The organism is Sphingomonas sp. PAMC 26621 (genome assembly GCF_000251145.1).
GTDB lineage: Bacteria > Pseudomonadota > Alphaproteobacteria > Sphingomonadales > Sphingomonadaceae > Sphingomonas.
Genome location: NZ_AIDW01000019.1, coordinates 168,711 through 259,272, shown reverse-complemented (window position 1 = coordinate 259,272; position 90,562 = coordinate 168,711). Strand labels below are relative to the sequence as shown.

Sequence of the window (90,562 nt, the reverse complement as noted above, 5' to 3'; positions counted from 1 at the left end):
CAGCCGCAGCGCCTGCGCCCGAGCCTGAAGCAGCTACCGAAGATGCGACCAACGAAGGCGAAAGCGCCGCGGCACCGGCAGAAGGCTGATGTCCGGCGACTCCCCCGTTACGCTCGCAGTCGTGATCGGCGCGCACGGCGTCACGGGGGAGGTGCGTCTCAAGGTCTTCACCGAGGACCTTGGGCAGTACAAGACGTTCAACGGCGGCGCGCTGACCCTCAAGTCGGTGCGCCCCGGCAGCAACGGCGCGATCGCACGGATCGCCGAAGTGACCGACCGCAACGCCGCCGAGGCGATGCGCGGGACCGAACTGACCGTGCCGCGTTCGGCTTTGCCGCCCCTGGAAGAGGGCGAATATTATCACGCCGATCTGCTTGGTCTTCCGGCGGTTTCGCTGGAGGGTGAGGCGCTCGGCCATGTCGTCGCGATCGACGATTTCGGCGCGGGTGACGTGCTCGAGATCGAGCGACCCGACAAGAAGCGCTTCATGATCCCGATGAACGCCGACGCGGTTCCCGAATGGAACGCGGAGCGCGTGGTCGTGGACGGGGCGTTTATCGTCTGAGCGGGTAGTCCGACCAATCGCCGTCATTCTCTAAGTAGCCGTCATCCCCGCGTAGGCGGGGATCCATACTGGCTGACCGTGATGACTTGCGAGGGACGGCGCTAATAGATTCCCGCTTTCGCGGGAATGACGGGTGGGGCGGGGTGCCACCTCAGCACTCCGCCACCGTCACCGCCATCACCGCCGCAACGGCCGCCGATCATCCAGCAAATTGCGGATCGTCGTCGCGGCAACACCCGCTTCCCCCATCGCATGGCTGATCTGGTCCAGCCCCTTGACCACATCCCCCGCCGCGAACAGCCCCGGGATCGAGGTACGCTGGTGGTCGTCGACCTCTAGGCATCCCTCGCCCGTCGCACGCGCGCCCGCCGCGACCGCAAGCTTCGAGCGGATGGTGGACCCCAGCGCGGGATAGACGCTGTCGAACGCCAGATCGCCATCGGGCGTCGTCACCACCATCTGCGCCCCCTCGATCCGCATCGGCGAGCAGGGGCCATCGACATGCACGACCCCCGCCTCCTCCAGCTTGGCACGGCACGCATCGTCCAGCTCGTGCCGCGCGCCCGGCGCGATCAGCGTGACGTCGCGCGTGTAGCCGCGCAGGAACAGCGCTTCCTTCATCCCGTGGTCGCCAGTGCCGATCACCCCGACGCGCTTGTCGGTGACTTCATAGCCGTCGCAGATCGGGCAATAGCGGAACAGCCCGCGTGCGAGCGCCGCGTCATGGACGGCACGGTCCATCTCCGGGCGGATGTTGACGACGCCGGTCGCGAGCAGGACCGAGCGCGTCGGGAACACTTGGTCGCCGACGCGAACCTCGAAGTTGTCGCCGGTCGGGCGGATCTCGGTCACTTCCGCCGCCTCGCGCACCGCGCCGAATTCCTCGGCCTGGTCGAGCATGAGCCGGAGCAAGTCGGTCCCCTTGATCCCGCCGGGATAGCCCGCGTGGTTGTGCGTTCGCGGGATCAGCGCCGCGCGGCTGCTGCCACAATCGAACAGCCGGATCTTCAGGTGAAACCGCGCGAGATAGATCGCAGCGGTAAGTCCGGCCGGGCCGGCGCCGATGATGATGCAGTCGTCCATGGCAGCGATACGTCTGCACGGTCGCATCGTTCCTTGACGATCTGCCGAGATGTATATACATATTGTATATACGGAGATCGGCATGGCACAGGAATTTCGCGCCAAGGTATTCAAATCAGGGAATTCGTTGGCGGTGCGACTGCCAAAGGGGCTCGGTGCCATCGAAGGAACAGAAATGATCGTCCGAGAAGATCGCGGCACGTTCACCTTCGAGCCTGCGAACACGCAGCGCAAGATCTCCGGGGATGGCTGGATGGGGGCGTTGCCCTGGTTGTTGCCCGTTACGCCGGAAGATCGCGAATTCGACCACAGCCCTCGACCGTGGGACGACCCTGACTGGCCATCGGCGGCGTGATCTATCTTCTCGATACGAACATTTGCATTCTGTTGCTGGCAACGCAGGCGGATCGTCTTCGCGCTCGCGTGCGTACGTGTGTCGAAGGCGATCTGGCAGTTTCTTCCGTTACCTTCGCCGAGATTGCTTTTGGTAGCCGGAACGGAAAGATGCCGCCGCTCAAGGTCCTGGAAGCCTTCATACGCGACGTTCCGCCGGTTCCGTTCGACACGGCAGCGGCGCGTCAATATGCCGAGCTACCGTTCCGGCGCGGCAGTTTCGATCGCTTGATCGCAGCGCATGCGCTCGCGCTCGATTTGACCCTCGTAACCAACAACGAACGCGACTTTGCCGATATCCCCGACCTGCGCGTAGAGAATTGGACGCTATGACTTTCGCCGCCACTGTCCTCACGCTCTACCCAGAGATGTTCCCCGGCCCGCTCGGCATCTCGCTCGCTGGCCGGGCGCTGGGGGAGGGGAAGTGGTCCCTCGACGCGCGCAACATCCGCGATTTCGCGACCGACAAGCATCGTACCGTCGACGAGACACCGGCGGGCGGCGGCGCGGGCATGGTGCTCAAGGCGGACGTCCTCGCCGCGGCGATCGACAGCGTCGCGACCGGCGCGCCGATCCTCGCGATGACGCCGCGCGGCCGCCCGCTCACGCAGGCGCGCGTCCGCGACCTCGCGCAAGGGCTGGGCGTCACCGTCCTGTGCGGCCGGTTCGAGGGGTTCGACGAACGCATCTTCGAGGCGCGCGCGATCGAGGAAGTGTCGATCGGCGACTATATCCTGTCGGGGGGCGAAATGGGCGCGCTCGTCCTGCTGGACGCTTGCATTCGGCTGCTTCCCGGCGTAATGGGCGCGGCTTCTAGCGGTGATGACGAGAGCTTCGAAAGCGGCCTTCTCGAATATCCGCAGTACACCCGACCATTTGAATGGGAAGGGCGCACGATCCCCGAAGTGTTGCGATCGGGGGATCATGCGAGGATTTCGGCGTGGCGCAAGCACATGGCCGAGACCGATACACGGCTACGGCGGCCGGATCTGTGGGAGCGCCATGAGGGTGCTCGGGTCCAACCGCCCTCTGGCGCGCGACGACAGACGAAGGACGCATGAGATGAATCTCATCCAGACGATCGAAGCCGAGAACATTGCCAAGTTTCTCGAGAACAAGCAGATCCCCGAATTCCGCCCTGGCGATACGCTCAAGGTCGGCGTGAAGGTTGTCGAAGGCGAGCGCACCCGCGTCCAGAACTACGAAGGCGTGTGCATCGCGCGGTCGAACAAGGGCATGGGCAGCAACTTCACCGTACGGAAGATTTCGTTCGGTGAGGGCGTGGAGCGCGTCTTCCCGCTGTATTGCCCAACATCGACAGCATCGTCGTCGTCCGCAAGGGCGCGGTGCGTCGTGCGAAGCTGTACTATCTGCGTGGCCGCACCGGCAAGTCGGCGCGTATCGCAGAGCGTCGCGACACGCGTCCTGCAAAGGGCACTGCCGCAGCCGAGTAAGCTCGGCCAGTCGCGAGACGAGACAAGGGCGCGGAGGCGATGGCCTCCGCGCCCTTTTTCGCATGCGTTGAAGGCGGCGGACTCAGCGGAGTGCCGCGCTAGCGATTGATTGAAGACAATAATGTCTTTCGGTCGGTGCAATTCCCCAAGCCTGAATCAGCCTTGTGTTCAATAATAACCGCCGCCCGAGCGGTCATATCCAGGCACGTCGTCTAATACTAATGGTGTATTACCATCGAAATTATTAGCTATTGGTACTGTACCGTAACGAATCGGGACAGGGGCCATTACGATCAATGTTGTCGCAGTGTCGCGGGTCACTACTCGTGCACTGAGCACCGCCGGTGCGCGCTTTCATCAACTGGACGTGTTGCGCGGATTGGCGGTCCTTGCGGTCCTGGTCATCAACATCAACGGTATGGGCGGAAGTTCGCACACCGGCCGGTTACCGGAAACGCTTGGCTGGACCGTTGCGGACCAGATCGTCTGGAGTGTCCGGCAAATCTTCATTTCCGGAACGGCGCGATGCCTGCTCGAACTGGTGTTCGGCGCCGGAATGATCCTCCTGACGACCACGCTTGCCCGCAACGGCGATGCGATGGCGGTGGCGAGGCGCTTCTGGGTGCGGTATCTGCTGCTGTTCCTGATCGGGCTTTTTCACGTCTTCGCGTTGTCATGGTACGGCGACTTCCTGCACATCTACGCAATCGCGGCCCTGATTGCCTTTCCGTTCCGGCGCCTGCGCGGGGCGCAGCTTGTCCTGATCGGTTCGACTTACGCGATCGCGCTTGCGGCGTCGGCGCTGATAGGGTCGGACGGCCGTGTCACGGGCACCCTTTACGAGGTGTCGGGCAACGCCGCACATGCGGCGAAGCTTTCTTCGGGCCAAACCATGCCGCCGTGGCGCGCGAACGCGGTCACCGTGGCACCCGATCTCGCGGCAGCCCAGCGGGAGGATCGCGAACGCACGACGACCTTCGCGCGCTGGCACGAGGCGATGCTCGACGATTACGTCGCCTTGTTCAACTGGGGGTGGGTGATCTACGGCCTCGGGGAAGCGGCGGCGACGATGATGATCGGCGCGGGGCTGTTCAAGCTCGGCGTGGTGCAGGGGCAGCGCAGCACCGCTTTCTATGCGCGCCTTGCCGCCGTGGCTTACGGCGTCGGCTTGGCGATCCGCATCCCGCCGGTGTGGGCCGGGCATGTCCCGAGCGACCCGACCCAGATCGACGCCGCGCTGCGCGAGATCGGGCGGCTGAGCCTCACGCTGGGGCATGTCGCGCTGGTATCGCTTGCGTTGCGGAACGTCCGTGGTCGCCGGCTGCTGATGCCGTTTGCGGCGGCAGGTCGAACCGCGCTGTCGCTGTACGTCGCGCAGACCTTGATCTGCCTGTGGCTGTTGTTCCCCCCGTTCGGCCTGCGGCTGTACGGCAGGATGGACTGGATCGGGCTGATCGGGACCGCGGTGATGATCGACGTCCTGTTGCTGGCGGCGGCCAACCGGTGGTTGGCCCGATATCGGATCGGTCCGCTCGAATGGCTGTGGCGGTCGCTGGCGAGCGGGGAACGGCTGGCGTTGCACCGTGCCGTGGGGCTTGACCGTGCAACCGTGACGAACTGACGGTAAGGGCGAGCGTTCACCCCGTGGGGATCGTCCGATGCCGCAATCTTCCAGTCCCGTTGTCGCCACTGCTACCGAGCCCGACGGTGCGCCGCGGATCGCGGTGCTCGATATCCTGCGTGGGATCGCGATCCTCGGGATCCTGTTCATGAACATCAACGACATGGGCCAGTCGATGACCGCGTCGTTCGACGATATCCGCCATCTCGGCTGGTCGGCGGCGGACCGGATCGTTTGGTGGGTGCGCGAAGTGCTCGCGATGGGCACCGCGCGCGGGGTGCTCGAAATGCTGTTCGGCGCAGGCATGGTGATCCTGACCGAGCGGTTCGCTGTGCAGGCGGAGGAATCGGTCGTGCTGCGCCGCTATTTCACGCGCAACGTCATCCTGTTGCTGTTCGGGCTGGTGCACGTGTTCGTGCTGCTGTGGCCGGGCGACATCCTCCACACCTATGGCCTCGCCGCGCTTGTCGCGTTCCTGTTCCGCGAGCTGCGCCCGCGCGCGCTGCTGTTCCTCGGCTCGAGCATGGCGGTGTTCTTCCTGATCGGCGGCGGGATGAGTTACAGTGCCGACCGGTCCAACGTGCAGGCGGTTCGACGCGTCGAGCAACGCCAGCACCTGCACCGTCCGCTGACGCAGGCGGACAGAGCGGTGCTTGCGCAAGCCACGGAGCGGCAGAACCAGCGCGCAACGGTTGCCGCCGAGACGAGGGCGCGGATCACTGCCGAGGACAAGGCGCGGACCGGGACGTTCGCGACCTGGGCAGCGGAGCAATGGCGCACCTTCAGCTTTATGGAGGCGCAGGGGTTCGAAGTGCTGTTCGTCTGGGAGGCCGCTGCGACGATGCTGATCGGTGCGGGGCTGTTCCGGCTCGGCGTCCTGCAAGGGCTGCGCTCGGCGCAGTTCTATGGGGTGATGACCGGGATCTGCTATGCGATTGGCGTGCCGTTGCGATTGCTCGAGGCCTATGAAGGCACGCGTTTCGCCGCCGCGCCGCAGATCAGCATGGCAACCACCGAAGTCGCGCGTTTGGCGATGACGCTGGGGCACGTCGGGCTGGTCAACCTGCTCGTCACCACCGCGCTGGGTACGACGTTGCTGCGACCGTTCATCGCGGCGGGGCGGACCGCGCTGTCGATCTACGTTGCGCAGACACTGATCTGCCTGTGGGTGCTGTACCCGCCGTTCCTGCTCGCGCTGTACGGCCGGATGAGTTGGGCAGGGCTGATGGTGACCGCGGTGCTCGTCAACGCGGCGCTGTTGATCGGCGCGAACCTGTGGGTGCGCTGGTTCCGCATCGCACCGGTCGAATGGGCGTGGCGCTCGCTGATCGAACAGCGCGCGTTGCGGTGGCGGCATGGCGGGGGCGGCGCAATCGCCTGATGCCAAGGGCCTTTACGCAAGACGCCGGCGTCGCGATAAGCCCGCAACGCCCGCGGTCGTCGGGCCGGGCAATCGAGAGAGCGGAGATGCGGGATGCGGGCATGTTGGGCGTTTGCGGGCGTGATGCTCGCGTGTGTGGCGGTGCCTGCGATGGCTGCTGAGGCCGCACCCGAAAAGCTGACGCTCGCCAAGGTGTTCGGCAGCCCCGACCTGTCGGGCGTCCAGCCGCGCGGCGTCAAGCTGTCGCCCGACGGGACGTTGCTGACGTCGCTGCGTCCGCGCGCGGACGAGAAGGAGCGGTTCGACCTGTGGGCGCGCGACACGCGCACCGGGCAGGAGCGGATGCTGGTCGATTCGAAGAAGGTCGGTAGCGGTGCGGAACTGTCCGAAGCCGAGAAGATGCAGCGCGAGCGCGCGCGGATCGCGGGCTCCAAGGGCATCGTCGCGTACGATTGGGCCCCCGATGGCAAGACGATCCTCGTGCCGATCGACGGCGACCTGTATCTCGCGGGCCTCGACGGCACCACGCGGCGGCTGACCAACGCGCCGGGCGATGGCGCGCTCAACCCGATCATCAGCCCCAGGGGCGGCTTCGTCAGCTTCGTGCGCGGGCAGAATTTGTTCGTCCAGCCGCTCGGCGGCGGCGATGCCCGCCCCGTCAGCAGCGATGGCGGCGGGACGGTGCATTGGGGCGAGGCGGAGTTCGTCGCACAGGAGGAAATGGACCGCCGCACCGGATACTGGTGGTCGCCGCAGGACAGCCACATCGCGGTCGAGCGGTTCGACGAGGCCCCGGTCGGCGTGGTCACGCGTGCGGCGATTGGCGCGAACGGGACCAAGGTCTATGACCAGCGCTATCCCGCCGCGGGGACGCCCAACGTCGCGGTCGCTTTGTATGTGATGAAGGCGGACGGGTCGGGGAAGGTCAAGGTCGACCTCGGCAGCAATCCCGACATCTATCTTGCGCGCGTCGACTGGACGCCCGATGGCAGCGCTTTGCTCGTCCAGCGTGAGAGCCGCGACCAGAAGACGCTCGACATGCTTCGGGTCGATCCGGCGACGGGCAAGGCCACGGTGCTGTTCACCGAGAAATCGGGGACGCGCAGCTGGCTCAACCTGTCCGACGCCTATCGCCCGATGAAGGACGGGAGCCTGATCTGGCGTTCGGAGCGGACCGGCTTCGGGCACCTTTATCGCTTCGCCGCGGGCAAGTGGACCGCACTGACCAAGGGCGACTGGGTCGTCCAATCGTTGCTCGGTGTGGACGAAGCCAAGGGCCGGCTGTTCTTCACCGGCAACAAGGATGGCGTGCTCGAGCAGCATCTCTATTCGGTCGACATCGCGCGCCCGAACGTCGTCACGCGCCTCACCGAGGCGGGGTGGTGGAACACCGGCACGATGGACGAGGCCGCGACGCGGATGATCGTCTCGCGTTCGAGCCCGGCCCAGCCGACGCAGGTCTATCTGGCGGATGCTGGCGGCAAGCGGCTGTCGTGGATCAACGAGAATGCGGTCGTGCCGGGGCATCCCTATTACCCCTATCTGGCGGCGCATCAGCAGACCAAGTTCGGCACGATCAAGGCCGAGGACGGGACCGATCTTTATTACGAGATGATCACCCCGCCGCTCGAGCCGGGCAAGAAATACCCGGTGTTCTTCCAGCATTACGGCGGCCCCGGCACCGGGCAGCAGGTCACGCGCGGCTGGGGCGGGGCGTTGCCGCAATATCTCGTGCAGCACGGCTATATCTATTTCCAGATCGACAATCGCGGTTCGTACAATCGCGGCAAGGCGTTCGAGGATCACATCTACCGCGCGATGGGGACGGTCGAGGTTGCCGATCAGCTGGCGGGGGCGACGTTCATCAAGAGCCAGCCGTTCGTCGATCCTGCGAAAGTGGCGATCTATGGCTGGTCGTACGGTGGTTACATGACGCTCAAGATGCTCGAGGCGAACCCGGGGGTCTATGCCGCGGGCGTGTCGGGCGCGCCGGTGACGCAATGGGAACAGTATGACACCCATTATACCGAGCGGTACATGGGCTCGCCGGTCGCGGACAAGCAGGCGTATGTTTCTTCGGATGCGTTGGGGAAGGCACCCGCGATCAAGGATCCGCTGCTGCTGATCCACGGGATGGCGGACGACAATGTCGTGTTCACCAACTCGACCGCGTTCGCGGCGCGAATGCAAGCGACCGCGACGCCGTTCGAGATGATGTTCTACCCCGGCTATACGCACCGTGTCGCCGGGCCGGGGATCAGCGAGCATCTCTGGGGGACGATCCTGACGTTCCTGGACCGGAACGTGAAGGACAAGAAGTAGGGGGGCGGTGTGCTGCGCCGGGTACATCGCCCCCCCCCGTTCGTCATCCCCGCGGAGGCGGGGATCCATTGATACTGATGCTCTCCGTGCTGCGAGGCCAGCCAGTATGGATTCCCGCCTGCGCGGGAATGACGGACTAGGGGAGGGCGGGCGTCCAAAGCCCATCAACCCTCCGCCCTCTCCAGCGCTGCCCCCTCTAGCCCCGGACGCGCTGCTCCCATAAAGCGCAGCCCCATGCGGTTCCTCACCACCTTCCACCTGTTGCCGTTCCTCGACACGGTCGTGAGCTATCTCGTCGCGTTCGTGCTCGGCACGCTGATCGGCGCGGAGCGGCAGTATCGGCAGCGCACCGCGGGCTTGCGCACCAACGCGCTGGTCGCGCTCGGCTCGTCCGCGTTCGTCGACCTCGGCCAGCGGCTGGGCGGCGACGTGGAGTCGATCCGGATCATCGCTTATGTCGTGTCGGGGATCGGTTTCCTCGGCGCGGGCGTGATCATGAAGGAGGGGATGAACGTCCGCGGCCTCAACACCGCCGCGACCCTCTGGTGCTCGGCCGCGGTCGGCGCGATCGCGGGGAGCGACATGATTGCCGAAGCCGTGCTGCTCACCGGCTTCGTCATCCTTGCCAACACGATGCTCCGCCCGCTTGTCGACGCGATCAATCGCATCCCGCTGGAAGGCCGCAACGTCGAGGCGACCTATACCGTCACGATCACGACCGACGCCGCCGACGCCGGGCCAATGGGGGACCTGCTGACCGAGCATCTCGAGGCCGCGCAACTCCCGGTCGCGGAACTCGACATCATCAACCGCGCCGAGGACCGGGTGGAGATTGTGGCCAAGCTCGTGAGCACCAATATAACGGTCAGCGAGCTCGACGCGCTGACCGATCATCTCGCCAAGGTGCATGGCATTACCCACGCAACATGGCAGGCGCGTACGCACGATTAGCAAAGCGATTGGACGTGCCGGCGTAACAACGCTACGGGCGCGTTCCGAACTGGAGGATTACATGGGTTACAGGATCGTGGTCGCGGGCGCGACGGGCAACGTCGGGCGCGAGATGCTCAACGTTCTTGCGGAGCGCGAATTCCCGCTCGACGATATCGCGGTCGTCGCATCGTCGCGCAGCCAGGGCGATGAAGTCGATTTCGGCGAGACGGGCCGGAAGCTCAAGGTCCAGAACATCGAGCATTTCGATCCGACCGGCTGGGACATGGCGCTGTTCGCGATCGGCTCGGAAGGGACCAAGCTCCACGCGCCGCGCTTTGCGGCGGCGGGCTGCACGGTGATCGACAATTCGTCGCTGTACCGGATGGACCCGGACGTGCCGCTGATCGTGCCCGAAGTGAACCCCGATGCGATCGCGGGCTATACCAAGCGCAACATCATCGCGAACCCGAATTGCTCGACCGCGCAGATGGTCGTCGCCCTCAAGCCGCTGCATGATTTCGCCAAGATCAAGCGCGTCGTCGTCGCGACCTATCAGTCGGTTTCGGGCGCGGGCAAGGCGGGGATGGACGAGCTGTTCGAGCAGTCGCGCAACATCTTCGTCGGCGATTCCGCCAAGCCAAGAAGTTCACCAAGCAGATCGCGTTCAACGTGATCCCGCACATCGACAGCTTCCTCGACGACGGGTCGACCAAGGAAGAATGGAAGATGGTGGTCGAGACCAAGAAGATTCTCGACCCCAAGATCAAGGTGACGGCGACCTGCGTCCGCGTGCCGGTGTTCGTCGGTCATTCGGAAGCGATCAACATCGAGTTCGAGAACGAAATCTCGGCCCAGCAGGCGCAGAAGATTTTGCGCGAGGCCCCCGGCGTGATGCTCGTCGACAAGCGCGAGGACGGTGGATACGTCACGCCGGTCGAGTGCGTCGGCGAATATGCGACCTTCATCAGCCGCGTGCGCGAGGATCCGACCGTCGAGAACGGGCTGTCGCTGTGGTGCGTGAGCGACAACCTCCGCAAGGGCGCGGCGCTCAACGCGGTGCAGATCGCGGAATTGCTCGGGCGGCGTTATCTGAACAAGGGGGACTGAGGCGGACCCGGCCTCTCTTTATCCGTCATCCCCGCGGAGGCGGGGATCCATACTGGCTGCCGTCTGCAATCGCGGGCGTCGGCGCTAATGGATTCCCGCCTGCGCGGGAATGACGGAGTGGGGGAGGCGACCCTTGCGCCAACCGCGAACCCGCGCGACGATCCCATCGTCTTCGTGGGGAGCCAAGCCATGACAGAAACCATGACCGGCGGCTGCCAGTGCGGCCGCATCCGCTACAGCGTCGCGATCGACACCACCGACGCGTATCTCTGCCATTGCCGGATGTGCCAGCGAGCCACCGGCGGAGTGTCGATCGCGCTCAAGGGCGTCAAGATCGCCGACGTCACCTGGGAACGCGAACCCGATCGCTACCAGAGTTCCCCCATCGCGCAGCGCGGCTTCTGCAGCGCGTGCGGGACGCCGCTGACGTTCGAATTCCTCGAACCCGGCGAAAACATGGACCTGACCGTCGGCAGCTTCGACGAGCCCGGGCGCTTCGTTCCCGGACATCATTTCTCGCCCGAGACTTGGCACGCGGCATGGCTGGACACTAAGGATCTCCCGACAACGCGGGTCGCGGATAATCCGTCGACCGCAGATCGATGGATCAAAGCAATTGGCAAACTCCCCGATTGAACCGCAGTTTTTCGATAGCATCGACGGTGCGCGGCTGGCGTGGCGGGAGTTGGGAGAAGGGCGCGCGGTCGTCCTGATCCACGGATATTTCTCCGACGCGACGACCAACTGGATCAAATACGGCCATGCCGAAAAGATCGCCGCCGCCGGTTTTCGCGTCATCATGCCTGACTTGCGCGGGCACGGATCGAGCGCGAAGCCGCATGACGCGGCATCCTATCCGCCCGACGTATTGATGCAGGACGGCAAGGCTCTGGTCGCGCATCTCGGGCTTAGCGATTACGATCTGGCGGGCTATTCGCTCGGCGGGCGGACAGTGATGCGGATGCTCGTCAACGGGGCGACGCCGCGGCGGGTGGCGGTGTCGGGGATGGGGCTGGACGGGATCGTCCACACGCAGGGTCGCGGCGCGTATTTCCATAACGTCCTGACCAACCTCGGCAGTTTCAAGCAGGGGACGCCCGAGTGGCTGACCGAGGCGTTCCTCAAGACCACCAAGGGCGATCCGCTCGCGTTGCTGCGCGTGCTGGACACGTTCGTCGACACGCCGCCTGAGGCGCTGGCGACGATCCGGCCGTCGGTGCTGGTCGTCAACGGGGTGGACGATCACGACAATGGCTCGGGCGAGGCGCTTGCCGCCGCTTTGCCCGACGGGCGCTATGCAAGCATCCCGGGCAACCACATGAGCGCGGTGATGAAGCCCGAGCTCGGCAGCACGATCGCCGATTTTCTCGCGGCTTGACCATCCATTCCGGGCGGCACAGGTTGCCGCCCTCAACGCATTCCCGGGGGAGTCGCATCGTGCGCACCAGCATTTCCACACTTGCCCTTGCTCTCGCACTGGCCGCGACGCCCGCTATTGCGCAGCAGGCGGCACCGGTCGCAGCTGACGCCGCCACGCCCGCAGCAGCCGACGCCTTCGTCACGCTGGCGGAAAAGGCGCTCGAGGATTTCTCGACCCCCGCACAGCAGGCTGCGTGGATCAACGCGACCTACATTACCGACGACACCGATGCGATTGCCGCCAAGTTCGGCGCAGAAGGCACCGAAATGTCGGTCAAATATGCGCTCGAAGCCGCGAAATACGCCAAAATCCCGGGCCTGTCGTTCGACACGAAGCGGAAGATCGACCTGCTTCGCAGCGGGCTGACGCTGCCCGCACCGACCACCCCGGGTGCCGCGACCGAGCTGTCGACGATCGTGACGCGTATGTCGTCCGAATATGGCAAGGGCAAGGGCACGCTCGACGGCAAGCCGATCAACGGCAGCGATATCGAGGCGGCGATGGGGTCGGTCCGTGATCCCGCCAGGTCCAAGGAAATGTGGGTCAGTTGGCATGACAATGTCGGCGCGCAGATGCGCAAGGACTATGCGCGCCAGGTCGTCATCGCCAACAAAGGCGCGAAGGAGCTTGGCTATGCCGACGTCGGTGCCTTGTGGCGCTCGGGCTATGACATGGAGCCCGACCAGTTCGCCGCGCTGACCGACAAATTGTGGAAGCAGGTCGAGCCGCTCTATGTCGCGCTCCACACCTATGTCCGCTGGAAGCTCAACGCGAAATATGGCGATGCGGTACAGGCCAAGACCGGCCCGATCCGCGCCGATCTGCTCGGCAACATGTGGGCGCAGGAATGGGGCAACATCTATGACGTCGTCGCGCCTGCGGGTGCGGGCGATGTCGGCTATGACACGGGCGATCTGCTCAAGGCCAAGGCCTATGACCCGGTCAAGATGTTCAAAACTGGCGAGGGTTTCTATTCCTCGCTCGGCTTCAAGCCGCTCCCCGACACGTTCTGGGCGCGCTCGCAGATCGTCAAGCCTGCCGACCGCGAGGTGATCTGCCACGCGTCGGCGTGGGACGTCGACAGCATGAACGACCTGCGCATCAAGATGTGCACAAAGGTGAATGGCGACGATTTCGTCACGATCCATCACGAGATGGGCCATAACTACTACCAGCGTGCCTATAATACGCAGCCGTTCCTCTACAAGAACGGCGCGAACGACGGCTTCCACGAGGCAATCGGCGATTTCGTCGCGCTGTCGATCACGCCCGATTATCTCGTGCGGATCGGCCTGCTCGACCAGTCCAAGGTGCCGAGCGCGGACAAGGACATCGGGCTGCTGCTCAAACAGGCGATGGACAAGGTCGCGTTCCTGCCGTTCGGGCTGCTGATCGACAAGTACCGCTGGGGCGTCTTCTCGGGCGCGATCCCCGCGACCCAGTATGAGAAGAGCTGGAACGACCTGCGGCTGAAGTATCAGGGCGTCGTGCCGCCGATCGCGCGCGACGAGACGCGGTTCGATCCGGGAGCGAAGTATCACGTGCCCGCCAGCGTGCCGTACACGCGCTACTTCCTCGCGCGATTGCTGCAGTTCCAGTTCTACCAGGCGGCGTGCAAGCAGTCGGGCTGGAAGGGGCCGCTGCATCGCTGCTCGTTCTACGACAACAAGGCCGTCGGCGATAAGCTGAACGCGATGCTGGCGATGGGCCAGTCCAAGCCGTGGCCGGATGCGCTCGAGACGTTCACCGGGAGCCGCGAGATGTCGGGGCAGGCGATGGTCGCCTATTTCGCGCCGCTCAAGGCGTGGCTGGACAAGCAGAACAAGGGGAAGCCGTCGGGCTGGTGAGGGGTAGCGGCGCTCGGCTGTTTTAACGCGCGCTTGCCCGGCGGAGGCCGCGGCCCAGTCGAAATGTCCGAGGGTATCGAGCGCAAGCGCCCGCCATCTCAGGTCTCGCTACTGGGCCCCGGCCTTCGCCGGGGAAGTACTTACGGGAGAGGGGGACGCATTCAGTTCGGGATCGTGCCCTCGTCGGCGATGCCCGCCTCGAACGACTTGCTCGAATCGCTACCGTCCGCCTGATGCGCGCCTTTGCCCGGCTTCGGCTTCGGCTTTGACGCGACGGGCGTGCTGCCGCGGAGCGCGAACAACGCGGCGGCTGCCGCGCCGACCGCTGCGACGCCGCCGACGATCTTCGCGGCGGTCCAACGCGGCTTGGCAACGGGTGATTCCACCTTGGTGTCTGTATCGCTCACCATTGGCTTGGGCTTTGGCTTAGGCGCACCCTTGCCGCCGGTCACCGGGCGGCTCGCCGCGGTGCGCGGCTTGGCCGGCTTGCGCGGGGCGGGGGGCTTCGGCCCGCTGGCCTTCGCGCCTGCAGGCTTCGCCGGCTTGGCAGGCTTGGGCGGCTTGACCGGAGTCGTCGCGTCGGTTTCGTCGTCGGTCGGCTTCTTCGGTGGCTGGGCCATCGTGTGTTCCTTGAATCGTTGCAGCAGTCGAACGCGCCAGCGTGGCGGGGTTTCCGTGGCTTAGCGGAAGGGCGGCTCGTTGAAGGCGCGCAGCTTGCGCGAGTGGAGCTTGTTCCCCTCGCGCCGCAGCTCCTCGCATGCCTCGATGCCGATCCGCATATGCTCGCTGATCGCACGTTCGTAGAAGCGGTTGGCCTGGCCCGGCAGCTTCAGCTCGCCGTGGAGCGGCTTGTCCGACACGCACAGCAACGTGCCATAGGGCACGCGGAAGCGATAGCCCTGCGCCGCGATCGTCGCCGACTCCATGTCGATCCCGACCGCGCGCGACAGCGAGAAGCGCAGCGCCGAGCGCGAATATTGCAGTTCCCAGTTGCGGTCGTCGGTCGTCACGATCGTGCCGGTGCGCAGGCGGCGCTTGAGCTCGTCGCCGGTCTGGCCCGAGACCGTCTCCGCCGCGCGGGCAAGCGCGAGCTGGACCTCGGCGATCGCGGGGACCGGGATTTCGGGCGGAAGCACGTCGTCGAGGATATGGTCGTCGCGTAGATAGGCGTGCGCGAGCACGTAATCGCCGATCCGCTGGCTCGGGCGCAAACCGCCGCAATGGCCGATCATCAGCCACGCCTCGGGGCGGAGCACCGCGAGATGGTCGCAGATCGTTTTGGCGTTCGACGGGCCGACGCCGATGTTGACGAGCGTGATCCCGGTGCCGTCCGCCGCCATCAGATGATAGGCGGGCATCTGGTGTCGCCGCCACGCGCTGGTATCCGCAAGCATCGCCTCGACGTCGTCGCCCGCGCGCATCAGCACGCCGCCTGCGCCCGAGACGCCGGTATAGCGGCTCGGCGTGCCGTCCGCGTGCGGCTCGAGCTGCGCGCACGCCCAGCGGACGAATTCGTCGACATAGCGATGATAGTTGGTGAACAGCACGTAGCGCTGGACATGCTCGGGCGGGGTGCCGGTGTAATGCCGCAGCCGCGCGAGCGAGAAATCGGTCCGCAGGCCATCGAATAGCGCGAGCGGGCGGGGGCCGCCGTTGAGCACGGCGTAGCGCCCGTCTGCGATCTCGTCGCCAATATGCGCGAGTTCGGTCGCGGGGAAATGTCGCGACAGTTCGACTGCGGATACCGCGTCGAGGCTGAGCGCATGGCCGGGATCGATCACATAGGGAAAGGGGATTTCCTGCCGGCCGGGGACCGCCTCGACGGTGACGTCGTAATCCTCGATCAGCAGGGTGAGCTGTTCAGTCAGATAGTCCGCGAAGATCGCGGGCTTGGTGACGCTGATCGCATAGGCGCCCTCGCTGACGAGGCGACCGAACGACCGCGCGGGGACCGGGCGATCCTCGCCGCCGCGATAGTGGAGCCGGATCTCGGGATAGGCGAAGCTGCCATCCTTGCGGCTTTCCGGCGCGGGTGGCTGGCCGGTCGTGATGTAGGTGGTCAGTGCGGCCTGGAGCCGCTCGACCGAGGCGCGATACAGGCGATCGAGCTCGGCGACGATGTCGGATGCTTGCGTCATGGTCAGCGGTTAAAGGCGGATCGTTACACTGGCAAGACCGGGTGGGGCAAGACCGGGCCGCGGAGAAGGGGAATAGCCGCCACCCCGACCATGGCCGGGGTGACGGGAAAGGATTATTCGCCTTCGCGCAATTTCTTCACACCGATCACCGTGCCGGCCACCGCGGCCGCTGCACCCGTCGCGATCGCGGCTGCTGCAACCGGATGTTCCTTCACGGCGGTGACGGTCGCGTTGAACGCGTCGGTGACCGCTTCCTGCGCCTGCGTCAGGATCGACGGATCGACCACCTTCTTCGCTTCGGACGCGGCCTTGTCGCCAAGATCCTGCACGGTATCGGTGGCCTGCTTGATAGCATCGGTCATGATAATCTCCCTTCGCGTGAAACGTGTTACGCGAAAGAAACGAAGTGCGGCGACCGGTGTTCCGCCGCCGCACTCGGTTCGTCGTACCTTAGATTTCACTCAGCAGATGTTCGGCCGACGAAACCTTGAATTCACCGGGGGCCTCGACATTGAGCTGCTCGACGACACCGTCGTTGACCAGCATCGAATAGCGCTGGCTGCGCTCGCCCATGCCGAACTTCGAGCCGTCGAAGGTCAGGCCGACCGCCTTGGCGAAATCGGCATTGCCGTCCGCGAGCATCGTGATGGCACCCGCGTCGCTAGCCTTGCCCCAGGCGCCCATGACGAACGCGTCGTTGACCGAGGTGAAGGCGATCTCGTCGATGCCCTTGGCCTTCAGGTCGGCAGCCTTGTCGACGAAACCGGGGAGGTGGCGCGCCGAGCAGGTCGGCGTGAACGCGCCGGGAACCGCGACGAGCGCGACCTTGCGGCCCTTGAAGAAATCGTCCGAGCTGACCTGATCGGGGCCATCGGGCGTGACCTTGGTGAGCATGGTGGTGGGGACGCGGTCGCCGACGGTGATCGTCATGGGGAATCTCCTGATGCCGCCGCTCCGACACGGGATTGGGGAGCGGCAGGCCGGTACGTCGTCCGAACGCCGGCAAAATTCAAGCGTGGCGACCATGCCGGAGCACGCCTATGATACCGGATGATGGAGTCGACGACATATCTGACCGGCCAGTTCCTGCTGGCGATGCCCGGGATCGGGGATACCCGTTTCGCGCGCGCGATCATCGCGATGTGCGCGCATGACGAGGAAGGGGCGCTCGGGATCGGGATCGGCGCGACCTTGCCCGGGGTCGGGCTGCACGCGGTGCTGGAGCAGCTCGAGATCGACCCCGGCGTCGCGCCCAACGCCGCCGTGCACATCGGTGGTCCGGTCGAGCCACGGCGGGGCTTCGTCGTTCATAGCCAGGACTGGGGCGGGCAGGATACGGTCGGGGTTGCGAACCTATGGGCCTTGTCGGGGACGACGGACGTCCTCCGCGCGATTGCGGCGGGGACCGGACCGTCGCGCTGGATCGTCGCGCTCGGCTATGCCGGCTGGGGGCCTGGGCAGGTCGATTCGGAAATGACGCGGCACGGCTGGTTCAGCACGCCAGGCGATCTCTCGATCCTGTACGACGCGGATGCGGCCCGCCGGTGGGAGCGCGCGTTCGGCGGGGCGGGGATTGATCCGCGTCTGCTCGCAAGCGGGGCCGGGACCGCCTGACGCCGCGACCCGCGGCGATCCGTGCGATCCGACCCGCAACAGGTGGAGCACATATAAAGACATCTTTATATTTGATCCGGGCATCATTCGGGATTAAAGGCGCGAGCATCAACCAAACCGGAGATGCCCCGTGGCCACCGTTCTCGACAAGCCGACCGACTATGTCGTCGCAGACATCAGCCTAGCCGATTTCGGTCGCGCAGAAATCAACATCGCCGAGACCGAGATGCCCGGCCTGATGGCGCTCCGCGAGGAATTCGGCGCTTCGCAGCCGCTCAAGGGCGCGCGCATCACCGGTTCGCTCCACATGACGATCCAGACCGCTGTGCTCATCGAGACGCTGACCGCGCTCGGTGCCGACGTCCGCTGGGCGACGTGCAACATCTTCTCGACGCAGGACCATGCCGCTGCCGCGATCGCCGCGTCGGGCGTGCCGGTGTTCGCGATCAAGGGCGAGAGCCTCGCGGACTATTGGGACTATGTCGGCAAGATCTTCGACTGGGACAATGGCGACGGCCAGACCTGCAACATGATCCTCGACGATGGCGGCGATGCCACCGCGTTCGCGCTCTGGGGTGCCAAGCTCGAGGCCGGCCATTCGTTCGGCGAGCCCGAGAATGAGGAAGAAGTCGAGATGCAGCGCGCCGTCAAGGCGTTCATCGCGAAGAAGCCCGGCTACCTCACCGACACCGTCAAGAACATCAAGGGCGTGTCGGAAGAGACCACGACCGGTGTTCATCGCCTGTATGCGATCGCCAAGAAGGGCGAGCTGCCGTTCCCCGCGATCAACGTCAACGACAGCGTGACCAAGTCGAAGTTCGACAACCTGTACGGCTGCAAGGAATCGCTGGTCGACGCGATCCGTCGCGGCACCGACGTGATGCTCGCCGGCAAGGTCGCGACCGTCGCGGGCTTCGGTGACGTCGGCAAGGGCTCGGCGCAGTCGCTCCGCAACGGCGGCGCACGCGTGCTCGTGACCGAAGTCGATCCGATCTGCGCGCTGCAGGCGGCGATGGAGGGCTTCGAGGTCGTGACGATGGAAGAGGCCGTAACCCGCGCCGACATCTTCGTGACCGCGACCGGCAACGCCGACGTCATCACCGCCGACCACATGCGCGGCATGAAGAACATGGCGATCGTCTGCAACATCGGCCACTTCGACTCCGAGATCCAGATTTCGGCGCTGTCGAACTACAAGTGGACCGAAGTGAAGCCGCAGGTCGATCTCGTCGAGTTCGACGACGGCAAGCAGATCATCATCCTGTCGAAGGGTCGCCTTGTTAACCTGGGTAATGCTACGGGGCATCCGTCGTTCGTGATGTCGGCGAGCTTCACCAACCAGACGCTGGCGCAGATCGAGCTGTTCACCAACCCCGAGCAGTATAAGAACGACGTCTACGTCCTGCCCAAGCACCTCGACGAGAAGGTTGCGGCGCTGCATCTCGAGAAGCTTGGCGTGAAGATGACCCAGCTGACCAAGAAGCAGGCCGACTATATTGGCGTGCCGGTCGAGGGTCCGTTCAAGCCCGACCATTATCGTTACTGATGTAACCTGTTTCATTCTTTCGAATGACCATTCTGGCGGCAAGCGAGAGCTTGCCGCCTTTTTGTTACGCTGAAGAAACAGATTGTTGCATCACTGCAACATATCCTAACAAACACGTCACATTCGTAAATGCATCGTTTCCATCCTGTCTTCTTGCCCGCAGACAGGCCCCGCCGGGGGGCGAGTATTTTCAAAGGGCTTGTGATGCGTCTCCGTACTTCTTCCGTCTTGCTGCAGACGTCCGTGCTCGCCCTGTGCGCCGCCGGGGCAGCGCCAGCCTTCGCACAGACCGCCGCGCCCGTCAGCGCGCCGCAGACGCAGCAGGGGCCGGCAACGCCCGCGCTTCCGACCGAGCAGGCGCCGTACCAGACCAACCCGGCGACCCCCGGGCAGCCGACGACGCCGCAGGGCGCACCGGTCGCGGCCGATGCCACGCCCGCCGATGCGGCCCCGGCAGCAGCGCCTGCCGATATCGTCGTCACCGGCTCGCGCATCGCACGCCCGACGCTCGATTCGACCATCCCGGTCACGACGCTGACCGCCGCCGAACTGACGCGCACCGGGTCGATCTCGGTCGGCGACGTGCTCAACGACCTGCCATCGATCCGCTCGACCTACAGCCAGGCAAACTCGACGCAGTTCATCGGCACGACCGGGGTCAACTACCTCGATCTGCGCGGCCTTGGGGTCACGCGTACGCTGGTGCTGGTCAACGGCCGCCGTCACATCACGTCTTCGGCCGGCGACTTCCTAGTCGACACCAACACGATCCCGACCGACCTGCTCGACCGCGTCGACGTCGTCACCGGCGGCAGCTCGGCGGTTTACGGGTCGGACGCGATGGCGGGCGTCGTCAACTTCGTGCTCAAGCGGAACTTCAGCGGTGCGTCCCTCAACGCGCAGGCGGGTCTTACCGACCGCGGCGGCAAGGGGACGCAGCGCATCTCGGGGACGTTCGGCCAGAACTTCGCGGACGGGCGCGGCAACATCGCGCTCAACCTCGAATACAACAACACTGAGCTGGTCACCTTTGCGGACCGCGGCGACCTGACCGGCGCGTTCACCGGCCGTAACCAGTTCCAGCAGGTCGACAATCCGTCGCTCGACAACACCGTCCCCGACCGCACTTTCCTGTCCGGCGTCCATAGCTACGGCTATGACAATGGCGGCAACTTCGTCGCCTATAACGGGACCAGCCTGCGCAACTGTTCGGGCGGCGTTGCGGCGGCGTGCCTCGCTAACGGTTTCCCGCGGATCTACGGGTTCAACAGCGACGGCAGCCTGTCCGAGTATAACTACGGGCGCGATTTCCGTCCGGCGGGCAGCAACAACAACCAGGGCGGCTCCGGGGGGATCCTCAACGACCGTGGTACGCTGAACCCCTCGCTTCAGCGGTATGTCGCCAACGTCATCGGTCACTTCGACGTGTCCGAAGCGTTCAAGCCGTTCATCGAAGCGAAGTTCGTGCGCGTCGATGCCTTCAGCCAGGGAACGCCGACGTTCGGCCAGGGCGGCGAGCAGGGCGCCGGTGCGGATGCGGGGACGTATCTCGGATCGGGTGTGCCGATCTTCTTCGATAACGCCTACCTCCAGCCCGGCGCCGCGGCGACGATCCGGTCGCAGCTGCCGGCGGGCGCGACCTTCTTCCGCCTCAACCGCAACAACAACGACCTTGGAACGCGCGACGAGTTCGATCGGCGTGATACGTACCGGTTCGTCGGCGGGGTCGAAGGGACGTTCAACGACGACTGGAAGTACGACGTCTCGGTGAACTACGGCGAATTCCACAGCAATTCGGTCTTCTACAACAACCGCATCGAATCGCGCTTCCAGAAGGCTGCGGATGCCGTGCGCAACGGCGCGGGGCAGATCGTCTGCCGCGTGAATCAGGCCTCGGTGACCGATCCTAGCTGCGTTCCGATCAACCTGTTTGGCGACGGCGCGCCCAGCCAGGCTGCGCTGAACTACGTCAACACCACCTCGACCAGCCGTTCGAAGGCGACCGAACTCGACATCAACGCCAACCTCGTCGGCGACAGCTCGCAGCTGTTCGAGCTGCCGGGCGGACCGGTCAAGTTCGCGATCGGCGGCGAGTATCGTCGCGAGACCGCGTTCCAGGCGTATGACGATACGATCAAGGGCGGTGACACGTTCTTCAACGCTATTCCCGATTTCGCGCCCCCGTCGTTCGAGGTGAAGGAAGCGTACGGCGAAATCGAACTGCCGCTGCTCAAGAACCTGCCGTTCGCACAGGAATTGACGGTCAACGGCGCAGGTCGCGTCGCCGACTACAAGGGCTCCACGGGCACGGTGTTCGCCTATAACGCGGGCGTCATCTACGCGCCGATCCGCGACGTGAAGTTCCGGGTGAACTATTCGCGCTCGGTCCGCGCACCGACGTTGAGCGATCTGTACGCGTCCAACTCGCAAAACTTCGACCAGCTCAACGATCCCTGCGATGTGAACTACATCACCAAGGGCCGCTCGACGCGCGTCGCGAATTGCGCGGCGGCGGGGGTTCCGGCGGGCTTCGTCAACGATATCGCGCGCGCAGGCAGCACCGAGTTCCTCTCGGGCGGCAATCCCAACCTGTCGGCGGAAACGTCGCGCAGCTGGACCTTCGGTGCGATCTTCCAGCCGCGGTACCTGCCCGGCCTGTCGATCACGGCGGACTGGTATGACGTCAAGATCAGCAACATCATCAGCGCGGTCGGGGCGCAGACGATCCTGGATGCCTGCTATGACGGCACCTCGCTCGACAACCAGTTCTGCCGCCTGATCAATCCGCGCCAGGCCAACGGCACGTTCGCGCGCCCGGCGCTGCTGCAGGCGACGGTCAACTATTCGGCCCGCGACGCGCGCGGGCTCGATCTGGACGTTGCCTACAACCACGCGTTCGACGGTTCGAACAAGCTCGCGCTGCGGTTCGTCGGAACCTATGTCGATACCCGCACCGACTATCCGTATCTCGACACGCCGGACCGTCCGGCACGGATCAAGGGGCAGCTCGGCGATCCGGTCTACAACTTCAACGTGTCGGCGGATTACACGCACAAGAACGTCACGCTCGGTTACCAGCTGCGCTACATCGGTCGGCAGACGGTCACCGACTGGGAATCGACGTTCACCACCTACGGCGTGGCCCCGCTCGATCCTTATTATGCGGACCGGACCTTCTTCCCGTCGGTCGTCTATCACGCGATCCGCGCGACGGTCGAAGTCAACAAGCAGTTCCGGCTGTATGGCGGCGTCGACAATCTGACCGACAAGAAGCCGCCGTACGGCCAGCTCGGCATCAGCGACGGTGGCGCGATCTACGACAACGTCGGGCGCTACATGTACGTCGGCGCTTCGGTTAAGCTCTGACACTTGCTTTCGCACCCTTGCGGAAGAACGAAAGGCCCGGCGGTTTGCCGGGCCTTTTTTCTTGATCTGTGCGGCACATCGGCCGCACCCTCTGTCCAGGCGGCGGGACCGGTGGTAGCGCGTGGGATAGCGAAGGAACGGGCGATGCGCCGTCGCGAAGGGGCGGAATGATCGGGTCGGTGCACAGTTCGCTGCTGCTCAGCGGGGTAGGGCTGGCGGTGCTCCTGACGGGAGCGTCGCTGATCCTGTACCGGGGCTTGCGTGCGCGCCGCGAGGCGGCGGCGACCTTTGCCGACAATGCGCGGCTGTCCGCGATGCTGGCGTCCGCCCCCGCGCTCGCGATGATCGTCCGCGCGGATGGCCGGGTCGATTGTCCCGAGCGGCTTGCCGACTGGTTCGGCCTAGCGAGCCCGCCACGCTATCTCAACGATCTGTCGGTGCATGGCGGCGGCATTGCGCCCGAAGACTTCGCGTTGCTCGCGGGCGATGTCGCGGCGGCGCAGAAATCCGGTCGCGCCTTCTCGCGTGCGATCCGCGCGCTGGGCTCCTCGCGCGCGCTGATGATCCGCGGCAGCCGCGCGGCGCGGGACGTGCGCATCTCCGGGGGCGTGATCCTCTGGGTCTTCGACGCAACGGAGAGCGAAGCGGAAATCGCCGGACTGCGCCGCGCCGTCGACGATGCGACGATGCATTATGACGAACTTAGCGGGATCATCCAGGCTGCGCCGATGCCGATGTGGTATCGCGGGTCGGACCTGCGGCTGGCGATGGTCAACTCGCATTATGTCGATGCGGTCGAGGGCGTCTCGCCCGAGGACGTCGTCCAGCGCGGGCTTGAGCTGGTCGAAGGGTCGGGCGTCGGCGGACCGCTGGCGAGCGCGGTGCTCGCGCGCGATGCGCAGGCAATCCAGACGCAGGCGCTCCCCGCGACGATCCGCGGAGAGCGGCGGATGCTGCGGGTATATGACGCGCCGCTGTCGACCGGCGGGGTCGCCGGCTTCGCGATCGACATCGAGGATCTCGAACAGGCGCGCGCGCAGCTCAAGCGCTTCGACGACGCGCAGCGCGCGATGCTCGATCGCGTCTCGGCGGCGGTGGTGCAGTTCGGCGCGGACCGGGCGCTCGTCTTCTGCAACCAGCCGTTCCGCCGGATCTTCGCGATGAAGCCCGAATGGCTGGCGGACCGCCCCGAGTTCGACCGCGTGCTCGAGCGGATGCGCGAGGCGTCCAGGCTCCCCGAAGTGCGCGACTTCCCCGGCTGGAAGGCAGAGCGGCGCGACTGGTTCCTCGCGGCGGGGGGCGCGATCGAGGAGGAATGGCATATTCCCGGCGGGGTCCATCTGCGCGTCGTGGCGCAGCCCTTGCCCGACGGTGGCCTGCTGTTGATCTTCGAGGATCGTACCGAGCAGGTCCAGCTCGCCAGCGCGCGGGACACGCTGCTGCGCGTCCGCACCGCGACGTTCGAGAATCTGTACGAGGCGCTCGGCGTCTTCGCGGCGGATGGACGGCTGCAATTGTGGAACAACAAGTTCCGTACGCTGTGGGGGTTCGAGGAAGCCTTCCTCGCCACGCACCCGCGCGTCGACGTGCTGGCGGAGGCCGCCGCGAAACAGCTTGCCAACCCGTCGCGGTCGACCCTCATCGGCGACCTCGTCCGCGCCGCGACGGTCGAGCGGCAGCAGCGCGCGGGGCGCGTCGCCTTCGCCGATGGCCGCCATTATGAATTCGCCGCGGTTCCGCTCCCGGACGGCAACGGTCTGTTCACGATGCTCGACATCTCGGACAGCCGCCGGATCGAACGCGCGCTGCGCGACCGCAACGAGGCGCTGGAGGCGGCGGACCGGATCAAGACCGCATTCGTCGCGACGATGAGCTACGAACTCCGCACGCCTTTGACGTCGATCAGCGGGTTCGCCGAAATGCTCAACGAGGGCTATGCCGGGAAGCTCAGCAAGGCGGCGGAAGGCTATGTCGAGGCGATCCTCGAATCGGTCGAGCGGCTCGGGATGCTGGTCGACGAAGTGCTCGACCTGACGCAGGCCGAAGGCGGGACCGCGGTGCTCGACAAGCGCGACGTCGACCTCACCGTCACCGCGCAGGCCGCCGCCGCGTCGGTCGCGCCGCTCGTCGCCAAGCGCAAGCTTGATTTCGCGGTCGAGCTGCAGCCGTCGATCGGGCATGTGTTCGGCGATGCGCGGCGGCTCCAGCAAATGATCGAGCATCTGTTGCGCCACGCGGTCGCGGGAACGCGCGAGGGCGGGCGGATCCTGCTGCATGTCGATGGGACCGCGGGCGCGGTACGGCTGATCGTTTCGGATGACGGGATCGGGATGAGCCAGCAGATGGTCGCGCGCGCGTTCGACCGGTTCGGGCAGCCCGGCATCACGCGCAACGGCGAGCGCGCGCTGGGGCTCGGTTTGCCGCTCGCGCGGCAGTTCGCCGAAGGGCATGGCGGGACGATTGCCTTGGTGTCCGAGCCGGGTGAGGGCACGCTGATCACGGTGACGTTGCCGCGCCGCTGACTTGTGCGAGGCGGGCTATGCGCATAGGTTCTGCGCATAGCGGGAGGTCGGGATGGCGCGGGTTCGGGAAGATCGTACGGCGTTTCGCCGCCCCACCAACGTGACGCTCGACGAGCAGCTCGTTGCGGCGGCGAAGGACCTCGGCATCAATCTGTCGCGCGCCTGCGAACAGGGCTTGAGCGACGCGGTCAGCGCCGAGCGCATCCGCCGGTGGCAGGAGGACAATCGCGAGGCGCTGGAGGCAGCCAATGCCTATGTTGCTGAATATGGATTGCCGCTCGCCAAATACCGGATGTTCTGATGGTCCGGTTCGACGTGTATCGCGGCGCAGCGGGGCAGGGCTATCTGCTCGATTGCCAGACGGACTATCTCTCCGGCCTCAACACCCGGCTCACGGTGCCGCTGTTCCTGCGAGAGAATTTCCCGCGCTATGCTGCACGGCTCAATCCGGTGTTCCAGGTCGAGGGGAATGCCGTCGTCATGCTCACGCAATATGCGTCGGCGATCGAGACGCGCCATCTCGGCGAGCATGTGGCGTCCCTCGCCGATCAACAGGATACGATCATGAATGCGCTCGACATGCTGCTGACGGGGTATTGAGATGATCCTTGCCGATCCCGCCGCGACCGAGGCGCTGGGCGCTCGGCTCTCCGCGCTTGCCCGGCCGGGCGACGTGGTGACGCTCGCCGGGCCGCTCGGCGCGGGGAAGACGAGCATCGCGCGCGGGTTGCTCGCGGCGCTCGGGCTTGCGGGGGAGGCACCGTCGCCGAGCTTCGCGATCGTCCAGCCGTATGCGCCGCCCGAAGTGCGATTTCCGGTGCTCCACGTCGACCTGTACCGGATCGACGATGCGGGCGAACTCGACGAACTCGGGCTCGACGAGGCCGAAGGCGATTCGCTGTTGCTGATCGAATGGCCCGAACGCGCCCCCGGCTATTGGCCGAACGCGCTGCAACTGACGCTGGCGATGGCGGAAGACGGCGGGCGTCGCTTGACAGCCGGCGTCCCGCCGGGCTGGAGAGAGCGATGGCAGCAGATATGACTCCCCCCGTCGCCGCAGCGGCGTTCCTCGCGGCGCACGGCTGGCCCGACGCCCGGATCGAACCGGTGGCGGGCGACGCATCGTTCCGGCGTTATTTCCGTGTGATCGATGGCACGCGCAGCGCGATCCTGATGGACGCGCCGCCGCCGCAGGAAGATCCGCGCCCGTTCATCGAGATCGCGCGCTGGTTGACCGGGCGCGGGTTCGCCGCGCCGGAGATCCATGCGACCGACCTCGACACCGGGCTCGTCCTGCTTGAGGATTTCGGCGACGTGCGAATGCGCGAGACGGTCGACGCCGCGCCCGAGCGCGAGGCGCGCTGTATCGCTCGGCGATCGACACGCTGGTGCGACTGCAGCAGGAGGAGGCGGCACCGGTGCCGCGCTACGACCTCGAAGTGCTCCACCGCGAGGCCAATCTGCTGACCGAATGGTATTGCCCGGCGATCGGCGTCACGCCGGATCAGGCCGCGTATGACGCGGCATGGGATGCGGTTCTGGGTACGACGTTGCACGGCACGATGGTCACGGTGCTGCGCGATTATCATGCCGAGAACCTGATGTTGCTGGGCGAGGGCGACTCGCTCGGCCTGCTCGATTTCCAGGACGCGCTGGCTGGGCATCCCGCCTATGATCTCGTCTCGCTGCTGCAGGATGCGCGGCGCGACGTCGATCCCGCGGTCGAGACGGCGATGCTGGATCATTACCGCGCAGCAGCCGATCCGGACGACGCTTTCGACGTCGCCTACCACGTCCTCGGCGCGCAGCGGAACGCCAAGATCGTCGGCATCTTCACGCGGCTGTGGCAACGCGACGGCAAGCCGCGCTACGCCGCCTTGTGCCCGCGCGTCTGGCGCTATCTCGAGCGCGATCTTGCGCATCCCGCGCTTGCCCCGGTCAAGGCGTGGTTCGACGCGACGATCCCGCCCGATCTGCGCGGAAACCCGATGGAGATCGCCGCGTGATCGACCCCAAGCGCACGCTGCATATCCGGCCCGATCCGGGGGGCACGGTGCCGAAGACCGCGATGGTGATGGCCGCAGGGCTCGGCAAGCGCATGCGTCCGCTCACCGCGACGCGCCCGAAACCGCTGGTCGTGGTGAACGGCCGCGCGCTGATCGACCATGTGTTCGACCGGCTTCGGGCGAGCGGGATCGAGCGCGCGGTGGTCAACGTCCATTATCTCGCCGACACGCTCGAGGCGCATCTGCGCAACCGCGTCGACGGGATCGACGTCGTCGTGTCGGACGAGCGCAAGCAGTTGATGGAGACGGGCGGCGGGATCGTCCAGGCGCGCGACCTGATCGGGGACGCGCCGTTCCTCGTCGTCAACAGCGACAATCTGTGGGTCGATGGCCCGTCCGATGCGATCCGGATGCTCGCCGCGGCATGGGACGATGCGAAGATGGACGCGCTGCTCCTCCTCGTTCCGCTCGCGCGCGCGAACCATCATGCCGGGGAGGGCGATTTCCGGTTGGCAGCAGACGGGCGGATCACCGGGCGGCGCCAGCCGGGCAAGCTCGCGCCGTTCGTCTATACCGGGGTCCAGATCCTGTCGCCGCGCGTGATCGCGGACTGGCCCGAGGGGCCGTTCTCCACGATGCTGTTCTGGGAACGCGCGATCGCGGCGGGGCGCGCTTACGGGATGGTGCATCAGGGGCTGTGGTTCGATGTCGGCACCCCCGCCGCGGTCGGCAAGACCGAGGCGATGCTCGCGGATGGCTGAGTCCGTCCGGCCCACGATCTTCACGATACCTGCCCACCGTGCGTTTGCCGATGCGCTGGCGGCGGGGCTGATCCGCCAATTTGGGGGCGACGATCTGGGTCTCGCGCGCGGGCTGGTGTTGCTCCCCAACAACCGCGCCAAGCGCGCGCTGACCGATGCGTTCGTCCGCGCGAGCGACGGCGGGCTGTTGTTACCGCGGATGGTCGCGATCGGCGATCCCGCGCTCGACGAGGGCGTGGGCGCTGCGCTCGATCCGGCGGATTCGGCCGAGCCGATTCCGCCCGCGGTCGAGCCGCTCCAGCGGCGGATGATCCTCGCGCGCCTGATCACCGAGGAACGCGCGCGGGGCGGGCAACCGGTCGATGCGGCGGAAGCGGTGCGGCTCGCGGGCGATCTCGCGCGGACGCTCGACCAGTTGCTGGTCGAGGATGTCGCGCCGATCCGGTTGCGGCAGATCGAGCTCAACGAGGCGATGTCGGCGCATTGGGAACGCGCGCTTGCGCTGTTCGAGATCGTGCTGGATCGCTGGCCGGGGGAATTGGCGCGGATCGGGCGGATCGATCTCGCGGACCGCCGCGCGCGATTGCTGCGGCGGCTGGCGGAACGCTGGGACGCTGCGCCCCCGCCGGGGTTCGTCTGCGCGGCGGGGATCACCGACAGCGCGCCCGCGGTGGCGCGGTTGCTGCGCTGCGTCGCGGATAGCCCGCGCGGGATGGTCGTGCTCGCGGATCTCGCGATCGCGATGGACGAGGACGAGTGGCAGGCGCTCGGACCGCACCGGTTCGATCCCGACAGCGGAATGACGCGGCGCTCGATCGAGACGCATCCGCAATTTCATTTGAAACTGTTGCTCGAACGGATGAGCGTCAACCGCACCGAAGTCCGCCAGTGGCGCGACGGGAGCGATCATGACGCGACGGTGGCGCGCGGCAAGGCGGTCGCCAATGCGCTCGCGGCGGCGGATGCGACCGCGCGGTGGAGCGACCTGCCCGCGGAACAGCGGCGGTTGGGCGGGATCACCGCCGCCGAACTCGCGACGCCGGGGGAAGAAGCGCAGGCGATCGCGCTCGCGTTGCGCGAAGTTGCGGAGACGCCCGGGCGGACGGCGGCGCTGGTCACGCCCGACCGTGGGCTGGCGCGGCGGGTGTCGGCGCATTGCAAGCGGTGGGACATTACGGTCGACGATTCGGCGGGGCGACCGTTGTCGATTCTGCCGCCGGGGACGTTGCTCACCGCGCTGGCCGAGGCCGCGACGCAGCGGTTCGCGCCGCTCGCGTTGCTGACGTTGCTCAAGCATCCGCTGGTGCGCTCGGGGCCCGAGCGGACGGTGTGGCTGGATGGCGTGCGCGCGCTCGACCGGGTGCTGCGCGGGCCGCGTCCGGCGGCGGGGCTGGCGGGGATCGATGCGCATTTGCGCGTTGCGCGGCATGCTGGCGATGCGACCGCCTGGTGGCCCGAGGCGCGTGCTTTGCTCGAGCCGCTCGAGCCGTTGTTCGCGCGCGATGCGCCGCTTGCCGCGCTGATCGCGGGGCTGCGCGAGACCGCGCAGGCGCTGTGTGGCGACGCCTTGTGGGCGGGGCCGAACGGGCGCGCTGCTGCGGAATTGCTGCGCAGCATCGAGGATCATGCTGCAGAGGGTCCGGCGCTGGTCGACCCTGCGAGCCTCGCGCCGTTGCTGACGACGTTGATGGCCGAGGTCGCGGTGCGCGCGCAGCAGGGCGGGCATCCGCGGATCGCGATCTACGGGTTGATCGAGGCGCGGCTGCAGACTGCGGACGTGATGATCCTCGGCGGTCTCAACGAGGGAACGTGGCCGGGTCTGCCCGCGCCCGACCCGTGGCTTGCGCCGCGGATCCGGATCGTGCTCGGGCTTCCGGGACTCGACCGTGGCGTCGGCATGGCGGCGCACGATCTCGCGCAGGCGCTCGGCGCGCCCAGCGCGCTGATCACGCGCGCGCGTCGCGGCGGGACGCAGCCTGCGATCGCGTCACGCTTCTGGCTGCGGTTACAGGCGCTCGCGGGCGAGCGGTTCGAGCGTGCGGCCGCACTGGAAGGCTGGGTGCGCGCGCTTGACGATCCGGGCGAGTATCTTCCCGCCGAGCGCCCGGTCCCGGTGCCGCCCGCGGAACGCCGCCCGACGACGATTGCGGTGACCGACGTCGGCCGGCTCAAGGCCGATCCCTACGCCTTCTACGCCAAGCGCATCCTCGGGCTGACCCAGCTCGACCCGGTCGACGCCGATCCGAGCGCCGCGTGGCGCGGGACTGCGGTGCATGCGATCCTCGAGCAATGGGCGCGCGAGGACAAGTGCGCGCTCGACACGCTTCACGGTCGCGCGCTCGCGATGTTCGACGGGGCGCATCCGATGCAGCGTGCGCTCTGGCGACCGCGGTTGATGGAGGCGATCGGCTGGATCGTCGCCGAGATGGGCAAGCAGGCGGATGCCGGTCGCGTCGTGCTCGATGTCGAGCAATCGGGCACCGTGCCGGTCGCGGGCGTGACGCTGACCGGCAAGTTCGACCGGATCGACCGCAATCCCGACGGGACGCTTGCGATCATCGATTACAAGACCGGCAAGGCGCCGTCGGCGGCGGCGGTGCGCGAGGGGTTCAGCCTGCAGCTCGGGCTGCTCGGGCTGATCGCGGAGCGCGGCGGGTTCAAGGATATCGCGGGGATCGCGCGCGGGTTCGAATATTGGTCGCTGACCAAGAATGGCGATGCGTTCGGCAAGGTGTCGTCGCCGGTCGATCCGGCGGGGAAGCTCGACAAGGTGCTGCCCGAGGATTTCGTCGCGCTGGCGACACGGCATTTCAGCGACGCGGCGGGGGAATGGCTGACGGGCATGCGCGGGTTCGAGGCGAAGCTGCACCCGGACTATGCGCCGTTTGCGGAGTACGACCAGTTGATGCGGCGGGACGAATGGTATGGGCGTGAATAGTCGCGGGGCGCGTCCGATCGCCTACTCCTGTCCGTTCGTTTCGAGCGAAGTCAAGAAACCTGCGCTGTGCCCGGTTTCTCGACTTCGCTCGAAACGAACGGTTGGGGGCAGGGAGGCTTTCCCCATGAACGCTTCCCCGGCGAAGGCCGGGGCCCAGTCGCGGTGGGCGATGTTGGGCGACGCTGCCCTGTCCAACAACCCGCTCGCTACTGGGCCCCGGCCTTCGCCGGGGAAGAAGTTTCTCGCCGTTGAATGGCTGGGCCCAGAGCGGAGCGCGCCGCAATGAGTGAACCCAAAGGCCACCGCCCGCTCCCGATCCTTAAAGACGCGCAGGCGCGCGCGAGCGATCCCGAGGGGCATGTCTGGCTGTCCGCCTCGGCCGGCACCGGCAAGACACAGGTGCTCACCGCGCGCGTCTATCGCTTGTTGCTGCGCGGGGTCGATCCCGCCGCGATCCTGTGCCTGACCTTTACCAAGGCGGGCGCGGCCGAAATGGCGGGGCGGATCGGTGACCGGCTCGCGGCGTGGGTGCGGATGCCCGACCCCGATCTCGCGCGCGATCTCCATGCGCTCGGCGAAGACCCGTCGCCTGCGCTCAAGCAACGCGCGCGGACGCTGTTCGCGCGGGTGCTCGATGCGCCCGGCGGCGGGATCCGCATCCAGACGATCCACGGCTTCTGCCAGAGCCTTTTGTCGGGCTTCCCGGTCGAGGCGGGGCTGGTTCCCGGCTTCCGCCCGATCGAAGCGCGCGAGGAAGCGGTGATGGCCCGCGACGCGCTCGCCGAGATGCTCGTCGCGGCGGAGACCCAGGGGCGCGAACAGACCATCACCACCGTCGGCGCGCTGAGCCTGCGGCTGGGTGAGGGCGAGGCGGAACGCTTCCTGCTCGCCTGCGCGCGCGCGCCTGCCGCGATGGCGGAGCTGCCCGGCGGGGAGGGCGTCCGCCCGTTCATTCGCCGCGCGCTCGATCTGCCGACCGGCGATATCGAGGGCGCGATCTGCGACGCGTGCAGCGACAGCGAATTCGACGTCGACAGCGTCGCGCGGCTTGCGGCGGCGAACCGCGCGTGGGGGACCTCGACCGGTGGCAACCATGCCGACATCGCCGAATGCTGGGTCGAGGCGACGCCGGAGATGCGCGCGCGGATGCTCGGCGACCTGATCGGCGTGCCGTTCACCGCCAAGCGCGAACCGCGCAAATATTCGCCCAAGCTGACTGCCGCGGACGAGGATTATGCCGGGATCGCGATCGAGGTCGGCGAGGCCTGCGCCGCCTTGCTGGGCCTGCGCGAACGCGCCGCCTACGCCGACCTGCTCGCCGATGCGCTGGTCGTCGGGCGCGATTATGCCGCGACTTATGACCGCGCGAAGCGCCGCCTCGGCGCAGTCGATTTCGACGATCTGATCCGCGCGACGATCCTGCTGCTGCAACAGCCCGGCATGGGCGAATGGGTCCGCTACAAGCTCGACCAAGCGACCGAGCATGTCCTGATCGACGAGGCGCAGGACACCAATCCCGAACAATGGGCGATCATCCGCGCGCTCGCCGAGGAATTCTTCGCGGGCGACGGCAGCCACGGCGAGCGCGTCCGCACGCTGTTCACGGTCGGCGACTTCAAGCAGGCGATCTTCGGCTTCCAGGGCACCGACCCGAAATATTTCGGTGCGGCCGAGCTCGATTTCGGGCGGCGCGCGGAGGCCGCTTGGGAGGCGGATAGCGAGGAACGCCAGCGCACCGGCGTGATGCGCGCGCGACCGTGGCACCGGCTGTCGCTGACGCAATCGTTCCGCTCTACCCGGCCCGTGCTCGAATTCGTCGACGCGGCGATCGAGCTGCTCCCCGAACCCGGTCTCGGCCTGTTCGTCGAGGCCGAACGCCATGCGAGCGAAGTGCCAGGCCCCGGCACCGTCAGCCTGTGGCCGCTGGTCGTCGCGGGCGGGAGCGATGAGGATGAGGAAAGCTGGGTCAGCGATTCGACCCGCGCGCTCGCGATCCAGATCGCGCGGACGCTCAAGGGCTGGGTCGGCACGCTGATGCTCGAGAGCAAGGGGCGGACGCTGCGGCCCGAGGATATCATGATCCTCGTCAAGCGGCGCGGCGAACTCGCATCGCTGATCGTCGCGCGGCTGTATGCCGAGGGCGTGCCGGTTGCGGGCGTCGACCGGTTGCGGCTTAACGCGCCGCTGTCGGTGCAGGATCTGCTCGCCGCGATCCGCTTCGTGCTCCAGCCGGAGGACGACCTGTCGCTCGCGTCGCTGCTGGTGTCGCCGCTGATCGGGTGGAGCCAGGAGCGGCTGATGCACGCAGCACCCAAGCGCGCGGTCAGCCTGTGGCGGCATATCGCGCGCAACGAACCGCGCGGCGATCTGGCGGCGCTGTATGCGATGCTCGACCGCGCCGACATTGCGACGCCGTATCAGTTTCTCGAGGAACTGCTGTCGGGGCCACTTGGCGGGCGGCGCAAGCTGTTGCGGCGGCTGGGGCAGGAAGCGCGCGATCCGATCGAGGAACTGCTTAGCGCGGCGCTCGACTTCGAATCACTCGGCACGCCGTCGTTGCAGCGCTTCCTCGACTGGTTCGATCGTGGCGAGGTCGAGATCAAGCGCGATCCGTCCGCGCCGCTGGATGCGGTGCGCGTGATGACCGCGCATGGGGCGAAGGGATTGCAGGCGCCTTTGGTGATCCTAGCGGATGCGGCGGTCGATCCGACCCGCTCGCCGCGCGCGACGCTCAAGTGGCAGGCGGGGGAGATGGCGGCGGCGCTGCCGATCATCCGTCCGCGCAAGGGCGAGGCGACCGGGCCGCTCGCGGTGCTGGTCGACGAGGCGGCGGCGCGCGATCTGGAGGAGCATTGGCGGCTGTTCTATGTCGCGGCGACGCGCGCGGAGGAACGGCTGGTGATCGCCGGGTCGGTCGGGCCGAGCGCGAAAGGCGTTGCGCCCGAGGCTAGTTGGTATGCCGCCGCGGACCGCGCGTTGACCGCGCTCGGTTTCCCCGCCGAGACCGCGCCGCGCGATTTCATCGGCCACGCGCCGCAGAAGCCGGTGCCGCTTGCGGGCGCGCGGGCAGGCGGCGTGCGCGCGCCCGATCCGGTGCCCGACTGGGCGTTGCGCGTCGCGCCGGTCGAATCGCGCCCGCCGCGTCCGCTCGCGCCGTCGTCGCTCGGCGACGATGCGGTGGCGGATGCGCCGCCGACCCCGGCGATGCGCGATGCGGCGGAACGCGGGCGGCTGATCCACGCGTTGTTCGAGCGGTTGCCGCCGGTTGCGCCGCAGGACCGCGGGTTGGCGGCGGATCGCTGGTTGGAGCGCAGCGGTGCGGTCGCCGATCCTGCCGCGCGCGCGGCGATTGCCGCACCGGTGCTCGCGGTGCTCGACGATCCGCGACTGGCGGACGCGTTCGGGGAGCGGTCGCTCGCCGAGGCGCCGATCGCGGCGGTGTTGCCCGACGGGTTCGTCGTGTCGGGCACGGTCGACCGATTGCTGGTCGAGCCCGACCGGATCCGCATCGTCGACTTCAAGACCGGGCGCAGCGTGCCCGCGACCGAAGGCGATATCCCGCCCTATCATATCAAGCAGATGGCGGCCTATGCGGCGGCGCTCGGGGTGATCTTCCCTGGGCGGGCGATCGAGGCGGCGCTGCTCTATACGAGCGGGCCGGTATTGCATCTGTTGTCGGCGCAGGCATTGGCAGCGAACAAGCCCGGCTTTGCGGATGCGGAGCAAAGCTAGGCTTCGTGCGCTTGAGCAACGATGCGTGCGGACCTACGTTCATGCGCAACACAAGGAGATTGAAGATGGCGACCAAGAAGATCACCGACGCGAGCTGGGATTCGGACGTTACCAATGCGCAGGGCGCGGTTCTCGTCGACTTCTGGGCGGAATGGTGCGGCCCGTGCAAGATGATCGGGCCGAGCCTCGAGGAAATCTCGGAGGAACTGGGCGAGCAGGTGACGATCGCCAAGCTCAACATCGACGAGAATCCCGATGCGCCGGGCAAGTTCGGCGTCCGTGGGATCCCGACGATGATTTTGTTCAAGAACGGGCAGCCGGCGGCGACCAAGGTCGGTGCAGAGCCGAAGGGCCGGTTGAAGGCGTGGCTCGAGGGCGAGCTAGCGTAAGGTTCTGGGCCCCCGGATTTGGCGATCCGGGGGCCTTTTTCAATCATACCCCACGCATCCGCTTCCCCGGCGAAGGCCGGGGCCCAGTAGTGAAGCTTGGAGTTGTTGAGCGCTGTGCCCAGTTGGAGAAACCTCCGCTATTGGACCCCGGCCTTCGCCGGGGAAGAAGCAACTTGGGAATCTCCAGTTTTGAGAAGCGCTCGCGGTAACTTAGCTCAGGTCCGATAATCCGCGTTGATCGAGATATACCCGTGCGTCAGGTCGCACGTCCAGACCGTCGCCGCCCCGTCGCCGAGTCCCAGATCGACCCCGATCTCGATATCCTGCCCTTTGAGATGCGCTGCGACCGGCGTCTCGTCATACCCCGTCACCGCAAGCCCCTCGCGCGCCACCTGCGTGTCGCCGAAACGGATTGCGAGCAGGTCGCGCTCGGCGGGCTCCCCGGCTTTGCCCACAGCCATCACGACGCGCCCCCAATTGGCATCCTCGCCCGCGATCGCGGTCTTCACCAGCGGCGAATTGGCGATGCTCATCGCGATCCGCTGCGCGCTGCGGTCGCTCTCGGCACCCGTCACCGCGACTTCGATGAACTTGGTCGCACCCTCGCCGTCGCGCACGACGAGATGCGCAAGCTGGCGGCACAGGTCGCCGAGCGCCGCGCGGAACGAATCTGCGCCGGCATCGTCCGGGCCGGTCAGGGGCACGTTGCCCGCCGTGCCGGTCGCGAAGGCGAGCACGCTGTCGCTGGTCGAGGTGTCGCTGTCGACCGTGATGCACGAGAAGCTCGCGCGATTGGCTTCGCTCAGCGTCGCCTGGAGGAATTCGGCGGAGACTGCGGCGTCGGTGAAGATATAGCCGAGCATCGTCGCCATGTCGGGCGCGATCATCCCTGAGCCCTTGATGATCCCGACCAGCGTCACCGTGCGCCCATCGACCACGGCGGTGGTGGTTGCGCCCTTGGCGAAGGTATCGGTCGTGCCGATCGTGTTGGTCGCGTCTTCCCACGAGCACGGCAGCGCGGCGAAGGCGGCATCGAGCCCGGCCTCGGCCTTGTCGATCGGCAGCGGCACGCCGATCACCCCGGTCGAGGAGACGAACACGTCGGACGGGCGGCAGGCGAGCGCGCCCGCCACTTTGGCGGCGATCGCCTCGACCGCGGCGCGTCCGCGTGCGCCGGTGAAGGCATTCGCGTTGCCCGCATTGACGACGACCGCGCGCGCCTCGCCGAGGATCAGCGCCGAGCGGCACCATTCGACTTCGGGGGAGGGGCATTTGCTTTGCGTCAGCACGCCCGCGACGGTCGTGCCGGGGTCGAGCGTAATGAAGGTCAGGTCGTTGCGCTCCCACGGCTTGTACCCGGCGCGGGCGACACGCGGCGTGACCCCGGCGATCGCGGGCAGGGCGGGGAAGGGGCGAGCGAGCGGGGAGCGGTCCATGGTTTGGGGCTTTACGATCTGGTCCGACCCCTTTCAATCGATATGCCACCCCATACCGTCACCCTGGCGCAGGCCGGGGCCGCCATGGTGTCGCGCTAAATCTGTGTTGCGCGCCCGACCCGCCAGCCCCGGCCTCCGCCGGAATGACGTGCGTCCTGCCCCCACACGACGAGCGGTGTTTGCCGATAGACGAAGCGCGCCGCAGTCATTACATGCCCGAATACCGATGGAATGGCTGCTGTTCTTTTCTGCGATCCTCTCCGCGCTGACCGGCGTGGTGACGGGCGTTCGCGCACCGGACGTGCAGGTCGAATGCCAGTCGGTCGCGGCGGCACGCGCGCAGGTTGCGCTTCCGGCGCGGGTGCTGCGGATCGCGGGGCATCGGCACCTTGCCGGTGGCTTCGGGGAAACGCCGGTCTTCGCGCTCAGCCACCTCACCCTGCCGGTGATGGCAACGGCGCGTCTCTACCTGGATCGCCCGCGGGCTTGATCCGGTGGCGCCTGCCGCGCTGCCCTTCTTAACCATATCTTTCGGCGGCCGCGTGTAGCGCGCCGCCAATCCCTTTAGAAATACAGGAATTCCCCATGTTCGGCGGCATTGCCAAATCGCTCTTCGGCTCGTCCAACGACCGCTACGTCAAGTCGCTCGGCGCGGTCGTCGCGAAGATCAACGGGTTCGAACCCACGATCTCCGCCATGTCGGACGAGGATCTCTCCGCCCAGACCGCGCGCTTCCGCGAGCGTCTGGAAGCCGGCGAGGATCTCGACGCGCTGCTTCCCGAGGCGTTCGCCACGGTGCGCGAGGCCGCCAAGCGCGCGCTCGGGCAGCGGCATTACGACGTGCAGATGATCGGCGGGATCGTGCTCCACCGCGGCGAGATCGCCGAGATGCGCACCGGCGAGGGCAAGACGCTGGTGGCGACGCTCGCCACCTATCTCAACGCGCTGCCGGGCAAGGGCGTCCACGTCATCACGGTCAACGACTATCTCGCCGCGCGCGACGCGGGCTGGATGGCGCAGGTCTACAACTTCCTCGGGATGACGGTCGGCGTGATCGTCCCCAACCTATCCGACCAACAGCGCGCCGACGCTTATGCCGCGGACATCACCTACGGCACGAACAACGAGTTCGGCTTCGACTACCTGCGCGACAACATGAAGTATGAGCGCGAATCGATGGTCCAGCGCCCGTTCGCGATGGCGATCGTCGACGAGGTCGATTCGGTGCTTATCGACGAGGCGCGTACGCCGTTGATCATCTCCGGCCCGACCGACGACAAGTCCGACCTGTACCGCTCGGTCGACCTGATCGTCCGCGAGCTTGCGCCCGAGGATTACGAGAAGGACGAAAAGCAGAAGTCGATCATCCTGACCGAGGATGGCACCGAGAAGGTCGAGCGGCTGCTCGAGACCGCCGGGCTGCTCGAGGGCGCGAACCTGTATGATTTCGAGAACACGCAGGTGGTGCACCACACCAACCAGGCGCTGCGCGCGAACATGATGTTCAAGGCGGACATCGACTACATCGTCAAGGACGGCAAGGTCATCATCATCGATGAGTTCACCGGCCGCATGATGGATGGTCGGCGCTGGTCGGACGGGCTGCATCAGGCGATCGAGGCCAAGGAAGGCGTCGAGATCGAGCCCGAGAACCAGACGATGGCGTCGATCACCTTCCAGAACTATTTCCGCATGTACCCTAAGCTCGCAGGCATGACCGGGACCGCGGCGACCGAGGCGGCGGAATTCTACGACATCTACAAGATGAACGTGGTGACGATCCCGACGCACGTGCCGGTCCAGCGCGTCGACGAGGAAGACGAGTTCTACAAGGACACCCCGGACAAATTCCGCGCGATCGCCAAGAAGATCAAGCATCACGCCGATCTCGGCCAGCCGGTGCTGGTCGGCACCGTGTCGATCGAGAAGTCCGAATTGCTGAGCGAATTCCTGGTGCAGGAAGGCGTCAAGCATGAGGTGCTCAACGCGCGCCAGCATGAGCGCGAGGCGCACATCGTCGCGCAGGCGGGCCGCAAGAGCGTGGTGACGATCGCGACCAACATGGCGGGCCGCGGCACCGACATTCAGCTCGGCGGCAACCTCGAATTCCGCGTCAACGACGAACTGTCGGCGATGGCCGAGGGGCCCGAGCGCGAGGCGGCGATCGCCCGGATCAAGCAGGAAATCGCAGTTGAGAAGGCCGAAGTGCTCGCGGCGGGCGGGCTGTTCGTGCTCGGCACCGAGCGGCATGAGAGCCGTCGTATCGACAACCAGCTGCGCGGTCGTTCGGGTCGCCAGGGCGATCCGGGTCTCTCGCGCTTCTACCTCAGCCTCGACGACGATCTGCTCCGCATCTTCGGGCCGGACACGTTGTTCGCCAAGATGATGCGGTCGAACATCGGCGACGGCGAGGCGATCGGCAGCAAGTGGCTCTCCAAGGCGATCGAGACCGCGCAGAAAAAGGTCGAGGCGCGCAACTACGACATCCGCAAGCAGGTCGTCGAATATGATGACGTGATGAACGACCAGCGCAAGGTCATCTACGAGCAGCGTTCGGATATCATGGACGCGGCGACCGTCGGCGACGTGGTCGAGGACATGCGTGCCGAGACGGTCAACGGCATCGTCGGCGCGGCATGCCCTCCGGGCACCTATCCCGAGCAGTGGGATATCGCGGGCATGAAGGAGCAGCTCGCGACCACGCTCAATCTCGAACCGCAGGTCGAGGCGTGGCTCGAGGAAGAGGCGATCGACCCCGAGATCATCGAGGAGCGCGTCCGCGCGCAGGCGGACGATCTGGTCCGCGAAAAGGCAGAGTCGCTCGATCCCGAGACGTGGATCCGGGTCGAGAAGTCGATCCTGCTCCAGAACCTCGACCATCACTGGAAGGAGCATCTCGCGACGCTCGACGCGCTCCGTCAGGTCGTCCACCTGCGCGCCTATGCGCAGAAGACGCCGATCAACGAGTATAAGCAGGAAGCGTTCTCGCTGTTCGAACGCATGCTCGGCAGCATCCGCGAGGACGTAACCCGGACGATCGCGTTCGCGCAGTTCAACCTCGAGCCCGCGCCGGCGCTGCCGACGCTGCCCGACTTCATCACCAACCATTTCGACCCGTTCACCGGGGACGACGACACCTACGATCAGGACGCGGGCAGCGGGCTGATCACCACGCGCCTCCCGCCGCTGTCGATCCCGCGGCCCGAGGGGCAGGAGCTCGGGCAGGATCCGTCCGAATGGGCGGGCAACGTCAGCCGCAACGCGCCGTGCCCGTGCGGGTCGGGGAACAAGTACAAGCATTGCCACGGGGCGGTGTGACGGGGCGCTGATCCCCTCGGGCCCGTCATCCCCGCGGAGGCGGGGATCCATACTGGCTGGCGGGCCCAGAATTGCCGGCCAGCAGTATCAATGGATTCCCGCCTTCGCGGGAATGACGGAGGTGTGAGGCGGGCACGTCGTCAGACAGCAAAATGCCCCCCTTCCGGCCTGCGGAAGGGGGGCTTTTTCATGTAGCCAAGGAAGCCATTACTTCGGCGTGACGATGCTCGGCCCGAGGTTGCGCAACACCTCGCGCGCGTCGAACGCGCGGATGTTATCCTTGGGCTTCGGCCCACGACCAACGACGATCTCGGCATTCGCCTCATATTTGTCGATCGTGTTGATATCGACACCGCGGTCGAAGAACGGATCGCCGATGAACGGGTCCCACGAACGCCAGCCGAAGCCACGCCCGCGATACCGCCAGCTCGGGCCCCAATAGCCGCCGCCGAAGCCGCCGCCATAGCCATAGCCGCCGCCATACCCCAGGCCACCGAAGCCGCCGCCCAGGCCCGGCGTGGTGTAGGTGCGGGTGCTCTTGTCGACATTGCGGTCGGCGAACACGAAGTAATCGAACCCGCGCTGCACTGTCAGCTCGGCGGCGCGGAACAGCAGGTATTTCTCGACCGTGTCGCGCGACGTGTAGCTGTTGCCCGAGAAGCTGACCTGGAAGCGGTTGTCCTCGATCTGGCGGTCGCTGTAGCCCGACCGCTCGAACCCGCGACCGACCGCGGGGCGATAGGTCGATTCGGATGCGCAGGCCGTCAGCAGGGTAGAAGCCGCAAGCGCCGCGATCAGGGCGGACTTGCGGAAGGTCGGCGGGAACTTGGGCATTTCGGTCTCCAGTGAACTGGTCTGTGCGGCGAGCCGTGCCGTCGAGGCCATGAAGCGCAGAACGAACCACCGCGCGCAAGGCTCCGGTCAATCGTACTGGTCGAATCGTCCTAACGTCCTGCAGATGAACGGAGACTGACGCGCGACGAGACGATGTGGCATCATTTCGTCGCTTGGATGGTTCGCTCCGTCGCAACAAGTTTCCGATTATGTCAGGATTAGCGTCCCAGTTACCGTCTATGTTGCAAAGGTAACGGGCGGCGGGGGTCAAAATGTCTGCGGGGGTGCATATGCGGAACGCGGTCGGGATCGCCATCGGTCTGGCGGCAGGAGTCTGGAGTGGCAGCGCGATCGCGGATCCCACGCATGACCCGATGGCGCTTGCGACGCCGTTGTTCTCTCGCATCGCGCCCGTGGAGGCGCGGGTCGCGACCGACTTCCGCGTCAGGCTCGCGGTATTGACGACATCCGCGTCGTTCAATCCGTTGCTCGACCCGGATGGCCCGATGCAGCGGCGCTTCGCCAGTTCGATGATCGACTATTACCCGATCAACGGCAGCGGGCTGCATCTGTCCGGCGGAATGAAGTTCTTCTCGGTCGCCAACTTCGTGCGCGATGCCGAAAAGGCGACCGGAGGGCTGCTCTACGCGCCCCGCCTGCCGGGGACGGGGACGGGGGTGCGCACGGGTTTCAACCGCCGCACACCCGCCGCGACGATCGGCTACAGCGGCACCTATAAGAATGCGATGTTCGGGGTGGAGATGGGCACGCTCGTCGGCACCGCCAATGCCGACCTGCCCCGCTCTTATCGCGCCCTCAGCGAGCACCGGGGGGGATTGAACCCCATCGCCAACCTCGTCGTCGGAATGAAGTTCTAGCGACGGGCAGGGGGGCTGGTCCGGCCTTCCCGGACAGGTTGGGGTACGACCCTTCCCTTATACCGTCGTCCCCGGGGGGCGGGGATCCTTTCCTACCGTCTCTCGTCGCGTGGCATGGCCAGCCCTCATAACCCCCGCCTGCGCGGGAATGACGGAATTCGGGGTGGCGCGGCGCACCGCATCGACGGCGGAGGTGGCGCCGACACCGCCGGCTGTCGGCTTTGCGGTTATGAGTGATTCTCCCCACACCGCGTCACGATCCCGCGTCGACGTCGCGTCAGCCCCCCCCAAAGCCACGCAAATCCGCCGTTTTCTGCAGAATGTGAAAAACCTGCGACACGGCGCTTGCATTCCCGCGCAACCCATTGGTATAGGCGCGCCTCCGCAACGTTCCCTGATAGCTCAGCGGTAGAGCTCTCGACTGTTAATCGAGCGGCCGTAGGTTCGAATCCTACTCAGGGAGCCATTCTTGCCGGACAGTTCGGACCCCAGCAGCGCTGGGGACCGGCCTTCTAAATCATCGAAATCAGAACGAATGCGTCAGCACGCTGCCACGGCTGCGAGGAACGCGCTGATCTTTGCCGGATCCTTGATTCCCGGCGCGCTTTCCAGCCCCGAGGACACGTCGACCAGCGTCGCCCCCGTCATCGCCACCGCCTCACCGACGTTGACCGCGTCGAGCCCGCCCGACAGCGCCCAGGGCAGCGCGTGGCGGAAGCCCTCGAGCAACGTCCAGTCGAACCGCACCCCCATACCGCCCGGCAGCGCCGCCCCAGGGGGTGTCTTGGCATCATAGAGGATCCGGTCCGCCACCCCGCGATACGGCAGCGCGCCGTCGAGGTCCGCCCGCGTCCGCACCGCGACCGCCGCCCACAGTTCAAGCCCGGTGCGCGCCTTGATCGCGGCGGCGCGTTCCGGCGTGGTCTGGTGGAGCTGGAGGACTGACAGCTTCCCCGCCTCGATCGCGGACTCGAGCGTTGCGTCGTCCGGGTTCACGAACACGCCCACCCGCGCGACCCGCGCCGGCACACGCGCTGCGAGCTGCGCCGCACGGTCCCGGCTGACGTGACGCGGGGAGGGGGGGAAGAACACCAGCCCAACATGGCTCGCGCCTCCGGCAATCGCGGTGTCGAGGGTTTCGGGCGTGGAAAGCCCGCAGATCTTGGCAGAGACAGGCATGCGAAACGTCCTTGCGGCTCGTCGAGGAAGACGCAAGCGATACCATGCAGGGATTAACCATCCTCCAACGCCGCACCGCGTGGCGGCGACCTTGGGCTCAGAGCGTCGCTTCGATCTCGCGCGCGGCCGTATCCGGGTTCGCGGCCTGCGTGATGGGTCGTCCGACGACGAGGATCGACGCGCCCGCATCGAGCGCGGCGCGCGGGGTAACGACGCGCTTCTGGTCGCCGACCGGACCGTCGACCGGACGCACGCCGGGAACGACGAAGAACCCCCTCGGCCACAGCGCATGCGCCGCGCCGACTTCCGCGCCCGAGCAAACGACGCCGTCGATCCCCGATTCGCGCGCAAGTTCGGTCAGCCGCAGCACCTGGTCGTGCGGGCTGCTGGGCACACCGATCGAGGCGAGGTCGCTCGCGTCGAGGCTGGTCAGCGTCGTCACCGCGATCACCTTTGTCCCGGTCGGCGCGGCGGCCTTGGCATCCTCGAGCATCGCGCGGCCGCCCGCTGCGTGCACCGTCAGGATCGCAGGCTCGATCCCGTGGAGCGTCATGATCGCCTTGGCGACCGTATTGGGAATGTCGTGGAGCTTGAGATCGAGGAAGATCGGCAAGCCGAGCTCGGCCATCTGCCGCACCCCGGGCTGGCCGTTGGCAAGGAAGAATTCGAGTCCGAGCTTGATCCCGCCGACGTGATGCCGGACCCGCGTCGCCATGGCGCGCGCCTTGGCGAGATCGGGCGTGTCGAGGGCAACATACAGCCGGTTGGTCACAGCATGGCTCCGCTGGCGGGAGGGGCGGTCGTCACGACGGGACTGCCGACTGCCAACGCGATCGGCGACCCGTCGGGCGTCGCGCGGATGACCGGGGCCGCAACCGGCGGCGCCATGGCGACGCGCATGTCGGCGAGCGTCCGCTCGGCATTCGCCAGCCGGCTGCGCAGCCGCCAGCGCAACGTCGAATGCCAGGCAAGCGTCGGGATCAGCCCCGCCAGGAAAGTCACCAGCAGCAGCAGCGGCAGGTTCACCAGCGCCTCCATCCCGCCCCACAGGCGGATCGAGACGCTCGTCCAATTGGCCACGGTGAACACCGCCGCGACGAAAGCGAGCAGGCACCAGAACAGGATCTTGAGGAATTGCATGCGCGCGAGGCTACCGAAAACCGCGCGGCTTGACTAGCGTCAGCCGATTTCGCGGCGCAACGTCTCGAACAGGCCGGGGATCGCGGTTAGCCGGTCGGCTTCCTCGTCGAGAATCGCGAGGAACGCGGCGCGCTTGATCGCGGCGGTGCGCCCGGGCTTGAGCCTCTGGTCGCCCTCCAGCGTCGACAGCACGATGTCGATCATCCGTTCCGCCCCGTGGAGCCGCCCCCAGAGATAGTCGTTCTCGCGATAGGCGCGGCTGAAGAACGCGCCGAAGCTGTTGAACTGAATGCCTTTGAGCGTCGCCTCCGCGCCACCCGCGCGGATCGAGGTCGAATCGTCGGGCGCGATCCGGTCGACCTTGATCGGGTCGAATTCGTCGAGCCCCTCGCCCTGCAACAGCGGCAAGGTGGCGACGTCATAATAGGGAAAGCCGAGATAGGTCAGCAGCAGCGGCCGCCTGACGTCACGGGTCAGCCCGGTAAACGCCGCCGCAAGCCGTGCCTCGGTCTTATTGTCGAGATCCTGCAACGCCATTGCGGTCCCGAGCCGCTCGACCAGCGCGGTCGCATCGCCGCGCAGCAACCGCACGTCGTCGCGTAGCGCCTCGTACCGTTCGGCCCGCTTGCAGTCGCGATAGTCGGACAGGCTGGCATAGATCGCATCGCGAATCCCGCCGAGCTCACTGTCCGGATGATTGGCCTCCAGCTCGGTTACGCGCCGCGCGAGCAGTCGCAACCGGCGCAGGCGAAAGCCGAGATCGAAAGTGCGCAGAAAGCCGATCATCGTCGTGTTCGCGCCGCCAGCAAACCCCGGTTTCATGTCGTCGACGCCAAGCGCCGCGACCGCCGCGGCGACGCAGTCGTGGATCCGGTCCCAGCGGCTTTGCTCGGTATCCCCACCCGCGGCGTGGAGCAGCGTGGTGATTGCCTCGACCACGCCGGCCACTTTCAGATGCCCGTAGGCGGCATAGGCATAGCCCGAGCTGCGCGCCGCTGCGGTCTGCGCGCGCTGCCGCCACGCTGCGAGCCGCGCGGGCGTCGGCGAATCGAGGAATAGCGTATAGCCGAACAGCGCCTCGACCTGCTTTTCGACCTCGGGGCGGATTCCCGCGACGATCGTCCGCATCCGGTCGATCCGGCGCGAGCGCTCCGCGATCTCATCGAGATTGTCGCGGATCGGCTGTTGGCGCGGCAGTTCGGACATTGCGCCGATGATCGTCTGGAAGAAGCCCGGGGTGGCCGCGCCGGTCGCGCTCAAGCCGAAGCTGCCGCGCGGGTGCGGATCGATATAGACGAAGCGCCGGTCGACCTGCCGCTGCGCCGGGCGCTCGCGCAGCGCCTCGATCGCGGGGCGGAACGGCGCGTTGTTGAGCACCGACCCGTCGATCAGCACCGCGGCCTCGGCGGCGTTGGCGGCATATTGGCGCGGCAGGATCCGCTTGAGGAACCCCGCGCGCCCCGGCCACGCGGTGTCGCGTTGCTCCAGCACGCGGTCGAGCTCGCCAACCATGAACGGCGGGAACGCGCCGGGAAAGCACGAGGTCGCGCGCGCCGCGAACGTCAGCTCGGCGGGGTCGGCCAGCGTTTCGAGCGGGTTGCCGTGATCGGTGAAGGGGACGACGACGCGGTGTTCGGTCTCGACGACTTCGGGCGGCGAGTGGAGCGTCAGCCGTTCGGGATGCCCGCGGAAGTCGGTGACGGTGACGTACAGATCGAGCGGTTGCCCGGGCGGCAGCAGGCGCGGTGCGCGCGGTGCGGCGGCCATCGCCTCGAGCGCATCGAGGATCAGCCCGGAGAAGCGCTCCCCGCCGAACGGCGGCTCGAACCAGCGCGAGCGGATGAAGTGCGACAGCTTAGCGCGGACTTCGTCGCGCACGCCCGATTCGACCGTCGCCTCGACCCCGTCGGTGCCACGCGCCGCAAGCCATGCGAGCGGCAGCGCCCATGCCTTCGAAAAACGGTGCGCAGGCGCCTGCTTCTGGTCGACCAGCGCCTCGACATCGGCCGAATCGAGCCACAATTGGGTCAGGGGTTCAAGACTCTGCCCGGTGCTGATCGCCTGGCCGAGGAACACCCCGTTGATCCCGCCCGCGCTCGCGCCCGCGATGATGTCGATCAGCACGCGCAGCCGCACGCCCGTTTCATCCGCGATCTCGGCGAGCAGCGCGTGATAGATGCCCTGGCTCCCGGTCGCGGGCGCGGCCCCGGCATGAAACGCCTGGCTGGCGCGCGCGAGCCGCCAGATTTCCTTGGTGATGCCGTGCATGTAGACCGCGAGGCTGATCCCGCCGTAGCAAACGAGCGCGAGACGAAGCTCCTTCTCGCGGCTCATAACGGTTCGATCAGCGCCCAGATCGGAAGATGGTCGGACGCCTTGCGCGCGAGCGCGCTGGTGTGGACGCCGCAATCGCGCACCCGGAACCCGCGCGTCATGATCCGGTCGAGCCGCCCGATCGCGCGGCGCGCATGAAAGCTCGGCCCGGTCGGGACGATCTCGAACGCGCGGCGGAAATCGTGGAGACACCCGCCGTTGGGGGTCCATTCGTTGAGGTCGCCCATCATGACGGTCGGCAGGCCGGGCGTCCCGTCGTCGGCATGCGCGAGGATCGCGCGCGCCTGTCGCCGCCGCCACAGGCCCGAAAGATCGAGATGCATCCCGACCACGCGGATCGGGGTCGACTCGATCGACAGGTCGACGCGGATCGCGCCACGCGGTTCGAGCGTGGGGATATGCAGCGTACTCGCCGCGAGCACGTCGATTCCCTTTCGCGCCAACAGGGCATTGCCGTGCCACCCCATGCTCGCGCGGTCGTGCGGCAACGGGACCGCGCGCCAGGGAGAATGGTCCTCGAGCAGCCGGTGCGGGATGATTGCCGCCTTGGTGCCATAGCGCAGGTCGGCTTCCTGCAACGCGATGACATCGCCATCGATTTCCTGCAGCACGTCGAGGATGCGCCGCGGGTCGCGCCGCCGGTCGAGCCCGATCCCCTTGTGCATGTTGTAGCTGACAACCTTGATCACGCGATCGCCTATCGGGCGCTTTGCCGAATCATGCAATCGTGCGCGTGGATCGGCCACCCTGCGGCGCGCGCTGCACCGCAGCACGCCGCCCGCGATCGGACGGAATGGCGGCAGGGGATTATTCGGGTAGGAACCAGGCCCAGATCGAACGCCCTGATCTAAAGTAAAAAATCCAAGTATCTCATAGATGTCTTGAGTAACGCTGCGAAACTATCCCATTACGACCGCGTAACGCTCGAGTGACTGTCTCAGGTAGCCCGAGAGTGATGTCGACGCTGATGGTTAATATGATGTATAGCAATGTTTCGCACTTTTCACGAGGCTTACGATGCATCTGCGACAACGCTTGAAATGTCTGTTCGGTTACCATCATCGCAACGGCTACCGGGTCCGCTGGCAGAATGGTGTGCGGTGCAGCGTGTGCAAGGGCTGCGGTCAGCCGATGATCCGCGAGAACCAGGGTTGGCGCCTGATGCAGCCCGGCGAATTCGCGGGGTGACGCCCCGCGCCGGCGATCTTCGCGCGCGACGGCATATGTTTGACGATGTCGGGAAATATGGTGCCGGTTGCAGGAATCGAACCCGCGACCTTCGGTTTACAAAACCGCTGCTCTACCAGCTGAGCTAAACCGGCGCATGAGGCGCGTGGCCTCGTCTGCGCTCCATGCGTCAAGTCACGCCGAAGGTCCAGCCCTCGGTACGGGCGATCTGCGCGGTAAGCGCATCCGGATGCCACAGATCCTCGCGCGCGGCGTTGCGGCGGAGCCAGGCGGCGGTGAGGATCGCGTCGGTCGCATGGTCGGTATAGCGCGCGAGCGGCACATGCGGCGCGCTTCCCATCGTGGCGAGCGCGGTGTCGAGCGCGGCACCGTCGCGCAGCTTGCTCAGCCCCTTGCGCATCCCCGCCGCGCGCGCCGCGATCGTGGTGTAGATCTCGACCACGCACGCCCCGTGCGACGGCGGCGGATCGAACGGCCAGACCGGGATCGCGCGCGCGAGATGGTGGAGCAGCCGCATCCCCGCGAAACTCGCCTTGGCGACTTGCGCCGCGCCGATCGCGTCATAGACGGTCGACGGCTTGCCGCCGCCGTTCGCATTGTACCGCGCTTCGCAGCGGCGATAATGCATGAAGTCCGCCTTCACCCCGTCCGCCGCGCCCAGATAGAAATGCCGCCCGCGCCGCGCTTCGAGGAACGACGCCGCGCCCAGATCCATGTCCGCGCTGTGATGGTCGACATAGGCCCACAGCGCGGGCGGATCGGTCGCGTCGGTCTCGCCCGGCAGATAGGCACCGCGTTCGATGAAAGGCGCGGCGAAGGAGAAATCGAACCCGACCAGCAACGGCTCCCCCGCGCGGTTGCGGAGCCAGTGGAGGATATCGGCGCGCGACCAGACCCCGCGCGGCGGTTCGACCAGCACCGGCGCGGCATCGCCCGCCGAACAGAGCGCGAGTGCAATTCCCGGATGCCGCGCGCCCTTCGCACCCGACCAGTCGATCGCGGCGAATTGCGCGAAATGCGTGGGAGTCATGCCTGACACGGACCGGCCGGACACCCCTCAGGCATCGCCCGTCTTGAGGCTTGCCCACCATGCCATCCGCTCGGCGATCCTCTTCTCCATCCCACGCTCGGTCGGGACGTAGAAGGTCTGCGGCTCCATTTCGCTCGGCCAGTAATTCGACCCCGAATACCCCTCCGCGGTATCATGGTCATAGGCGTAGCCCTTGCCATAGCCGATGTCCTTCATCAGCTTGGTCGGCGCGTTGAGGATGTTCTCGGGGGGCATCAGCGAGCCCGTCTCGCGCGCCGATTTCCATGCCGCCTTCTGTGCCTTGTACGCGGCGTTCGATTTGGGCGCGGTCGCGAGATAGATACACGCCTGCGCGATCGCCAGTTCCCCTTCGGGCGAGCCGAGGAAGTCATAGGCGTCCTTGGCGGCGAGGCACTGCGTCAGCGCGCCGGGATCGGCGAGGCCGATATCCTCGACCGCCATCCGGATCATCCGGCGCAACAGATACAGCGGTTCCTCGCCCGCGGTGAGCATCCGCGCGAGATAATAGAGTGCTGCCTGCGGATCGGACCCGCGCACCGCCTTGTGGAGCGCGGAAATGAGGTTGTAATGCCCCTCGCGGTCCTTGTCGTACACTGCGACGCGACGCTGGAGAAACGCCGAGAGCCCCGCCGGATCGAGCGGTTCGGGCAGATTGACCGCGAACAGCGTCTCGGACTGGTTGAGCAGGAAGCGCCCGTCGCCATCCGCGCTCGCGATCATCGCGTCGCGCGCCTCGCGCGTGAGGGGCAGGGGGCGCCCCTCCACCGCTTCCGCGCGATCGAGCAACTGGCCGAGCGCGGCGTGATCGAGCCGGTGGAGGATCAGCACCTGCGCGCGGCTGAGCACGGCGGCGTTCAGTTCGAACGACGGGTTCTCGGTCGTCGCGCCGACAAGCGTGACGGTGCCATCCTCGACATAGGGCAGGAAGCCGTCCTGCTGCGCGCGATTGAAGCGGTGGATCTCGTCGACGAACAGCAGCGTGCGCTTGCCGATCCGCGCGTGTTCGCGCGCCTCGGCGAACGCCTTCTTGAGGTCCGCGACGCCCGAGAACACTGCCGAGATCGCCATGAAGCGCAGCCCCACCGCATCCGCCAGCAACCGCGCGATCGTCGTCTTGCCGGTCCCGGGCGGGCCCCACAGGATCATCGACGACAGCCGCCCCGCCGCGACCATCCGCCCGATCGCGCCTTCAGGGCCGGTGATGTGGTCCTGTCCGACCACCTCGGCGAGCGTCGTCGGGCGCAACCGGTCGGCCAGCGGCGCGGAGTCCGCCGCGGGTTCGGGGGCGGCTTCGGATGTGGGGGGATCGAATGCAGCGAAAAGGTCGGCCATCCCCGGAAGATAGGGTCTGCGCGGAAATTTGCACTCGAACCTTGCATCGTTCATATCAAGATATATCTTAGCGCTATCTGAGATAAGGGAATAGATATGTTTGGATTTGAACAAGGTTGCCGCGAACGCGGTCGGCACGGGCACAACACAGCGCACGAGGCAATGCGCGGCGGCGGGCGTGGTTTGGGCGGCGGCGGCTTCGGCGGTCGCGGCGGACATGAGCATGGCGAGGGGCGCGGCTCGCGCGGGCGGCGGATGTTCGACGGCGGCGAATTGCGGCTGGTGCTGCTCAAGCTGATCGCCGACGAGCCACGCCACGGCTACGACCTGATCCGCCGGATCGAGGAACTGACCGGCGGTGCCTATGCGCCGAGCCCGGGGGTGGTCTATCCGACGCTGACGCTGCTCGATGACATGGACCTGATCGCGGCGCGTCAGGCCGAAGGTGCCAAGAAGCTGTTCGAAGTGACCGAACCGGGAACGCAGCATCTCGCCGAGAACGCCGAACTGGTCGCGGCGCTGTTCGCGCGGATCGCCGAGGTCGGGGCCGAGCGCGCGCGGACCGACAGCGCCTCGGTGCGCCGCGCGATGGGCAATCTGCGCGAAGTGTTGATGCACAAGCTGCGCGACGAGGCGGTTCCGATCGAGACGATCCATCAGGCGGTCGCGCTGATCGACGAGGCCGCGCAGAAGATCGAGCGGCTGTGATGCCGTACGATGCGATCGCGCGCGTGACCACCGCGCACGCCAGCAAGTATCTCCAGCAGACGTGCAAGCATTGGGAGCACAATCTGGCCGTGACGTACACGGCCACGCACGGGACGGTGGTGTTCCCGCGCGATGCGCGCGGCGCGGATCATCCCGGCGATGCGACCGTGACCTTCGACGCCGAGCCGGGGGTTCTGGTGGTGCGGATCGAGGCGACGTCGCTGGAACAGCTCGACGGCCTGAAAGGGGCGGTCGCGCGCCACGTCGACCGCTTCGCGTTCCGCGAGGTGCCGCTCGCGTACGACTGGCGGTAAGGGGGCAGGTCTCCATCACACCTGGCGTCACCCTGAACTCGTTTCAGGGTCCACCGCGCCACTGGGGCAAGCCTGCGTTGTACGGTGGATGCTGAAACAAGTTTAGCATGACGGCGAAAGAACACGCTCGCCTCACACTCGGCGTCACCCTGAACTCGTTTCAGGGTCCACCGCGCCACTGGGGCAGGCCTGCGTTGTACGGTGGATGCTGAAACAAGTTCAGCATGACGGCACGGGAAGGGATCGCTTACCTCACCCGCCGTCACCCTGAATTCGTTTCAGGGTCCACCGCGGCACTGGGGCAGGCCAGCGTTGAACGATGGATGCTGAAACACGTTCAGCATGACGGCAGAAAAAGGGACTGGTCGCTCGACAAGGCCCTCAGGCACGCAACACGCGCCTACCGCTTCGAGCGGCGTTCGATCACGCGTAGATACGTATCGAGCACGGTCTGGTTGATCGTATCCCACTTATACCCCGCCGCCTTGGCGTGCCCCGCCGCGCCTGCCGCGTGGCGGACCGCGTCGTCCTCGCAATAGCGCTGGAGCGCGTCGGCATAGCCCTGGATGTCGGTCGGCGGGACGATCAGCCCGGTCACCCCGTCGTCGATCAGCCCGACCGCGCCCGAGGCGCGCGCCGCGACCACGGGCACGCCTGCCGCCATCGCCTCGAGCGTCACGTTGCCGAACGTCTCGGTCAGGCTCGGGTTGAAGAACACGTCCATCGACGCGACCGCGCGGCCAAGATCGTCGCCGGTCATATAGCCCGCGAACACCGCGTCGGGGATTTCCTGCGCGAACCAGTCGCGCGCCGGTCCTTCGCCGATCACCACGGTGCGATGCTTCACGCCGCGCTCGTCGAGCGCGTGCATCGCGCGCGCGAACACGTCGAGGCCCTTTTCCTTGACCAGTCGCCCGAGGAACCCGATCGCGATCTCGTCGTCCGCTATGCCGAGGCTGTGGCGCCAGCCAAGATCGCGGCGCGACGGGTTGAAGCGGGCGTGGTTGACGCCGCGCGACCAGCGCGTGACGGGGGTCGGCACGCCCCAGTCGTGGAGGATCTCGCCCATCATCTGGCTCGGTGCGAGCACTTCGTCGACACGGCTGTAGAAACGCGTCTGCGCCCGGATCATCATCGGGACGAGAAAGCCGAGCCCGTAATAGGGCATGTAGGTCTCGAACCGCGTATGGTAGGATGCGACGCAGGCGATATCGTGCTTCTCGGCATATTCGAGTGCCTTGTGCCCGAGCCGGTCCGGTGCCGACAGATGGATCAGGTTCGGCGCGAACCCCTCGAGATCGCGGCGCACGCGGTTGCCCATGCCGCGAGTCAGCTTGTACTCGCCGCGCAGCGGGATCTTGATCGACGGTGCGCTGACCAGATCGCCGGTCGGTGGAAAGGCGGGGGTGCGGCTCGTCGGCGCATAGATGCGGACCTTCACCCCGCGACTGAGCAGATGCCCCACCAGAAGATTGAGCGTCTGGTTCGCACCATCACGCGTGTAATTATAATTGCCGCTGAACAGGGCCACGCGGAGATCGGAAGCTTCCATCGGCAGGGGCCATAGCGAAGCCGGGGGGGGATGACTATCTCCCACGACGCACCGTGCAGCAGGGGACTCCGCCATGACCGATCTTTCCGCTTTTCCCGTCACGCAGCGCTGGCCCGCGCAACACCCGGAATGGCTGCAACTGTATTCCCTGCCGACCCCCAATGGCGTCAAGGTGTCGATCATGCTCGAGGAGACGGGGCTGGCCTATGAGCCGCACCTGATCGACTTCGCCAGCGACGACCAGAAGAGCCCGGAATTTGTCGCGCTCAACCCCAATGGCAAGATCCCCGCGATCCTCGATCCGCATGGCCCGGGCGGCAAACCGCTCGCTTTGTTCGAATCAGGCGCGATCCTGCTGTATCTGGCGGAGAAGACCGGCCAGTTCCTGCCCGCCGATCCGGTCCTGCGGTTGCAGGCGATCCAGTGGGTGATGTTCCAGATGGGCGGGGTCGGGCCGATGTTCGGACAGCTCGGCTTCTTCGTGAAGTTCGCGGGCAAGGACTTCGAGGACAAGCGCCCGCGCGATCGGTATGTCGCGGAGGCGCAGCGGCTGCTCGGTGTGATGGAGCACGCGCTGGCGGGGCGCGACTGGTTCGTCGGCGAGGCCTATTCGATCGCGGACATTTCGATGCTCGGCTGGGTGCGCGCGCTGGTCGATTTCTACGGTGCGGGGGATCTCGTCGGCTTCGGCGATTTTTCGAACGTCGGCGCCTGGCTCGCGCGCGGTCTGGCGCGGCCCGCGGTTCAGCGCGGGCTGGCGATTCCGTCCAGGCCCTGAGTGGGCGTCACCGGGGATTCGAGGATCGTGGCGAGTTGATCGGCGAGGTCGCGCAGCAGCGCGACCAGACTCGGCACCTCGACCGTGCGCGGTTCGGGATCCAGCGCGCAGAGGGTGCCGAAGAACTGGCCGTCGGACAGGGTGATCGGCAGCGCGATATAGCTTTGAAGCCGTACAGCACCGGGGTCGGGTGATTGCGCCAATAGGCGTGACCCGACGCCCGGTCGAACACCACCGCCTTGCGATGATCGCGGATTTCGTTGCAGATCGTGGTCTTGAGCTCGAGTTCGTCGCCCGGGTCGAGCCCGAAATCGATCCGGTCGAGCACCTGGCACGCGGTCCAGCGCTCCTCGGTCACCCGCGCGACCGCGGCGAACCCCATGCCGGTCAGGTCGCAGACCCGCTGCAGGATCGCGGCGATCCGCGGCTCCCCTGCCAACGCGACGCTATTCCCGGCAAGTTGCTCCATCCGACTTTTCCCCAGACCTACCTATACCCGTTCCTGCTCGAACGACAAGGTAAGGTGGGCGGGGTTGGGGTGGGCGAACCCGGTCAGGCCGCCGCGTGGAGCGCGGCGAACGCGGTAAATTCGGCGCGGAGCACGATGTCGTCGATCGGCGCGATCAGGCGCTCGACGATCGCGGACAGGTTGCCCTCGTCGGGCATCGCCGCGGACGCCACGGTGCGATAGCCCATCGCCCATTCCCCGAACAACCGCGTCTCGACCGTCTTCTTCGAAAGCTTGACCACCGCGAAATGCCGGTCGTCGCGCGAGATCCGGTCGAAAACGGCAGCGACCTGATCGTCCGGCCCTTCGAGCACCTGGAGGAACCGCCGCCCGCCGACGACGAGGAGGCCGGTCACGCCGACCGCGGCATTGTTGCGCCGGGACACTTTGAGGATGCTGTCGAGCTCGATCGCGTCGAGCTTTTCGCGGGCGGTGCTGATGTAGAGGATACGCTGCATGAGGAACTCCATGGGAACGCTCCCAAAATCGCCCGGTTTGGAAAATCTTCCGTTAATGCACGGGCAACTATCCGATTGATTTACCGCAAGGGTCGACGTCAGCCAGATGCCGGCCCGGCACCCCCCACCGAATTTTCTGTTCCCCTCTCGTTCCAGATCGGTTAGGCGTTGCGGCATGGCGAAACCCCAGAAACGCTACGTCTGCCAATCCTGCGGATCGGTCTCGCCCCGTTGGGCCGGGCAATGCGGCGACTGTTCCGAATGGAACACGATGGTCGAGGAGGCGGGGGCGACCGTCACCCCGTTCCAGGCCAAGCATAACCTGATGGGCGGCGGGCGTTCGATCCAGCTCGTCGGGCTCGATGCCGAGATCACACTCCCCGAACGCCTGACTTCGGGCGTCGCCGAACTCGATCGCGCATTGGGCGGCGGGTTCGTCGAGGGCTCGGCGACGTTGATCGGCGGCGATCCCGGGATCGGCAAGTCGACGTTGCTGTTACAGGCGGCGGCGAAGATGGCGCTGGCTGGGCTGCCGGTCGCCTATGTCTCGGGCGAGGAAGCCGCCGATCAGGTCCGGCTGCGCGCGCGGCGGCTCGGGCTCGGCAGCGCGCCGGTGATGCTCGCGGCGGCGACGTCGGTGCGCGACATCCTCACCACGCTGTCGCAGGCGACCCCGCCCGCGCTGCTCGTGATCGATTCGATCCAGACGATGCACAGCGACCTGATCGAGGGCGCGCCCGGCACGGTCAGCCAGGTTCGCGCGTCCGCACAGGAACTGATCCGCTTCGCCAAGGAACGCGGCACCGCGGTCGTGCTCGTCGGGCATGTCACCAAGGACGGCAGCATCGCGGGCCCGCGCGTGCTCGAGCATATGGTCGATACCGTGCTCAGCTTCGAGGGCGAGCGCAGCCACCAGTATCGCATCCTCCGCGCGATCAAGAACCGCTTCGGCGGGACCGACGAGATCGGCGTCTTCGCGATGGTCGCGGAAGGGCTGACGGAGATCGCCAACCCGTCCGCCCTGTTCCTGACGCAGCGCGAGGAAGGCGTGACGGGGACGACGGTGTTTCCCGCACTGGAAGGAACCCGGCCCGTGCTGGTCGAGATCCAGGCGCTGGTCGTGCGGCTCGCGAGCGGCGCGACGCCGCGGCGCGCGGTGGTCGGCTGGGACAGCGGTCGCCTCGCGATGGTGCTCGCGGTGCTCGAGGCCCGCTGTGGACTGAGTTTTTCGGCGTGCGAAGTCTATCTCAACATCGCGGGCGGGTACAAAGTGCAGGATCCAGCGGCGGACATGGCGGTCGCCGCCGCACTGATCTCCGCGCTGAGCGAGCGGCCGGTGCCGGTCGACGCGGTCGTGTTCGGCGAAATCGCGCTGTCGGGCGAGCTTCGCCCGGTCGCGCATTCGCCGCTGCGCCTGAAGGAAGCGGGCAAGCTCGGCTTCGAGCGCGCGTTGCTGCCGTCCGCGGTAACCGACGACAAGAGCGGGCTGACGCTGACCGGGTTCCGGACGCTCGGCGGGTTCGTCGAGCATATGCTGGGGAAGTGAGGGGCATTCAGGCGGGTCTGATTTCCCTTAGCCCCTCCCCTTCAGGGGAGGGGTTGGGGTGGGGCTGAACCGGGCGCAGGTCTCTGCGAGGCACGCCCCACCCCCATCCCCTCCCCTGAAGGGGAGGGGCGTGCTTGTTGCAAGGCTCGTAACGAACGGACGGGGCGGACCAAGTGGCAACCTTACGGGGGTGGAAGGCGTCCCACCGCGCAATGCCCTCGACTTCCCCCGCCCGCACCGGATACAGCCACCCGCATGAACCTCACCGCGCTCGATATCCTGGTCCTCGTCGCGGTCGGCGGCTCGGCGCTGCTTGGCGTCATGCGCGGTTTCGTCACCGAGGTGCTGTCGCTGTTCGCCTGGGTCGCGATCGTCTTTGCGGTCAAGCTGTTCCACATACCCCTGACGCAGACGCTGACCGGAATCGTCGGGACGACCGCGGGCGCGGCGGTGCTTGCGTTCGTGCTGCTCGCCGGCGGGACGTATTTCGGGGGGCGGCTCGTCGCCAATGCGATCGGCGCGCGGACCCGCGATTCGATCATTGGCCCGGTCGATCGCGCGCTCGGCTTCGGGTTCGGCGCGCTCAAGGGGCTCATCCTTGCGAGCCTCGGCTTCCTGCTCGTCGTGCTCGTCACCGACACGATGGGCGGCGGGCCGGCGCACCGCCCGGTCTGGCTCAAGTCCGCGCGCGTCTATCCGCTGCTCAACGTCACCAGCGCCGGAATCGCGGATTTCGTCGACCGCCGGCGCAAGGGGCTGCCGCTGGTCGAGCCGACGCTCGGCAAGACCACGCCCGCACGCCCCGTCGCCGACACCAAACGGGGTGACTGAGACGCAAGCGCTTCCTACATAGAGGCCATGAACGCGCCGCTCTACAACACCGAGATCCTCCGCCTTGCCGCGAGCATCCCGCACCACGCCCGCCTGACCGACCCGATGGGGAGCGCGGAAAAGCGCTCGCCGATCTGCGGCAGCCGCGTGACCGTCGATGTCGCGGTCGATCCGCAGGGCCGCGTATCGGACCTCGGGATGCTGGTCCGCGCCTGTGCGCTTGGTCAGGCGAGCGCCTCGCTGATGGGTGCCGCCGCGATCGGCAAGTCCGCCGAGGAACTGGCGGCAGCACGGGATTCGCTCGCGGCATGGCTGGCGGGCGAGGGGCCGCTCCCCGAATGGCCCGGCTTCGAACTCTTCACCCCCGCGCTCCCGCATAGCGCACGGCACGCATCGATCCGGCTCGCGTTCGAGGCGGTTACCGAGGCGACCCGGGCCGCCGCCGCGAAGGCGCCCGCGTGAGTGAATCGCTGCTGTTCGACGGTGTCGTCCTCGGTGGCTTTGCGCTCGTATTCGTTCTTATCTTCCGTCGGCTCGGGCTGGGCGCCACGCTCGGCTATCTGGTCGCGGGCGCGGTCGTCGGGCCGCAGGTGCTCCATCTGGTCGGCAATGCCGAATCGAAGATTGGCGTCGCCGAACTCGGCATCACGTTGCTGTTGTTCATCGTCGGGCTCGAGCTCAACCCGTCGCGTCTGTGGGCGCTGAAGAAGGAAATCTTCGGGCTCGGGTTGCTCCAGGTCGTGGCCTGCGGGCTTGCGGTGACGGGGGTCGTGTGGATCGGCACGCATTTCTCTGGTGCCGCCGCGCTGGTGCTCGGGCTCCCGCTCGCCTTGTCGTCGACCGCGCAGGTCCTGCCGATGCTTCAGTCCGCCGGTCGCATGCGCACCCCGTTCGGGGAACGCGCCTTTTCGATTCTGCTGTTCCAGGACCTGTCGATCGTCCCGCTGATCACGATCGTCGCGGTGCTCTCGCGCAACCCGGCGGACGCGAACGGCCCGCCGGGCTGGCTGCTGTTCCTCTATACGATCGGCGCGGTCGCGGGGCTGGTGCTCGCGGGGCGCTTCCTGCTGCGCCCGCTCTTCCGGATCATCGGCAACATGGGCGAGCGCGAGATGTTCGTCTTCGCCGCGCTGTTCACCGTGGTTGCCGCCGCCGCGGTGATGGAAGCGCTCGGCCTGTCGACCGCGCTCGGCGCGTTCGTCGCGGGCGTGATGCTCGCGGACAGCCCATACCGGCATGAACTCGAGGCGGACGTCGAGCCGTTCCGCTCGATCCTGCTCGGGCTGTTCTTCCTCGCGGTCGGAATGATGCTCGATCTCCATGCGATCGCCGAGCGCCCGTTCTTCGTGATCGGCATGGCGCTCGCGCTGATCGCGACCAAGGCGCTGATCATCTTCGGGATCGGCATGGCGTTCCGGATGACGTGGCGCAGCGCGCTCGCGCTCGGGTTGCTGCTCAGCCAGGGCGGCGAATTCGGGTTCGTGCTGTTCGCGCAGGCGCAGAAAGCGCTGCTGATCGCGCCCGAGGCGGCGAGCCTGTTCGGCGCGATCGTCACGCTGTCGATGGCGACGACGCCGTTCCTGATGTCGATCACGCGGCGGATCCGCGAGGAGCCGATCCAGCAGGGCGACCGCGACGGCCCGCAATCCGATGGCGCCAATGCGCTGATCGTCGGTTACGGTCGGTTCGGCCAGACGGTCGCGCAAATGCTGATCGCGCAGGGTATTCCAGTCACGCTGATCGATACCGACATCGAGATGATCGACATTGCGGGCGAGTTCGGCGCCAAGGTCTATTACGGCGACGGCACGCGGATGGACCTGCTGCGGCAGGCGGGTGCGGCGGAGGCTGAACTGATCCTGTTCTGCATCGATGGCGACCAGCTTTCCGCCGACCTGATCGAAGGCGTCCACCAGGCTTTCCCGAAAGCGGCGATCTTCGTGCGCGCCTACGATCGGCGCGCGGTGATCAAGCTCAAGGGCGCGCCGATGGACGGGGTGGTGCGCGAGGTGCTCGAATCGGCGGTGCGGATGGCGCGGCTCGCGCTGCTGAAGGTCGGCGTCGACCAGGCCGAGATCGATCGCAGCGAGGAGCTGTACCGGCGCGAGGATCGCGAGCGGCTGAAGGCGCAGGTCGAGGCGGGCGACATCCGGGTCGCGCGCGACCGGATCATCACCCAGGTGTCGCGGCCTGAATTGAGCGAGGATCTCGGCGGATGAACATGATCGTGGTGCTGGCGGCGCTGAGCGGCGCGCTTGCGGTGGGCGCGGGGGCGTTCGGCGCGCATGGCGCGAGCGGGGATGCCGCCAAGTGGCTTGGGACGGGCGCGCATTACCAGTTGGTGCATGTTGTCGCCGCGCTGGTCGCTGCGCGGATGGAGGCACGCGGGCCGGCGTGGCTGTTCGTGATCGGCGCGGCGATCTTCGCGGGGACGCTATACCTGATGGCACTGGGTCTGCCGCGTTGGCTGGGCGCGATCACGCCGATCGGTGGGGCGCTGCTGATTGCCGGATGGCTGTGGCTGGCGTGGAGTGCGGCGAGGGCTGGGGTGTAGCATAAATTCCGAAATGCGCTTCCCCGGCGAAGGCCGGGGCCCAGTTGCGGAACGGACGGTAACTGGGAATTGCGCTACGTTACCTCGGCCATCGCTACTGGGCCCCGGCCTTCGCCGGGGAAGGGCAGCAGGGGGCAGCGTCAAACGTCAGCGCGTCTTGGTCATCCGGCACTTGTCCGAACAATAGACGACATTCTCCCAGTCGCGCTCCCACTTCTTGCGCCACGCGAACGGGCGCTCGCATACCGGGCAGATCTTAGTGGGCAGATCCCGTTTGGCGACCCCGCGCGGCATCAGGCGGCCAGAAACGCGCGGACGTCCGCGAGATCGACCGACGTGTCGAGGAAGGTCCGGCCAATCCCGCGCGCGAGCAGGAACGGCAGCGTGCCCGCGTCCATCTTCTTGTCGTGCAGCATATGGCCGACCAGCGTGCCCGCCGATGCGGTCAGACCCGTCGCCGCCACGCCGTCAGGCAGGCCGATCGCGCGGAGATGCGCCTGCACCCGCTCTGCATCCACCGTCGGCGCAAGCCCGTGCGCGGCGGAATAGCCGAACGCGAGCGCCATCCCCGCCGCGACGCCCTCGCCGTGGAGCAACCGGTCCGAGAAGCCCGCTTCTGCCTCCAGCGCATGGCCGAACGTATGCCCGAGGTTGAGCAACGCGCGGACCCCGGTCGTCTCGCGCTCGTCCGCCGCGACGATTCGCGCCTTGGCGGCGACCGAATGCGCGATTGCATAGACGCGCGCGTCGGGATCACCCGCGAGCAGCGCGCCGGCGTTCGCCTCGCACCAGTCGAAGAAGGCAGGATCGTCGATCAGCCCGTATTTCACGACCTCGGCATACCCCGCGCGGACCTGCCGCAGCGGCAGCGTGTCGAGCACCTGCGGGTCGATCAGCACCAGCGCGGGCTGGTGGAATGCGCCGATCAGGTTCTTGCCCGCGCGGCTGTTGATCGCGGTCTTCCCGCCGACCGACGAATCGACCTGCGCGAGCAGCGTCGTCGGGATCTGCACGAACCCGCAGCCGCGCTTGAGGATCGCGCAGGCAAAGCCGACGAGATCGCCGATCACGCCGCCCCCCAGCGCGATGACATGATCCCCGCGCTCGATCCCGAGATCGAGCAGGCGATCGGTGAGGGCCTCGAGCTGCGACCAGCTTTTCGTGGCTTCCCCGGGGGTTAGAACGATCGCCTCGCTCGCCACGCCAGCACCTGACAGCGATGTTTGCAACGTTTCGAGGTGCGGCAGGACGTTGGAGTCGGTCACGATCGCCATCTTTCGCCCGCGCGACAGCGGCGCAAGCCAGCCGGCGGCGCGGGCGAGCAGCCCGGCCTCGATCACGACGTCATAACTGCGGGCGCCAAGCGAAACGGGGATTGTCGTCATATCTGGCCGAGGGCTTTCAGGATGGCGTTGACGGTGGCGTCGTGCGGCGCGCGGTGGCTCGAGACGCGGAGCGGGGCCATCGCGTAGAACGGGTTGCGCACGCGCGCCAGTTCCTCGAGCACCGCAAGCGGATCGCGCCCGCGCAGCAGCGGGCGGGTGTCGCGGCGCGAGACGCGGTCCGCGAGCACCGACGGCTTGGCGTCGAGCCACACCGCAAACCCCTGCGCCAGGATCGTCTCGCGCGTCCGGTCATCGACGAACGCGCCGCCGCCGGTGGCGATCACCCGCCGGTCGCCGTTCATCAGCCGCGCGATCACGCGGCGCTCGCCGTCGCGGAAATAAGCTTCGCCGAATCGCTCGAAGATGTCGGGGATCGACATACCCGCCGCGGTCTCGATCTCGCTGTCGGCGTCGACGAACGGCAGCCCGAGCCGGATCGCGAGCCGCCGCCCGACCGTGGATTTGCCCGCGCCCATCAGCCCGACGAGCACGATCGTCTGGCCGCCCCAGCGTGGCTGGTCGGGCAGGGCGGTATCCGGAGAAGGCGGCGGGCTTTGCAACATCGAAGCTGGGGCTATACAGCGCACCGACGCATCGGGCAAAAGCTCGCTTGCGCAGCTTTTTCTTTCCGGTCGGTTACAGGTCCTTGCCCATGCCTCGCTTGCTTCTCGTGGTTCTCGTCGTCGTGGCCGTGGTGGTCGGCGGCCTGTTCGCGCTTTCGGGAAAGGCGCATGAAAAGCCGCTGACGCAGGTCGAGAAGGCAGTGCCGCTTGCGAACCTCCAGAAGTAGCCGCGCGCTACCGGCTCTTCTCGCGACCGCCGCGGTTGCGGCGACGCTGACGATACCGGCGACAGTCCCCGCGATCGGCCAGAACCGGCCCGAATCGATTCTGCCGCCAGGGTTCGGCGATCCCAACCCCGCGCCGTCGGCAGCCCCGGCACGCCCGCGTCCGCGCGCGCCGGCGCCGGCAGCGACCCCGACGTCGTCGGGCTCGACCGGGCAGGCGACTGCGCCCGCGGGGCTAGCGGTCCCGCCGCCGGCCGTGGCACCGCTCCCCGGCGCGCCGCTCCCGACCGATCTTCCGACACCCGACGCAACGCCGACCCCGCTCGCGACACCGCCGTCGCCGACCGACTTCGCAGCCTTCGTTCGCGCCGATACGCCCAGCTATGCGCGCCGTTCGCTCGATCGTGTCGGCGTGGCCGGTCCGGCGGAAGGCGCGATGGCGCCAAACGCCTTTGGTCGGTCGGACGGACGGTTCCTGGTAACACTGATGCACCGGTTGCGCGCGCCGGTCGCGTCGCGCTGGGTCTCGATCGCGCTGCGCCGCGCGCTGATGGCGGAGCTCGATACGCCGCGTGGCGTGGGCGGTGCGGATTTTGCCGCCGAGCGCGCGTGGCTGCTCGTTCGCATGGGCGAATCGGTCGCGGCGCGCGCGATGGCGCAGGCGGTCGATACCGAGGATTATACCCCCAAGCTGTTCGAGGCGGCGATGCAGGCTGCGCTCGCCACCGGCGATCCGGCGGGCCTGTGTCCTGCTGCCGAGGCGGGCGCGGCGCTCGGGCGCGAGCGTGGCTGGGTGCTGGCGCGTGCGATGTGCGCCGGGCTGTCGGGCACGCCAGCGCGCGCGGAACCGATGTTCGCAGCGGTGCGCAGGGATCGTGTCGCAAGCGGGATCGATTTGCTGCTCGCGCAGAAGCTGGTTGGCAGCAACGGGCGCGGGCGACAGGCGGTGACGGTCGACTGGGACAGCACGCCGATGCTGACCGCATGGCGCTACGGGCTGGCGATGGCGGCGGGGGTCGAGATCCCCGAATCGCTGCTTTCGGAAAGCGCGCCCGCGGTACAGGGCTGGCGGGCGTTGTCGTCGAGCCTCACGCCGGGCGTACGCGCGCCTGCGGCCGAGCTTGCGGCGGCACGCGGGATCCTGTCGAGTGCGGCACTGGTCGATCTGTACGCGGCGGTCGATGCGGGGGACGATCAGCTCCCCGCCGCGGCAAGCGTTGCGCGCACGGTGCGGACTGCATTCGAGGGCAATGATGCGACGGCCCGTGCTGCGGCGCTGCGCAAGCTGTGGGACGAACCGACCGGCTACGAGCGGCGCTACGCCCGGCTCGTCCTGACGGCGGGCGCGTCGGCACGGATCCCCACCACGCTCGACAGACCCGACACCGACCGGCTGATCGCGTCGATGCTGAGTGCCGGGCTCGATACGCCCGCGCTGCGCTGGCGCGACAAGGCCGCGCGCGGGAGCACCGGCTGGGCGATGCTGACGCTGGTCGATCCGAACGCGCCCGCTGTCGGGTATGGCGACGTCGGCGCCTATGTCCCCGCGAACGATCCTCAAGGGATCAAGCAGCGGATGTTCTTCGCCGCGCTCGCGGGTCTCGGCCGGCTTTCGAGTGGCGACATCGGGCAGGGCGCGAAGGCGCTCGGCGTGCCGATCGCAGCGACGGATAGCTGGAGCCGCGCCATCGCGCAGGCGGCGGCGGACGGCGAGCCCGGCACGGTCGTGTTGCTGGCGGCGACTGGCATGCAATCGCGGTCGTGGGCGGGTGTGTCCCCGGCGGCGCTCTACCATATCTGTGCCGCGATGCGCGAGGTCGGGATGGTCGGCGAAGCGCGGATGGTCGCGGCCGAGGCGATCGCGCGCTCGTGACCGACGCCCCGCGCGTCGGCGGCGAGGATCGCGCGCTGATCGAGCGGTTCCTCGAGATGATGACTGCCGAAGCCGGGGCGGCCAGGAACACCGTCGCCGCCTATCGCAGCGACCTGTCGCTCGCGTCAGATTTGCTCAGCGGAGGGCTGTCGCTTGCGACGCAGGAGGATCTGGCGCTTGTCGGGACGGCCTGGCTGCCGCTGTCGAAGGCGACGGTCGCGCGCAAGTCTGCGGCGCTGCGTCGGTTCTTCGCCTTTCTGGAAGAGGAGGGGCATCGCGCGGACGATCCCGGCGCCGCGCTGCCGCGCCCGGGCGCTTCGCGCGGGCTGCCGAAAGTGCTCGATCACGCCGACGTCGACCGGCTGTTCGCTGCAATCGACGCGCGAATCGCGCGCGATCCGCGCGACCCGAACGATCTACGCCTGTCCGCGCTGGTCGAGCTGCTCTACGGATCGGGCCTGCGCGCGACCGAACTGGTGTCGCTCCCACGCCGCGCGGTCGCGCCGGATCGTCCATATCTGATTCTCCGCGGCAAAGGCGGGAAGGAGCGACTCGTCCCGCTCTCGGACCGTGCGCGCGCGGCGGTCGCCCTTTGGCGCGCGCACGTCGCAGAAGACAGCGCGTGGCTGTTTCCTTCGGGAAAGGCGCATCTGAGCCGGATCCGGTTGTATCAGGTGCTCAAGGGTCTTGCCGCCGAGGCGGGAATTCCCCCCGATCGGGTCAGCCCGCACGTGCTTCGTCACGCCTTTGCGACGCATCTGCTCGCCGGTGGCGCCGATCTGCGCGCGCTACAGGCGATGCTGGGGCATGCCGACATCGCCACCACCGAAATCTATACGCATGTCGACGCGAGCCACCTCGTCGAGCTCGTCAACGCCCGCCATCCGCTGACCGACGATACACGCCGCGTTGACGCGACGACACGCGAAGCCTAACCGCGCCAACCTATGGCAAGCTTCCTCGATTTTGAAAAACCGATCGCCGAACTCCACGGCAAGATCGACGAATTGCGCGAGACCGCCGCCGACGGCACGGTCGATCTCAGTGCGGAAATCTCGCGGCTTCAGGCGCGTTCCGACAAATTGTTGCGCGAGACCTATACGCGGCTGACGCCGTGGCAGAAGACGCAGGTGGCGCGCCACGGCGATCGGCCGCATTTCAAGGATTACGTCGCCGGCCTGTTCGACGACTGGATGCCGCTTGCGGGCGACCGGGCGTTCGGCGACGACCAGGCAATCCTCGGCGGATTCGCGACCTTCCGCGGGCGGCGGATCCTCGTGATCGGTCATGAGAAGGGCGACGATACCGCGAGCCGGCTCCGGCACAATTTCGGAATGGGCAAGCCCGAGGGGTATCGCAAGGCGATCCGCCTGATGCAGCTTGCCGACCGCTTCGGGCTTCCGGTGGTGACGCTGGTCGATACATCGGGCGCCTTCCCGGGAATCCAGGCCGAGGAGCGCGGCCAGGCCGAGGCGATCGCGCGGTCGACAGAACAGTGTCTTGCGCTCGGCGTGCCGATGGTCGCGGCGGTCGTCGGTGAGGGCGGCTCGGGTGGCGCGATCGCGCTGGCGGCGGGCAATGCCGTTCTGATGTTCGAACATGCGGTCTATGCGGTGATCTCGCCCGAGGGCTGCGCCTCGATTCTGTGGCGCACCGCCGACAAGGCGTCGGATGCGGCCGAGGCGATGAAGGTGACCGCGCAGGACCTCAAGGGCCTGGGAATCATCGACACGATCGTGCCCGAGCCGCTCGGCGGGGCACAGCGCGATCCGGCGACGGCGATCCGTGCGCTGGGGGATGCGATCGATGCCGCGCTGGTGCGGCTCGCGGATCACGCACCGGCCGAGCTGCGACGGATGCGGCGCGAGAAGTTCCTCGCGATGGGGCGGCTCTGACAGCACAACGGAGGACAGCAAAAAGGGCGGCGGAACCGGAGTTCCGCCGCCCTTCAAGCAGTTTGGTCAGATCAAGCCGGATTAAAGCTTGGTCGAAACATTATTGAAGGTGTTCGACAGCTTGCCGCCCAGCGACGACATCGCGGTGATAGCAGCAACTGCGATGAGCGCAGCGATCAGACCGTATTCGATTGCGGTCGCGCCCTTGGAGTTCTTGATGAACTTGCGAATGTTCTGCATGATTCCGGTCTCCGTAGATTAGCTTCAGTACCCGGTCGGACCGGATTGCCGGACCAACAACGGCAGATTTACGTCCTGTAAGGTTGAGAAAGGTTTAAACGTCGGGACTTTTTTTACGCAGAGAACCGTTTTAGTTCGTTCCTGCGCCTACCACAGCCGTGCTCACGCGATTCCACATGCCCGTGGTCGCGCTGGCGAACTGCCCGAGCGCGGCAATCATCGCGAGGACGACCAGCGCGATAATCAGTCCATATTCGATGGCTGTACCCGCCTTGCGGCTGGCCAGCAGTCGTTTGATCAATCCGACGAACATGTCGGCAACGCCTCCGGGCCGTGTACAATGCGACCGGATGTAACGGGGGAGCATTACCGAATGGATAAGAACGCCGGACGGGGGCCTCTGCTGCTGGTTGTGGCGGCTGCGCTTGTCGATCGAGATGGACGTGTTCTGGTCCAGCAGCGTCCGGCAGGCACGGCCATGGCGGGCTTGTGGGAGTTTCCCGGGGGAAAGGTCGAGGCGGGGGAAACGCCCGAGGCTGCGCTGGTCCGCGAACTGGCCGAGGAGTTGACCCTTGAGGTCGATCCGACGGCGGTGATTCCGCTGACCTTCGCCAGTCTTGCATTGCCCGAGCGCCATCTCCTGCTGCTGCTGTACGTCTGTCGCGACTGGATCGGGGAGCCGGCGGCGCTCGCTGCAGACGCACTGGCGTGGCATTATCCCGGGGCGCTGCGGGGGCTCGCGATGCCGCCGGCCGATCTGCCCTTCATCGCCGCGCTCGAAACCGCGCTGGCGGGACAGGGCTAGCCCGTGCCTGAGCGGACGGCCGGCGTGAATGTCTGGAGGCCCGACCGGGAATCGAACCCGGGTGCGAGGATTTGCAGTCCTCTACGTCACCACTCCGCCATCGGGCCGGAGAGCGGCGCAGATGCAAGCGGATGGCGTCGGTGTCAACTCTTGCGCCCAAAAAAACCCGATCGCGGTTAACCCGCTGTTTACCAGAATGGAGCCAGACGCAGATTGCAGCAACGGCTCGCTTGGCGAAGCGGGTGGCGCGCGATAGAAGCGATGCATTGACGGTAAGTGTATTGCGTGACTATAACAGTTGCGCGACGAGGGTGGCATCATGAATTTCGATTTGCGCGGGCAGGATATGACGGCGATGCGCCATGCAATGGTGGCAAGCCAGTTGCGGACCAATGCGGTAAGCGATGCACGCGTCGTTGCGGCGATGGATCTCGTTCCGCGCGAGGCGTTCCTGCCCGAAGCGGTCGCCAACCTGGCGTATCGCGACACCGCGGTGCCCTTGACGCACGGGCGCGCGCAGAACGTCCCGATCGCGACCGGACGGCTGTTGACGCAGGCTGAACTGCGGCCGACCGACAAGGTCCTGCTGATCGGCGCAGCGGGTGGCTATACCGCCGCCGTGCTTGCCGAACTCGTGGCAAATGTCGTCGCGGTCGAGAGCGACCCTGCGCTGGTTACGCTCGCGCGAACCGCGCTTGCCGGCCACGCCAAGATCAGCCTGGTCGAGGGATCGCTCGTCGAGGGGCATGCCGCTGGTGCACCCTATGACGTCCTGTTCATCGACGGCGCGGTGGAAGAGGTGCCGCAGGCGTTGGTCGATCAGCTTGCGGTCGGCGGGCGCATCGTGAGCGGTCTTTCCGATCGTGGCGTGACCCGGCTGGCCTCGGGGCGGCGCAGCGCCGGTGGTTTCGCGTTGCTCGATTTCGCCGATATCGATTGTGTCGCGCTCCCCGGGTTCGCGCGCCCGCGTACTTTCACTTTCTGACCAGAAAAGAGCCGCTTGCGATGCGATTTCTTTCTCTCCTGAGCGGCTCGGCAATTCTTCTGGTGACAGCCACGCCGCTGTCGGCGGAGACGCTGCGCGAGGCTCTGGTCAAGGCCTATACCAGTAACCCGACGCTTGCCGCGCAGCGGGCAAACCTGCGCGCGATTGACGAGAACGTGCCGATCGCGCGGTCGCAGGGTCTGCCCGGCGTCCAGTTGCAAAGCGCCTACACCGAGAACGTGGTCAAGGCGGCGAACAGCTTCGTCTCCCCCGATCGCAGTGGAACGGCCAGTGCGACCCTGTCGGTGCCGCTCTATGCAGGTGGCGCGGTGCGCAATTCGGTGCGTGCGGCGAAGACCCGCGTCGAAGGCGGTGAACTCAGCCTGCGCGGGACCGAGAGCGATCTCTTCTCCGCGGTGGTCGGTGCCTATATGGACGTGATCCGCGACGAGGCGATCGTCGGGCTCAACACGCAGAACGTCCGCGTCCTCGACGTCAATCTGCAGGCAAGTCGTGATCGCTTCCAGGTCGGCGACCTCACGCGCACCGACGTCGCCCAGTCCGAAGCGCGTCTCGCGCTCGCGCAGAGCCAGTTGCAGACCGCGCAGGCGCGACTGATTTCCAGTCGCGAGAGTTATATCCGGCTGATCGGCGCGGCACCCGGGCGTCTCGATCTGCCGCCGGCACTGCCCAACATGCCGGCTGATCCCGACAATGCGGTCGCCGTCGCGCTCAAGAACAACCCGACGCTGCTCGCCGCTGCCAAGGAACGGGATGCGGCCGGCTTCGATATCGGGACGGCGCGCGCCAACCGGCTACCGCGGATCAACGCGAACGTTGGCGGGAATTACTACAATTATCTCGGGACGCTTGGTTCGGGCACGGCGACCGCGGTCGGCCAGACCGGAACTGCGGCGACGGTTGGTCTGGGCCTAACCGTGCCGCTGTACCAGGGCGGGCGTCCGGCCGCACAGGTCCGGCAGGCGCAGGACGCACGGTTGCAGTCGATCGAGCGCGTGACCGAAACCGAACGCAGCGTGATCTCGCAGGCGCGTTCGGCCTATGCGGTCTGGAAATCCTCGCTCGAAGTGATCGCGTCGAGCGAAGTCGCGGTCAATGCCAACAAGCTCTCGCTCGAGGGTGTCCGGGCCGAGAACAGCGTCGGCAATCGCACGATCCTCGATATCCTCAACGCCGAGCAGGAACTGCTCAATTCGCAGGTCACGCTCGTTACCGCACGGCGCGACGCCTATGTCGCTGGCTTCGCACTGCTCGCGGCGATGGGGCATGCCGAGGCGCGCGATCTCGGTCTGGATGGCGGGCCGCTCTACGATCCGGTCAAGCATTATGAGAGCGTGCGCGGGAAGATCTGGGACTTCGGCTCCGAGCCCGATCCCGCCGTCACCGGCACCCGCACGACCGATACCGCAGCGCAGAACTCGAACGTCACCCGGACGCTCGACCCGATGCTCGACTCGCGGCCAGTTGACAGGAGCGCCAAGATTACCGCAGGTGAACAGACGCCGAACCGGTAACGCGGCGTGACCGTTTACTTTCGCAAGGATTTTCGATGGGGGATTTGAGCGGGGAGCCATCGATGGAGGATATTCTTTCATCGATCAAACGGATCATCGCCGAAGAGAATGACGTCACGCCAGGGCGAGGCAAACGTCCCGAACGTTCGGTCCCACGCCGTGCCGAGGCCGAGCCTTCGGCCCGCGACGACATCCTCGAGTTGCGCGAACCGGCCGAGCCGGTTTCGCCCGCCGCACTGGCACCGCCGGCGACACCCGTCCCGCCGCAACCGAGCGCTCCCGTTGCCGCGCCCGAGTCCGAAGCCGCGAAGCCCGTCGCCGACGGGATCCTGTCGCAGCGGACTGCCGCCGCAACGCGCGGACCGCTCGACACCTTGTCACGGCTGGTCGTGAAGCCCGAGATTGCCGGGAGCGACACGCTTGAAGCGATGGTGCGCGAGATGCTGCGCCCGATGCTGCGGGAATGGCTCGACGCCAATCTTCCGCACATGGTCGAGGCCATGGTTGCCAGGGAAATCGACCGGATTACCGGGAAGTAACTGAACCCGCTCGGTTCGTTTTGGTAACGAGGGGAACCCTCGCGGGCGGATCGAGTTTGCCACTCAATGAACGACACCGACCCCGCTGGGCCGCCGAACGCGGGCGACGACGTCGTCGTCCCGCCATCGCACATCCTGAACGCCGCCGCACAGGACGACACGCCGAGCGACATCTTCTTTGCGGCGGTCAAGACGACGCGCATGCCGATGGTGGTGACCGACCCGCATCAGCCCGACAATCCGGTAATCTTCTGCAACGAGGCGTTCCGGCACATGACCGGGTATAGCGACGCCGAAATTATCGGGATTAACTGCCGCTTCCTGCAGGGTCCTGAGACCGATCGGGATTCGGTTGCGCAAGTGCGTCGCGCGATCGCGGAGCGGCAGGAAGTGTCGGTCGAAATCCTCAATTACCGGAAGAACGGTTCGACCTTCTGGAACGCGCTGTTCATCTCGCCCGTGTTCGATGAGGCGGGCAAGCTGATCTACTTCTTTGCGAGCCAGCTCGACGTGTCGCGCCGACGCGAGGCGGAGGAGGCGCTGCACGAAGCGCAGAAGATGGAGGCGGTCGGGCAGCTGACCGGCGGTATCGCGCATGATTTTAACAATTTGCTGCAGGTCATCATCGGCTATATCGATATGCTCGGCGCCCGCGTCGATCCAGGGGATCGTGCCGCCTCCCGCGCGGTCGAGGCAATCGGTGCGGCGGCGCAGCGCGGTGCCACGCTGACGCAGCAGCTGCTTGCGTTTGCGCGCAAGCAGGAACTGCGCGATCGGTTGCTTAACCTCAATACACTGGTGCATGATTTCGGATCGGTGCTCGAACGGAGCGCTGGCGGTATGGCGTTGCGCTACCACCTCGCCCCCGAGCTGTGGAATTGCCGGATCGATCCGGTCCAGGCCGAGATGGCAGTCCTCAACATCATCTCCAACGCGCGCGATGCGAGCAGCGATCGCGGGACGGTGACGCTTGCAACGCGCAACGCGGTCTTGCCGTCGGAAGGCGAACTCCTCGGCAAGCTTCGCCCGGGCGAATATGTCGCGCTCACGATCAGCGACGATGGCCCGGGGATCGATGGCGTGGCGATCGACCGGATGTTCGATCCGTTCTTCTCCACCAAGGACGTCGGCAAAGGGACCGGGCTCGGACTGGCGATGGTCTATGGGTTCATGCGGCAATCCGGCGGGGCGGTCACGGCGACCAATCCCGCGGAGGGCGGCGCGCGACTGACCCTGTATTTTCCGCGGGCGAGCGGTGCGGTGGAGCGTATGACGGCTCCGGCCCCGGCCCTGACCGAAACACACGGTGTCCGCATTCTGATGGTCGAGGACCAGCCCGAGGTCGCCTCGCTGGGCAAGGCGCTGCTGGAGATGCATGGCTATCACGTCGTACAGGTTTCGAATGCGCGAACCGCGCTCGACGTGCTGCGAACCGATCAGGACTTCAGGCTGCTGTTCAGCGATATCGTCATGCCCGGCGGCATGAATGGGGTCGAGCTCGCACGGCAGGTACGACGCGATTTCCCGGCGATCCGGGTATTGCTGACGACCGGCTATGCCGACGACTCGATCGACGAAAGCAGCAAGAGTTTCGAGCTGTTGCGCAAGCCGTATCGCGGCGGCGATCTCGAGGCGCGTGTACGCGCGCTGATCGATCGTCCGGGGGCACGGGGATAGCGTCGCTCTTCCCTTTTGCGCGTCCCCGGCTAAAGCCTGTGGCATCATGAGCGAACTCCCCAAAACCTTCGACCCCGCCGAACTCGAACAGCGCTGGTACGCGCATTGGGAGGCGACCGGCCAGTTCCGGCCCGACCGCCCCGGTGCCGAGCCGTGGACGATCGTCAACCCGCCGCCCAACGTGACGGGGTCGCTCCACATCGGGCATGCGCTCGACAACACGCTGCAGGACATCCTGACGCGCCATGCGCGGCTGAAGGGCAAGGATGCACTGTGGGTGGTCGGCACTGATCACGCCGGCATCGCGACGCAGATGGTAGTCGAGCGCCAGATGGGCGCCCTGACCCCGCCCGAGAAGCGCACCGACTTCACGCGCGAGCAGTTCGTCGAGAAGGTCTGGGCGTGGAAGGAAGAGAGCGGCGGCGAGATCACGCAGCAGCTCCGTCGCCTTGGCTGCTCGATGGATTGGGCGAACGAACGCTTCACGATGGACGAGGGCTTTTCCAAAGCCGTCCTCAAGGTGTTCGTCGATCTCCACAAGGAAGGGCTGCTCTACCGCGACAAGCGGCTGGTGAACTGGGACCCGGGCCTCGGCACCGCGATCAGCGACCTCGAGGTCGAGACGCGCGAGATCAAGGGGAGCTTCTGGCACCTGCGCTACCCGTTCGAAGACGGTTCGGGGTTCATCGAGGTCGCGACGACGCGGCCCGAGACGATGCTCGCCGACATGGCGGTCGCGGTGAACGCTGCGGACGAGCGCTATACGCATCTCGTCGGCAAGCAGGTCCGGTTGCCGATCACCGGGCGGCTGATCCCGATCATCACCGACGACCATGCCGACCCGGAACTGGGGTCGGGCGCGGTCAAGATCACGCCGGGGCATGACTTCAACGATTTCGAGGTCGGCAAGCGCGCAGGCATGGCGGCGGGCACGATGCTCAACATGCTCGATGCCAAGGCGCAGGTCGTGCAGGTTGCGGACGGCCTGATCCCCGATGCGTTCCTCGGGCTGACCAGCGTGGAAGCGCGCAAGGCGGTCGTCGCGCAGTTGAAGGCGGAGGGATTCCTGATCCCGCACGTTGACAAGGACGGCGCCGAGCACGACGCCGAACCGCGCACGATCCAGACGCCGTATGGCGATCGCTCGGGCGTGGTGATCGAGCCGTGGCTGACCGACCAATGGTATGTCGATGCGGCGACGCTGGCGAAGCCCGCGATCGAGGCGGTCCGCTCGGGTGCGATCAAGCTCGTGCCCAAGACGTGGGAGAAGACGTTTTTCAACTGGATGGAGAACATCCAGCCGTGGTGCGTGTCGCGCCAGCTGTGGTGGGGGCATCGGATTCCGGCGTGGTTCGCCGAGGACGGGGCGGTGTTCGTCGCAATGACCGAGGCCGAAGCTCAGGCGCAGGCAGGCGAGGGCGTCGCGCTGCGGCAGGACAATGACGTGCTCGACACGTGGTTCTCTTCTGCGCTGTGGCCGTTCGCGACGCTGGGCTGGGATGGCTCAACTCCTCCCTCTCCCCTCCGGGGAGAGGGCCGGGGAGAGGGGGACGCTTCGACCGGCGTCGCCCTCGGTAATGCAGGACAGCCCCTCTCCCCGACCCTCTCCCCTGAAGGGGAGAGGGAGACTTTAGGCGGTCGCTACCCCAACGACGTGCTCATCTCGGGCTTCGACATCCTGTTCTTCTGGGATGCGCGCATGATGATGCAGGGTTTGCACTTCATGGGTGATGTTCCGTTCAAGACGCTGTATTTGCACGGTCTTGTCCGCGCGGCAGACGGCGCGAAGATGTCCAAGTCGAAGGGCAACGTGGTCAATCCGCTCGGCCTGATCGACCAGTACGGTGCGGATGCGCTGCGCTTCTTCATGGCAGCGATGGAAAGCCAGGGCCGCGACATCAAGATGGATGAGAAGCGCGTCGAGGGCTATCGCAACTTCGCGACGAAGCTGTGGAACGCGTGCCGTTTCGCGCAGGGCAACGGGATCGGCGCGAGCAAGACGCTCGAAGCGCCGCGCGCCACCCTCGCAGTCAACAAATGGATCATCGCAGAGACGATCGCGACCGTTCAGGCTGTCGACCTCGCGCTTGCCGACTTGCGGTTCGATGGCGCTGCCAATGCGGTGTATCAGTTCGTGTGGAGCCGCTTCTGCGACTGGTATCTCGAGCTGATCAAGCCCGTGCTCGGCCAGATGGACGCGCCCGCCACAGGCGCGGACGCGGATGAGACCCGTGCGGTCGCGGGCTGGGTGATCGACCAGATCCTCGTTTTGCTCCACCCGTTCATGCCCTTCATCACCGAAGAACTGTGGAACGCGATGGGTCCGCGCGAGAGCAACCTGATCGTCGCGCAGTGGCCGATGGCGGATGCGCGTGCGCTCGATCCTGCTGCGAGCCAGGAGATCGACTGGCTGATCCGCCTGATTGGAGAGGTCCGCGCCGCACGGACCGAACTGAACGTCGCACCGGGCACGCGGATGCCGGTGCATGTCCGCGATGCCGGACCGGAAACGCTGGCGCGGCTCGAGCGGCAGGCGGGCGTGATCGCGCGGCTCGCACGAATCGATCTCGCGACGGGCGATGCGCCGGCTGGCGGGGCGGTGCAGGTCGTCGTCGACGAGGCGACCTTTGTCCTGCCGCTGGCGGGGGTGATCGACCTCGACGCCGAACGTGCGCGCCTGACCAAGGGGATCGAAGCGGCGGCCAAGGAGCGTGATGCGCTGGCGGGACGCCTCGGCAACCCCAGCTTCGTGGAACGCGCCAAGCCCGAAGCCGTGGAGAAGGCGCGCGCCGATCATGCGGAAAAAGCTGCAGAGGCGGAGCGACTGGGCGCGGCATTGGCGCGTTTGGGATAAATCCCCCGTCACCCCGGCGAAGGTCGGGGCCGCCGGGTTGGCGCGCGCAACCCCTGTTGCGAACCCTGACCTGGCGGCCCCGGCCTGCGCGACGGGTTGACGGGAAATGTCCTCCCGCAAGAGGATGAACGGAGCGCATGTGAGCGACGTAGCCGACAGGACCAGCCCCCGGCCGACCGCGTCCCCCGGTCGTGCGCAACGCGATCTCACCTCGGGGCCGATCGCCACGACGTTGCTCGCTTTCGCGCTGCCGACGCTCGGTTCGAACATCCTGCAATCGCTCAACGGGTCGATCAACACGATCTGGGTCGGGCGCTTTCTCGGCGAAGGCGCGGTCGCGGCGACCGCCAACGCCAACACGATCATGTTCCTGATGTTCGCGGCGGTCTTCGGCTTCGGCATGGCCGCAACGATCCTGATCGGACAGTCGATCGGCCGCCGCGACGTAGAGTCTGCACGCCGCGCGTTCGGTGCCTCGATCGGGCTGGTGATGGGCGGTGCGGTGGTCATCGCCGCACTCGGCTGGATCTTTTCGCCCGATATCCTGACGAGCCTGTCGACACCGCCGACCGTCCAGCCGCTTGCACTCGCCTATCTCCGCGTGATCTTCCTCGGCCTCCCCGCGACGATGCTGCTGGTGCTGCTCGGCATGGCGCTCCGAGGTGTAGGCGATTCGGTGACACCCTTGTGGTTCACCGCGCTCAGCGTTCTGCTCGACAGCGGGCTCAACCCGGTGTTCATCCGCGGCTGGTTCGGCATGCCCGAAATGGGGATCGCAGGTTCGGCAGTGGCGACGCTGATCGCGGTCCATGTCGCGTCGCTGGGGTTGCTCGCGTACATCTACAAACGCGACTTGCCGATCCGACTGCGCGGCGCCGAGCTTGGCTATCTCATCCCCTCGGCGGCGCTGGCGCGGACGATCCTGCTCAAGGGCCTGCCGATGGGCGCGCAGATGCTCGTCGTGTCGGTCGCGGCATTGACGATGACCGGCCTGGTCAACCGCTACGGGGTGGATACCACGGCGGCCTACGGCATCTCGATGCAATTGTGGGGCTATATCCAGATGCCGGCGCTCGCGGTCGGCGCGGCGGTGAGCAGCATGGCGGCGCAGAACATAGGCGCCGGACAATGGGAGCGGGTCGATCGCATCACCGTGGCGGGGCTGGTGTTCAGTGCGGCGCTGACGACGACGATGGTGATCGCGATCATCGCGTTCGACCGTCCGGTGATGCTGCTGTTCCTCGGCGGGGAGAGCGCAGCGCTGCCGATCGCGCGGCATATCCAGGTGCTGGCGAGCTGGAATTTCATCATCTTCGGAATGACGATGGTGCTGTTCTCGACCGTCCGCGCGAACGGCGCGGTGTGGGCACCGCTGACGATGCTGTTCATCGCTATGTATCCAGTGCGGCTCGGGTTCGCGCTCGCGTTCCAGCCGGCCTTGGGGGCGGATGCGCTGTGGTGGAGCTTTCCGCTCGGGTCGGTCGCGAACTTCGTGATGGCGGCGGGCTATTATCGCTTTGGCGGGTGGCGAAGGCAGCGGCTTGCAGTGCCGTCCGTGGAGGTAAACGAGCAGAGCCAGAACCCGGCGGAACCCGGCGGGCGGTTGCACCCGGCGGGGTGAGGGTTTGCGCCCTTTTCGTCATCCCCGCGAAGCCGGGGATCCATAGTGGCTGGCCTCGGAAAGCCGGGCGTGGCGCTAATGGATTCCCGCCTTCGCGGGAATGACGGGGGATGGGGGCGGTGGGGTCCACACCTGGCTCGCGTAGCGCCACGTTCTACCCTTGCGCCACCCCCGGCGAAGTTCCAGAACGCAGCTCATGACCGCATCCTATCCAGCCCTCCGCCTCCGCCGTACCCGTGCCAGCAGCTGGAGCCGCCGGCTCTACGCCGAGACCGTGCTGACCCCCGCCGACCTGATCTGGCCGCTGTTCATCGCCGAGGGGCAGGGTGTCGAGGACCCGATCGCCTCGCTCCCCGGCGTGTCGCGCTGGTCGATCGACGGGATCGTCGCGCGTGGGCGCGAGGCGCGCGACCTCGGCATCCCGTGCATCGCCTTGTTTCCGAATACGCCTGCGCATCTGCGCACCGATGACGGGCGCGAGGCGCTTAACCCCGACAACCTGATGTGCCGCGCGATCCGCGCGCTCAAGGATGCGGTGCCCGAGGTCGGCGTGCTGACCGACGTCGCGCTCGATCCTTATACCACCCACGGCCATGACGGGCTGGTCGACGCGGCGGGCTATGTCGTCAACGACGCGACCTCCGAGGCGCTGGTCGGCCAGGCGCTGACGCAGGCCGAGGCAGGCTCGGACATCATCGCGCCATCGGACATGATGGACGGCCGGATCGGCGCGATCCGCGAGGCGCTCGAGAATGGCGGGCACCATAATGTCCAAATCATGTCCTACGCCGCCAAATATGCGAGCGCCTTCTACGGCCCCTTCCGCGACGCGGTCGGCAGCCGCGGGCTGCTCAAGGGCGACAAGAAGACCTACCAGATGGATTCCGCCAATGCAGAAGAAGCGCTCCGCGAGGTCGCGCTCGATCTGGCGGAGGGCGCGGACAGCGTGATGGTCAAGCCGGGGATGCCGTATCTCGACATCATTCTGCGTGTAAAGTCTGAGTTCCAAGTCCCTGTCTTCGCTTATCAAGTGTCGGGTGAGTATGCGATGATTGAGGCCGCGGTCGCCGCCGGTGCGGCCGAGCGCGATGCGATGGTGCTCGAGAGCCTGATGGCGTTTAAACGCGCGGGCACGTCGGGTGTGCTGACCTATCATGCCGCGCACGCTGCGCGGTTGCTCGGCGCATGAGGGTCGCATGATCGAGACCGCGCGGCTGACGTTGCGCATGGTCGAGCCGCAAGACAAGGCGGCGCTGTGGGCGCAGTGCTGCGATCCCGAAGTCATGCGCTACCTTCTCCCCGTCGCGGACGAAGCCGCGCTCGATGCGATGATGGCGCGGATGCACGCGTCGCAGCAGGAGCATGGCTTCGCGTTCTGGATCGTCGAACACCGTAACGACGGTGCGCTGCTCGGAATTTGCGGTCTCAAGCCCGGCGCGCCCGACACGCCGATCGAGGGCGTGCTCGAGATCGGCTGGCGTTTTTCGCGGCCGTTTTGGGGGCAGGGGTACGCGCGGGAGGCCGCGCAGGCGACGCTCGACTGGGCGTGGGCGACCCTGCCGGTTCCGCAGATCGCAGCGATCACCGTTCCCGACAACGCCGCAAGCTGGGGGTTGATGGAGCGTCTCGGCATGCACCGGATCATCGACGGTGATTTCGATCACCCGCTCGTCGCCGACGACAGTCCGCTCAAGCGGCACATCCAATATCGTATCGACAGGCCCTGAATGACGCCATCTTCTGGCCGGCCCCCTGGTCGGCATACCGTGGTGCGCCCGCTGTTCGTGCTGACGATCCTGTCGAGTGCGTTCCTGCTGTTCTTGGTCCAGCCGATGGTCGCGCGAATGGCGCTGCCGCGGCTCGGCGGCGCGCCGGCGGTGTGGAACTCGGCGATGCTGGTGTATCAGGCGCTGCTGCTTGGCGGTTATGGCTATGCGCACTGGCTGGGACGGTTCGAGCCGCGGCTGCAAGGGCGCGTGCACCTTGGCGTGCTGCTGATCTCCGGACTGTGGTTGCCGATCGGACTGGGCGCGATGCAGCCGGGCCCAGGCGCGCAACCCGCGCTGTGGGTGCCGTGGCTGTTCGTGCTGTCGATCGGGCCGCTGTTCTTCGCGGTCTCGGCGCAATCGCCGCTGCTGCAACGCTGGTTCAGCCTGTCGAGCAAGGGGCAGGATCCCTATGCGCTGTATGCCGCCTCCAACCTCGGCAGTTTTGCCGGGCTGATCGCCTATCCGCTGCTGGTCGAGCCGGCGATTGCGCTGACCGGGCAGCGCGTGCTGTGGAGCAGCGGGTATATCCTCGTCGGGCTGCTGGTCGCGTTATGCGCGGGGACGCTCCCGCGTGACCGGCCGTTGCAGGCCGCGACGACGGTCACTTCGCCGCCACCCGGGCGCAAGCGGGTGGCGCACTGGATCCTGCTCGCGTTCGTGCCATCGGGGCTGATGCTCGCAACGTCGACCTATATCACTACCGACATCGTCGCGATGCCGCTGCTGTGGGTGATCCCGCTCGGGCTGTATCTGCTGAGCTATACGATCGCCTTCGCGCGCGACCGCACCGCGGCCGATATCCAGACGCGGATCGCTCCGGTGGCGATCCTGCTGTTCGGCGGGATCCTCGTCAGCGGGATGCCGGGGATGCCGTATCTCGGCGCAATCATGGCGCTCGCGCTGCTGTTCCTGGTGTCGGTGTCGCTCCATACCGGGCTGTACCGGTTGCGCCCCGAGCCGGACCGGCTGACCGGCTTCTATCTCGCGATGGCGTTCGGGGGTGCACTGGGTGGCGTGTTCAGCGCGCTCGTTGCGCCATTGCTGTTCGACTGGACGTATGAATATCCGATCCTGATCCTCGCGGCGGGGGTGCTGACCCCGCATGCCTATCTGTTCGCGCCGTTGCAGCGGATGTGGGAAGCCCGGGCGCGACCGCGTCGTCTTTCGCTGGCGATCGTTGCGATCGCGATGGTCGGGCTGATCGGTGCAGTCATCGCGTTTCCCGGCAGTGGCGATACGCCGTCGACGCTGCAGCAGACCGCATTGCTCATCGTCGTCGCGGTCGGCGTGCTGGCGATCGGCATGCCCGCTGCATTCGGGATGGCGTTGGGGGCGGCGCTCGTCGCGTTCGGCGGGTATCAGGCCATCGCGATTTCGCTCGAACCCGGCGCACGGACGCGGAGTTATTTCGGGATCTATACCGTCCACGACGCGCCCGGAGAGCGGCAGCTTGCGCATGGCACGACCGTCCACGGTACCCAGCTACGCGGATCCCCAGCGCGCGAGCGAACGCCGACGGCCTATTACGTTCCCGGCTCTGGTGTGGGACAAGCGATGCAGGGGTTGCCCGCATTGTACGGCCCACATGCGCGCGTCGGTGTCGTGGGCCTCGGGACCGGGACGCTCGCCTGTTATGCGCGACCCGGACAAGATTGGCGCTTTTACGAGATCGACCCCGCGATCGTGCGGATCGCGCGGGATACCGGGCAGTTCACGTTCCTGTCGCGGTGCCTGCCGCACCCTGCGATCCTGGTCGGCGATGCCCGGCTCAGTATCGCCGCGGCGCGGCCCGTCTCGCTCGACCTGCTTGCGCTAGACGCCTTCTCCTCGGATTCGGTGCCGATGCACCTGCTGACGCGCGAGGCGTTCGCAAGCTACGCGCGCGCGCTTTCGCCGCGCGGGCTGCTGCTGGTGCATATTTCGAACCGGTTCCTCGATCTCGAACCGGTCGTCGCGGCGGCGGCGAAGGCGGGCGGGTGGCAGGCGGTAACGTTGTTCTACACGCCAGCAACACCGATCCGCGACGCCGCCACGATGTCGCAATGGATCGCCCTGTCACGCGACGCCGCGACGATCCGGGTGCTGAAGGCGCGCAATCCGGCGTGGCAACCGACGCGCGGTCGGCCGGGCCTGGTGGCGTGGAGCGACGGTTATTCCACGATTCTGCCGCTGGTGAAGGGGCTGTAAGGGGGCGCGCAGCGCCCCAACCCCCTCAGCGCTCGCGCAACCGCGGCATCAGTTCGACGAAATTGCAGGGCTTGTGGCGGCTGTCGAGCTGGTCCCTGAGGATCCCGTCCCACCCGTCCTTCACCGCGCCGGTCGACCCCGGCAGCGCGAAGATATAGGTCCCGCGCGTCACGCACGCGCAGGCGCGCGACTGGACGGTCGACGTGCCGATCGTCTTGAAGCTGAGCCATCGGAACAGCTCGCCGAACCCCGGGATCATCTTCTCGGCAATCCGCTCGATTGCTTCTGGAGTGACGTCACGCCCGGTGACGCCGGTGCCACCGGTGGTGATGACGCAGTCGATCGATTCGTCGTCGATCCAGCGGTGCAGCACCGCCATGATGAGACCGACGTCGTCCTTCACGATCTCGCGTTCGGCGAGCACGTGCCCCGCCTCGGTCAGTCGCGCGACGAGGGTATCACCCGAACGGTCGTCGGCCAGCCCCCGCGTGTCGGAGACGGTCATCACGGCGATACGGACCGGCGTGAACACCGCGTCGAGATCAATTGGCACTGGCGACCGCCTGACGGGCATTGCTCGAACTCAGCCGGACCGCGGGCGCGCCGGGCATCCCCGGGAAGCGCGGCCACAGCCCTTGCGCCAGCGCCGCGCGGCTGACCGACGCCTTGCGCCCGGTCTGCGTCTCATAAACCCAGTAGTTGCGCAGCACGGTCGTCACATAGCCGCGGGTTTCCCAGTACGGGATCGATTCGATGTAGAGCAGCGGGTCGCCATCGTCGCGCGCCTGCAGGTTCCACAACTGGACCGGACCCGGCCCGGCGTTATACGCCGCAATGACCTTGGGGAGCAGCCCGTTGGTGCAGCTCTGATCGCGCAACTGCTCGAGATAGCTCTGGCCGACCTCGATATTGGTGCCGGGCCGCGACAATGCGGTGCGGTCGAAGACGCGGCCCTGCTTGCGCGCGATGTCGGTCGCCGCGCTCGGCATTACCTGCATCAGCCCGTACGCGCCTGCCTTGCTGACGACATCGGTGCGGAAGCGCGATTCCTGGAGCGTGTGCGCGTAGACCAGCGCCTTGTCGACGCGCCAGCCACCGTCAGGCGTCCAGTTGGGCGCGGGGAAGCGCGCCTCGACCGGGGGAGACGCGCCGAGCGGGCCGTTGTGCGAAAGCCAGACCAGTGTCGAAGGCAGATCGAGCGCGGCGGTGAGGCGGACAAGCGACGGATATTCCGCCGCCGTGCCGATCCGCGCCTGTTGCTTGATCACCTGATCGGCCAGCCCGGTCTCGCCGATCTCGACGAGCGCGGCGGCGACATGGATGTTGGGGCGGCGTTCGAGCACCTGCCAGTCGCCCGCGAACACCTTCGCACTCGACTTGAGCGGCGCTTCCTTGATCCCGAGCGCCTGGCGCGACAGCAGGCCGTAGAAGGTCTCGCGATATTGTGCGGCGTCTTCAGCCGCGCCTCGACCTTGTCGGGACGGCCGCACTGCATGTCCGCACGCGCCGCCCAATAGAGGCCGGCGGCGCGGAGATCGACGTCCCCGGCGCGGGCGGCGACATTCTGGAAGGCGGTTCCGGCGGCGGTGCAATCATGCTGTCGCCATGCCGACAAGGCGCCGACCCACATCGCCTCGACCGCGAAATCGCCATAGCCGGTCATCGCCTTGGCCGCCATCACGCGCGCGTTGTTGTCGTCGCCGGCGAGGTAATACATCCAAGCGACCTTGCGCTGCCATTCGGTCAGCGAATCCTGCGACAGGCCATAGGTCGATTCGAGCAGCGCCTGTGCCTCGGCACCGCGATCTTCCTTCACCAGCGGCTGCATCTTGATCGCGAGTTCCGCCGCGATCATGTCGCCAGCGACCAGGCTGCGCGCGCGCTTGCGCACCGGCGCGCCGTCGATCCAAATCAGCGCGCGGGCTTCGGGGAGCGGGGGCAGGTCATAACCACCGCGCGATGCCGCCATCGTCGCGAGCTGGCGCGCCTGGGGCAGTTCGGGGGCTTCAGCGAGCAGCTTGAGCAGCGGGTCGAGATCCGCCTTGGGCGAACCCTTGGCGGTGAGCATCTCGGCACGCGCGATCGCGTGGAGCGGGCCGGGCTTCATCGAATCGAGCGCGAGTTGCGCATCGAGCCACTTCTGGTCGCGGATCGCGGCGAACACCGCGCGATAGCCTTCGCGCTGTTCGGGATCGAGTTGAGGCGGGATCGCGGGACGCGCCACCGTCGTCTCGAAGGCGGGCGGTTCGGCCGCCGGGGGTTCGATCGTCGGGTTCGCCACCGCCGGAAGCGCGCCGAGCGCGCAGACGAGGGCAACCGAACCCATGAAGACAGTCTTTGCGCTCATGCGCCCAACCCCGCGATAAGCATTTGTAAGTCCTTCCACGCGCGCGCCTTTTCTGCCGGTCGTTCGAGCAGGAGACGCGGGTGATAACTCGCGACCGCCTCGACGCCGATGGTCACGCCGGATTGTCCAACTTCGAGATTAACCAATTGCAAACTACCTCGCGATCGCGTGACATCTGCCCCGGTGAGCGCACGGCTCGGCGCGTTCCCTAACACAAACAGCCGCTTCGGCGCTACTATTGCGATGTGATGCCGGATCAGCTCGGCAAGCCGTGTCTCGATCTCGGGCGCGATCCGTCCCGCGACCGGGCGGATCGTACACATCGGCACGATATAGACGCTGCCCCGATCACGCCCGATCGCCGCGAGCATCCGGTCGAACAGCCGTCCGGCCGCGCCGCTCAGAAGCGAGCCCGATTCGGAATCCTCGCGGTCGGGGACGTCGGTGATGACCATGATGTCCGATTGCGGATCCCCGCTCGTCGCAATCGGCGATCCCGTCCATTTTGCCTCGGGTGCGTCGGCGCCGGTCCGCCAGGCCGCAAAGGCAGTGATCTCGGTCGGCAGCGGCGCAGCGACGGGCTGCGCGGCTTCCGCTACGGCGTGCCGCTTCGTTTCACGGACGACCGGCGCGGGCGCGGCGGTCCAGTCGCGCGGTCCCTCGTCCGCAAGCGTGTCGACGCCTGCGTCGCGCCACCATTCGAGCGCACTCGCTGCGACGATCTGCCAATCGAAATTCTGGTCTGCCCCCATATATTCCCTAGAGTCCTATGTTGACGCGAAGGTCAATTCACTGGCACTCGCTTTTTACGGCGATGGGGCCGGACGTTCCGCGCGCGCGACAAGACCGCGCCGCCCCAACCGCAGTGGAGAGACAGCGTGAGCGATACCGAAAATCAGCGCGAATCGATGCCCTATGACGTCGTCATCGTCGGCGCAGGCCCGGCAGGCCTGTCCGCGGCGATCCGGCTCAAACAGGTCGCGATCGAACGCGAAATCGAGCTTTCGGTATGCGTGCTCGAAAAGGGCTCGGAAGTCGGCGCGCATATCCTGTCCGGCGCGGTGATCGATCCGAAGTCGCTCGACGAACTGCTGCCCGAATGGCGCACGATGGGTTGCCCGCTTGCCGAAGTGCCCGTGACCGACAACCAGCACTGGATGCTGTCGAAGCGCGGCAAGACCGCGGTCCCGCATTTCATTACCCCCGGGTTCATGCACAACAAGGGCACCTATACCGGTAGCCTTGCAAACCTGTGCCGCTGGCTCGCGGGGCAGGCGGAAGAGTTGGGCGTCGAGATTTTCCCGGGCTTCGCCGCTGCCGAAGTGCTGTATAACGCAGATGGCTCGGTCAAGGGTGTCGCGACCGGCGACATGGGCGTTGCGCGCGACGGGTCGCACAAGCCCGATTACACACCGGGTCTCGAGATTCACGCGAAATACACGTTCCTGAGCGAAGGCGTGCGCGGGTCGCTCTCCAAGCAGATCATCGCCAGGTTCGACCTCGCGCGCGACAGCGAGCCACAGGTCTACGGCATCGGCATCAAGGAATTGTGGGACATCGCACCCGACAAGCATGTCCCGGGTCGCGTCATCCACACGCAGGGCTGGCCGCTCAACGAGACTCCCGGCTCCAACGGCGGCGGGTTCCTCTATCATCAGGCGAACGGGCAGGTCGCGCTCGGTTTCGTCACGTGGCTGAGCTACACCAACCCGTATCTCTCGCCGTTCCACGAGATGCAGCGCTGGAAGACCCACCCCGCGATCGCCGAGATCCTCAAGGGCGCCAAGCGCGTGTCCTACGGCGCACGCGCGATCAACGACGGCGGGTTGCAGTCGATCCCCAAGCTGGTGTTCCCGGGCGGCGCGCTGATCGGCTGTTCGGCAGGCTTCCTCAACGTGCCGCGGATCAAGGGCACGCATACCGCGATGAAGTCGGGCATGATGGCCGCGGAGGCCGCGGTCGAGGCGATCGCGTCGCAGCGCGAGCATGACGAGCTCGTCGCCTATCCCGCCGCTTTCGAGAATAGCTGGGTCAAGAAGGAGCTGTCGGTCGTCCGCAACGTCGTGCCGCTGGTCGAGAAGTTCGGAGAGATCGTCGGCTCGGGCCTTGCGAACGTGACGATGTGGCTGGAAAGCTGGGGCGTGAAGATGCCCTTCACGATGAAGCACCACGCGAACCACAAGACCTTGTGGCGCAAGGATCAGGTGCGCCCGATCGCTTATCCCAAGCCCGATGGCGTCCTGACGTTCGACCGCTTGTCGTCGGTGTTCATCTCGAACACCAACCACGAGGAGAACCAGCCGGTCCACCTCAAGCTCGCCGATCCCGATATCCCCGTGAAGTACGATCTGCCGCTCTACGACGAGCCCGCGCAGCGCTACTGCCCGGCGGGCGTGTACGAGATCGTCGGCGCGGAGGAGGGGAACCCCAAGTTCGTGATCAACGCGCAGAATTGCGTCCACTGCAAGACGTGCGACATCAAGGACCCGACGCAAAACATTACCTGGACGGTACCCGAGGGCGGCGGGGGTCCGAACTATCCGAACATGTGATAGCGCGGCGCCATGATTGTCGAATCGGCCCCCGCCAAGATCAACCTAGCGCTCCACGTCCGCGCCCGCCGTCCGGACGGGTATCATGAGCTGGAAACGCTGTTCGCCTTTGTTACGGACGGCGACACCGTGACACTCACGCCGGGACCGTTGTCGCTGACGATCACCGGGCCGTTCGCCGCTGGCCTGTCCGGCGAGGGCGACAATCTCGTCCTGCGCGCTGCGCGCGGCTTTGCCGAGCGGTTTGGCACGAGCGTCGGCGGGGCCTTCACGCTCGACAAGCATCTGCCCGTCGCCTCGGGGATCGGGGGCGGATCGGCGGATGCCGCCGCCGCGCTCCGAACGCTCGCGCGGGCAAACGATATCGCGATCGAGGATCCGCGCCTGTTCGCGCTTGCCGCGGATCTGGGATCGGACGTGCCCGCCTGCCTGCTGGGGCGGACCGCGCTGGGGCAGGGGCGTGGCGAAAAGCTCGAACCGCTGGATGGTCCGAGCGGGATGCCGGTATTGCTGGTCAATCCCGGCGTCGCCGTGTCGACCGCTGCGGTGTTCAAGGCGTGGGACGGGCGCGATCGCGGGCCGATGCCGGATGGCGACGTGCTGTCGCTCGCGCGCGCCGGACGCAATGATCTCGAGGCGCCCGCCCGCGCGCTGGCACCCGAGATCGATGCGGTGCTGGCGCTGCTCGAAAAAGGGGCGCCGCTGCTCTCGCGCATGTCGGGTTCGGGCGCGACGTGCTTTGCGCTCTACGCCACCGTAACCGATCGCGCCGCGGCCGCTGCCATGATCCGCGCCGCGCACCCGAGATGGTGGTGTCTCGAAACGACACTCGCGTGACGGTTTTCCGCATCACAATGGGACGGGGCATGCGCCGAAACGAGCAGGATCGGCGGAAATCCGGGATTGGCCCGGTGCTTGCTGATAGGAAGGTCGATGGGTCCGCCGCCCCCCGTGGTACGCCCATCGATGGTCCGCGTCCCAGCCGCGCGCCATCCCGGATGCGGGGCGGCAAGGGCAACCTTGCCGCCCCCACGCTCCAATGACGGTCGCGCGCTTTATTGACGGGGACCCCGGCGGCATTCTGCTGATCTGCGATCATGCGTCGAACGCGGTGCCGCCGGGGATCGACCTCGGCGTCGCGCCCGCGCTGCTCGACAAGCATATCGGCGTCGACATCGGGGCTGCCCCTCTGACCGAGGCGCTGGCGGCGACCCTCGGCGCCCCCGCCGTCCTCGCGACGGTTTCGCGGCTGGTGATCGACCTCCACCGCCAGCCCGACCATCCGGGGTTGATCCCGACGGTGAGCGATGGCCATGCCATTCCGGGCAACGACGGTATCGACCGGTTCGAGCGGATCGCGCACCTCTACGCCCCTTATCATCGCGCGCTCGAGGCGATGATCCGGTCGATGCGGCCAACGCTGCTCGTCTCGATCCACAGCTTCACGCCGCAACTCGAGACCGCGGATGGGCCGATCCGCCCGTGGGAGATCGGCATCCTGTCAAACCGCGACCGGCGCGCGGCGGACCTCGCCTTGCCGTTGCTCGCGGCGCGCGGGCTGGTCGTCGGGGACAACGAACCCTATTCGGGCAAGGTGCTCAACGCGACGCTGAACCGACACGGTGAGGCACGCGGAATTGCCAGCATCGCGATCGAAATTCGAAACGACCTCATCGGCGACGCGACCGGCGTAGACCGATGGAACGACATTCTAGCCCCGATTCTGGTCGAGATACGTAATAGACTTGCGCCGAAGGGGGTTCTCGCGACATAGGCGCGCGCATGACACGTACTTTCGATAAATCGAAGCTCCCCAGCCGTCACGTTTCGGTGGGACCCGAGCGCAGCCCGCACCGCAGCTATTATTACGCGATGGGGATCGCCGAGGAGGACATCGCCAAGCCGTTCGTCGCGCTCGCGAGCGCCGGCAACAACTCCGCGCCGTGCAACACCACGCTCGATGCGCAGGCCGATGCCGCGCAGGCGGGCGTCATCACCGGCGGCGGGATGCCGCGCCGCTTCAACACGATCACCGTCACCGACGGGATCGCGATGGGGCACCAGGGGATGAAGTCCTCGCTCGTCAGCCGCGAAGTGATCGCCGATTCGGTCGAGCTCTCCGTCCGCGGGCATTGCTACGACGCGCTGGTCGGCTTTGCCGGGTGCGACAAGTCGCTGCCTGGAATGATGATGGCGATGCTGCGGCTCAACGTGCCGAGCATCTTCGTTTACGGAGGGTCGATCCTGCCGGGCCGCTTCCACGACAAGGACGTGACCGTCGTCGACGTGTTCGAGGCGGTCGGCAAATACGCCGCGGGTGGTTGCCCGTTGCAGGAGCTGATCGAGCTCGAGAAGGTCGCGTGCCCCGGTCACGGCGCGTGCGGCGGCCAGTTCACCGCGAACACCATGGCCTGCGTCGGCGAGGCGATCGGCCTGTCGCTCCCCAATTCCAACATGATGCCCGCCCCGTATCGCGGCCGCGACGAGATCGCGATCGCGGCGGGCGAGCAGGTTATGGAACTCGTCGCACGCAACATCCGCCCGCGCGACATCTGCACGCGCGAGGCGTTCATCAACGCGGCACGCGTCGTCGCGGCGACCGGCGGGTCGACCAATGCCGCCCTGCACCTGCCCGCGATGGCGAGCGAAGCGGGGATCGAGTTCGACTTGTTCGACGTGGCCGAGGCTTTCAAATCAACACCTTACATCGCCGACCTCAAGCCGGGCGGGAAGTATGTCGCCAAGGATATGTATGAGGCGGGCGGCGTCTACATGCTGATGAAGACGATGCTGGCGGGCGGTTTCCTCGACGGCAACTGCCTGACGGTTACCGGCAAGACGCTCGGCGAGAACATCGAGCAGGTGACGTGGAACCCCGACCAGAAGGTCATCTATGACGTGAAGACGCCGCTGTCGCCGACCGGCGGCGTCGTCGGCCTGCGCGGGTCGCTCGCGCCCGACGGCGCGATCGTTAAGGTCGCCGGGATGCACCGGCTCCAGTTCGAAGGCCCAGCGCGGGTCTTCGATTGCGAGGAGGATTGCTTTGCCGCCGTCGAGGAGCGGGCGATCAACGAGGGTGAGGTGATCGTAATCCGTTACGAAGGGCCGAAGGGTGGCCCGGGCATGCGCGAGATGCTGTCGACCACGGCGGCGCTCTATGGCCTCGGGCTTGGCGAGAAGGTCGCGCTGATCACTGATGGACGCTTCTCGGGCGGGACACGGGGATTCTGTATCGGTCACGTCGGCCCCGAAGCCGCCGATGGCGGGCCGATCGCGCTGATCGAGGATGGCGACACGATCCGGATCGACGCCGAGGCGGGGACGATCGACCTCGACGTCGCGCCCGAAACGCTGGCCGCACGCAAGGCGCAGTGGGTCGCGCGGGTCAACGATTACCAGTCGGGCGCGCTGTGGCGCTATGCGCAGACGGTCGGTCCTGCCTATAAGGGCGCGGTCACGCACCCCGGAGCGGCCACCGAACGTCATGTCTACGCGGATATCTAGGCGCACCATCTTATTTGCACTGCCCCTCGCGGCCTGCGGCGGACAACGCGTCGCGCAAGCCGACCAGCCGGATGAACCGCGCGCGACGATCCCCTGCGCGCACGGACCGGCGTCTTATACGCGCACCTGCACCATCGAGCAGGTGCAGGCACGCGACGGTCTCCTGCTTACCGTGCGCCACCCCGACGGCGCGTTCCGCCGGTTGCTCGTCCCGCGCGACGGGCGCGGCGTGATCGCCGCGGACGGTGCGCAGCAAGCGGTGGTCCGCGCGTTCGGCAGCGACGAGATCGAAGTCGCGCTCGGCGCGGATCGCTACCGCATCCCCGCGACGATCAAGGGCGCGAAGCCAGCCGCATGACCCCGATCGACGGAACCACGATCCTGACCGCAGACCAGATGCGGGCGGCCGAGGCACGCGCGATGGCGGCAGGGGCAAGCGTCGACAGCTTGATGCGCACCGCGGGTCGCGCCGTTGCGACGGCGGTTGCGCGACTGGCGGGGGACGCGGACATTCTGATCGCGTGTGGACCCGGAAACAATGGCGGCGACGGCTATGTCGCGGCGACCGTGCTTGCAGCGATGGGGCGCGCGGTCCGGGTCGCGGCGCTCGGCGAACCACGGAGCGACGCGGCGAGGGTGGCGCGCACGGCGTGGACCGGTCCGGTCGAGGCGCTGCACGATGCGCCACCAGCGGCGGTTCTGGTCGATGCGGTGTTCGGGACGGGCCTTGCGCGGGCGCTGGCACCCGATCTTGCGGCCACGCTGGCACGTCTCGGGGCTTCCGCGCGCCTCACGATCGCGGTCGACCTGCCGAGCGGGGTCGCGACCGACACCGGCCTCATTCTCGGGGAAGGGCCGGACGCCGCGATTGCCGCGGACGTGACGCTTGCGCTTGGACGTCTGAAACCTGCGCATCTGCTGGTCCCCGCCGCGGAACGATGCGGGGCGGTGCGCCTGCTCGATATCGGCCTGACGGCGGCCATCGACGTCGACGGGTCCTTGCGCGCTGCAGCACGACCGTCGTTTCTGGCCACGCCCAGCTTCGCCGCGCACAAATATACCCGCGGGATGGTCGCGATAGTGGCAGGGGCGATGCCCGGCGCGGCCGAGCTTTCCGCCGAGGCGGCGTTGCGTGCGGGGGCGGGCTATGTGCTGCTCCTCGGGGAGACGCGGACCACCGAGCCCCATGCGATCGTGCGGCGGCCCTTTTCGGCGGAGGCGCTGGCGGATGAACGGATTGGCGTCATCGTGATCGGCCCGGGGCTGGGGCGCGATGCGGCGGGGCGCGAACGGCTCGATGCCGGGCTTGCAACCAACGCCGCGCTGCTCATCGACGGTGACGCGCTTCACCTTCTCGACGAACCTCGCCTCGCCACGGTGCGCGCGCGCACCGCGCCGACGATCCTCACGCCGCACGAAGGCGAGTTCGACACGCTGTTCGGCAAGAGCGACGATCCCCGGATCGACCGTGCGCGATCCGCCGCGCAGCGCGCCGGTGCGATTGTCGTGTTCAAGGGATCGAGCACGATCGTGGCGGCCCCGGATAGGTCGGGGATCGTCACACCCCCCGCCGATCCTTGGCTGTCGACCGCCGGAACCGGGGACGTGCTGACCGGCGCGATCGCGGCGGTCGTCGCGGCGCATGCCACCTCTAGCGTCGCGTTGCTGGACCGCGTCGCGGCGGGGGTTTGGCTCCACAGCGAGGCCGCACGGCGGCTGGGCGGTGCGTTTCTTGCGGATGATCTTGCGCACGCGCTGAGCGGCGCTAGGGCCGGCGTATGAATGACACGATCGTAAGAGTGGCCGCGCGCGGCGATGGCGTCACCGCGAACGGCCGCCACGCCGCCTTCGCCGCGCCAGGGGACACGCTGACCGCCGACGACGTCATCGTTCCCGGGCCACATCACCAGATTCCGCCGTGCCGCCACTTTCCCGAATGCGGCGGATGCCAGCTCCAGCATCTCGACGACGCGAGCTATGCCGCGTTTCTGGTCGATCGGATCGCGGGGGCGCTGGCGGCGCAGCATTTGACCACCGACATCCGGGCGCCGCTGCTCTCACCGCCGCGCACACGCCGCCGCGCGACGCTGCACGCGGAGGTGAAAGGCGGCGCGGTGCGGCTCGGTTTCAGCGCGGCGGGGAGCCATGAGATCGTCGATCTCAAGGAATGCCATGTCCTGACGCCCGCCCTGTTCGGGCTGCTGGCACCGTTGCGCAAGCTGCTCGCGCGGACGCTCAAGGGTCGGGCCCGAATCCATCTTACCGAGGTCGACCAAGGCACCGACGTGCTGATCGAAGGGACGTTGACGGAGGGGCTCGCCATCGCAGAGGCGTTGACGCAGTTCTGCGGCGATCACGCGATTGCGCGACTGGCGGTGGATGACGGGCTCGGGCCGGAAACACGGTGGGAGCCCGAGGGCGTGACGATTACGCTTGGCGGCGTCGCGGTGCCGTTCCCGCCCGCATCCTTCCTGCAGGCGACGCGTGAGGGTGAGGCGAGCCTTATCGCTGCGGTCCGGGAGGCAGTGGGGTCCCCACGCGGCGCTGTCGCCGATCTGTTTGCCGGTCTCGGGACGTTCGCGCTGGCGCTGTCGGGCAAGGTCTACGCCGCCGAGGCCGGGCGCGACGCGATCCTCGCGCTGCAGGCGGGCGCGAGTCGGGCTGGAGGAGCGCTGTTCACGGAACACCGCGATCTGTTCCGGCGGCCGCTGACGAGCGCGGAATGTTCGCGTTTTGCCGCGGTCGTGCTCGATCCGCCGCGGGCCGGCGCGCGCGAGCAGATTGCGCAACTGGCGATGTCAACGGTCCCGGTCATTGCGTATGTTTCGTGCAATCCCAGTAGCTTCGCGCGCGATGCGGAGATGCTGAGCAAGGGTGGATACCAGCTCGACTGGGTGCAGCCGGTCGGGCAATTCCGCTGGTCGACCCAT

At 66.9% G+C, this 90,562-nt stretch carries 78 protein-coding genes, 3 tRNA genes and 4 pseudogenes (1 of these 85 running past the window's edge); 58 read left to right on the top strand and 27 right to left on the bottom strand.

Annotated features, from left to right (window positions below; translation table 11 throughout):
* Positions 1 to 88: 88 nt before the first annotated feature.
* Entirely contained in the window at positions 89 to 565 is a 477-nt protein-coding gene (gene rimM / locus RI03_RS11160) for a ribosome maturation factor RimM (protein ID WP_010217388.1), read from the top strand.
* 177 nt (positions 566 to 742) lie between these two features.
* On the opposite strand, the gene RI03_RS11155 is transcribed toward rimM, so the two are convergent.
* Positions 743 to 1,648: an NAD(P)/FAD-dependent oxidoreductase gene (locus tag RI03_RS11155; protein WP_010217386.1), complete on the bottom strand. Its 906-nt coding sequence runs from the start codon at positions 1,646 to 1,648 to the stop codon at positions 743 to 745.
* 49 nt (positions 1,649 to 1,697) lie between these two features.
* On the opposite strand from RI03_RS11155, the gene RI03_RS11150 reads away from it, so the two are divergent.
* The 12 genes and pseudogenes from RI03_RS11150 (at position 1,698) to RI03_RS11095 (ending at position 14,126) form a co-directional block, all read left to right on the top strand.
* Positions 1,698 to 2,003 (top strand): hypothetical protein, encoded by a 306-nt coding sequence (locus tag RI03_RS11150; RefSeq protein ID WP_010217385.1) that lies wholly within the window; start codon positions 1,698 to 1,700, stop codon positions 2,001 to 2,003.
* Positions 2,000 to 2,374, top strand: a complete 375-nt coding sequence (locus RI03_RS11145; protein ID WP_010217382.1) for a type II toxin-antitoxin system VapC family toxin — start codon at positions 2,000 to 2,002, stop codon at positions 2,372 to 2,374. Before RI03_RS11150 ends, RI03_RS11145 begins: the two co-directional genes overlap by 4 nt.
* The gene (trmD, locus tag RI03_RS11140) at positions 2,371 to 3,102 is read left to right on the top strand and encodes a tRNA (guanosine(37)-N1)-methyltransferase TrmD (protein ID WP_010217381.1); all 732 of its coding nucleotides are present in this window, start codon (positions 2,371 to 2,373) and stop codon (positions 3,100 to 3,102) included. Before RI03_RS11145 ends, trmD begins: the two co-directional genes overlap by 4 nt.
* Before the next feature lies 1 nt (position 3,103).
* Positions 3,104 to 3,495 (top strand): annotated as a pseudogene (gene rplS / locus RI03_RS11135) (50S ribosomal protein L19).
* Between the two features lie 367 nt (positions 3,496 to 3,862).
* On the top strand, positions 3,863 to 5,116 hold the full coding sequence (locus RI03_RS11130) for a DUF418 domain-containing protein (protein WP_238542346.1): 1,254 nt from the start codon (positions 3,863 to 3,865) through the stop codon (positions 5,114 to 5,116).
* Between the two features lie 37 nt (positions 5,117 to 5,153).
* The gene (locus tag RI03_RS11125) at positions 5,154 to 6,497 is read left to right on the top strand and encodes a DUF418 domain-containing protein (RefSeq protein WP_010217379.1); all 1,344 of its coding nucleotides are present in this window, start codon (positions 5,154 to 5,156) and stop codon (positions 6,495 to 6,497) included.
* A 93-nt stretch (positions 6,498 to 6,590) separates the two neighbouring features.
* The gene (locus tag RI03_RS11120) at positions 6,591 to 8,819 is read left to right on the top strand and encodes a S9 family peptidase (RefSeq protein WP_010217378.1); all 2,229 of its coding nucleotides are present in this window, start codon (positions 6,591 to 6,593) and stop codon (positions 8,817 to 8,819) included.
* Positions 8,820 to 9,053: 234 nt separating this feature from the next.
* Positions 9,054 to 9,770 carry an MgtC/SapB family protein gene (locus RI03_RS11115; protein ID WP_010164168.1) on the top strand — a complete coding sequence of 239 codons (717 nt, stop codon included), beginning with the start codon at positions 9,054 to 9,056 and terminating at the stop codon, positions 9,768 to 9,770.
* 61 nt (positions 9,771 to 9,831) lie between these two features.
* Positions 9,832 to 10,859, top strand: a pseudogene (locus RI03_RS11110) (aspartate-semialdehyde dehydrogenase).
* Positions 10,860 to 11,048: 189 nt separating this feature from the next.
* On the top strand, positions 11,049 to 11,495 hold the full coding sequence (locus tag RI03_RS11105) for a GFA family protein (RefSeq protein ID WP_026046656.1): 447 nt from the start codon (positions 11,049 to 11,051) through the stop codon (positions 11,493 to 11,495).
* Positions 11,476 to 12,237 (top strand): alpha/beta fold hydrolase, encoded by a 762-nt coding sequence (locus RI03_RS11100; RefSeq protein WP_010217376.1) that lies wholly within the window; start codon positions 11,476 to 11,478, stop codon positions 12,235 to 12,237. Before RI03_RS11105 ends, RI03_RS11100 begins: the two co-directional genes overlap by 20 nt.
* A gap of 56 nt (positions 12,238 to 12,293) precedes the next feature.
* On the top strand, positions 12,294 to 14,126 hold the full coding sequence (locus tag RI03_RS11095; protein WP_037515185.1) for a M2 family metallopeptidase: 1,833 nt from the start codon (positions 12,294 to 12,296) through the stop codon (positions 14,124 to 14,126).
* Between the two features lie 161 nt (positions 14,127 to 14,287).
* Here RI03_RS11095 and RI03_RS11090 read toward each other — a convergent pair whose 3' ends face one another.
* The 4 genes from RI03_RS11090 to RI03_RS11075 form a co-directional block, all read right to left on the bottom strand.
* Positions 14,288 to 14,746 carry a hypothetical protein gene (locus tag RI03_RS11090; protein WP_010217372.1) on the bottom strand — a complete coding sequence of 153 codons (459 nt, stop codon included), beginning with the start codon at positions 14,744 to 14,746 and terminating at the stop codon, positions 14,288 to 14,290.
* A gap of 60 nt (positions 14,747 to 14,806) precedes the next feature.
* The gene (locus tag RI03_RS11085) at positions 14,807 to 16,264 is read right to left on the bottom strand and encodes an AMP nucleosidase (protein ID WP_010217370.1); all 1,458 of its coding nucleotides are present in this window, start codon (positions 16,262 to 16,264) and stop codon (positions 14,807 to 14,809) included.
* Between the two features lie 113 nt (positions 16,265 to 16,377).
* On the bottom strand, positions 16,378 to 16,626 hold the full coding sequence (locus RI03_RS11080) for a hypothetical protein (protein WP_010217368.1): 249 nt from the start codon (positions 16,624 to 16,626) through the stop codon (positions 16,378 to 16,380).
* Between the two features lie 88 nt (positions 16,627 to 16,714).
* A complete protein-coding gene (locus tag RI03_RS11075; RefSeq protein WP_010164159.1) occupies positions 16,715 to 17,194 on the bottom strand; it encodes a peroxiredoxin in 480 nt (159 codons plus the stop codon).
* Positions 17,195 to 17,317: 123 nt separating this feature from the next.
* On the opposite strand from RI03_RS11075, the gene RI03_RS11070 reads away from it, so the two are divergent.
* The 12 genes and pseudogenes from RI03_RS11070 (at position 17,318) to trxA (ending at position 35,138) form a co-directional block, all read left to right on the top strand.
* Positions 17,318 to 17,878: a YqgE/AlgH family protein gene (locus RI03_RS11070; RefSeq protein WP_010217366.1), complete on the top strand. Its 561-nt coding sequence runs from the start codon at positions 17,318 to 17,320 to the stop codon at positions 17,876 to 17,878.
* A gap of 130 nt (positions 17,879 to 18,008) precedes the next feature.
* Positions 18,009 to 19,424: an adenosylhomocysteinase gene (gene ahcY / locus RI03_RS11065; protein WP_010164156.1), complete on the top strand. Its 1,416-nt coding sequence runs from the start codon at positions 18,009 to 18,011 to the stop codon at positions 19,422 to 19,424.
* A 204-nt stretch (positions 19,425 to 19,628) separates the two neighbouring features.
* Complete coding sequence (locus RI03_RS11060; protein ID WP_010217364.1) at positions 19,629 to 22,790, top strand: TonB-dependent receptor domain-containing protein; 3,162 nt, start codon at positions 19,629 to 19,631, stop codon at positions 22,788 to 22,790.
* Between the two features lie 167 nt (positions 22,791 to 22,957).
* Positions 22,958 to 25,312: a sensor histidine kinase gene (locus tag RI03_RS11055; RefSeq protein ID WP_010217362.1), complete on the top strand. Its 2,355-nt coding sequence runs from the start codon at positions 22,958 to 22,960 to the stop codon at positions 25,310 to 25,312.
* Positions 25,313 to 25,364: 52 nt separating this feature from the next.
* Complete coding sequence (locus tag RI03_RS11050) at positions 25,365 to 25,613, top strand: type II toxin-antitoxin system CcdA family antitoxin (RefSeq protein ID WP_010217361.1); 249 nt, start codon at positions 25,365 to 25,367, stop codon at positions 25,611 to 25,613.
* On the top strand, positions 25,613 to 25,912 hold the full coding sequence (locus tag RI03_RS11045) for a CcdB family protein (protein WP_010217360.1): 300 nt from the start codon (positions 25,613 to 25,615) through the stop codon (positions 25,910 to 25,912). The genes RI03_RS11050 and RI03_RS11045 overlap by 1 nt, the downstream gene beginning before the upstream one ends.
* A gap of 1 nt (position 25,913) precedes the next feature.
* Positions 25,914 to 26,354 carry a tRNA (adenosine(37)-N6)-threonylcarbamoyltransferase complex ATPase subunit type 1 TsaE gene (gene tsaE, locus RI03_RS11040; RefSeq protein ID WP_010217359.1) on the top strand — a complete coding sequence of 147 codons (441 nt, stop codon included), beginning with the start codon at positions 25,914 to 25,916 and terminating at the stop codon, positions 26,352 to 26,354.
* Positions 26,351 to 27,318 (top strand): annotated as a pseudogene (locus tag RI03_RS11035) (aminoglycoside phosphotransferase family protein). Before tsaE ends, RI03_RS11035 begins: the two are co-directional and overlap by 4 nt.
* Positions 27,315 to 28,079: a nucleotidyltransferase family protein gene (locus RI03_RS11030; RefSeq protein WP_010217356.1), complete on the top strand. Its 765-nt coding sequence runs from the start codon at positions 27,315 to 27,317 to the stop codon at positions 28,077 to 28,079. The pseudogene RI03_RS11035 and the gene RI03_RS11030 overlap by 4 nt, the downstream one beginning before the upstream one ends.
* Positions 28,072 to 31,017 carry a double-strand break repair protein AddB gene (gene addB / locus RI03_RS11025; protein ID WP_010217355.1) on the top strand — a complete coding sequence of 982 codons (2,946 nt, stop codon included), beginning with the start codon at positions 28,072 to 28,074 and terminating at the stop codon, positions 31,015 to 31,017. The genes RI03_RS11030 and addB overlap by 8 nt, the downstream gene beginning before the upstream one ends.
* 282 nt (positions 31,018 to 31,299) lie before the next feature.
* Positions 31,300 to 34,749, top strand: coding sequence for a double-strand break repair helicase AddA (addA, locus tag RI03_RS11020; protein ID WP_010217352.1), 3,450 nt, complete (start codon positions 31,300 to 31,302; stop codon positions 34,747 to 34,749).
* A gap of 65 nt (positions 34,750 to 34,814) precedes the next feature.
* Positions 34,815 to 35,138 carry a thioredoxin TrxA gene (trxA, locus tag RI03_RS11015; RefSeq protein ID WP_010164143.1) on the top strand — a complete coding sequence of 108 codons (324 nt, stop codon included), beginning with the start codon at positions 34,815 to 34,817 and terminating at the stop codon, positions 35,136 to 35,138.
* Between the two features lie 215 nt (positions 35,139 to 35,353).
* On the opposite strand, the gene argJ is transcribed toward trxA, so the two are convergent.
* Complete coding sequence (gene argJ / locus RI03_RS11010) at positions 35,354 to 36,574, bottom strand: bifunctional glutamate N-acetyltransferase/amino-acid acetyltransferase ArgJ (protein ID WP_010217349.1); 1,221 nt, start codon at positions 36,572 to 36,574, stop codon at positions 35,354 to 35,356.
* 226 nt (positions 36,575 to 36,800) lie between these two features.
* Here argJ and RI03_RS11005 point away from each other — a divergent pair, with 226 nt between their 5' ends.
* Both RI03_RS11005 and secA read left to right on the top strand, forming a co-directional pair.
* A complete protein-coding gene (locus RI03_RS11005) occupies positions 36,801 to 37,064 on the top strand; it encodes a hypothetical protein (RefSeq protein WP_010217347.1) in 264 nt (87 codons plus the stop codon).
* Between the two features lie 95 nt (positions 37,065 to 37,159).
* Positions 37,160 to 39,892, top strand: a complete 2,733-nt coding sequence (secA, locus tag RI03_RS11000) for a preprotein translocase subunit SecA (protein ID WP_010217344.1) — start codon at positions 37,160 to 37,162, stop codon at positions 39,890 to 39,892.
* A gap of 207 nt (positions 39,893 to 40,099) precedes the next feature.
* On the opposite strand, the gene RI03_RS10995 is transcribed toward secA, so the two are convergent.
* The gene (locus RI03_RS10995) at positions 40,100 to 40,726 is read right to left on the bottom strand and encodes a CC0125/CC1285 family lipoprotein (RefSeq protein WP_026046654.1); all 627 of its coding nucleotides are present in this window, start codon (positions 40,724 to 40,726) and stop codon (positions 40,100 to 40,102) included.
* A 290-nt stretch (positions 40,727 to 41,016) separates the two neighbouring features.
* Between RI03_RS10995 and RI03_RS10990 the strand changes: the two genes are divergently transcribed.
* The gene (locus RI03_RS10990; RefSeq protein WP_010217343.1) at positions 41,017 to 41,604 is read left to right on the top strand and encodes a hypothetical protein; all 588 of its coding nucleotides are present in this window, start codon (positions 41,017 to 41,019) and stop codon (positions 41,602 to 41,604) included.
* Between the two features lie 391 nt (positions 41,605 to 41,995).
* Positions 41,996 to 42,070: transfer RNA gene (locus RI03_RS10985), tRNA-Asn, on the top strand.
* Positions 42,071 to 42,144: 74 nt separating this feature from the next.
* Here the strand turns inward: RI03_RS10985 and RI03_RS10980 are convergent.
* From RI03_RS10980 to RI03_RS10945, 8 genes are all read right to left on the bottom strand, one after another.
* Complete coding sequence (locus RI03_RS10980) at positions 42,145 to 42,783, bottom strand: phosphoribosylanthranilate isomerase (RefSeq protein WP_010217342.1); 639 nt, start codon at positions 42,781 to 42,783, stop codon at positions 42,145 to 42,147.
* A 97-nt stretch (positions 42,784 to 42,880) separates the two neighbouring features.
* Positions 42,881 to 43,555: an orotidine-5'-phosphate decarboxylase gene (pyrF, locus tag RI03_RS10975; RefSeq protein WP_010217340.1), complete on the bottom strand. Its 675-nt coding sequence runs from the start codon at positions 43,553 to 43,555 to the stop codon at positions 42,881 to 42,883.
* Positions 43,552 to 43,923, bottom strand: a complete 372-nt coding sequence (locus RI03_RS10970) for a hypothetical protein (RefSeq protein WP_010217339.1) — start codon at positions 43,921 to 43,923, stop codon at positions 43,552 to 43,554. The genes pyrF and RI03_RS10970 overlap by 4 nt, the downstream gene beginning before the upstream one ends.
* Positions 43,924 to 43,962: 39 nt before the next feature.
* Positions 43,963 to 46,257 (bottom strand): patatin-like protein, encoded by a 2,295-nt coding sequence (locus RI03_RS10965; RefSeq protein ID WP_010217336.1) that lies wholly within the window; start codon positions 46,255 to 46,257, stop codon positions 43,963 to 43,965.
* Positions 46,254 to 46,946 (bottom strand): endonuclease/exonuclease/phosphatase family protein, encoded by a 693-nt coding sequence (locus tag RI03_RS10960; RefSeq protein ID WP_026046653.1) that lies wholly within the window; start codon positions 46,944 to 46,946, stop codon positions 46,254 to 46,256. Before RI03_RS10960 ends, RI03_RS10965 begins: the two co-directional genes overlap by 4 nt.
* A gap of 557 nt (positions 46,947 to 47,503) precedes the next feature.
* A tRNA-Thr gene (locus RI03_RS10955) sits at positions 47,504 to 47,579 on the bottom strand.
* Positions 47,580 to 47,614: 35 nt separating this feature from the next.
* On the bottom strand, positions 47,615 to 48,475 hold the full coding sequence (locus tag RI03_RS10950; protein ID WP_010217333.1) for a hypothetical protein: 861 nt from the start codon (positions 48,473 to 48,475) through the stop codon (positions 47,615 to 47,617).
* Between the two features lie 27 nt (positions 48,476 to 48,502).
* Positions 48,503 to 49,828 (bottom strand): replication-associated recombination protein A, encoded by a 1,326-nt coding sequence (locus RI03_RS10945; protein ID WP_010217332.1) that lies wholly within the window; start codon positions 49,826 to 49,828, stop codon positions 48,503 to 48,505.
* Positions 49,829 to 49,990: 162 nt separating this feature from the next.
* On the opposite strand from RI03_RS10945, the gene RI03_RS10940 reads away from it, so the two are divergent.
* Together RI03_RS10940 and RI03_RS10935 are read left to right on the top strand one after the other, a co-directional pair.
* Positions 49,991 to 50,536 carry a PadR family transcriptional regulator gene (locus RI03_RS10940; RefSeq protein WP_026046652.1) on the top strand — a complete coding sequence of 182 codons (546 nt, stop codon included), beginning with the start codon at positions 49,991 to 49,993 and terminating at the stop codon, positions 50,534 to 50,536.
* Positions 50,536 to 50,850 (top strand): DUF2218 domain-containing protein, encoded by a 315-nt coding sequence (locus tag RI03_RS10935; RefSeq protein ID WP_010217330.1) that lies wholly within the window; start codon positions 50,536 to 50,538, stop codon positions 50,848 to 50,850. Before RI03_RS10940 ends, RI03_RS10935 begins: the two co-directional genes overlap by 1 nt.
* A gap of 400 nt (positions 50,851 to 51,250) precedes the next feature.
* Here the strand turns inward: RI03_RS10935 and RI03_RS10930 are convergent, their stop codons facing one another.
* Positions 51,251 to 52,402 (bottom strand): glycosyltransferase family 4 protein, encoded by a 1,152-nt coding sequence (locus tag RI03_RS10930; RefSeq protein ID WP_010217329.1) that lies wholly within the window; start codon positions 52,400 to 52,402, stop codon positions 51,251 to 51,253.
* 73 nt (positions 52,403 to 52,475) lie between these two features.
* On the opposite strand from RI03_RS10930, the gene RI03_RS10925 reads away from it, so the two are divergent.
* Positions 52,476 to 53,180 (top strand): glutathione S-transferase N-terminal domain-containing protein, encoded by a 705-nt coding sequence (locus RI03_RS10925; RefSeq protein WP_010217328.1) that lies wholly within the window; start codon positions 52,476 to 52,478, stop codon positions 53,178 to 53,180.
* Here the strand turns inward: RI03_RS10925 and RI03_RS10920 are convergent.
* Entirely contained in the window at positions 53,147 to 53,515 is a 369-nt protein-coding gene (locus RI03_RS10920) for a GAF domain-containing protein (protein ID WP_338009634.1), read from the bottom strand. The two genes, RI03_RS10925 and RI03_RS10920, sit on opposite strands and share 34 nt — an antisense overlap.
* Before the next feature lie 217 nt (positions 53,516 to 53,732).
* A complete protein-coding gene (locus RI03_RS10915) occupies positions 53,733 to 54,146 on the bottom strand; it encodes a BLUF domain-containing protein (RefSeq protein ID WP_037515183.1) in 414 nt (137 codons plus the stop codon).
* A 175-nt stretch (positions 54,147 to 54,321) separates the two neighbouring features.
* On the opposite strand from RI03_RS10915, the gene radA reads away from it, so the two are divergent.
* From radA to RI03_RS10890, 5 genes are all read left to right on the top strand, one after another.
* On the top strand, positions 54,322 to 55,692 hold the full coding sequence (gene radA, locus RI03_RS10910; protein ID WP_010164121.1) for a DNA repair protein RadA: 1,371 nt from the start codon (positions 54,322 to 54,324) through the stop codon (positions 55,690 to 55,692).
* A gap of 255 nt (positions 55,693 to 55,947) precedes the next feature.
* Positions 55,948 to 56,523, top strand: coding sequence for a CvpA family protein (locus tag RI03_RS10905; RefSeq protein WP_010217325.1), 576 nt, complete (start codon positions 55,948 to 55,950; stop codon positions 56,521 to 56,523).
* 27 nt (positions 56,524 to 56,550) lie between these two features.
* The gene (locus RI03_RS10900) at positions 56,551 to 56,985 is read left to right on the top strand and encodes an iron-sulfur cluster assembly scaffold protein (RefSeq protein ID WP_010217324.1); all 435 of its coding nucleotides are present in this window, start codon (positions 56,551 to 56,553) and stop codon (positions 56,983 to 56,985) included.
* Positions 56,982 to 58,742 carry a cation:proton antiporter domain-containing protein gene (locus RI03_RS10895; RefSeq protein WP_010217323.1) on the top strand — a complete coding sequence of 587 codons (1,761 nt, stop codon included), beginning with the start codon at positions 56,982 to 56,984 and terminating at the stop codon, positions 58,740 to 58,742. Before RI03_RS10900 ends, RI03_RS10895 begins: the two co-directional genes overlap by 4 nt.
* Positions 58,739 to 59,077 carry a DUF423 domain-containing protein gene (locus RI03_RS10890; protein ID WP_010164116.1) on the top strand — a complete coding sequence of 113 codons (339 nt, stop codon included), beginning with the start codon at positions 58,739 to 58,741 and terminating at the stop codon, positions 59,075 to 59,077. The genes RI03_RS10895 and RI03_RS10890 overlap by 4 nt, the downstream gene beginning before the upstream one ends.
* 147 nt (positions 59,078 to 59,224) lie before the next feature.
* Here RI03_RS10890 and RI03_RS22695 read toward each other — a convergent pair whose 3' ends face one another.
* Genes RI03_RS22695 through RI03_RS10880 form a run of 3 tightly spaced genes read right to left on the bottom strand, consistent with a single transcriptional unit; the run spans position 59,225 to position 61,025 of the window.
* Complete coding sequence (locus RI03_RS22695; RefSeq protein WP_010217322.1) at positions 59,225 to 59,371, bottom strand: DUF2256 domain-containing protein; 147 nt, start codon at positions 59,369 to 59,371, stop codon at positions 59,225 to 59,227.
* Positions 59,371 to 60,462, bottom strand: coding sequence for a 3-dehydroquinate synthase (gene aroB / locus RI03_RS10885; RefSeq protein ID WP_010217321.1), 1,092 nt, complete (start codon positions 60,460 to 60,462; stop codon positions 59,371 to 59,373). Before aroB ends, RI03_RS22695 begins: the two co-directional genes overlap by 1 nt.
* Positions 60,459 to 61,025 carry a shikimate kinase gene (locus RI03_RS10880; protein WP_081469558.1) on the bottom strand — a complete coding sequence of 189 codons (567 nt, stop codon included), beginning with the start codon at positions 61,023 to 61,025 and terminating at the stop codon, positions 60,459 to 60,461. Before RI03_RS10880 ends, aroB begins: the two co-directional genes overlap by 4 nt.
* 89 nt (positions 61,026 to 61,114) lie before the next feature.
* Between RI03_RS10880 and RI03_RS24070 the strand changes: the two genes are divergently transcribed.
* Genes RI03_RS24070 through RI03_RS10865 form a run of 4 tightly spaced genes read left to right on the top strand, consistent with a single transcriptional unit; the run spans position 61,115 to position 65,017 of the window.
* Positions 61,115 to 61,252, top strand: coding sequence for a hypothetical protein (locus RI03_RS24070; RefSeq protein ID WP_170318373.1), 138 nt, complete (start codon positions 61,115 to 61,117; stop codon positions 61,250 to 61,252).
* Positions 61,233 to 63,122, top strand: a complete 1,890-nt coding sequence (locus tag RI03_RS10875) for a hypothetical protein (RefSeq protein WP_010217318.1) — start codon at positions 61,233 to 61,235, stop codon at positions 63,120 to 63,122. The genes RI03_RS24070 and RI03_RS10875 overlap by 20 nt, the downstream gene beginning before the upstream one ends.
* A 56-nt stretch (positions 63,123 to 63,178) precedes the next feature.
* Positions 63,179 to 64,057, top strand: a complete 879-nt coding sequence (locus RI03_RS10870) for a tyrosine-type recombinase/integrase (protein ID WP_238542347.1) — start codon at positions 63,179 to 63,181, stop codon at positions 64,055 to 64,057.
* A 12-nt stretch (positions 64,058 to 64,069) separates the two neighbouring features.
* Entirely contained in the window at positions 64,070 to 65,017 is a 948-nt protein-coding gene (locus tag RI03_RS10865; RefSeq protein ID WP_010217316.1) for an acetyl-CoA carboxylase carboxyltransferase subunit alpha, read from the top strand.
* Positions 65,018 to 65,098: 81 nt separating this feature from the next.
* Here RI03_RS10865 and RI03_RS10860 read toward each other — a convergent pair whose 3' ends face one another.
* The gene (locus RI03_RS10860) at positions 65,099 to 65,257 is read right to left on the bottom strand and encodes a Flp family type IVb pilin (RefSeq protein ID WP_010164107.1); all 159 of its coding nucleotides are present in this window, start codon (positions 65,255 to 65,257) and stop codon (positions 65,099 to 65,101) included.
* A 130-nt stretch (positions 65,258 to 65,387) separates the two neighbouring features.
* Positions 65,388 to 65,570 carry a Flp family type IVb pilin gene (locus tag RI03_RS10855; RefSeq protein WP_010164106.1) on the bottom strand — a complete coding sequence of 61 codons (183 nt, stop codon included), beginning with the start codon at positions 65,568 to 65,570 and terminating at the stop codon, positions 65,388 to 65,390.
* A 60-nt stretch (positions 65,571 to 65,630) separates the two neighbouring features.
* Between RI03_RS10855 and RI03_RS10850 the strand changes: the two genes are divergently transcribed.
* The gene (locus tag RI03_RS10850) at positions 65,631 to 66,062 is read left to right on the top strand and encodes a (deoxy)nucleoside triphosphate pyrophosphohydrolase (protein WP_026046651.1); all 432 of its coding nucleotides are present in this window, start codon (positions 65,631 to 65,633) and stop codon (positions 66,060 to 66,062) included.
* 33 nt (positions 66,063 to 66,095) lie between these two features.
* On the opposite strand, the gene RI03_RS10845 is transcribed toward RI03_RS10850, so the two are convergent.
* Positions 66,096 to 66,169, bottom strand: a tRNA-Cys gene (locus RI03_RS10845).
* Positions 66,170 to 66,381: 212 nt separating this feature from the next.
* Here RI03_RS10845 and RI03_RS10840 point away from each other — a divergent pair.
* The 9 genes from RI03_RS10840 to RI03_RS10800 all read left to right on the top strand — a co-directional run bounded on the left by RI03_RS10840 (position 66,382) and on the right by RI03_RS10800 (position 79,229).
* Positions 66,382 to 67,047 carry a protein-L-isoaspartate O-methyltransferase family protein gene (locus RI03_RS10840; RefSeq protein WP_026046650.1) on the top strand — a complete coding sequence of 222 codons (666 nt, stop codon included), beginning with the start codon at positions 66,382 to 66,384 and terminating at the stop codon, positions 67,045 to 67,047.
* A gap of 20 nt (positions 67,048 to 67,067) precedes the next feature.
* The gene (locus RI03_RS10835; RefSeq protein ID WP_026046649.1) at positions 67,068 to 68,582 is read left to right on the top strand and encodes a TolC family outer membrane protein; all 1,515 of its coding nucleotides are present in this window, start codon (positions 67,068 to 67,070) and stop codon (positions 68,580 to 68,582) included.
* Between the two features lie 62 nt (positions 68,583 to 68,644).
* Positions 68,645 to 69,121 carry a DUF2497 domain-containing protein gene (locus tag RI03_RS10830; RefSeq protein WP_010217311.1) on the top strand — a complete coding sequence of 159 codons (477 nt, stop codon included), beginning with the start codon at positions 68,645 to 68,647 and terminating at the stop codon, positions 69,119 to 69,121.
* 66 nt (positions 69,122 to 69,187) lie between these two features.
* Entirely contained in the window at positions 69,188 to 70,798 is a 1,611-nt protein-coding gene (locus tag RI03_RS10825; RefSeq protein ID WP_010217310.1) for a histidine kinase famiy protein, read from the top strand.
* A gap of 46 nt (positions 70,799 to 70,844) precedes the next feature.
* Complete coding sequence (locus tag RI03_RS10820; protein WP_010217309.1) at positions 70,845 to 73,652, top strand: valine--tRNA ligase; 2,808 nt, start codon at positions 70,845 to 70,847, stop codon at positions 73,650 to 73,652.
* 139 nt (positions 73,653 to 73,791) lie between these two features.
* Positions 73,792 to 75,273 (top strand): MATE family efflux transporter, encoded by a 1,482-nt coding sequence (locus tag RI03_RS10815; RefSeq protein ID WP_010217308.1) that lies wholly within the window; start codon positions 73,792 to 73,794, stop codon positions 75,271 to 75,273.
* Positions 75,274 to 75,469: 196 nt separating this feature from the next.
* On the top strand, positions 75,470 to 76,462 hold the full coding sequence (gene hemB / locus RI03_RS10810; RefSeq protein WP_010217307.1) for a porphobilinogen synthase: 993 nt from the start codon (positions 75,470 to 75,472) through the stop codon (positions 76,460 to 76,462).
* Positions 76,463 to 76,469: 7 nt separating this feature from the next.
* On the top strand, positions 76,470 to 77,000 hold the full coding sequence (locus RI03_RS10805; RefSeq protein ID WP_026046647.1) for a GNAT family N-acetyltransferase: 531 nt from the start codon (positions 76,470 to 76,472) through the stop codon (positions 76,998 to 77,000).
* Entirely contained in the window at positions 77,001 to 79,229 is a 2,229-nt protein-coding gene (locus RI03_RS10800; RefSeq protein WP_238542345.1) for a spermidine synthase, read from the top strand.
* 25 nt (positions 79,230 to 79,254) lie between these two features.
* Here the strand turns inward: RI03_RS10800 and moaB are convergent, their stop codons facing one another.
* From moaB to RI03_RS10785, 3 genes and pseudogenes are all read right to left on the bottom strand, one after another.
* Complete coding sequence (moaB, locus tag RI03_RS10795; RefSeq protein WP_010217303.1) at positions 79,255 to 79,782, bottom strand: molybdenum cofactor biosynthesis protein B; 528 nt, start codon at positions 79,780 to 79,782, stop codon at positions 79,255 to 79,257.
* Positions 79,772 to 81,576: pseudogene (locus RI03_RS10790) on the bottom strand (lytic transglycosylase domain-containing protein). The gene moaB and the pseudogene RI03_RS10790 overlap by 11 nt, the downstream one beginning before the upstream one ends.
* Positions 81,573 to 82,328 carry a uracil-DNA glycosylase gene (locus tag RI03_RS10785; RefSeq protein ID WP_010217301.1) on the bottom strand — a complete coding sequence of 252 codons (756 nt, stop codon included), beginning with the start codon at positions 82,326 to 82,328 and terminating at the stop codon, positions 81,573 to 81,575. Before RI03_RS10785 ends, RI03_RS10790 begins: the two are co-directional and overlap by 4 nt.
* A 156-nt stretch (positions 82,329 to 82,484) precedes the next feature.
* Here RI03_RS10785 and RI03_RS10780 point away from each other — a divergent pair, with 156 nt between their 5' ends.
* The 7 genes from RI03_RS10780 to RI03_RS10750 form a co-directional block, all read left to right on the top strand.
* On the top strand, positions 82,485 to 84,128 hold the full coding sequence (locus RI03_RS10780; RefSeq protein WP_026046646.1) for an electron transfer flavoprotein-ubiquinone oxidoreductase: 1,644 nt from the start codon (positions 82,485 to 82,487) through the stop codon (positions 84,126 to 84,128).
* A 12-nt stretch (positions 84,129 to 84,140) separates the two neighbouring features.
* Entirely contained in the window at positions 84,141 to 84,965 is an 825-nt protein-coding gene (locus tag RI03_RS10775) for a 4-(cytidine 5'-diphospho)-2-C-methyl-D-erythritol kinase (RefSeq protein WP_010217299.1), read from the top strand.
* A 202-nt stretch (positions 84,966 to 85,167) separates the two neighbouring features.
* On the top strand, positions 85,168 to 85,902 hold the full coding sequence (locus RI03_RS10770; protein WP_010217298.1) for an N-formylglutamate amidohydrolase: 735 nt from the start codon (positions 85,168 to 85,170) through the stop codon (positions 85,900 to 85,902).
* An 8-nt stretch (positions 85,903 to 85,910) separates the two neighbouring features.
* Positions 85,911 to 87,632, top strand: a complete 1,722-nt coding sequence (gene ilvD, locus RI03_RS10765) for a dihydroxy-acid dehydratase (RefSeq protein ID WP_026046645.1) — start codon at positions 85,911 to 85,913, stop codon at positions 87,630 to 87,632.
* 142 nt (positions 87,633 to 87,774) lie between these two features.
* The gene (locus RI03_RS24650) at positions 87,775 to 87,990 is read left to right on the top strand and encodes a hypothetical protein (RefSeq protein ID WP_010217296.1); all 216 of its coding nucleotides are present in this window, start codon (positions 87,775 to 87,777) and stop codon (positions 87,988 to 87,990) included.
* On the top strand, positions 87,987 to 89,414 hold the full coding sequence (locus tag RI03_RS10755; protein WP_010217294.1) for a bifunctional ADP-dependent NAD(P)H-hydrate dehydratase/NAD(P)H-hydrate epimerase: 1,428 nt from the start codon (positions 87,987 to 87,989) through the stop codon (positions 89,412 to 89,414). Before RI03_RS24650 ends, RI03_RS10755 begins: the two co-directional genes overlap by 4 nt.
* On the top strand, positions 89,411 to 90,562 hold the 5' portion of the coding sequence (locus RI03_RS10750) for a class I SAM-dependent RNA methyltransferase (protein WP_026046643.1). It continues 30 nt past the right edge of the window; only the first 1,152 of its 1,182 coding nucleotides appear in the window; the start codon lies at positions 89,411 to 89,413; its stop codon lies beyond the right edge, outside the window. Before RI03_RS10755 ends, RI03_RS10750 begins: the two co-directional genes overlap by 4 nt.

Coding starts and splice junctions, on each gene's coding strand:
- RI03_RS11085 (WP_010217370.1), bottom strand. CDS start 16,264: ATGACGCAAGCATCCGACATCGTCGCCGAGCTCGATCGCCTGTATCGC.
- RI03_RS10855 (WP_010164106.1), bottom strand. CDS start 65,570: ATGTTCGTCGGATTGATCAAACGACTGCTGGCCAGCCGCAAGGCGGGT.
- trxA (WP_010164143.1), top strand. CDS start 34,815: ATGGCGACCAAGAAGATCACCGACGCGAGCTGGGATTCGGACGTTACC.
- RI03_RS11075 (WP_010164159.1), bottom strand. CDS start 17,194: ATGACGATCACCGTCGGCGACCGCGTCCCCACCACCATGCTCACCAAG.
- RI03_RS11105 (WP_026046656.1), top strand. CDS start 11,049: ATGACAGAAACCATGACCGGCGGCTGCCAGTGCGGCCGCATCCGCTAC.
- RI03_RS11045 (WP_010217360.1), top strand. CDS start 25,613: ATGGTCCGGTTCGACGTGTATCGCGGCGCAGCGGGGCAGGGCTATCTG.
- RI03_RS10980 (WP_010217342.1), bottom strand. CDS start 42,783: ATGCCTGTCTCTGCCAAGATCTGCGGGCTTTCCACGCCCGAAACCCTC.
- RI03_RS11005 (WP_010217347.1), top strand. CDS start 36,801: ATGGAATGGCTGCTGTTCTTTTCTGCGATCCTCTCCGCGCTGACCGGC.
- RI03_RS11120 (WP_010217378.1), top strand. CDS start 6,591: ATGCGGGCATGTTGGGCGTTTGCGGGCGTGATGCTCGCGTGTGTGGCG.
- RI03_RS10785 (WP_010217301.1), bottom strand. CDS start 82,328: ATGGGGGCAGACCAGAATTTCGATTGGCAGATCGTCGCAGCGAGTGCG.
- RI03_RS10825 (WP_010217310.1), top strand. CDS start 69,188: ATGAACGACACCGACCCCGCTGGGCCGCCGAACGCGGGCGACGACGTC.
- RI03_RS10835 (WP_026046649.1), top strand. CDS start 67,068: ATGCGATTTCTTTCTCTCCTGAGCGGCTCGGCAATTCTTCTGGTGACA.
- RI03_RS10800 (WP_238542345.1), top strand. CDS start 77,001: ATGACGCCATCTTCTGGCCGGCCCCCTGGTCGGCATACCGTGGTGCGC.
- tsaE (WP_010217359.1), top strand. CDS start 25,914: ATGATCCTTGCCGATCCCGCCGCGACCGAGGCGCTGGGCGCTCGGCTC.
- rimM (WP_010217388.1), top strand. CDS start 89: ATGTCCGGCGACTCCCCCGTTACGCTCGCAGTCGTGATCGGCGCGCAC.
- RI03_RS11125 (WP_010217379.1), top strand. CDS start 5,154: ATGCCGCAATCTTCCAGTCCCGTTGTCGCCACTGCTACCGAGCCCGAC.
- RI03_RS11090 (WP_010217372.1), bottom strand. CDS start 14,746: ATGGCCCAGCCACCGAAGAAGCCGACCGACGACGAAACCGACGCGACG.
- RI03_RS10900 (WP_010217324.1), top strand. CDS start 56,551: ATGAACGCGCCGCTCTACAACACCGAGATCCTCCGCCTTGCCGCGAGC.
- RI03_RS10935 (WP_010217330.1), top strand. CDS start 50,536: ATGCCGTACGATGCGATCGCGCGCGTGACCACCGCGCACGCCAGCAAG.
- RI03_RS10905 (WP_010217325.1), top strand. CDS start 55,948: ATGAACCTCACCGCGCTCGATATCCTGGTCCTCGTCGCGGTCGGCGGC.
- RI03_RS10865 (WP_010217316.1), top strand. CDS start 64,070: ATGGCAAGCTTCCTCGATTTTGAAAAACCGATCGCCGAACTCCACGGC.
- RI03_RS10770 (WP_010217298.1), top strand. CDS start 85,168: ATGACGGTCGCGCGCTTTATTGACGGGGACCCCGGCGGCATTCTGCTG.
- RI03_RS10780 (WP_026046646.1), top strand. CDS start 82,485: ATGCCCTATGACGTCGTCATCGTCGGCGCAGGCCCGGCAGGCCTGTCC.
- trmD (WP_010217381.1), top strand. CDS start 2,371: ATGACTTTCGCCGCCACTGTCCTCACGCTCTACCCAGAGATGTTCCCC.
- RI03_RS10940 (WP_026046652.1), top strand. CDS start 49,991: ATGCGCGGCGGCGGGCGTGGTTTGGGCGGCGGCGGCTTCGGCGGTCGC.
- RI03_RS10950 (WP_010217333.1), bottom strand. CDS start 48,475: ATGACTCCCACGCATTTCGCGCAATTCGCCGCGATCGACTGGTCGGGT.
- RI03_RS10830 (WP_010217311.1), top strand. CDS start 68,645: ATGGAGGATATTCTTTCATCGATCAAACGGATCATCGCCGAAGAGAAT.
- RI03_RS10945 (WP_010217332.1), bottom strand. CDS start 49,828: ATGGCCGACCTTTTCGCTGCATTCGATCCCCCCACATCCGAAGCCGCC.
- RI03_RS22695 (WP_010217322.1), bottom strand. CDS start 59,371: ATGCCGCGCGGGGTCGCCAAACGGGATCTGCCCACTAAGATCTGCCCG.
- RI03_RS11155 (WP_010217386.1), bottom strand. CDS start 1,648: ATGGACGACTGCATCATCATCGGCGCCGGCCCGGCCGGACTTACCGCT.
- addA (WP_010217352.1), top strand. CDS start 31,300: ATGAGTGAACCCAAAGGCCACCGCCCGCTCCCGATCCTTAAAGACGCG.
- RI03_RS10870 (WP_238542347.1), top strand. CDS start 63,179: ATGATGACTGCCGAAGCCGGGGCGGCCAGGAACACCGTCGCCGCCTAT.
- argJ (WP_010217349.1), bottom strand. CDS start 36,574: ATGGACCGCTCCCCGCTCGCTCGCCCCTTCCCCGCCCTGCCCGCGATC.
- RI03_RS10970 (WP_010217339.1), bottom strand. CDS start 43,923: ATGCAATTCCTCAAGATCCTGTTCTGGTGCCTGCTCGCTTTCGTCGCG.
- RI03_RS10890 (WP_010164116.1), top strand. CDS start 58,739: ATGAACATGATCGTGGTGCTGGCGGCGCTGAGCGGCGCGCTTGCGGTG.
- RI03_RS11150 (WP_010217385.1), top strand. CDS start 1,698: ATGTATATACATATTGTATATACGGAGATCGGCATGGCACAGGAATTT.
- RI03_RS24070 (WP_170318373.1), top strand. CDS start 61,115: ATGCCTCGCTTGCTTCTCGTGGTTCTCGTCGTCGTGGCCGTGGTGGTC.
- RI03_RS10925 (WP_010217328.1), top strand. CDS start 52,476: ATGACCGATCTTTCCGCTTTTCCCGTCACGCAGCGCTGGCCCGCGCAA.
- RI03_RS10840 (WP_026046650.1), top strand. CDS start 66,382: ATGAATTTCGATTTGCGCGGGCAGGATATGACGGCGATGCGCCATGCA.
- RI03_RS11115 (WP_010164168.1), top strand. CDS start 9,054: ATGCGGTTCCTCACCACCTTCCACCTGTTGCCGTTCCTCGACACGGTC.
- RI03_RS10915 (WP_037515183.1), bottom strand. CDS start 54,146: ATGCAGCGTATCCTCTACATCAGCACCGCCCGCGAAAAGCTCGACGCG.
- RI03_RS10990 (WP_010217343.1), top strand. CDS start 41,017: ATGCGGAACGCGGTCGGGATCGCCATCGGTCTGGCGGCAGGAGTCTGG.
- RI03_RS11080 (WP_010217368.1), bottom strand. CDS start 16,626: ATGACCGATGCTATCAAGCAGGCCACCGATACCGTGCAGGATCTTGGC.
- RI03_RS11055 (WP_010217362.1), top strand. CDS start 22,958: ATGATCGGGTCGGTGCACAGTTCGCTGCTGCTCAGCGGGGTAGGGCTG.
- RI03_RS10775 (WP_010217299.1), top strand. CDS start 84,141: ATGATTGTCGAATCGGCCCCCGCCAAGATCAACCTAGCGCTCCACGTC.
- RI03_RS11050 (WP_010217361.1), top strand. CDS start 25,365: ATGGCGCGGGTTCGGGAAGATCGTACGGCGTTTCGCCGCCCCACCAAC.
- RI03_RS10965 (WP_010217336.1), bottom strand. CDS start 46,257: ATGAGCCGCGAGAAGGAGCTTCGTCTCGCGCTCGTTTGCTACGGCGGG.
- secA (WP_010217344.1), top strand. CDS start 37,160: ATGTTCGGCGGCATTGCCAAATCGCTCTTCGGCTCGTCCAACGACCGC.
- RI03_RS10930 (WP_010217329.1), bottom strand. CDS start 52,402: ATGGAAGCTTCCGATCTCCGCGTGGCCCTGTTCAGCGGCAATTATAAT.
- RI03_RS10755 (WP_010217294.1), top strand. CDS start 87,987: ATGACCCCGATCGACGGAACCACGATCCTGACCGCAGACCAGATGCGG.
- RI03_RS10880 (WP_081469558.1), bottom strand. CDS start 61,025: ATGTTGCAAAGCCCGCCGCCTTCTCCGGATACCGCCCTGCCCGACCAG.
- addB (WP_010217355.1), top strand. CDS start 28,072: ATGGCTGAGTCCGTCCGGCCCACGATCTTCACGATACCTGCCCACCGT.
- RI03_RS10860 (WP_010164107.1), bottom strand. CDS start 65,257: ATGCAGAACATTCGCAAGTTCATCAAGAACTCCAAGGGCGCGACCGCA.
- RI03_RS10995 (WP_026046654.1), bottom strand. CDS start 40,726: ATGCCCAAGTTCCCGCCGACCTTCCGCAAGTCCGCCCTGATCGCGGCG.
- RI03_RS10820 (WP_010217309.1), top strand. CDS start 70,845: ATGAGCGAACTCCCCAAAACCTTCGACCCCGCCGAACTCGAACAGCGC.
- hemB (WP_010217307.1), top strand. CDS start 75,470: ATGACCGCATCCTATCCAGCCCTCCGCCTCCGCCGTACCCGTGCCAGC.
- RI03_RS11060 (WP_010217364.1), top strand. CDS start 19,629: ATGCGTCTCCGTACTTCTTCCGTCTTGCTGCAGACGTCCGTGCTCGCC.
- RI03_RS10850 (WP_026046651.1), top strand. CDS start 65,631: ATGGATAAGAACGCCGGACGGGGGCCTCTGCTGCTGGTTGTGGCGGCT.
- RI03_RS10805 (WP_026046647.1), top strand. CDS start 76,470: ATGATCGAGACCGCGCGGCTGACGTTGCGCATGGTCGAGCCGCAAGAC.
- radA (WP_010164121.1), top strand. CDS start 54,322: ATGGCGAAACCCCAGAAACGCTACGTCTGCCAATCCTGCGGATCGGTC.
- ilvD (WP_026046645.1), top strand. CDS start 85,911: ATGACACGTACTTTCGATAAATCGAAGCTCCCCAGCCGTCACGTTTCG.
- RI03_RS11070 (WP_010217366.1), top strand. CDS start 17,318: ATGGAGTCGACGACATATCTGACCGGCCAGTTCCTGCTGGCGATGCCC.
- aroB (WP_010217321.1), bottom strand. CDS start 60,462: ATGACGACAATCCCCGTTTCGCTTGGCGCCCGCAGTTATGACGTCGTG.